Below are 85,679 nucleotides of genomic sequence, written 5' to 3' on the forward strand. Positions count from 1 at the left end.
ATCCCTAACGTAAAAAGGAAAATAATCAAGAACCGCAGGAACTGCGGAGATAGCTTGGTGTATAAGAGAAACCACTGTGGGTAGTGTATGCCACCGCTCTCAAGTATGCTCTGTTCCCAAGAATCTCGTGACTTTAGTCATGAGAGGTTCAAAAATTGAACCGTTAAAACGCATTCTTTAATAGAGGATTTCTTTTTAGAATAAGTGACACGGTGTCATATAAAGGTTGACATATGACACCGTGTCACTTATACTTAGAGTTGTACTAGATGTTCGGTTATGACATTGTGTCATGTCGGAAAATTGGAGGCGAAGTTTGATTGCCTAAGCAAACATTTTTTAATTTATCAGAAGAAAAGAAGCTAACATTAATTCAGGCAGGGAAAAATGAATTTTCCCGTGTATCCTTAGCTGAAGCATCTATTGCAAACATAGTAAAAGAAGCAAAAATACCAAGAGGGAGCTTTTATCAATATTTTTATGATAAAGAAGATCTTTATTTTTATTTATTAACTGAAATGGCAAAAGAAAGACGAGCCGAATTTATTTTATCGTTAAAAAAACATAATGGAGATATTTTTAACTCACTCACTGAATTGTTTCATTTGATGATCGTTGAAATGGAAAATGATAGTGTACGGAAGTTTTACCGTAATGTTTTTTTAAATATGAATTATAAGACGGAAAAAGCATTTCTTGACAATATGAATCTTAACTCTTTCAATAAACAATATGTTGAAATTAAATATTTATTGAATACTGAACATTTGAATGTCAGCAATGAAGAGGAATTATTTCAACTTGTGCAGATTGTTCTAATGACGATGATGCAAAATCTTGTTCAAAAGTTTGCCAATGACATGTCAAATGAGTCTGTCATTCGAAATTACAGTGTTCAGATGTGTTTATTAAAAAGAGGCCTATTAAAAGTGAATGATTAAATAAAAATTTTGTGTGTTGTAATAAAAAATAAAAAGAAGGTGTGTTTTAAATGGATATAACGGTTTATGGATCTTCATGTGCATCAACACGGAAATCGAAAAGGTGGTTTAAAGAACATGCCATTCCATTTGAATATCGCGATATTACGAGAAAACCGTTAATTGAAAATGAAATGCAGGCAATCTTGCGCATGACTGAAGAAGGAACGAAAGATATTATTTCAACAAGGTCCAATATTTATAAAGAATTAAATTTAGATATAGATAATCTGCCATTAAAACAGTTGTATGAATTAATTTATAAATTTCCGAAACTATTACGACAGCCAATCATTGTCGGAGTTAATAAATTACAAGTCGGGTTTGATGAATATAATATCCGGCAATTTATACCACGCGAAGAAAGAAAAAAATTATTAAATGAAACATTATCAATGACCTAATAGAAGGGGCATTCAGATTTTAATCAAATGTTTGATCTAAATTCTACGGAATTCGGACGAAACATACATGGTGCTTAAAACTATTACTTTTTGCTTAATTCATATAAAATTGGTTCATAATTGAATAAAAATGTTATAGAATATAAATATTAGTAATCAAGGAGTGAAAGAATGGGAAAAAGAATATTTTATTTCTTATTGACGAACGTATTAGTGCTCTTAACAATCTCGATCATCTTTATGATATTACCTGTCGGGCACTATATCGGTCCAGATGGCATGATTAATTTTGGTGCGTTACTTATTTTTAGTGCAATCATAGGTTTTACTGGTTCATTTATATCTTTGTTACTGTCACGCTGGATGGCCAAAAAAATGATGGGTGTCGAAGTAATTGATCCTAATAACCCTAAAAATGAGTATGAGGAAGCTGTGGTAGAAAAGGTATATCGCTTATCAAGGGCTGCAGGACTTACACATATGCCTGAGGTAGGAATTTATTATTCAAAAGAAGTAAATGCTTTTGCAACAGGACCTTCAAAGAAAAGTTCATTAGTTGCAGTATCGGCAGGTCTATTGAATGAAATGGATGATGATGCAGTAGAAGGAGTTATTGCCCATGAGGTTGCCCATATAGCGAATGGGGATATGGTGACAATGACATTACTTCAAGGGGTAGTGAACACTTTTGTCGTATTCTTGGCGAGAATTGTAGCTTATGCTGTTTCTAATGTTGTAAGAAGCGAATTAGCGCCAATTGTTCATTTTATCGCCATCATTGTTTTTCAAATTTTATTTTCCATTTTGGGAAGCCTAGTTGTGTTTGCATATTCGCGGCACCGAGAATTTCATGCAGACCGAGGGGGAGCTGACCTAGCTGGTAAGGATAAGATGAGACATGCGTTGGAAAGCTTAAAAGTATATGCGGACCGTGCTACAGTAGATGGACAAGATACAGCAGTTGCTACAATGAAAATTAATGGAAGAAAGAAATTTTCTTCACTTTTTTCAACCCACCCAGACTTAAATGAACGTATTAAACGTTTAGCATAATAAAAACACAACAGTTCAGAGAAGAACTGTTGTGTTTTTTAATGTCTCTGCATATTCTCCGACTCAATGGGATGTGCTACGTGAAACATCCCTGTTTTTATTCACTGACTCACTATTACCTATAAAAGTCTCATATTTGTGAACTAGTAAGTGAAAAGTTGTAATAGTTCCTTATTACTAGTAATATAGATGTATAAAAAGGTATTTTTAAGTTGATTTTTCAAAAAATATATGATTTACTATTGTTTATGGTATAAAAGAATCATATTAAAATTGAAAAAGGCAAACTATCCGAAAGGGTAGGACGCAAAGCCATAGGGTCTAAAGTGTAGATGGGTAATTATGACTAAAATACGCTATGATCGCCTGGTTACCAATCTCTTTCATTCAATTCCACTTGAATTTTTTTGGCTATTCAAATTTTAATTTGGATAGCCTTTTTTTAATGAATTAGTTTATATTTTTAGGTTTAGTTAATCAATATAAGTACGGAGAAATAACAAAAAAATTTGGATTTCTGAAAGGGGAAGACTAGAACGAGGGTGATAATAGAAACGATTTAAAAATAAAGTGATTACTGAATGAATGGTATGGAGGAGTGTTATGTGAATGAATCAAAATAGTAATAGTGTGACGAAGTTATTAAATGGCACTTTATCATCGATAAAAACGGTTGTACCAATCAATTATCAAATGGAAAAACCACGGATATTGTATGAAGAATTTTTCCTTTCTTTTGGGGTGCTAGTCGGTATTACTGGCGATATAAAAGGGAAGTTAGTATTTACTGGGGATCCAACAATTTTTGAAGCCATTGGTGAAAAGATGTATGGAATGTCCTTAGAAGGTGAAATGCTTCTATCATTTAGTGGAGAGTTAGGTAATATGATCGCTGGAGGAATGTCGACAAAAATAGCGGAAAGTGGAATGGATATTGATATTACTACCCCTACCATTTTACAAGGTGAGACGACTTTATCAGGTTATAAGCAAGCATTGGCAATTGCTGCTAACTTTGAAAATATTGGATTTATGAACACAAACTTACTTCTTGATTAAGTAAATGCATTCGTTATCTAGGAACAGGTTTAGTAACAATGAAAAGCAGGAATGATCTTTTCAATTAATTTTTTAAAAGATAGTGATCGGAACGGAAAGATACTAAGTATAAAGCTAGATTAGGTTATTATAAATATCGTAAACATAGAGGTGAATAATAAAGATGAAGGTAATCAATATGTTTCGAGCTTTTACTATGGAAAGTGTAAATGGATATAATCTGCTTTCTGACACACATAAAAACATGTTTGATGAAACTTATAAAAAACATTTATCATCTATGGATTTGGTAGAAAGAAGAAGGTATTCGGAAAACAATGTAATAAAAATTGAAGCTGAGATAAGTGTGTTAAGGGTTTATTTTAATCATGGAGAATCATTTATTTATATGCATGATCATAAGTGGGTTAAAATACCGTAAAATCGTCTAAAATTTAAATGAATAGTAAAAATGAATAATCAAAATTCACTTGCTCAGCCTTTTTTGGAAAACAGTTGTAAATGTTGGTTTCCAGAAGAGGCTGCGCTATTTTTTTAAGGGTCAAAAGATACACAACTTTCTCCTCTTGGATTCAAAATGTACTATTGTTACAATTTCTATGGATATGAAGGATATAACATTTTATCTTTGGGTCTTGAAAAAGGAAAGGGAGATTTCTTTTGAAAAAACATGCAAATGTAGCAAGTGTTTTATCGTTAATCGGTGGTATTATTTATTTAATTGGATTTTTCCTTTTTGTCATGGGCGCACTTGTCCATATACTTGAGGAAGGTATAGATTATCTAGATATAATCGTGAGACAATTTTTTCTTTTTCCGGCATTAATCAAAGGTATTCTTGGTTTAACCATGTTTGTAAGAGTAAAGCAAAAACCAACGATTACCCAAGGGGTCATCTTAATCATTTGTGGAGCTTTTTCTCTCTTCTTTTTTATTGGAATATTGTTCACCATTGCAGGAATCTTTACAATTATTGCAAGTGAGGAAAAACCTAGCAGGGTAAGCGGATCGGAAGAAAAGGAGGAAAATATGAAGGGAGTTTCCGAATCAACTAACACTTAAAGAAAGCAAAAGGTAATGGTGGAGTTATAGCTAGCTTAATTGCCAATGATTTCGGTTATTAGACAGTCAGCTGAGTTCAATTTATTCTTGTTCCCTTTCGGTGCTGCATTTTTAGCTGTTTTTGTTTAGTGTCGTTATTCTATTTAGTTAGTTCAAACAACCATGTCGTGTTATAGACGAGGAAGTTCAATTTTTTGGGGGAAAGTACCTAAAAATGCAAAATAACCGAATGGTGATTAAAACGGATAATGGTAATAGACAAATAAACGCTATTCACGGCTATTCTTTCGCCATAAACTATAAACAAAAGGATTAGTTAGATAAAATTTTGCTAGGTAAATAACGATGTATAGTTTACATCTTTCAGCGATTTTTTCCTTAGGGTAAGCACTAAGTCTATAAAAAATATCCAATGAACCAAAATCACCCACGTCAAATAGAAGTCCGTGGATGATTTTAGTTGAAATGCATCATAATTAACTTAATCTTTCGCTAACCATTTGGCAAACTTCATCTGTCGTTGCTCCATCCGCATTTATGACAGGACCTTCAATTACAATATCGGCGATACCCATCATATCTTTGTCAATTCCAGATATAATGCAACAATCACAATGATGTGCATCATTTTCAGATCGTAAATCAACTACGTCATGACCCATTTCTGTTAAAGCGGATTTTATATTTGAAAGTGCTGGCTCTACTCCAATCCGTGCCATTTCTTTTCCTCCTCCAATATTTAAAATATTCCACAGTTAGCTTATCCAAATGATGGAATGATATACAATATGAAGGGATTAATTATGCGCTACGGGATGATGTGCTGAAATCGGGAAGAATGAGCCGTAAAATCGCTTATGTGCCGAAATCGAGAATAATACGCCGCAGACAACCACTTCTGCTTCGAACAGGATTTATCCGCTTGAGAAACCACTTATGTGCTGAGTATATCAACCTGGCGAATAGACAACCTTTACATTTTCCCATTCTTTACTAGAACGGCTTTGATTTTAAGATAAGAATACGTATCAGGAAGTGATTCTTTTAATGGCTTTAATCGATCCTCCGTCATTTGTTCATGTTGGGTAAGGATGATCTTTTCTTCCTCTGGATTGAAAAATATATCCCAAGCAATTGGATAACCATCTTTAAAAGCTTTAAATAAATGCCTTTCAATCGTTTGTTCAGTCATATCTCGAATGCTAGCAATATCTTTTATTGACTTGCCAGCCTGAAACATTTTATAGCTCTCTATATGACTTGGACCATCAAAGATCTCCTGATTTGTACGTTGTTTTGGCATCGGTGCTGTACCAGTGATTTGAATTTTTGGTTTTATTTCTGGATGTTCCTTTTTCCAATCTTGAATAATCTGCATAAAAATGTCACCGTATTGTTCAAATTTCTTTTCACCAATCCCTTTAATTTGTAACATATCTTCTTTAGAAATCGGGAAGTAGCGACATAAATCTCTTAATGTAGCATCAGAAAATAATACATATGGTGGTACATTATTTGCATCGGCTAAATCTTTCCTTACTGTACGTAATTCTGCAAATAATCCTTTATCATAATCGGTATCATCATGTACTGGAATTGGAGCAGAGAGCATCCAAACTTTCCGTTTTCCTTTTAGTACTTCGACAGAATGTTGGTTTAATTTTATTGTTGGATATTTTCCTTCTTCTGTATCAAGTAGTTGTTCGGCGATTAAAAAATGAATCCATTCTGTTAACTCTTTTTCCGTATAATTAGATAAAATCCCATAAGTGGACAAGGTGTCCAAACGAAAAGAAATGACTTTTTTATCTTTTGAGCCACGTAATACTTTTGCAGTCATACTAACACCAAATCGCTCACCCATACGCTTAACACAGGACAAAATCATTTGTGCTTCTACGGTCATATCTGTTTTTTCTTGGTTACTCTGACAGTGACTACAACGACCACAAGCATGTATATTCTTATCTCCAAAATAATCTAGAATAAAGGCTGACAAGCAACTATGTGTATGACAATAATTGATCATGGCTTGTAATTTACGATATTCATTTTGCTTAGATGGCTCATCCATTTCGGATTGTTCGATTAAAAATTTCTGCAACTGAACATCTTGTGGAGAAAAAAGCAAAATACAATCACTTGGTTCTCCATCACGACCGGCTCTTCCAGCTTCTTGATAATAGGATTCGATATTCATTGGCATCGCGTAATGTATGACGTAGCGAACGTTTGATTTATCGATCCCCATTCCAAACGCGTTTGTAGCAACCATGACAGTCTTCTCGTCATGAATAAAAGCGGATTGGGCGTTTTTTCGCTCAGTTTCAGATAATCCTGCATGATATTTTTCCACTGAAACACCTAACTTATTTAATTGTTCATAAAGCTTATCGGCTTGTTTTCGGGTTGCAGTATAGATAATCCCAGAATCGTTTGGATGCTCTTTTAAAAAGGAACGAATATAGGTCGCTTTATCTTTTCCTTTTACAAGGTAAAACGATAAGTTTTCACGTTCAAAGCCTGTTGTAACGACATATTCATTATTAATTTGCAGCAAGTCTTGAATATCAGAAATAACTTCTTTTGTAGCAGTTGCAGTTAAAGCGACAAAAACAGGGATATTCGATAATTGCTTTAATATTGGGACAACCGATCTGTAGCTTGGTCTGAAATCATGCCCCCACTGAGAAATACAGTGAGCTTCATCGAATGCAACAAGTGATAGTTGAATTCGTTTAATCATATGAACAAAATAAGACGATTCAAAACGTTCAGGTGCAACATAGACAAATTTACACTTTCCAGCAAGCATTTGTTCAAGTCGAATTTGTTGTTCAGCTACTGACAGGGAACTATTAATGAAAGTAGCGTTAATGCCGAGTGATTGTAGGGCATCGACTTGATCTTTCATTAGTGATATTAACGGTGAAATAATAATCGCTGTTCCTTCTTTTGCGAGAGAAGGAATTTGATAACATAATGATTTACCACTTCCTGTAGGCATGACAGCAAGTGTATTTTTTTTGTGTAAAACATGGTTTATTGTCTCCGCCTGACCGGGGCGAAAGGAATGATAACCAAAATAATGTTGTAAAATATGCTCTACTTTTGAAGACATTTTAAACACGCACTCCTTTTCTAGTTCTAGCATATAGTACATATTTACTTACTTCAAGAAAGATTATATATATTGTAAACGAGATGATTTTTTTGACTGTCATTATAAAATAAAACTATCAATATATTGACATCTTCACCTAAGCCAAGTAATGGGGGAAATCACATTTGTCCCTTGGAATAAAATGGTCATTCCGTTTGTCGGGGAGGTTCCTAAGGCAACAGCATTATTGGTCCTTTTGTTGTTTGTTCTTTTGTTTTTCATCATCCTATTTTATAAGGAATGGAAAATTACCACTTTTGATCCATCCTTGGCTACAAGCCTCGGTATACAAGTCATCTTTATGAACCATCTTTTCATGGGACTTGTTTCTATTACAACGGTTGCCTCCTTCGATGCTGTAGGAGCCATTATGGTAGTAGCAATGCTTATTACTCCTGCCGCTTCCGCTTATTTATGGACAGATAAGCTGATCCATATGATTTTTACCAGCGGTGTTTTTGGAGTAGCTTCCGCAATTGCTGGCTATTATATCGCAGATTGGATTGATACTTCTATCTCTGGATCCATGGCTTTTGCAACTGGAATTGTTTTTCTAATTAGTTTTCTATTATCACCTAAGCATGGCTTACTATCTAAATATGTAAGACCTCCTGAAGTGTTAGAAAGTTAAGAATGTTAGGTGCAAAACAGCTTATCTACTCTTCTAGTAAAGGTATAGACTTAAGAGAGTACTAAAATGGTGTATTGACACTTTGTTTATAATAATATAGAATGAAGAAAATATATTATTGGGTTGGAGTAAAAGAGAACCCCCATGAGTTTGTAAATTGATGTGTAATCAATTTATTTAACCATGGGGATTTTTTACTTCATAAAAAAGGAGTGGAGCTTGTGAAAAAAAATTTGTTGCTCATTTTATCAACGATGTTAATTATGTTTCTAGCTGCCTGTGGAAGTAGTGATAGCGATAGTAACGCAAGTAAGAAAAAAGATAGTGGCGATAAAACTGAAATCGATTTCTATTTTCCAGTAGCAGTAGGTGGGCCAATTGCAAATTTAGTTGATGATTTAGTTGCAGATTTTGAAGAGGAGAATCCTAATATAAAGGTTAATCCGAAATTCGGTGGAAGCTATGAAGAAACAATGACACAGGTTATGGCGGCAGTACATGGTGGAAATGCTCCTGAATTAGCAGTTTTGTTCTCAATTGACTTATTTACATTATTAGAAAATGATGTTATTGAAGAATTGACACCATTATTTGATGACGAGTATTTTGATGATTTTTATGATGCTTTTATGGAAAATTCTACTACAGACGATAAGGTATTTAGTTTACCATTCCAAAGAAGTACGATTGTATTATATTATAATAAAGATGCATTTAAAGAAGCAGGGCTTGATCCAGAAAAACCGCCAACCAATTGGAATGAGCTCGTTGAATACGGTAAAAAGTTAACAATTGATGAAGGGAAAACGCAGTGGGGCTTAGAAATTCCAAGTACTGGTTATCAGTACTGGATGTTACAAGCGTTGGCATTACAAACAGAAGAAAACATAATGTCTAAAGATGGGAAAGAAGTTTATTTTGATGCTCCTTATGTGAAAGAGTCTATGGACTTCTGGTTAGATCTAGGAAATGTACATAAGATTATGCCTGAGGGAGTCATTGAGTGGGCGACAGTACCTTCCGATTTCTTAAGTGGAAATACAGCAATGATGTTTCATACAACTGGTAATTTAACGAATGTAAAAGAAAACGCTGACTTTGAATTTGGTGTTTCGTTCTTACCGGCGAATAACCAATATGGATCTCCTACAGGTGGAGGAAATATTTACTTATTTAAGGATATTCCAGAAGAGAATAGAGATGCTGCAATAAAATTTATGGAATTTTTAACAGGGCCAGAGCGTATTGCGCAGTGGTCGATTGATACTGGATATGTTGCTACTAGAGAATCTGCCTATGAGACGGAAACATTGAAAGAGTATACAGAAGTATTCCCAGAATCAATTGTAGCTCGTGAGCAATTAGAATACGCAGATAGTGAGTTAGCCACTTACCAAAATGGCGAAATTCAAAAATTGTTTAACGATGCACTCCAGTCCATCCTTACTGGCAATACAACAGTTGAAGATGGATTAAACGATGCGCAAGAAGAAGCGAATCGGGTGTTAGAACCGTTTCAAGAATAAAAACACTATATTTATTTAAAGTAAGCTTTTATTTTAAGTGATACTACATCTCAAAAGGATTGAAGTTTGCTAGATTTAATTTACAAATGGACAAGGTTGTAAGCGTAGAAATGAGGTAACAACTTGTCACATCCTTTTAGGAATTTATTTTTTAATTACAAGAAATATCCTAAATGATCGGTGTGACAAGTTTTTTTATTAAAAGTAAATTGAATCTATTTCTTAGGTAGCATAATGGATGTTTTATTTTATCTGTATGATAGCACTTAATTTAGGTTTGATTGTCCGTACATAAAAAAGAAATGGTTTTCAGTAAATTTATATAGTTTGGATTTATTCTACTTTATTGAGTTACTAAATCGACTCAATTGGATGAGTATTATCATTAGTTTTTATTTTATCATTTCTCAAAATGGAGGTATTTATAACGATTATGGCTCAGCAGAAAACAGGAATGAAAAAAGGGCTATCAAAAAATAGCAGAAATAACTTATTCGGTTATTTCCTATTATTTCCTTCGTTCATTTTCTTATCTTTATTTACGTTTTATCCCGTCATTAAGTCAATAAAACTGAGTTTTTATAGTGGACCTTTAACAAGGCTACAATTTTCTGGTTTCGATCAGTACAAAAATGTATTTTCAGATGAATTATTTCGAAAAGTATTGTTGAATAATATATTGTTTCTGATCGGAACCGTTCCAACTAGTATATTTCTCGCAATGTATTTAGCTATTTGGGTAAATAAAAATATAAGAGGAAGCTCATTTTTACGAACTGCCTTTTTCTATCCAACGATCATTCCATTGATAGCGGTTGCTAACATTTGGTTGTTTGTTTATACACCGAAATATGGATTGATGGATCGCTTTTTAGAATTTATTAACATGCAAGGGCCTAACTGGTTAGGTAGCCCTAGTGTTGCAATGATTGCGATTATTTTTATGATTGTTTGGAAAGATGCTGGTTTTTATATGATTTTTTATTTGGCAGGACTACAAAACTTGCCTGGAGATGTCTATGAAGCAGCTTTAATCGAAGGTGCAAAGCCTTTTCAAATGTTTAGGCATATAACTTTTCCACTATTAATGCCAACTACTCTCTTTGTAATGATTGTGGCAATTACGAACTCTTTTAAGAACGTAGACCATTTGTATATTATGACAAAGGGTGGTCCTGATAATGCTACTAATTTACTTCTCTACTATATTTATGAAGTGGCATTCACAAATTGGGATTTAGGAAAAGCTGCTGTGTTAACAATTGTTTTAATCGCAATTTTGTTGTCAGTAACAGCTTTTAATTACTTTTATCTTGATAAAAGAATTCATTATTAGGAAAGGAAGCTATTATTTTGGGGAAAATATTCAATTATTGTTTACTAATTTTTTTAGGAATACTATTTTTTATCCCGTTAATTTGGGTTTTTATTACATCAATATCTCCATCCGGTGAAATAATTGGTGAATCAAATCCTTTTTGGACGAATAATCCTACACTCCAAAACTTTCGTGATGCTTGGGAAGCGGCTCCATTTTTAAAATACTATATAAATACGTTAATCATCGTATTCGGAGTGTTAGCCGTCCAGTTACTTACTATTACACTCGCTGCATATGCTTTTGCTCGTGTTAACTTCAAGGGAAAAGAAATACTATTTATTCTTTTTTTACTACAGTTAATGATTCAACCGGAAATTTTATTATTTCCTAACTACCAAATTATGGCGCAGTTAGGGTTAGTAGATACAAAGTTGGCTGTCATGATGCCATACTGGGCCTCAGCATTTGGAATGTTTTTAATGAGACAGACATTTAAACAAGTACCATATGAATTAGATGAAGCGTCTAAAATGGATGGAAGTCGTTGGTGGCAAACACTTTGGCATGTTTATATACCAGCAGCAAAACCTACGTATGTAGCATTTGCGTTAGTATCAGTGAGTACACACTGGAGTAATTTTATGTGGCCATTAATTATTACAGATTCAGTTGATAATCGACCACTTACTGTTGGATTAGCATTGTTTGCACAAGCGTTTGAAACAGGTGCTCAATGGGGTGTGATTACTGCTGGAACTGTGACAGTTATCTTACCACTATTAATTGCCTTCTTTATCTTCCAAAAACAGTTTGTTTCAAGCTTTATGCATTCAGGTATAAAATAGGAGGATTATTAGAATGGCAACAATACATTTTCTAGGGACAGGTAGTGCTTATCCAAGTTCGGAGAGAGACAATACTTCTATCTTATTTTCATTTGAAGATAAACATTTTTTAGTAGATGTAAGCGGGAATCCAGCAAAACGATTAAAAGAGTTGAATAAGTCATTACGGGAAATTGATACCCTATTGATCACCCATACACATATCGACCACATTTTTGGTCTACCTTCTTTGTTATGGGGGATGTGGTTGGAAGATCGTACTGAACCATTTACCATTTATGTAGATTACCGTAATGAAAACCAGTTACATACTTGGTTGGATACGATATCAATTAAAGAATGGGACATTCGGTTTGACATACAGATTAACACATTTAATGGTGCTGAAGTTTCTGAGCTATTTGTATGTAATGATTTACAACTATTCAGTATTCCAGCAATTCATTCTGTGCCGACAGTTGGGTTTGAATTTATATATAAAGCAAAAAGAATCGTATATTCTGCGGATACAGCAATAAATGAATTGATTAAAGAATATAATTATATTGATCTACTAATTCACGAAGCTACATTTGCAAGCAAAAATTCAACGTTTCATTCTAGCATGGAAGAAGTGTTAACTTATTATCCTTTAGACCAGATAGAAAAACTTATTTTTGTTCATTTAAGCGAAAATGAACCATATAATGAAGTGTATGACAAACTAGTTAATGATAATAAAAAATCTAGTATTAAAATTGCATATGATCAAATGAAGATCAGTTTATAAGATGATGGATGGGTATGAGATGAGAGACCCCTTGTTGTGAAATTAGGTAAACATGATGTTATTCATGTTGCTTTTTACTCAAGGGTTTTTTAATTTGTTATAAGTTGAATGGAGGATGTGTACTATTGGCTACAGCAATACCAAAAGCATTTATTTTCGATCTTGACGGAACAATTTATTTGGGAGACCATTTAATTGAAGGTGCGAAAGAATCTTTACAATGGGTCCGAAAAAATAATGCGAAAGTTAGATTTGTAACAAACAATCCACGCTATAGTAGAGAGTTTTATAGAAAGAAATTGCAAAGATTAGGGATCGAAACATCATTTGATGAAATTATTACTTCTGCGCAAATAACGGCTAAATATTTAGATGAAAACCATCAATATGGAAAGATATTTGTCATTGGTGAAGAGCAACTAATGGCGGAATTAAATGAAAAACAAATAAATATTGTAGAAGATGACACTGCCGATACAGTATTGGTAAGTTTTGATACTGATCTATATTATGAAAAATTAATGACTGCATATAGAGCCCTTAACAAAGGTGCAAACTTTATTACGACAAATCCAGATACTGTTTGTCCAACGCCAGATGGGGGTCTTATCGATTCTGGGGCAATCATTGCAGCGCTTGAAATTTCTACATCAAGAAAGTTAGAAAAAATAATTGGCAAGCCATCTAAGATATTAGGTGACTTATTAATCCAAGATTTAAAAGAGAATGTAGAAGATTGTGTTGTTGTTGGAGATCGACTAAATACTGATGTTAGGCTTGGAAAGCAATCCAATATGATAGCGGTTTGGATTCGAGCTTACAATGAAATAATCCCAGAAAATACTGAATATCGACCAGATTATACAATTAAGTCTATTGCTGAGTTACCTTCGTTATTTGATTAAAGGGTAAATTCTAAAAGTCTTTTTATTGACACTTTATAGGAGGAAACGGAGTGAGATAATATGTCAGAGGAATTATTGAAGTTGCTAGTAGCTGCTATTGCAGGTCTTGTATTAGGAATCGAAAGGGAGTCTAAACATAAACCTTTGGGGTTAAAAACCTGTGTAGTTATATCAGTGACTAGCTGTTTATTAACGATTATTTCGATTGAAACAGCGTTACCCCATTATGATCATCCATTTATTAGATCTGATCCAATGCGTTTATCTGCTCAAATTGTTAGTGGTGTAGGATTTTTAGGGGCAGGTGTTATTTTACGTAGAAATAATGATGTTATTTCTGGTTTAACAACTGCAGCAATCGTGTGGACGGCTTCAGGAATAGGAATTGCAACAGGGGCTGGCTACTTTAAAGAAGTAGCAATAGGAATTATTATACTTGTTCTTAGTGTTCGATTTTTACCATATATTGTGATGAAAGTTGGGCCAAGTTCTTTAAGAGAACGTGAAATTAATCTTACGGTTTATGTAGATGATAACGAAGAAAGTACCGATTATATTTTTAATGAGATTAGTAAAATTGTCGGCGATTTACGAAATATGAAAATAAGTGGCCGTGAGGACTATTTAAAAGTAGAACTAAGATGTACACTCGATGAACATCAAGGAGAAATTATTAAATATTATCACAAAATAAAGGCAATTAAAGGAGTGAGAGCGATAGAAGTTCAAGGGAGGTAACTTGTGTTATCTCCCTATTAGTTTTAATGAACTACTAGAAACACCTTGGGCACCATTTTGTAGAATGTTTCCTATTTCCTCTTTTGAGTTAATCAGCCCAGCAGCGATAATTGTTTGATCAGCAACCGATTTTAAATAACTTTTAATATGAGGTATGACAACACCAGGCAAAATTTCCACAGCATCTGGCTTCGAACTATTTATCGACTTGATACCTTGCTTTATAGAAGCAGTATCTAAAATGAAAACACGTTGAATCGTTAATAAATCATATTGTTTAGCTACTTGAATTAAATTTGTATGAGTAGTTATAATTCCGTCAACACCAACAAATTCAGACAAAAACTTAACTCCGGAAGCATCTCGTTTTAGTCCTTTTGTTAAGTCTAAATGGACAAAAATGAGTTTATCGGTTTCTCTAATACGATCGACCATTTCTTTTAAAGAACAAATGTCTGATTGAATTAAAATGATTATATTACAGTCAGAGTTCAGCACCATCTCTAAATCTCTTGTGTCGGTTAAGGATGCTATCAATGGATTTCTTTTTAACGCATAAGAAATAACACTCATTAAACTAATTCTCCTTAAAAAATAACATGATTATATCTTAATAATATACAGTAACATGACAATATTCAATATATTTATTTTTTAAAGTTATTTGCAGTATCAATGGCAGTATTTAATTCCTCGATATATATTGATCGTTTCTCGTCAGACCAATTAAATTTATTACCCATAATATTATTTACTTCGTCTTTCCATTGAATTACTTGCTCAAGATTAAATAATATGTCTCCAGTTCTTCTAAAGAAGAAATCAACTGGGCTTAAGATCATTTCATGGTACATGGAGTACATTAATTTCATATAAAGATGAGTAGGAAGTTTTGTGTCATTTCCCTGTGCGTATTGAATAACACTCGTAATATTTGAGCCGAAGAGATCAATTATTTCAATGGACTGCTTTTTATTCAACTTAAACTCCATTAAGTTTTTGATCCATTTTTCTTTAAATGGAATCCAGCCGTTAGAACCACCTACATCACCACCAGAAATAGGTAAGTTTTTAGTTTGGCAAGTGCTATAAGAAAATTTATCATGTGAAATATATTTTTTATAAAGTAAATCTACAATTGTCTCGGCCATCTTACGGTATCCTGTTAGTTTTCCACCTGCAATGGTAATTAAATTTGATTCAGACTCCCAAATTTCATCTTTCCTCGATATTTCTGAAGGGTCTTTACCTTCTTGATGAATTAATGGACGGACACCAGCCCAACTAGATTCTACATCAGTTTCTGAAAGTTTGATAGAAGGGAACATATCTTTAATCGCTTTTAGTAAATAATCAACTTCACTTTTCTTAACATTCATGTCAGTAGGATTACCATCATAAAAATCGTCTGTCGTACCAACATACGTCTTACCATTGCGCGGGATAGCAAATACCATTCTTTTATCATGTGTATCAAAATAAACTGATTGATCTAGTGGAAACTTAGAAGAATCAAATACGATATGCACACCTTTTGATAATTGTAGATGTTTATTATTTCTTGTGTAATCAAGCTTTCTTACAGAGTCAACCCAAGGGCCACTAGCATTTACTACAGCTTGCGATTTTACCTCTATCACTTTATTACTTACTTTATCTTTAAATTGTACACCGTTAATTTTCTTGTTCTCATCATAGGTAAACCCAAGTACTTCTGCGTAGTTTAATATAGAGGCACCTTTTTCATGAGCAGCTTTTATTACTTCTAGAGTCAGTCGTGCATCATCAGTTCGGTATTCTACATATACACCTCCACCTTTTAATTCTTGAGACTTTATAAAAGGCACTTTAGTAATAACTTCATCTCGAGAGATCATGACACGCCGTTCACTTTTTTTCACTTTTGCCAAGAAATCGTATAATGATAGCCCTACAGAAGTCATTGTTTTACCAAATGTCCCTCCTTTATGAAAAGGGAGGAGCATTCGTTCAGGTATAGTGACATGTGGTCCATTTTCATACACTACACTTCTTTCTCGTCCAAGTTCAGCAACTTCTTTAAATTCAAATTGTTTTAAATACCTTAATCCACCATGAACAAGTTTTGTTGATCGACTAGAAGTCCCACTTGCAAAATCATTCATTTCTAATAAGGCTACGTTTAATCCTCTTGTTATAGCATCTAGTGCAATCCCAGCACCTGTAATTCCACCCCCAACGATTAAAAGGTCAAAATGAGCCGATTCCAACTTTTCCGTGATTAAATCTCTGTTTAAATTCGAAAAATACATGTTGTTAATCCCTCCAACTCTTAAAAAGTAAAAGAGACCACAATAAATAGTGTTGTCTAATGCAACAATATTTTGTGGTCTCTCATGTAAACTCATACCAAATTATTAAGTTACATAAATTATACCATAACGTGATCCATATTTCTATAATAGAATATATGATGTATATGTTAACTTTAGTTACAATTTTTATGATTTATTTTCTCGGGAATGATGGGGCAGTGATATTGATATAGTTTTAACAATATGTCATCATAACTAATTAAGTTATTTATTTCCCTATTTGTAATGGTTTAATTTATAAAGTAATTTTGCTCTTTAGGATTCACGATTATTGGCTATTCGTGAATGTTATTTATTAAAACATTAGCGTCAAATTAAAAGTATAATAGCATAGTCAAGCAATGCTTTATATTTAAAGTCGAATCCATATGATAAAAAAGATATCAAAGTTTCAAAAATAGTTCTTAGTCTGTTTTTCCAAGTTATTCAAAAGGTTTTGGCTACGTTTTTTCGGTTTGCATATTATTTTGTTCAACGAAATTCCCTTTAGTAAGGAGAACATTTATTTTTTATTCCTTCTTTTCCTACTGCAAATTTCATCTCTTTCATTTATATTAGCGAGAAGCATTCACAATAATGACAATGGTGAATACCAACAATAAATTATTTTTATTTCTCAACGTTCGTTTCCTTGTGTTAGAAGAGGACGTTAGCTTGATTTAATATTCAGTCTTCATGACTTGTTTAAAATATATGACACATAATAAGGATATTGATATCAAATTAGGAGGAAGAAAATAATGAGTAAACAAAAAGTAGCGGTTATTACAGGTTCAGGTCAAGGAATAGGAAAAGTATTAGGTGAACGTTTAGCTAATGATGGATTTTCGATTGTGTTAAGCGATATTAATGAACAAACATTGATTGAAACTGAAAAAGAATTTAAAAATAATGGAGTAGAAGTTACATCATTTGTTGGAAACGTATCAAAACTTGATGATCAAAAGGCACTTGTAAAACATGCAGTTGATACTTTTGGGAGTGTGGATGTATTTATTAATAACGCCGGTATTGAAGGAGAAGTAGCACCTATTATTGAAATAGATCCTAAGATGGTAGATCCAGTATTAGATATAAATGTAAAAGGGGTGCTATTTGGTATTCAAGCTGCGGCAAACCAAATGATTGAACAAAAGACTGGTGGTAAAATTATTAATGCATGCAGCATTGCAGGACAAGAAGGATTTGAAATGTTAGGGCCGTACACTGCTTCAAAATTTGCTGTGAAAGGTATAACACATAGTGCTGCAAAAGAACTTGCTAAACATAAAATCACCGTAAATTCTTATTGTCCAGGTATTGTAGGAACGTCTATGTGGGAACGACTAGATGAAAAAATGATGAAATTTTTGGGGACTAAAAAAGGGGAAGCCTTTGAAAAATATGCCGAGGGAATTGCACTTGGTCGTACGCAAACTCCAGAAGATGTGGCAAATCTTGTATCGTTTTTAGCCTCACCAAATGCTGATTACATTACAGGTCAAAACATTCTTACTGATGGTGGTATGGTCTTTAATTAATGACTTATTTATGCTTATGCAGAGTATTATTAATGCAGTGCACTGTAAAAGTAAATGATAATTAGTAAGAGGTCGATGAATGTGTTGGAAAAGAAGAGGGTTCCTGTTAGTATCCAATAATGAAGCCCTATGAGGAATATTTCAAAATAATAAACGCTGATACACTACATTGTATCAGCGTTTTCCATGATGGAGCATACCGGGCTTGAACCGGTGACCTCTTGTCTGCCAGACAAGCACTCTCCCAACTGAGCTAATGCCCCAAAAAGTCACTAACTTCTATTATATTACGTTTTCATTTTTTATCAACCAAATTGATATAATAGCAAATTTTTCAAGATGAAGATAATTGTATATGAAAATAGAATCTTGTAAAATGGTGAACTATAGTTTAAATTTACCTATCTCTTTTTTGGGGAGAAAGAGGTGGGCAGGTTAGGACTAGGTAGTGAGTGATCAATCTAGGTTAAACTCAGACTATTTTAGAAAGTGTGGTGGATTAAAATTCGTTCGAATAAAAAGCCAATCATCATTATCTCAGGTGTTTTTTTATTTTTATTTATGGTCGTGGCATTTATGACATCGGGGACACAAGGCCTTCTGATTGATGAAAATGTAGCATACTGGGCGGATCAAAACTCGTTACCTCTTATGAACTATGCTTCCTTTATCGGTTCGAGTGAAATGATATTGCTAGTGACTGTCATAGTTGGACTCGTATTGTTAATCAGGCGAAATTGGAAACAGTTATTTTTCTTTTTTACTGTTTCTGTTGGTGGAGTTGTTCTTAATTTAGCGTTGAAAATGCTGATCCGCCGGGCCAGACCGGGTGATGAAGTAAGCTATATTGAAGTATTTAATCAAAATTTAGAGATCCAGTCATACAGTTTTCCGAGTGGTCATACGATGCGAGCGACAATTTTATTTTTATTTTTAATTTACTTATCTTATCGATTCGGTAAAAATAGTATGTTAAAATTTATTACGCTTATCGTATTTGTTGCGTTAATTGTTACTGTAGCATTAAGTAGAATTATGTTAGATGCGCATTTTGCGACAGATATTGCCGGTGCTCTTCTAATTTCTATTTCTTGGTTCTTTTTATGTTTGTACTTTTTTTATACACCAAAACAGGCTAGCTACCAGATGTTTTCACATCGATAAAAGGTCGCTAGCCTTTTTTTATTGTCTAGGAAATTATATTTAAATATAATTGTGGATAAGTTTATTTGCACTAATAGTCGCGTCTAGCTTAAGCGCTAAAGCTGTAGCAAATTTCAAGCTTCCTCCTATGATAAAGAAGACTTGCCGATTGGCTTTAGGCAGAGGCTTAGTCGCACTTATGCCCTTGGGTGAAAGTCAACATCGGTTCAAGTTTTAAGGAAGGCCGACTAAAATCGGGCTTTCCGCCCAACGTCGGCATACCCTTATGAAGAAGGGGCATGTTTCCTTTATCTCGTCAGAAGCTCTCCAATTTGTACGTCGCTAAACGAGCGCTTGCGCTTTTGTTCTTTAATTGTTACTTGTAGAAAAAGTTATTTGTGAAACTAGCTGTGTTTCATTTCGATGCACAATGTTTTTGGCATTGAGAAAGCGTAGATCTAGATCATTTTTTGCCTGCGACGGGCGGGAATCCTTAGGGTCATACTGTGGAAAGCGTTCACCTGTAGTAGAAGGGAACGCTTTCCATGTTATATTGTTCGGATGAATCTTTACCTATTTGAAGGATGAAATTATTCGATAATCTAAATCGCCACTTAATGGTATTTTTAACAATTCCGCTTTATAACAAAGTGCTGGAAACGCTGAAATACGAACGAATTATAATCGTTTAGTCAGTAAATGATGAAATGACAGAATATTGCGTGTTATATAATATTATTGACAAACAATTCAGTGTTATATATAATCCAAATCATAACTTAAAAAAAGGTGATAAACATGGAAAGTTGGAAAATAAAAAGTTCACTAAAAATGGATGTTTATACAAACCTAAAAGAAGCAATATTGAGCGGAGAATTAGAAGACAATATGTCCATCACACAACGGTCTGCACAAGAACTTTATGGTGTAAGTGGTACGCCGTTTCGGGAAGCGATCCAAATTTTAGAGTCTGAAGGATTAGTATATTCGCTTCCAAATAAAGGGGTGTATGTAAGTCCATTGACATTTAACGATGTGGAAGAAATTTTTCAAATAAGAAAAATTTTCGAAACTTCAGTAGCCGAAATGGTTGCAAAAGACTTTGATGAAGGAAAATACGATGAATTAAGTTATTTAATTCGTCTAATGAATACGGATACAGAAGAACAAACTAAAAAGGAATTTACGAATCTAGATCATCAATTTCATAAAAAACTAATTGAATATACAAACAATTCACGCTTAATGGCCATGAATGAACAAATTTACGATATGATGCGGCGAATTGGTAATGTGCTCTTAAAAGACGCAAAACGTCGTGAAACCGTTATTAAAGAGCATAGAGAGATATTGGCAGGACTTGAAACTGGTAACGTTAGAGAGCCAATTTTGAATCATTTAAATAGTGTTCGAGAAAAAATTAAAAAATATTACGATTGACAGTATAGATGGCATTGAAAGGCGGTGGTATCAGATAAAGAGTAAACATGATTTATCACATCAAGATAGTACAAAAATTATTTGAATGGAGTGCCAGAAAAATTGAAAAGAACAAAACTGTTTTCATTATGTCTATTAGTCATTGCAATGCTAGTAATGTTAGCCGCATGTGGCGGAGGAAAAGACGAAGGAAAGAAAGAAAGTAAAAATGATGCAAGCGATGATGGTGTACAAGAGATAACAATTAAATTATCACATGAAGTAGCAGAAAATACTTCACAACATGTTGGTTCGATTGCATTTAAAGAATATATTGAAAACGCTTCAGAAGGTAAAATTGAAGTACAAGTGTATCCGAACGGTCAATTATATGGTGACCAAGATGTGATGCAAAGTTTAGCTGCAAACAATGTTCAATTTACACAACAAGATTTATCAAAGCTTGTTGGAGATGACGAACGATTTAATATCCCTTCATTACCATTTTTATTTGCAAGCGATGATGAGGCTGTTGAATTCTGGGATAGTGAAAAAGGAATGGAAATATTATCAGCACTTGAAAAAGACGGCATTTATGGGTTAGCTATGTGGCCAAATGGTCCGAAACATTTCACAAATAACAAACGTCCATTAAAATCACCTGAAGACTTTAAAGGACTTAATCTCCGTACGCAAGGTGGACAAGTTCTTGAAGACGTATTCAAAGCTTTGGATGCGGGATCTGTATCGATTCCATTTACAGAATTATACACTTCATTACAACAAGGTGTAGTTGATGGGCAAACGAATACATTTGTAAACACAGAGTCTAAAAAGTTTGATGAAGTACAAAAATATTTAACTGTTATTGGTGATACTCGTGTGGACGTAGGGTTCTTTGCTAACAAAGAATTTATGGATAGCTTAAATGATGAGACGAAGAAAATTGTGGAAGAAGGTATTAAAGCAGGAACAGACGCTGCTCGTGAAGCTTCTAAAGAAATGAACGAAAAAGCTTTTGAAGAAATTAAAAATCGTGGCAATGTTGAAGTGTATGAATTAACAGATGAAGAAAGAGAAGCTTTTGTTAAAGTATGGGAGCCAGTTTATGAAAAATATGCTCCAGTTATTGGTGAAGAGTATATCGAAGCCGCACAAAACGTAGGAAAATAAATTTGATAAATAATTGTTGGCATAATAATATTGCAGCGCTTGCTGTAATATTATTATTTTCTAACAATAAGTAAGGTGTGAGAAAATGAAAAATAAACTTTTTACTTTTTTAGAAGGTATAGAAGAGTTTGTCGCATCGTTCTTTTTTATCGGTGGATCCATCATAAGTTTATATGGAGTATTTATGCGTTACATTGTGAATAGTCCTGTAACTTGGACCACTGAAATATTCGAAACATTTATGGTCTTTGCTATTTTTATCGGATTTGGTATGGCTTTAAAAGATAACCAACATATTGCTGTTGATTTATTGTATGAAAAATTGCCTTCAATCGCCAAAAAAATAGTTGATGTTATAGCAAATTCGTTAGGTCTTGGATTCAGTGTTTTTCTAACAGTGATGGGTGTTGAAATGGTATCTGTTGCTCATCAGCAAGGCGGAATTACGATTGATGTTGGAGTGCCTCTTTGGCTAACCTATTTAGCAATGCCTATTGGTATGGGCTTATTGTCATTTTACTTTTTATTAAAATTAATTAATATTTTTCGTCATTGGAATAAAGAGGAAAAGACGCAAGAAACAAATATCGAGGAGTTATTTTAGAAAAGGGGGGATAATGATTGGATGCTACAATAGTATTACTCGTATCGTTCGTCATTCTCTGTTTACTTCGAGTACCGATTGCGGTCAGTTTAGGATTATCTAGTATTTTTGCACTAAGTATGATAGATTTTACCATGTATCCAGTAATTCATAAAATGTATGTTGCATCAAGTGGATCAGCGTTAATGGCCATTCCTGGATTTGTATTCGCTGGAATTATTATGGCTAGAGGTGGCATTTCCTTTCACTTAATTGAAGCAATTAAATCTTGGATTGGTCATGTAAGTGGTGGGTTGGCTATCGTTACTATTTTGGCATGTATGCTTTTTGCAGCTATTTCAGGGTCGAGCCCTGCAACTGCAGCAGCAATCGGTGGGATCATGATTCCTTCGATGGTGGAAGCTGGCTATAGTAAACGTTATTCGATGGGATTAGTTGCAGCAGCAGGAACATTAGGGATTTTACTTCCTCCATCGATTCCTTTAATTATTTATGGGGTTGTGTCTGAGCAATCAATCGGTGACTTATTTATGGCTGGAGTGATTCCAGGAATTTTACTCGGAGTTATATTAATTATTTTTGCGATTGTCAATGCTCGTATCCACAAATATGGACGTTTACCGAAGCAAAATATGAAAGAAAGATTACAAAAAACACGTAAGGCATTATGGGGCTTTATTTTACCTGTGTTAATTCTTGGAGGAATCTATTCCGGAGCAATGACACCTACGGAGGCTTCATTTGTTGCCGCCTTTTATGCATTTATCATCTCTATTTTTGTTTATAAAGAAATGACATTAGCGGTATTCCGTCGTATTATTAAAGAATCGATCAATATTACGGCGATGATCTTTTTAATTATCGCTTCAGCAACTATTTTTGGGATGTTTTTAACAGCGGAGCAAATTCCGCAAGATTTAGCACACTGGATCGAAGGTAGTGCAACGAGTAAATGGACATTTATTATTGGTGTTAATATTTTATTTTTTATTTTAGGAATGTTTTTAGATTCAGTATCGATCATATTAATTACACTTCCGATATTATTACCAATTTTAATTTTATTTGATATTAATTTAATTCACTTTGCAATCATTATGACAATAAATATGGAAATAGCGATGATTACACCGCCGGTCGGATTAAATTTATTCGTCGTTAGTGGAATAAGTAAGGAGAAGCTAGGCGAGGTTGTTTACGGGGTTTTACCATTCTTTGGGCTAATTTTAATTGGTTTAATACTCGTTATTATTTTCCCACAAATCTCGTTATCTTTACTGAAATAAGAGGAGCGCTAATTTATGGAAGAAACTAACCAAATAGTATCTCATAGTTTAAAAGAAATCGGGGAATTAATTAGAAAAAAAGTAATTTCACCTGTCGAACTGATAGAACAGACGTTCAAGCGAATGGATGAAATTGATCCACATATAAATGCTTTTATTACAGTGGATAAGGAACAAATTATGCAAGATGCCAAGCGTGCAGAAAAAGAAATCAATGAAGGAAACTATAAAGGCCCTTTACATGGTATTCCGATTGGCCTTAAAGATATGATTTATACAAAAGAGACACGTACGACAATGGGATCAGAAATTTTTGATCAATTTATTCCTGAAGAAGATGCATTTGTCGTACAGAAATTAAAAGAAGCAGGCGCGATTATTACAGGAAAACAAAATACACATCAGTTTGCTTATGGCCCAACTGGGGATCGATCATTTTATGGACCGGTTCGCAATCCATATGATACAACAAAAATGACTGGAGGCTCAAGTAGTGGCTCAGCCGCAGCTGTTGCTACTGGAATGAACTTTGGTGCACTTGGCACAGATACAGGTGGTTCTGTGCGTATACCAGCATCTTTTTGTGGAATTGTTGCAATGAAACCTACGTATGGACGAATTAGTAAAAATAGTATCTTCCCACTTTCTTGGAATTTGGATCATGTTGGACCAATGACCCGTACAGTGGAAGATAATGTGCTCTTGTTGAATGCAATACAAGGATATGATATTAATGATCCGAACGCAATTAAAGTCGATTCGGAAGACTTTTCACAAGGATTAAAAGACGGAATTAAAGGGATTAAAATAGGCATTCCACGTGCATTTTTCTATGAACATGTTCATCCCGAAATCACGGCAAATGTAAATAAACAAATTGAAACGTTAAAAGAGTTAGGTGCCATTGTTCAGGATGTATCGATTCAAGATATAGCTCAATATTACGATGCACAACGTACGATTCTTTGTAGTGATGCGTATGCACTTCATAAAGACCGCTTAGAACAGTATCCAGATAATTGGGATGATGAAGTAAAGGAAAGACTTTACACTGCCGTTGATGTGATGGGGTATGAGTATTCACATGCGCTTCAAACAAGACAATTAATTAAACGTAGATTTGAAGAGACATTAGAGGAAGTTGATGTGCTGTTAACACCGACCGTTCCGATTTTACCTATTAACATTGATAGTCGACATGTCGATATTGATAAATATAATGAGGAACATATTCGTTGGTCGATTTTAAAATTAACATCTCCAACGAATTTAACTGGGCTGCCGAGTCTTTCGGTTCCAAGTGGATTTTCACAAGCGGGGTTACCGATCGGCGTTCAGTTCATTGGTAGAGATTTTTCAGAAGCATTTTTATACAGGGTAGGATATGCATTAGAACAAGCATTGAAGATCCCAACCTTTAAACAGGATATTAATATGACGCATAAAGTGACAAGATAAAAAAACAGGGGCTGTTTGATAAGCCTCTGCTTTTTTACTTTTTCTTCTTTAATGTGTTATTTAAAGATGCTTCCACCTTTTTATAATAAGCTTGAAATCCGGACCAAAATAAAATGTATACGATGATAAATAAGATGAAAGTGAGAACAATTGCTATTGGGGTAAACATCACCCATCCAATTGGAATAGCGATGGCAAAGTAAACGGTACTCGATAAGAGAAAATGAATTACTATCTTTTTTAATGGGCTCCAATCTTCACGTTCAAGGATAAAGGATGCAAGACCAAAATACATACCAAGTATCATGCTTGCCAACATATATAGCCAAATGATCGAAACATCTGGGTTCATATCATACAGCATTAATACAGTAAGAGCTAGAAAGGTAAAGATTCCACCCCAAGCAACTCCACTCATCAATCTTTTAAGTACTTCAATTATCATGGTCAGTGCCTCCCATCGCGAGTTTTTCCTTGACACTTGTTACATATTTACGTGTAATATACTCCTTATTTCCTGATGTAAAATAGACGCATAAATTTCCATTAAACGAAAGTTCAAATCGTTGGATTCGGTTAATATTCCCAATAACCGATTTAGAAAAGCGCATAAAATGATGGGATGCTAACATATTTTCAATTTCATACAATTTCATTCTAATTTCTAAACGTCTATTTTGTAAGGCTGCATACACTTTTCGGTTTTCAGCGTAAATAAAATCAATTTCTTTTGGGTTTAGGAGTATTGTTTGATCTTCATCCACTCCAAACAATCGTTTCGGCGTCTCTTTTTTTATTAAGGTTAACAGATGCTCGAGTTCATCTGTCCATTTATCTGTTTGGATCGTAATGGAAGTTCCTTCATGTTCTTCATCGATATCGATATTTACTTTCATTCTACTCCTCCATTATGAAGTACTAATTTTTGGCTCGTTTTAAGAAATTAGGGTATGTTACTAAGGCTATGATAAAACCAACACATCCAATACTAAGTAAAACAAGGGCCGCTACTAGAAAATTAGAATGGCTTAATGTTCCTGTCATCGCATCTTTAAATGCCTTATGTGCCCAAAATTGTGGAGTAAACTTTCCGATTTTTTGAAAGAGGGTTGGCATATGCTCAAGAGGCATCCATAGCCCTCCTAGTAACGCTCCACCTAATGCGACTACTTGAGTAATAGCGACGCCCATATTTCCAGTTGGGATTAGTAATGAAATGGCCAGGCCCATCCCTGTTATACAAAGAGTGAGTATGATTGCTAAAAGGCTTAGTAAGACAGGTTGGTCTATTGGAATATTATAAACGATTTTACCAAATGTAAGTAGTACGATGATTTGAATCATCACAATGACCATGTAAGGTGTCCATTTTCCCATTAAGTAAGCGTAGGGGGAGAGTGGGGTACTTGCTAAACGAGCGACCATTCCTTTATTCCGATCTTCTATAAAAGAAAATCCCATTGAGATAATAATGAAAAAGACAAACATAACTGTATATCCTGGTACGATAGAAATAATAACATATTCCTTATCCGCACCTTCTGTACCAGCAGTAAAGATAGAAATAAACAGCACGGTAAAAATGATCGGTAAAATAAATGTCCAAAAATACAATCCTTTATCTTGTAAATTTTTTATCATCTCGACTTTAAATACGGCTTTCATTTTTTCTTCCTCCTCGAATTTATTCACTACAAAACAGGTGTATCACGTTATGCACGGAGTTCGCTACCTGTTAATGTAAAAAATACATCTTCTAGTTTAGGTTGCAATAGTTCAAACTGATCTAGGACAACACTATTTTTTTTACTTAATTGCAAGATTTTTTCCATCGCTTGCATTGGATTTCTTGTCGTCAATATATATCCTTTTTTATGTTCTGTTATAGTACCAAGGTGCTCAATTTCTTGAATGTATTTACTACAACGATCACCTGAAAAGTATACGGATGGGATCGCATGTTTTTTTAATAATACGTCCATATTGTTATGTTCGATTATTTTCCCATGATCAATAAAGGCAATATCATCACAAATTTTTTCAACTTCTTCAATATAATGGCTCGAATATATAATCGTCCGGTTTTCCTGTTTCATTTCGTTCATCATATTTAAAATGTATTGCCGCGACTGCGGGTCAATTCCGACAGTTGGTTCATCCATCATAATTAACTCTGGCTCTTTCATTAGAGCACAGCCAATATTAAGCCGTCTTTTCATCCCACCTGAAAATGTTTTCACCTTATCTTTTTTCCGGTCTGATAATCCAATATAAGAAAGCACTTCATCGGCACGTTCATGTAATTCTTTGCCTGTTAACCGATACATTTTTCCGAAGAAATATAAGTTTTCTAGAGCGGAAACGTTTTCTTCTAAACAAACTTCTTGGGGGACATAGCCAATCTTCTGTTTTTGGTTAGCTCCTAGACTTTTTCCGAATGTTATCGTCCCTTCATATTGTTGAATAATCCCGACAATGATTTTAATTAATGTAGACTTTCCTGCTCCATTAGGACCGACTAAACCGAAACAGCTTCCCTTTTCTATATTGAATGAAATATTTTGTAATGCCTTAGTAGATCCATAGTTTTTACTCATATTTTTAATGGATAACAATATAACCACCACCTTATTTGATGGCTTTATCATAAAGGAGATAGATCCCTTTTTGTGGCTGAATGGAATAACATGAAGGTTCCAATGTTCAACATGGTAGGAAAAGTGTTTGAAATTTTTAATTAGGAAAATAATGAGAGTGAATGATGGTAAACTTAATATAGATTTGATCAAAACGCTGATGGAGAAGGGGAGATAGAATGTTTAAACAAATAGATCAAAAAAAAGCGTTACTTGATACAAAACGTCCTTTATCAAAACATACAGTAAAAAGTTTACACGAAAAGTTATTGCTTGAATGGACATACAATTCTAACGCAATAGAGGGGAATACATTAACAATCAATGAAATGAAAGTAGTGCTAGAAGGTATTACTGTTGGTGGGAAAACGATGCGGGAACATTTAGAGGTTATTAACCACCGTGATGCGATTCTCTATGTGGAAGAAATTGTCGCAAAGGGTGAATCTGTATCAGAATGGCAAATTAAAAACATACAACGACTTATTTTAAAAGGGATTCACGATAGGTATGCAGATGTTTACCGGGACCAACAAGTATTTATCTCAGGCGCCAATCATATACCACCAGACCCATTTCGGATAAATGAACAGATGGATAATTTAATGGAGTGGTACGAAAAAGAAGCAAAACTGTTACATCCTATCATTCGTGGAGCAATGTTGCATGCCATATTTGTTGGGATTCATCCTTTTATAGATGGCAATGGACGTACAGCACGTTTGTTATTAAATTTGGAACTGATGAAAGAAGGTTTTCCACCGATTGTAGTTAAAGTAGAAAATCGATTAAATTATTATGAAGCTTTGGATAAAGCAAATACCGCAAAAGAGTATGATGATTTTATTCGGTTGATAGCCGCGGAAGTCGAGGTATCTTTAGACCTGTATTTACATGCAATGAATTAAAGGTATGGATACCAATTCATTTTAAAGGGGGCAATCGTTACGTTTTAGGGGAGAAACATATATATTAATCTGATTGATGAATTAGCTATAATACTTAACATCAAGTCCATTAAAAAATTATTTTAACATACCATTCAAGCACATAGTGGAAGCCCATTAGTATGAAAAAACGCCCAGAAACCTGAGCGCAAATCTCGTTATTCAGCTAACTTATCAGCAAAAACTTTTACATATGGTGGTAAATCGGGTGGACGACGGCTTGAAACAAGGTGACCATCAACAACGACCGCTTCATCTACCCAAGTTGCACCTGCATTTGTCATATCATCTTTAATCCCAGGTGTGCTTGTTACTTTTTTGCCTTGTAAAATATTGGCTGAAATAAGTACCCAACCTGCATGGCAAATTTGACCGATTGGCTTTTTCGCTTCATCCATCACTTGGATAAACTTAAGCACCTCAGGATAACGACGTAATTTATCTGGTGCCCAACCACCTGGAACGAGAATAGCATCGTAATCTTCCGCATTTATATCTGTGAACGCGTAATCCGTTTTTGCTGGAACACCATATTTCCCGTTGTATGTAACGCCAGCCTCAGGTCCGACTAAATCAACTTGTGCTCCTTCTTCCCGTAAGCGGTAAACAGGGTACCAATGCTCCAAATCTTCAAATTCATGATCGACCAGAGCGATAACCTTTTTATCTTTTAAACGCATTTTATCCATCCTTTCCTTTTCGTCCTTCTTTTAGTGTATCAGAAAAAATGGATCTGTCCCAAAGGAAGATGAAAAAAAGCCCCCTCACTAAAGTAGTGGGAGACTATCCATCTGCTAATCTTTCTTTTCTACCTGCTTAGGCTTTTCTTCTTGTAAAATGTTTAAAAACACTTCTTCTAAATTCATGCAATTTTGTCTTTTATATATTTGTTGTATACTACCATCTTCTTTCACAATACCTTCAAATAGAATAATAACCCGATCAGAAATTTCAATTACGTCTCGCATGATATGACTACTCAAAACAATCGTTTTTCCTGCTTGTTTTAATTCATTGATAATTTTTTTAAATTCAATGACCCAATATGGATCTAGGCCGTTTGTCGGTTCGTCAAAAATATACACATCGACATCGGCAAGTAATGCTTGTGCTAGGTTAACTCGTTGCGACATCCCTTTTGAAAAGGAACTAACTCTTAGGTTACGTACTTCCCATAATCCAACCCTTTTTAAGATAGCGGTAATTTTGGTTTGTTTCACCCCTAAAAAATTCGCATAATAACGTAACACTTCAGTTGCTGTCAGTTCAGGGGAGAAATGCATATCATCTGGCATGAAACCAAATGACTTTTTCTTATTGACTGTGAATGTAAATGTTCCTGTTGAAGGCTTTTCGATACCGGTGATCAATTTTATTAATGTACTTTTTCCAGCACCATTGCCACCACAAAGTACGACACATTCTCCATCATATATCGTTAAATTTGTTGGAACGAGCACTTGTTTTTTACCATATGTTTTTGATAGGTTAACGATTTTTAAAACAGCTTTTTTTGTTGACATCATTTCACCCCCGGACCTTAATCACTTGGTTAGAAACGAAAAGTACAATGAGTACCATGAACAGAATAGATATCATGATGTAATTGGTTAATATTCCGTTCGTTCCCCATTCATTCAAAATCAGAAATTCAGGACCGAATATATAATCGGCATTAAGCTGTTCAATAGACCAGACACGAATAGATTCAATTGGGTTTAATAAAATTAAGATGAGCATACTATTTAATTTTTGCGCATAAGGGATCACATCAACAACAGAGAAAATGATAAATTCATAGACAAAAACGAGAAAACTCCAGATAAATAATGCTAAAGACAGTCCTTGCATCCTCGTTACACTTATAGCCCCTACAAATAAGGATAATGCTGAAAAAGTAATCACAAGTAAAATATTCAACAGAAAGAAGGTGAGAAAAAAGGATGCTTCAATAGCATTTCCTGTAATGGACAAGATGACACCAAAAATACCGTACGAGATTCCAAGTGAGGCAATTAAAGATGTAGAGAGAGCGATAAATTTGCTAAATAAATAGTAGAAATATGGCATTTGGTATGTTTTATATAAGGATAAACGCCCACCTTCCTTATCGGCGATAATGGAGTTTGCCCCAAGGATTAAACAAATAATCGGAATGAGCCAAAGCGATAAATTCATTAACATGGCTATGGCACGGTTATATCCAACATGTTGGTTTACTTCATCGTTGACATTATCTGAGGAAGATATTTCTTCTAATCCAAAATAGGCGGGGTCTACTGTTCCGGTATCAACGACTCCGACAGACTCAAGCCCGTACTTTACATCTGTAGGATCAGCTTCAATTGACTTAATGCCGTAGAAATAAAATAGTGCAGCCATTGCCATAAAAAGAATAGTAAAATTAAGTAGCCATTTACTTCTTAGTGACAATCGTAATTCATGGCCAATCATTTTTAGGATTGTTTTACTTTTATTCATCATGGGAATCACTCTCTTCTCCATGATGATCGTGATCATGTTCATCTCCATGTTTTAGATCTAGGATATTTAGTTGAAGAAGTTCATCATAAGAAAAAATATCTCCACCATGTGCAGCTTGAAACGAATTTGCATCATCCCCTGATTCAAAAGCAATGATTCCATAGTTCATCGGGGTATGGATGGTACTTTCTTGCACATATGTTGCTTCTTTCATGTCAATCCATTCTCCTGAATCATGATCGTGAACATAACCAATGCCTACATTCTCATCATTTTCATTTAGATCAATCACCATACATCCAATATCATCATAAATTTTTGGTGTACCATCTTCTAAAATAACTTGGGTTGCATGTTCTATTTCATTGATTCCCATATTACACTCTGCACAGCTCTCGACATCTCCATCAATTTCGACAGGATCAAGTGATACTTGGGATGTACAACCAATTAGTAAACCAACGATCAATAAAGGTACGAACAAAAACTTATTCATGTCTTTCCCTCCTCGCTGTTTTGAAAATAACGATACTAAAAATCATAAAGCATAAGAAAATAATAAATGGTTTCCATGAAATTCCCGATTTTAAAACTTTATCAGAATGATGATTCACAACATCGATATCAATTGTTGCTGGTTTAGCAAGAGGGTGTTCATCGACGACAAATTTGTTTGATACAACTGGTACAAATTGTTCAACCATATTCCAAAGGCGTACAGCAGGACTACCAGTAAAGATTTGTAAATATGCTTCATTCATTGTTAAATGATAAAATACATCCCCACTTTTATACGCATAATCAATTGTTTCAGTTTGTGATATATTTACTGATTGTTGATTGTCCCAGTAGTTACCATATCCATCCCAACTAAATTCGTTTTCATTTTCCTCATTAGAGATGACTTGTTGATTATTACGAATGAAGTTATTGAGATTTATTTGGTTCCCATTTGAATTTTTCCCAATTTCTATTCCTTTTTCATTACTTTCAATCTGATTAAATTCAATGAGATTTTCAATAGCATTTTCTAAGAAAATTCCTTTATTATTTTTTTTCATCACATTTGCCTGAATACTTGAATTGAAGGTATCAAATAGAAAAATTCCTACTCCAGTAATCGTTGTGTTCTCATATAAAAAGTTCTTTTTGATTTGCAGGTTATAACTTTGCATAATCATTAATCCATTTCTACTTTGAGAAATATAGTTTTCTGCAATAACAACATCTTTTGAATCCATTGTATGAATCCCATATCTTGCTCTTACGATGTTGTTATAGGCAATTTCGCAAAGGTTAGAGTAAGAAATGTATATTCCATCATTCGTATCGTACGTAAAGTTAGTTGTTACCCTTGAATTAGGTGCCTCGATTAAATAAATCGCATATCCTTTATTTGAAGCATGTTTAAAACTAGTAATCACATTTTCCGTAATGACGTTCCCGTAGCCATCTCGAACGACGATTCCATGAAAAACGTCGTATATCTTATTGTTTTTGATCATGTTCCGGTTTGATTTAAGGTAGATCCCAGCATTTTGGGATCCACCTTTTTCGATTTGGAGGTTTTCAATTGTAACTTCATCAGCATTTACTGTAAGAACATCGCCTTGACCGGATCCCTGTAATGTTGCACCTTTTTTCCCGATCAATTGTACTTTTGTATTGATCGTAAAGTTCCCTTCATATATTCCAGGCTCTAACATAATTTCGTCATTATCTTGTGCCTTGTCTAATATTTGCTGGAGATTGTCCGTCGTGTTGACAGTAATTTCACGTGCTTCCGTTTCGATTCCACCGTAGAGGAGAACAGTAGCAACAACTAATAGGACAATAGTTAACTTCAGTCTCATATACTCACCTCCAAACATGCATCATTCGCAAGTAAATGTTAGTGGCTCATTGTTGCTTTTTCGTCATCTAAACCATCTTTCGTCACTTTTAAAATAGCAGATGCTCCTTTTTGTACATGGTTGAACTGGTGGGTAACAATCGGGTAGCTACCTTCTTCTACTACTTCAAATTCTACAACGGCTCCACCACTTGCTGGCAACATGATTGTTTGCATTCCTTCTAATACGTTGTTCGGATTTCCGTCTTCGTATACATAGTCAAACATCGTACCAACGACATGGAATGAACTAACTTCATTTGGTCCAACGTTATTGATATAAATTCGGACTCGATCTCCTTCTTTTGCAAGAAGCGGTTCATCTTTTAATGTGAACGTATCTCCATTTGTATTACGATCGTCTTCTTTAAGCGCTTTTGTTGAGAATACAACATGTTTAGGACTACCATTCGTAAAATCTTCAAGGTCATTATAGTTGTACCATTCGTTTTGAATCATGACGAACTCTTTATCGATTTGGTCATCTGTCGGATAACCGTCTTTCGGTTTTACAATGATCACTCCGTGCATTCCGTTTGCAATGTGAGAAAGAATAGGAGCTGTTCCACAATGATACATAAATACTCCAGGATTATCAGCAGGGTAGGTGAATGTTCCAGTTTCATCGGGTTCTACATTCGTAAAGTTTTTGGAAGGTGAAGTTCTTACAGCATGAAAGTCCATACTATGTGGGATAGCAGGATCCATATTTTTCATCGTAAAGTTTATCACATCTCCTTCTTCAACAACGACAAGTGGGCCAGGTACTTCTCCATTAAATGTCCAAGCTTTATACATCTCTCCTTTGTCAATTTCAATGTCTGTAATCTGGGCAGTCATTTCCACATTGACTTCATTTTCCCCAACTCGTTCTACCTTAAGTGGGATAGGCTCTTGGTTCAGTCCTAGGTGAGGCTTAATGACTTCTGTTTTCACTTCTTCCGCATTTACTTTTTCAACGTTTTCATTTTGAGTAGGTGAGGCACAGGCCGATAACAACAAGACAGCAGATAAACTAAGACCAGTGACAAGGCGGCGGTTAACTTTGTTTAGCATTTTAATCACCCCATAAGTTTTTAGATAAGGTAAGGTGTTTGCCATTCAATCAAATGATGGCTCTCTTTCTGTTATCTGCTTGATTGGATGGTTTAACTTATCTTCACTTATAGTATAGGGTATGTCCTTTTACCTATATGTGACTAAAATCACATATCCGATTCGCTTTATGACTAATGAATGTCTAACTTGTGGATAAATTGAGAAGTGGTTATAAACGTTGATTTGGCGCAGTTTAAATAGGGAGTGATTCGTTGTTATTTGCTGGAAAAGAGAGGGGATAGATAGATGAAAAAAGTAGGTATAAAGATATATCATTTTATATAGGGGTAATGTGCTGATTTTGTGATCAATACAAAAAGACTTAGCCTGAATAAATAACTAAATCTTTTTTACACCGATAACGGTCACGCTAGAAAGTGTGAATATGCGGAAGTGCGGAAAAACTCTAGCTCAGTGCGGAAATTTTTAGGAAAGTGCAAAAATACATTAGCTCAGTGCGTAAATTTTTCCGAAAGTGCTGAAATTCTTAGCTCAGTGCGGAATTTTTCGAAAAAGTGCGTAAAATTCCAATCTCGGACGGATAGCTCTTAAGGACGCTTGCACCCTTGTTATTTACATGCCATTACCTGCGTCTTTTCTTTCTTTTCCTTGCATCCTCATTTTATCTTTATGTGAACCACTTAACGGCTCTCCGTATGGTTGCTTTGGGCTTTTTGGTAGGTTTGGTTTATCCTGTTGTTTCGGTCCTTTTGGTTTTCCAGCCATTATGTACTCTCCTTTCCACGATAGGTTGCATACTTGATAAACATTTCTTCATCTTCCAATAAACCACAGACACCACATTGTATTTTCAATGATGGTCCCATATAGAGCATATGGTAAGGTTCAATATTTTCTTTCGTATGCTCTGAGATAATTTCACCGGTATTGGAATCTAATTTCACTATTTTTGCATGTTGTTCAATTAAGTTAAAGCGGGTTTTGTTTGTTTTACAATTTGGACAACAATAAGGCTTAGCCATTTTTATTTCCCTCCTTCATGTAGTTTGCCTGCATCCTCACTTTTTATGTGAAAAAAAAGAACAGCATGAGCGCCGTTCTTTTTAAGATTTACAATTTTATTCATTCTCATTGTTGGATTCATTCTCATTTTCGTTTTCATTCTCCACTACATGAAGATTGTCAGAGGGTTGATCCAATTCCTCTACAGTCGGTGTATGTATGTCATCCGTTGTTATTTCCAACTCGTCATCTATTTCTTCTAAAGGGTCATCATTTACTTCATCCGTTTTTTGGTCTACCCCTGAAACGCTATTAATAATATTCGTTAAATCAATACCAGTCATTTCTTTTAAACTTTCTTGAAGAGCAACCATATTGCTAGTAACAGACTTTGGTAAGCTATTTATTTGTTTTCCACTGCCACTATCCAAAATTCGGATCGAATCAACATTGCTCATGGAGTCTGAAACAGCTTTTGCAAATTCAGGCATCATTTCAATAATCTTTTCTCTTAAAATAACGTCTTGGTGTTTATTTAGCGCTTCCGCACGTTTCTCAATCGCTTCAATTTCCGCTTTACTTTTCGCTTGAATGACTTCTGCTTCCGCTTTACCATCTCTAATTCGTGCTTCCGCTGTAGCTTCTGCCTCTTTTAATTTTTCATAAAAAAGAGCGTCTGCTTTTTGTCTACGGACTTTTACTTCTTCTTCCTCTAATAGAACTTGGTTTTCTCGTTCTAATTTTTGGAGCATTAATTCACGTTCTTTATCTTGCTGTTTAATTTCTAATCTTTTTCTTTCAATTTCTAAACGTCTTTCTTCTTGTTCAAGTTCATATGCTGCCTCAGATATAGCTTTTTCTCTTTGTGTTTCCGCTAATATCCGTTGATCTTTAATTTCTTTTTCTTTTCTTGAATCCGCAATATTCATTTTTCTTGCATATTCTTCTCTTGCGACTTCCTCATCCATTTTCGCTACGTGGACTCTTGTTTCTCGCTCATTCGTACTTTCTGCAATTTCTGCTTGTTTTTTAACGTCCGAGATTTGCGGTCTACCTAAGTTTTCCAAATAGCCTTCATCATCCGCAATATTTGTTAGACCTAATGAAGTGATTTTAAAGCCCATTTCATCTAATTCTTTTTGGGCAATCTTTCTAACTCTTTCATTAAATACTTGTCGGTCACTATTAATCTCTTCAACAGACATTTCAGATAAAATAGCGCGTAAATTACTACCTAGAACTTCCGAAATTTCTCCTTCAATTTCGGATTGTTTTTTACCTAAAAACTGCTCGGCATATTTCACGATTCCTTCCAACGTATCTGCCACTTTTACCGTCGCAACTGCTTCACCAAAAATACCTACCCCATGCTTCGTGTAAACTTTCGGTGTTTTAATTTTTAGTTGGAAAGAACTTAATGATACCCGTGTAAATGATTGGAATAATTTTAAACGTTCCCCGCCTCCGCGAACTACTTTAATGGATCTACCTTCACTGTCATGATGAATATTACTTTCCTTTTTCGGATCTCCAAGATTAGGTCCAGTAATAATTAATGCTTCGTTTGATGGGACGGTTTTATATCGAAACTTCATATATATATACCATATGACTCCACCTACGATTGCTAAAACAAGTATTATAATGGCAACTGCTAGTATCATCATAAATAATCACGCTTCCTTTCTTTTGTAATATATGTTTTGATCATCCTACATATTTTACTTTGGAGGAAAATATAATAGGTGATTATCCATCATCATATCATATACTTTCGTTTCTATCGTAAGCCTTTTGGCATGTTTTATGTAAATTTATCGTCAGTAGAAATGAACCTATCACGAAACAACAACACGTGGATATTGAACTTTTAAAGGAAAAACGATAGTATAAAAGAAAATCAAACTATGAAATAGTGTTTAGGTGGGGTAAAAAATGACAGATAAAATAAAAGTAGGAATAATCGGATACGGAAATTTAGGACGTGGGGCAGAACGAGCAATATCCCAGCAGCCGGATATGGAACTTGTTGCTGTATTTTCCAGAAGGGGTACTGTTCAAACGTTTGATCAACACGTAAAATCTGTACATATAGATGAAGCGAAAAATTTTCAAGATAAAATTGATGTCATGATTCTCTGTGGTGGATCTGCAACAGACTTACCAGAACAAACACCACAATTTGCTGCAATGTTTAATACAGTCGATAGTTTTGATACACATGCGAACATCCCAGAATATTATGAGTCAGTCGATCAAGTGGCGCAAGCAAGTGGGAAGACAAGCGTTATTTCAGTAGGATGGGATCCAGGGTTATTTTCCATTAATCGTGTCATGTCGGAAGCGGTTTTAATCGACGGAAATACATATACATTCTGGGGGAAAGGGTTGAGCCAAGGACATTCCGATGCAGTTCGCCGAGTGGAAGGTGTTAAAGCAGGTGTTCAGTATACGATACCTTCAGAGGAGGCAATGGATCGTGTTCGTGCTGGAGAAAATCCGGAACTTTCAACAAGTGAGAAACATAAACGGGAATGCTTTATCGTTTTAGAAGAAGGGGCGAATGCCGAACAGGTTGCCGAAACGATTAAAACGATGCCAAATTACTTTGCTGATTATGATACGGCTGTCCATTTTATTACAGAAGAGGAATTAGATCGTGACCATACAGCAATGCCTCATGGTGGATTCGTTATTCATAGTGGAAAAACGGGGGCAGGAAACGACCAAATTGTAGAGTTTAGCTTAAAGTTGGACAGTAATCCTGAGTTTACAGCTAGTGTGTTAGTTGCTTATGCTCGTGCCGCATATCGACTTCATCAAGAAGGGCAAAAAGGAGCAAAAACAGTATACGATATTGGTCCAGGTTACATTCATCCAGCATCACCAGCAGAGTTAAGAAAGAACTTTTTATAAATAATAATAGAAGGAACTGCTTCGGTTGAGGAAACAGTTCCTTTTTTAGTAGTTCGTTTAACATGGACACGTTGTGATTTATTGAATAGTTCATTGCTCATCACTAATTAGAATGAAACAGACATAATTGCTTTCTTTTCTATTGTTCCTTCTTATTTTTTCTCAGTTCTGATGCACCATATATACTAACAAATATAACGAAAGCAATCGGGACTATTATATTCGTAAGTAAATCACTATTTCTAGGGATTGAATCTTGAAAAACTTTGATCAGAATGAGCAATCCAATCGTAAAAGCGACCTTTAAAATGGATGTTTTCTCCATAGATTTTCCCTCCTATGATTATGTATCTCATTTGCCTCAGTCTTAGAAAAGCAATTAGGGGATATTCAGCGCGTTTCGAGTATAATTCAGCGCCACCTTAAATAATTCGGCGTGGATCGGAAAAATTCAGCGCCACCTTAAATAATTCGGCGCAATTCAACATATTTCAGCGACAGCCGCAAATGGTAGGGGCGTAATAATCAAAACGACGTTGCCCAATCCTTGGATTATAATTCATCTACCTTTTGTCGGACTTTTTTCCGTAACTTAAAACGTAATCGATTTGTGTACAATTCGTTTTTGGCAAGAAGTTTATACCCATCCAGGATGGTAGATGTGTGCGTTAAAATGTAAATACCGACTGCCATTAACCCGATAGAAATTGGAAAATAAGGTGTTAAAAAATCGGCAGAAATAATATTTTTCTTTTCTAAACCAATCGGAAAGAAACCCATTGCAAATGAGGCGAATCCTACAATCATAAAAATCGCATACTTTTTCTTCCTATTTTCATAACGAATATTCAACTCTTGAAGATACTTTTCATCAAATAATAAAGGTTCTTGTTTCAGTATTTTATATTGATCTTCTTCTAAAAAGGACGTTGATGCAAGGCATCCAACCCCGATCGTTCCAAAAATAATCGTTGGGATTAAGTAGTTAGTTGGGTCTTGATTAAAAATAAAATATGGAATAAAGGCTAAAGCGATAAAGAATAAACCAAATGAGGTATATCTAGCCATTTTTTTGGATGACAATAAAAATCCTTCTGCCATTTCTTTGCTAACATAATAGCCCGCTTCTGTCTCATTGCTTTGTTCACTCGTATCTTTTAATAAATAATCCATTGACACCCCGAAAATGTTCCCAATCATAAGAAGCTTTTCCGTCTCGGGGTATCCTTGGCCATTTTCCCATTTGCTTATTGCCTGTCTCGTCGTATTTAATTTTTCTGCTAACGCTTCTTGAGAAAATCCTTTTTCTTTTCTCAACTTAAATAGTTTTTCACCAAATGTCATCTAGATGAACTCCTTTCTTTTACTATCTATATTGTAAGAAAACTTTGCTCAATGTTCTATCACAAATCAGTTGCACTTTGTCAACTTACGGTTGCAATGTTGTTACAACGGGTTTTTGGAGGCAGATAAGAAACTCAACTTTCGCACCAATAAAATAAGTTCAAACAGTTCGCTTGGTAAAGCTTGAGGTACTTCTAATGATATCCTTTACAACCTCGGTATAATAAACTGAATTTAGCTTATAGGATGTCTACTGGAAGTCCGCAGTACCAATACATCTTCGCTTGCCGTGGGCGGCTGTTGAGCTCCCTTCGTGCTGACGCACTACGTGATCTCACCTAGGCTCCTCCCACAGGCGTCTTGATGGATTTGGACTGCTCAGAGTGATAAATATGATTTGGCCCTCTAATTATGTTTCTAGTATATATCTCCAAACTAGTCTGGGTGAGCGCAGTGTGGCGACTCCTGCGGGAAAAGCAACGGCTGAAGATCCCCGAAGAAGTGATTTTCTTCCAAGGTAGCTAAAGCGTTGTCCGCGGAAAGCATCCGCACGGAGCGAGCCCAGACGGATATCAGCTTAAACTTAAGAGCAAATGAATCATCCAAAGTCAACTTGACCACTGTATCTGCATTCTATTTAATTCTACCAAGACTTTCTTATTCATTTCACTATGCGAAAGTTGAGTAAGAAAGTATAAAACTTTTTGATTTGCATAAGTGAAACATTACCTAGACAATCGGTTTTTCTTTCGTCATAAACTAGCTATCCGCTTTAAAAAGTCGAACGCAGGCTAAGAGCGCCACGTCGTGTGGCAACTACCTGGGACTGCGATTACTCGTCCCACCGTAAAGATTTGCACTAGCACGTCCTGTGCGTCGTAAGCGCAACATCCCCTCTGTCATCGCCTGACGGCTCGCCAGTCGGGGGTGTTTTCTTTAAAGAATGCCAAGTTTTCTAAAAGATTACCAATAGTTAGTTCGATCCAATTGTCATTTTACGTTGAAAAAATCATAACAAATTTATCAAGCCTAGTACAGTTTTATAAATATTTGGAGTTTAAAATTTACCGTATGAAATTTGTTTATATTGAATTATTTCGCATCTTCCCTTATGATATTTTTTGGAGTTCAAGTGAATAATACAATTATTCATCTATCTACATATTAGGAATTTAGAAATTCCAAAAGGGGAATAATATGGAAAAGTTATTTAAACTACAAAAATTAGGCACGAATATTAGAACAGAAATACTAGCTGGATTTACAACTTTTTTAACAATGGCGTATATTGTCGTTGTTAACCCAGCGATACTTTCGGCTGCGGGAGTTCCATTTGATCAAGTGTTTATTGCCACGGTCATTGCGGCAGTTGTCGGAACTCTAATTATGGCTTTTTGGGCGAATTATCCGATTGCTATTGCTCCGGGTATGGGAATGAATGCATACTTTGTAAGTGTTGTTGCTACACAAGGGGTGTCATATCAAGCTGTTTTTGGTGCTGTGTTATTAGCAGGGATTATATTTCTTTTACTTACTTTTACGAAATTTCGCGAGTTACTCATTGAATCCATTCCAGCATCCTTGAAATATGGTATAACTGCCGGGATAGGCTTATTCATAGCTTTTCTAGGATTGAAAATGTCCGGTCTTGTCGTAGCAAATGAAGATACATATGTTGCATTTGGCGACGTTTCTGATCCTCATACCATGCTGGCAGTTTTCGGGTTATTTATTACATTAATGTTAGTTGCTCGTAAAGTACATGGTGCATTGTTTATAGGTATGTTTATTACTGCTATACTTGGTTATTTCTTAAACTTGTTACAGATAGATAGCATTGCATCAGTACCTCCAGCTCCTGTTTTATTTGACTTAGACATTAACGGTGTTTTTACGCATTCATTGTATACAGTCGTATTTGCTTATTTGCTTGTTACCATCTTTGATACGACAGGTACGATGATTGGGGTGGCGGAGCAAGCAGGTTTAATGAAAAATGGTAAATTACCAAAGGCAAAAGCAGCACTTACTGCCGATGCAGTAGCAACAACTGTTGGAGCAACGTTAGGTACAACACCGTCAAGTGCATATATCGAGTCTTCTTCAGGAGTAGCGATTGGAGGAAGGACAGGGCTCACATCGCTCATTGTAGCAAGCCTTTTTTTAATTACGTTATTTTTTTCACCGTTAGTTTCTGCCATTTCATCTCTTTCGGCTATAACAGCGCCAGCTTTAATCATTGTAGGTAGTTTTATGATGGCTGGACTTGCGAATATTAATTGGAAAAATTTCGATGATGCTTTCCCAACCTTTGCAGTTGTTTTGATGATGCCACTTACGTCTAGTATTGCAACGGGGATAGCTGTTGGATTCATTACCTATCCACTTGTTAAACTTGTTAGTGGAAAGAGGAAAGAGGTTCATCCGATCCTGTATCTCTTTGGAGTCATTTTTGTACTGCAAATGATCTTCTTTCCTGGTCATTAACTGAGATCAGAAAAGGGTATAAGATATGTCTTTGAAATATTAATAAATCCCTATGGAATGTGTTTGCGAAATAACTTGTCCTGTATGATCAAAAAAGGAACTGCTTCCATAAGCGAAGCAATTCCTTTTGTTTTTTTCTATGCATTTAATAATAAGTCTGGTTTTTTATTTTTCATTGGGTTTGTTTGTTCTAACGCATATCCAGTATTTAAAATGGTAGCCTCATCAAAGGCTCTTCCCATTATTTGTAATCCGACTGGTAGTCCTTCGCTAAACCCACATGGAACAGAAAGAGCAGGTAGGCCAGTTAAGTTTCCAGGTCCAGTAAAACGAATAATATTATCGATTAAATCGACTTTTTTGCCATTTAGATTTGCCCAATCATCACCAATATCGTTTGGAAGGATCGGTAATGTCGGCATCATCAGCACGTCCACTTCTTCAAAGGCTTTTTGGAAGTCTTGTTTTAACTGTCTTCTAATTTGTTGTGCTTGTAAATAATCAACAGCTGATGGAAGCTCTCCCAGTTCAAAGAGCATCCGAATATCATGTCCGAAATCATCCGGTCTAGTTAGCATATCGCTATGGTGAATAGCAGATGCTTCTGATAAAGATGTTACTAGCTCAGCCCATTCTGCATATTGGAGCATTGGGATTTTGACTTCTTTCACTTTAGCTCCTTGATTAACAAGAGTTTGAATGCCTGCGCGGACAAGTTTTTCAATTCCATCATCTACTTCATTAAAGAAATACTCTTCATTCACTCCTATGACGAGATCTTTTACATCACCAGTTATTTTTTCCAAATAATTATCGACAGGAACATCAACTGTCGTTGGATCATTTTTATCGAATCCAGCAATTATTTGTAATAATCCAGCAGCATCTTTTACCGTTTTGGTCATTGGGCCAACGTGATCAAGCGACCAAGCAAGTGGATATACACCATATTTACTTACACGTCCATGTGTCTGTTTTAGTCCGACGATTCCGCAAGCGGAGGAAGGAATACGAATCGACCCTGCTGTATCTGTACCTAATGATGCGACAGTTGATCCAACTGCAACAGCTGCACCGGAACCACCACTTGATCCTCCAGGGATTTTTTCTAAGTTCCATGGGTTTTTCACTGCGCCGTAATGTGGGTTATTGTTGGTAATTCCCCAAGCGTATTCATGCATGCTTAACTTACCAGTAAATACAACTCCAGCATTTCTTAGCTTAGCAATTACTGTTGCATCATGGGCGGAAACAAAGTCTTTATGAATTTTTGAAGACATCGTGGACACTTTATCTTTGAAATAGACATTATCTTTAATGGCCATTGGAATACCATGGTACATGCCTCGGTAATTACCATTGACAATTTCTTCTTCTGCCTTTTTTGCACCTTCTATGGCCTCTTTACGATACATTTCCATATACGCATTAATTTTCTCCTCTGTTGCATCTGCATGATCCAAAATTGCTTCCGTTAATTCAACAGGGGAGATCGATTTATTTTCAATGAGTGGAGCTAATTCTTCGACTGATTTTGCCACTAATTCTTTACTCAACATGGTCACCTCCAGGTATATTTCTTAAGGCTATATCTGCATCATCAATATTTGCACCCTTTAGATCGCCTCTTAATGCTTGCATTCCTTTCCAACGAGTTTCTAAGATTTCCAGATGCTCTTCTCGTGGTGTTATTCCTTTGTTCTCAAGTATTTCTTTAATGGTTAAAGACAAACCAACCACTCCTTTATTATATTTTATTTATCTTAAGTAGCAACTGCCTTTAGACAACAGTGGAGAACGCTTTCAACTTTTTTCTTTATCTGTCATGTGTTCATTTTAAAGCCGAACGAATGTTGAAAATAGTAAATAAAATTTTACATAAAAAGTCAGTGTGAATGTATCGATGGTTCAATATTTAAAACATCGGCATTACTTTTCTTGCACCTAGGAAAATCCATGTTCCTAGAACGAAGGCCATCGTTAAGGCGGGAAGGCCGAATGGGAGAAGCCAGACACTTAAACTTGCGGTAATTAAAATAGTCAAACTAGCGCCGATCATCCCTGAATACAAAGCAAAACGATTATCGCTTTCTTTAAATACGATGGAAACAGCAATGATTGTTAAAATTGCATTATATCCATATAGACCTAAAGAGATGAGTGATTGTTCACCACCAAAAAGGAAGGCGGTAAGAAGCGCAATCGCACTAGCAATTATCGCATACACCCCAAATCTCCACCCAGCCCAAAATAGTGCAATAAAGAGCAATATCCCTGAATAAATATTGTCTAGAAAAAATATTTGTGCAATCCCTAATACGAAACCACCGAGCCAATTTATTTCCCCTGAAAAATCTACTGTAACATTAGATAATATTTCAGGTGCCAAAATGGGATTTAACTGAAAAGTTTCTAATTTATAAGAGATTAGTAACATAAACCAAGTAATAATCACAAAAGGAAAGGTGAGTATTGGGATGTCTATTCCTTTTATAAAATGCATCAACGCTGCAGTTAGGATTGAGACAATAGCAGCCCCAATTAAAGCAATAATCCAATTGTAAGGGCCGTCTAAAAATAGGGATAATGCAAGCCCAGTTAGTGCTGAATTATAGCCGAACAATCCCGCATTTACTGCCTGCTTATCAGCTCCACCTATTTTTGCAATTAACGTACCGATCATTACTGAAATGAAAGTAATGCTACCCAAAAAAGGCGAGGCAAGTGTAATTGCAAGTAGAATAATGATTCCTGTTATGGCGTTTTCAATTAACAAAATTTGTGATATGCCTTTTATAGATGCTAATAGAAATGGAAATAATTCACCTTCCTTCAAAAATTTCTTGTTCCTTTTTTGCATATACTATCTCCCCATACAAACGATTTAATTGTTTTTCCTCCTTTCGTTCTTAAATAAAATGCAACATCCGTGCCAATTTTTAAAAATCTAGCCTAAAAAAAGGTTTTAACGTAATGAAAGCTGTATCATGATGCATCAGTGTTGCTATTTGAACCGTCAAAATATTTAATTAAAAAAAGTTTTCTTAGTTGATATAGGACGGTGCAAGCGATAAGATTAAGGATAAGGAATAAATAATCATGTCTCATTCTGAAACCGCTTTCTCATTTTGGGAATTAGTTAGTGTTTTTTGCTTCTAGCCCGTTTTAAAAAATGAAAAGATACGGTTTTTTAAGGGCATGCAAAGGAGGAATAAAATGTGCATATAAAAGTAGGGCTTTTATTTTCATTTACAGGAACGACTTCGATTACTGAGAAAGGTCAATATGATGCCGCTTGCTTCGCTATTAGTCAATATAGTAAGGAAGAGCATACGATTGAAGTTGTTACAAGAGATATTTGCTCTGATCCACGTAAAGCAGTTACAGAAGCGGAGGCGCTAGCCCGTGAAGGTGTAAAGGTGTTTATCGGTTGTTACACGTCTGCCTGTCGCAAAGCAGTCCTGCCCGTTCTTGAAAAGTATAACTGTCTCCTCGTTTATCCAACCCTTTATGAAGGACAAGAAGATCACCCGAATGTTTTCTATACGGGAGAGGTTCCAAATCAGCAAGTTCATACACTAATTGATTATTTAATGAATCAATATGGTAAAAGGATTTACTTAATTGGTAATGATTATATTTATCCTCGGGAAACAAATGCACAAGTTAAAACATATATAAAAGAGAAAAAGGGAGAAGTTGTTGAAGAGAAATATGTCCCTTTTGGTCATCGAGAATTTCATCAAACGATTCAAGATATTATTTTAAAGAAGCCAGATGCTATTTTTTCCACACTTGTCGGACAAAGTGTTTTGGCCTTTTATCAAACATATAATCAAATGGGATTAAATCCCGAAGCAACTCCCATTTTTAGCCCGATTACAAAAGAAACAGAATTATATGCAATGGGAACTACTATTGGCGCAGGACATTATAGTTCAGCCAGTTATTTTCAATCTTTAAACAATCCAATGAACAAGGCATTTGTGAAGGAGTACGATCAGTTTTTCGGCGAAAGAAAAGCGATCTCTTCCGTTATGTTTAATACGTACCTCGGGACGAAGATTTTACTAGATGCGATCATTAAAAAGAACAGCTTTGAACGTGATAGAATCTTTCATTACATGAGCGGAAAAAAGATGGAAACAGCATGTGGAACGTTACGTATCGGCACAAAAAAACGCCATTTATCTCGTCCTGTTAAAATTGGAAAGGCATTGCCAAATGGACAATTTGAAATAGTTTGGGACTCCGCAAGTAATATTCAACCTCGGCCATATAGAATAAAACAGTCTAAAAAAAGTCATGTAAATGAAATTGTTCTAAATGCATGGGGACAAATTAGTGAAGAAGCTATTATCGCAATATCTGAACATAGAACGATTCAGTATATGAGTCGCAAAGCAATAGAAATGACAGGATTTAATAAAGGGGAAACAATCACTCCTAAAATGCTTAAACAAATAGAAAAAACGTATCAAGTTAATTCTTATGAAGCAAAGATGAAAACCCTGTTTTTATTAAAACCTAGTTTTGAAAAAAGCTTTGAATCTATTTATCAATTTGGATCGATACAAACTAAAAATCAACTCTTTCAAACGGAATTAGAAACTGCAACAATTGCCTCACAATCAACAGCAAATGTGCTTATCCTTGGCGAAACAGGTACTGGGAAAGAAGTGCTTGCAAGATCAATTCATGAAGAAAGTGATCGAAAAGATGGACCATTTATTGCTATAAATACCGGAGCAATTCCAAAAGACTTAATAACGAGTGAATTATTCGGTTATGTTGAAGGTACTTTTACTGGAGCAAAAAAAGGAGGATCAATCGGAAGGTTTGAAAGTGCTCATAATGGAACACTTTTCCTTGATGAAATTGGAGATATGCCTTTAGAATTACAAGTCATTTTATTACGGGCAATTGAGACGAAGAAAATTATTCGCCTTGGTGAATCGAAAGAGCGTGAAGTAGATATTCGGATTATTGCTGCAACGAACAGGGATTTAGAAGAAGAAATTGCGTATAATAACGGTTTTCGATCCGATCTATATTATCGATTAAATGTTTTATCGATCGATATCCCACCTTTACGGGAGCGACCAGAAGATGTTGAAGCGCTCGCATGGAAATTTATAAACGAATTTCACGAAATATATGGGGATGGACCGAAAGAGGTTGATCAGGAAGTTATGCAACTTTTTATTGAATATCCATGGCCTGGTAATATTCGTGAACTTAGAAATATCATTGAACGTGCTTTTTTACTTGCGCGAGGAAAGTCTAGTAATATTTTAAGTGAACATCTACCGAAAAAAATAAAGGGGTATTATAATCGAAAAATGCCTTCTGAACTATCTTTAAAGGATGTTGAGAAAAAAATGATTACACAAGCAATATTGGAGACGAATAATGTAAATGAAGCATCGAAAAAATTAGGGATCGGTCGGAGCACCTTGTATAGAAAAATGAAAGAATTTGAGATAAGTTTATAGGTGTAGCTTATGGGTGGTATGACGTAAGGGTAACTCTAAGCTCTTACTATATCAAGGGTTAAAGTGACTTGATCAAAATCGTGGTCATTTTATTGGTCATAAGCACTAGTAAATTACTTTAAAAATGAAGGTCTTTCATCCATTCACTTAATGGATGAGGGGTCTTTTTTTCTATTCTTCGTGTAAGATTCCCGTATCTTTCATCCATTGCTTCCACGCAATCTAATACGATATCCTTCCCTCAATGTCTTCGATAGGCGAAGCTGCTTTTTTCCATCCAAACACCCAATCAACAACTTACGTCTTAAAAAATTAACTAGGTGTCTAGTATGAATACCAATGTAATCATCGTCGCAAACAGCAATCCTGAAATAACGACGACGGCTAAAGGTGAACTGGTAGCCACTGGATGTGCGATCGTGATTGATAACAGGAACTATTCCGACAGTTGTTAACGTTCATAAATATTGGTCTAAGCCGATCTTTTCAACAGTTTCATTGGCCGGCTCCAACCTTTACTAGTTTGACAAAACATTATTAGTTCTATAAAATTTGAACTATAAGTAATTAAATAAAAATATAACTAAATAAGAAAGGAAGTGCACCAGTTTGTACAAAGTAGAAATAGATTATTCTCCTGTTTATGAGCTTATTACTAGCCTATACACGTATTTAGATTCCACTGGAAGACAGATCAATGAACTAGGTAACAAATGGGTTAAGGACGTTCAAAAAAACCTCGATCCCGAATTCGTTGAGGAGCTTAAGGATCAAAAGCTAGAAGTTTTACACCGCTTGAACTTACTTGTCTGGCAATGTCCCAAGAAAGATACTATTGACCATTTTCTGGCATGGCTTGAAGAGCTTCCTTCTTCTGAAGTTTATATGCTTTTAGTGCCTTGGGTGCAACACATCCCAAGGGATATGATAGAGATCCACACTTACTTTGTTTCTCTATTAAGAAAATGGAGCCAGCAGTATTTCCGTCATCTACAGCCTGAAATATTAGAAGCCTTAAGGAGGGACGCACAGCAAAAAGAAAAGCTCATCACCAAGATGGACCCTGTTGAACTTGTTGAAATGAGTACAAACGGGATTCAAATCGTCTCCCCTCATGTAAAAAAGCTGTTGCTTATCCCACAGTATCATCAATCTCCGTTTAGTGTTACGGATTACTATGACGGACTGATCACTTGCCTATACCCGGTTGATGTCAAAGATTCCGATTCATCTTTGCCGAAAAAAATAGGGAGACAACTGAAGAGCCTGTCTGATGATAAGCGACTTCAAATATTGCGCTATCTTCATGCCCAGCCCCGTACCTTTTCTGAAATCCAACAATTCACCGGGCTTTCCAAAAGTAATACCCATTACCATATCAAGCTGCTCAGAACTTCAGGCCTTATTAGGGCCTACCATAATAGTGTAAGAGTGGAAAGCTACAGTTTTAGAGAGGGAACGATCACCCATCTGCATGACGTTCTTACCAACTTTGTAAAAGGAGAATAAAACATGCAGAAAACCTGGTTCAAAGAGTTTCATCCGATTGTGTACACCATTATTCTTGGTAGTGTATTTATGAACATTGGATTTGGTATGGTGATACCCTTTTTTGCCATCTATTTAAGTACATATACAGGGTTTAACCCGGTTTTCATTGGTTTCATTGTAGGTGCGACCGCAGTAGGCTCCATGTTAGGAGGATTTTTAGGAGGGACCTTGTCCGATCAGTACGGTAGAAAGTACATCATGCTACTGTCATTAGTATCAGCTTCTATCGTTTATGCGGGCTTTATGCTTAATTCTTATCCGGTTTTATTGGTCATTTTAACCTTAATCATGGGGTTTTGCACGTCATTTTTTGATCCCTGTGCCAAAGCGCTTATGGCAGATTTTACTGAGAGCAAGAAAAGGTTGAGAGCGTTCTCCCTAAGATACATTGGCGTCAACATTGGTTTTGCCATCGGCCCGTTATTAGGGGTCGTGTTAGGGATCACCACAAGCAGTCGGCTACCTTTTTTATTAGCCAGTATTATTTTACTTGTCTATGCTTTTGTCCTGTATCGTTTATTTATTATCTTTCATATTCAAGAGATTTCTATTCCCGAGAAGGAAAGAGTGAATATGCTAGGTTCTTTAAGGGCTGTTCGAAAGGATAGAATTTTGTTGTTCTTTCTCTTTGGGGGTTTACTAGCTACGACTGTACATGGCCAGTTTTCAGTCATATTATCACAATACTTTGAGCTTGAATGGAAAAGTGGATTAGCGTATTTAATGCTACTCTGGTCTGTCCATTCGCTTGTCATTGTCATGCTCGGTTTACCAATCGTAAAGATCATGGAGCGGTTGACATCATTTAGAGCTATCCTCTGTGGAAGTACTTTTTTTGCTCTTGGAATCCTTGGCTTTGCCTTCTCCTATGACTTTTTGACGTTTTGTTTAGCGATGATTATCTTTACGATTGGTGAGATCTTATTAATACCAGCAGAATACTCCATTATTGATGAGATTACTCCCGAGCAAATTCGTGGGACTTACTACGGTACGATCAATTTTACAGCAATAGGCTCATTTATTGGTCCATGGATATCTGGAATACTTCTAGTAAACTATGGTGGCTTAATCATGTTTGTCGTTTTAGCTTTTATTTGTATATTAAGTATTCTATTTTTCTATCTAGGTCATAGACGCAGAAATATTTATAGAATTAAACATTCTAAGCATCAAACAGAGGCTGGTCTTTGAGCCTTTTACTTGTATAATGGAAAAAACATTAGGTCATATCGTCACTTAGTGTAGAAGTAGAAGGGAAAATTGATAGCCGATCTTTTTAATGAAAGTGGTTTTAAAATTTAGTAATACAAGCAATATATCATACCCCAGTTAAACAAAATTTGAGCAATTAAAATCCCAAAAGACTTGAGACGGTCATCAAAGACGGTTAACCCTTTGAGATTTAAGTCATTACTTTTATCGTTCATAACACATCTGAAAATCTAGCTATTGTTTAGTCAATAAGAAGGGTTAAGGGAATTACTGTTACCCTGTTTATAAGACTATATGACCGGATGCTAGATAATAGTGGCTCCGTACCTATCTGGAGCTCTCTTTACTCTTTTTATTTAGTGAAGTGTACCATATTGGGTAGTGATTATCCTAAATTTTTAGATATATAGTAAGAGGACAATATTAATAACTTACAACGTTCAACAACCTTTTAAGTATAAAAAACGATCGATGCAGAAACCTTTTAGAAAAAATTTGACAGATAATAAAATACAGTGTACAGTAGTATTTACAATTTAATTGAAATGAATTTTCTTATCCAGAGAGGTGGAGGGACTGGCCCGAAGAAACCTCGGCAACAGACTTTTAAGTACTGTGCCAATTCCAGCAAGCGAAAGTGCCTGAAAGATAAGAAGAGAAATGAATACATCTATTCGACCTCTTCTTATCAAATTAAGAAGAGGTTTTTTCATTTAACTTATTGGACCACCAAGAGTGTAAAGACTTCCGACTAGGCATATGCTTTACAAGTTCGAATTGAACTTTGTACTTACAATAAGCTGAAGGGGAGATAGGAATATGAGTAAACTCGATGAGGCGCAACTTGAACATTTACGTGCCAGTTTACAAGATCTTGAATATGGATCAATTTTAATTACCGTGCATGATGGTTTTATCACACAAATTGATACGACTGAAAAAAAGCGATTTGATCGAAGTTTGTCCTTACCAAAAGGTCGTCGTTCAAAAGAGAATAACTTATGCCGATTAGACAACTAAAGGCATCTATCATTCTTTTCCAATGTACTTATTATATTGGAAAGTATGTTTAGATGCCTTTTTTATTTTTAGTGAAAAGGAAACACATTCTACAATCTTTACTAGGTAGGATGAACGGTAAGTTAAGCTTTGAAAGGGGTAATAGAGGATGTCAAGTCGATGTAGGAAGGAAACTTTTCTCGTTCAAATTGGAAACAGAAAAGAGGAGCATTTTCGCGCAGTAAGTACACCAATCTATTTTTCTACTGCGTATCGTCATGAGGAAATCGGTCTGCAAGATGGATACGATTATATTCGAACTGGAAACCCTACTCGTGATGTGTTGGAAGAAGCAGTTGCAGAACTAGAAGGCGGAGATCAAGCATTTGCGACTTCATCTGGAATGGCAGCAGTCCAACTCGTATTTTCACTTTTTGAAAAAGGTTCTCACTTTATTTCCTCAAGGGATATTTATGGAGGGAATTATCGCTTATTTGAACTATTTGAAGAGAAATACGGTTTTGAGTTTTCTTATTGGGATGGCAAAAGTTACGAAGAATTAAAGGCATTAAGGAAAGAAAATACGAAAGCAATTTTTATTGAAACACCGACAAATCCATTAATGCAAACAGTTGATTTACAAAAAATATCAGCTTTTGCCAAACAGTATCATATCCTTCATGTTGTGGATAATACGTTGTATACACCTTTTATCCAGCGGCCATTAGAGCAAGGTGCAGATATCGTTATTCATAGTGCGACTAAATATTTAGCAGGGCATAATGATTTATTAGCAGGACTTGTTATCTCAAAAGGAGAGAAGTTAAGTGAAGAACTTGGCTTTTTGCATAATTCAATTGGTTCTGTCTTATCCCCATACGATTGTTGGAGCTTAATTAGAGGATTAAAAACATTAGCACTTAGAATGAGGCAGCACGAAAACAATGCACAACATGTAGTGGATTATTTAAAAAGACACCCGCTTGTAACAGACGTCTATTATCCGGGACGCAGTGGGATGTTAAGTTTTGAAATAGTAGATGAATCACTTGTCTCACCATTTTTAAAGGCGTTAAAATTATTCACTTTTGCTGAAAGTTTAGGTGGAGTGGAAAGCTTTTTAACGTATCCAGTTACCCAAACACATATGGACATTCCAGAAGAAGTACGGATTACGTACGGTTTATCGAATCGATTGCTTCGGGCTTCAGTAGGTGTGGAACATGGAGATGATATCGTCGCTGATTTGGAGCAAGCATTTCAAGCAGTTGAACAACTGGAGGTGACATAACTTTTGAGTTTACTGACAGATTTAAAAAAACAAATTTTAATTGCCGATGGTGCGATGGGAACGATTCTATATTCACATGGAGTTGATAGAAGTTTTGAAGAGTTAAATGTAACACATCCCGAGCAAATTCAAAATGTCCATGAAGCTTACATTAATGCTGGTGCAAATGTGATTCAAACGAATACTTACGGCGCTAACTATATTAAACTAGCACGCTACGGTTTAGAAGAACAAGTGAAAAAAATCAATCAAAAAGCAGTACAAATTGCCAAGCTAGCTGCTAAAGGGAAAGTACATGTTTTAGGAAATATTGGTGGCATTCACGGTGCACAAACATTAATTGAAACAGAAGAGGAAATTAAGCGTAGTTTTAGAGAGCAGCTATATTGTTTGTTACTAGAAGGTGTAGATGGTCTTATTTTAGAAACGTATTACAACTTGGATGAATTGAAGACAGTTCTAAAAATTGCGCGGGAGGAAACAGATGTACCAATCATTACGAATGTGTCGATGCATGAACCTGGAGTCCTTGAAAATGGTTTAGCTTTAACAGAGGCATTGAAACAACTAGAAGCGCTTGGTGCAGATGTTGTTGGAGTGAATTGTCGTTTAGGCCCATCACAAATGGTGACATCGCTAGAATCCGTACCGCTTTTAGAAAAAGCTTACTTAGCTGCATATCCAAATGCAAGTTTACCAGCTTATCGTGATGGTGTGCTATTTTATGAAAATGAACCAGATTATTTTCAAACTTGTGCACGAGATCTCCGTAATCAAGGTGTTCGCTTAATTGGAGGCTGTTGTGGTACGACACCAGAACATGTAAGAGCTCTAGCAGAAGGGGTGAAAAATGTAGCTCCTTTAGAAGAAAAAGTTGTAAAGCAAGAAGAACTGGTGGAGATTTTACCTGAAAGAAAACATAGAGAAAAAACAATACCAGAACTTGCGAAAGAACGCCCTACGATCATCGTAGAATTAGATGCTCCGAAGCATTTAGATATAACTGATTATGTCGAAGGAGCAAAAGCATTAAAAGAAGCAGGCATTGATGCTATTACACTTGCAGACAATTCACTTGCAACACCGAGAATTAGTAATGTAGCGATCGCTACTATCTTGCAAGAGCTTGGGATTAAACCACTCGTCCATTTAACTTGTCGTGATCGTAACTTAATCGGACTCCAGTCTCATCTAATGGGTCTACATACACTCGGTATTTCGGAGGTGCTTGCGATTACAGGTGATCCGACTAAAATTGGGGATTTCCCTGGAGCAACTTCTGTTTTTGATGTGAATTCGTTCAAATTAATCGAACTGATTAAAAAAGGAAATAACGGTATTTCCTTTTCAGGTAAGTCATTAAGGGAAAAAACATCCTTTAGTGTTGCAGCTGCATTTAACCCGAATGTTGCAAATGTGAAAAGAGCTGTACAACGATTAGAGAAAAAGATTGCTAGTGGTGCAGATTATATTTTGACACAACCTGTTTATAGCAATGAAAAAATGATTGAATTAAAAGAGGCGACTGCACATATTGAAGCACCCATTTTCCTGGGGATTATGCCTCTAACATCGACAAAGAATGCTGAGTTTTTGCATAATGAAGTACCTGGAATTAAGTTAACAGATGAAGTTCGTGCGAGAATGAAGGCAGCGGAAGGAAATAGGGCATTATCGACTAGGGAAAGTATCGAAATATCGAAAGAGTTAATCGACACGGCTATAGAACATTTTAATGGAATCTATTTAATTACACCATTTATGCGCTACGATATTTGTGTAGAACTTATTCACTATATTCATGAAAAAAATGCTTTAGTAAAAACGAATGAAGTAACTATTTAAAGCTTTTTGTTATAGGGACCCCCTCTAATCTGGCGTGGAGCTCATTCTAAAGCGTCTCCGTCCGTAATGGTTTGGCGGATCTGGCTCGAAAACTGGCGCAGGTTCGCAAAAATATGGCGCAAGTTCGCGAAAATATGGCGCATCTCGCCTAAGATATGGCGCAAGTTCGCAAAAATATGGTGTATCTCACTAAAATAAGGCGTTAACATCAAAAATAATAGGGCAGTCCCAATGAATATGGTGCATCACAAAATGAAATTAGTAATTTGTGCACAAAGCACTTAAAAAATAATAAATATTACTGGAGGATACAACATGTCAACAATTAAAAGTTCAAACTTAGGTTACCCACGAATTGGGGAAAATAGAGAATGGAAAAGAGCACTAGAAAGTTTTTGGAATGGAAATATTTCAGAGGAAGAACTAATTGAAAAAACAGATGAAATTCGACTAAACAATTTAAAAAAGCAAAAAGAACAAGGTATTGATCTAATTCCAGTTGGAGACTTTTCATTATATGACCATGTGCTAGATACGTCTGCAACATTTGGAATTGTTCCAGAACGTTACAATTATACAGGTGGAAAAGTGGATGTGGATACGTATTTTGCGATTGCCCGTGGGGTAGATGATGCTATAGCTTCGGAAATGACAAAATGGTTCAATACAAACTACCATTATATCGTTCCCGAATTAAATAATGCTAAGCCGACACTTGTTGAAAATCGTGCCCTTTATTTTTATAAGGAAGCAAAAGAAAAGCTAGGCATTGACGGAAAATCAGTTATTTTAGGCCCAATCACGTATTTACAACTTTCTAAAGGATACGAGGACAGTGAATTTGACCAATTAGTAGATACATTTACACCATTATATGTACAAATTTTACAAGAGCTTGCTGAAGCAGGAGCTACTTGGGTTCAAATTGATGAACCAATTTTTGCGACGAATATTTCAGAAGATGTACTCGCAGCGACACAAAAGGTGTATGAAACATTTACTAAAGAGGTTCCAGGAATTAATCTTATTTTCCAAACGTATTTTGAAAAAGTTTCGAACTATGAAGCGATTGTCAATCTTCCAGTAAAAGCAATCGGACTCGACTTTGTTCATGGTGATTCACTAGAGTTACTGAAAACGTATGGATTCCCAAAAGATAAAGTACTTGCAGCAGGAATTGTTGATGGACGTAATGTATGGAGAGCAAATCTGGAAGAAAAATTAACGGTGCTTGAAACGATTAAGCAATTTGTCAAAGAAGATCAACTAATCGTTCAACCATCTTCCTCTTTACTACATGTACCTGTAACAAAAACGTTAGAACAAAAAATTGATCCAGTTATTCTTGGTGGGCTTTCTTTTGCAGATGAAAAGTTGCAAGAAATTGTGATCTTGACAAAAGGATTACAAGAAGGAAGAACGGCCGTTGAAGCAAATATTAAACAGGCAACAGAAGAGCTAAATAACTTACAAGCAACATACCGTTCCAATGATCAAGTTCGAAAAGATATTGCTAACTTAACAGCTGAAGATGCTGTACGTCATTTACCATTTGCGGAAAGAATTAAACTTCAAGATGAACGTTTTAATTTGCCATTACTACCAACAACTTCAATCGGTAGTTTACCACAAACACCTGAAGTGAGAAGCACACGAACTAAATGGCGTAAAGGTGAAATTACGGATCAGCAGTATGAGCAATTTGTAAATGACAATATTAAACGATGGATTGAAATTCAAGAAGAACTCGATATTGATGTACTTGTACATGGAGAGTTTGAACGAAATGATATGGTTGAATATTTCGGGGAGAAATTTAACGGATTTAGTGTAACAGAATACGGCTGGGTACAATCGTATGGTTCTCGTTGCGTAAAGCCTCCTTTAATTTTTGGTGACGTATCTTGGGATAAACCAATTACGGTAAAGGAAAGTGTTTTTGCCCAGTCATACACAGAACGTCCAGTAAAAGGAATGTTAACAGGTCCTGTAACCATTTTGAACTGGTCATTTGTTCATGACACAACACCACGTTATGACATTATGAAACAAATCGCATTAGCACTACAAAAAGAAATTGAAGCATTAGAAGAGAATGGGATTAAAATTGTTCAAGTGGATGAGCCAGCATTACGGGAAGGACTACCGCTTGACCATGCAAAATGGGATGAATATTTAGAAGCATCAGCATATGCATTCCGCTTAGCGACAGCAACGGCTGAAGCTGACACACAAATTCATACACATATGTGCTATTCGAACTTCGAAGATATCTTCGATTGTATTGATGCACTTGATGCAGACGTTATTTCGATCGAAACGTCACGTAGCCATGGGGAACTTGTTTCAACATTTGAAGATAATACGTACACGAAGGAAATTGGACTTGGAGTATATGATATTCATAGTCCAAGAATTCCGGCAGTGGAAGAAATTAAGCAAAACATTCATCGTGCATTACAGACGATTCCACCAAAACAATTCTGGGTAAACCCTGATTGCGGATTAAAAACACGTAAAGAAGACGAAACAATTGCGGCCCTAAAAGTAATGGTGCAAGCAGCAAAAGAAGCTCGTGAAGAACAAGTAGCACTTCAAAATAAATAATAATTGATAGAGGGAGGGGAGACCTTCCCTTTTTTCATTGCTATCCGTTGTTAAAAGAAATGTTTCCATTTTGGCAGAAAACTTTTATGATTGGCTCCATTTCAAATAGCCTAATGGGTCATTTTTCGAACTGCACCACTTACGTTCGTTCAATTGTCCGTGAATAAAACGCTAAAACAGGAATGACTCCACAGCGAAGGAAAGGGGGCCCACTGAAAAACGATAGCGTTCCGTTGACCGGAGCGTAAGGCGGCGACTCCTATACATGCTCGTCCGAGGTCACTGAAAAAATCCCCAAGGTTTGTGTACATGTGTTCCATCCGAATTCACTTCGCTTTCCACGGGCAACGCCTCAACTAATTTCAAAAGTTTTATTCAAAACGTTTGAAATGGATTTTCGGCTGTTGCTTTTCTAGCAAATATTTACGATGGGACGAGCATTTAGCGCAGTCCCAGGAGTCTTCGTGAATTCGGATTCCACACAAATAAACATGAAATATATTGACTTTTTCTTTCATGCTATTGAATTAGTCCGTGAAAATTTTTTAAAAAAGAATTAGAGGAAAAAATGCCTACAATTCTTCTTTATTTTCTCATAATAATTGAATGAAATTTCAATCGTATGTTTTTCAGCGGCCTCTGCTCGTCTCACCGTAAAGATTTGCGGGAAAGCGAGACAGCTGAGACCCTGCAGGAGCGTAGCGATGAAGCGGTCCAGCGCTCGCCCGTGGAAAGCGCCCACCTGAAGCGGAAATTAACAGTATGTCATGATAAACCCCAAGTAAAGAACTTTTTCAGTGGACCCAAGGAAAGGAGAGCGAGGGCGATCATCACGGCTTAGGATTGGGCCTGCGCTTACTTGTCCTATTGAAGAGCATTGGCACTTCGTTTGTCCACGGTAAAGCTTGTGACATGATCGACGCCTAGCACGTCTTGTGGTGGCAGGAGGCTCAAGCAACTCTAAGAGCAACAGTTGTAATAAATTCATATTGATCGGATTAATCTTTACTTAATTACATAATAAAATGGAGTCACTTATTAGTGGTTAGGTGTGCTAAAATAAATGTGAAATAAAAACAATTTAAGTTAGGAGGAGATGTTTTTGAGGAAACCTTCCCTTGTTATTGTTTTATTTAGTCTATTACTTATTAGTGTAGCTTGTTCACAAAAAAGTGTTACACAAAGTGAAATTAAACTTCCAGAAGATATTCCCGAATATGTTGATGAAGATGATTTTGACCAAATTAATTGGGAGAATAAAGCCGTTGAATTCGGTGATCGAGGGATCATTGGCAACGAAAATAAGTCGGGTGTTATTGGTGCTGAAATGACTAGTCTAAATGGTCAGAAATGGATGTGGCATCTTTGGGGAGTAGACAATGGCGACTTAACGATAGTTGGATATCATAAAGAATCTGGCACAGTTCACAAAATTTTAATGGATGGCTGGACAATACAAGCTCAAAGTCCAAATAATGGTGCTGATTCCCATGCACCATCGTCTGTGAAAATTCCCAAAATAGGTGAATGGGCGATACTACTTTACGTGGATGGTACTTTATTTGATACATTAATTTATGAGATAAATGAATAAACCATAAAATGAACGCTAAGCTATTCTAGTTTGGCGTTTCTTCTATTTCTGTAGTGCTTTCACTAATGAAGATATTTTCCAGCTATCAACCAAATTAAAGTTGACAATCTCATAAATAAATGGTATCTTTTTTATAGACTGACGGTCGGTCTATAAAGTGGAGGCAGATATGAATGAGAATTTCAAAAGCACCAGAAGAACGTAGAAAAGAAATCTTAGATGTTGCGGAAAAATTATTTTCAACAAAAGGGTATGTGCATACAACAATAAACGACATTTTAAAAACGATTGGTATCGCTAAAGGGACATTTTATTATCATTTCCAATCAAAAGAAGCAGTAATGGATGCGATAGTAGAGCGGTTTATTGAAGAAGGGGTAAAAGTGGCGGAGCAAATAGCGGCAAATCCAGATCTCAACGCGCAGGAGAAAATATTTCAAATTATTATGGCGCAAAATCCTGAAGCGGGTAGAAAAGAAAAAATGATAGAAGAATTACACCAAGTAAATAATGCCGAAATGCATCAGAAAAGCTTAGTTGAAACGATCGTACAACTGACACCGATTTTAACGAAAGTGATAGAGCAAGGAATCGAAGAAGGTGTTTTTCGTACACCATATCCGAAAGAAACAGTCGAAGTGTTATTAGTGTCATCGGGTTTTTTATTTGATGAAGGAATATTTCAATGGGACCCAAATGAACAAATGGATAAAGCTGTCGCCTTCACGTATATTTTGGAAAAAACGTTGGGGGCAGAACAAGGTAGTTTTAGTTATTTACTTACTAAACTCGGGGAATAGGGAACTTTATTCAATAAGAGGTGGAGTATGGAAAATATGATCGAAGTCAAAAATTTTGTGAGAAAGTATGGAGATTTTACTGCAGTGGATCATGTTTCATTTCATGTAAAAAATGGTAGTATCTTTGCGTTTTTGGGACCTAATGGTGCTGGTAAAAGTTCCACCATTCATACATTATGTACCATAACGGAAAAAACATCCGGAACATTGCTTATCGATGGAAAAGATGTAACGAAGGATAAAGCTAGTGTCAGAAATGTTATTGGTGTTGTTTTTCAAGATTCGACGCTTGATAATAAAATGACAGTGGAAGAAAATTTAAAAATGCATTGTCATTTTTATCATATACCCAAATCCAAGATGGATGAACGCATAGAGTTCGTTTTAAGTATCGTTGATCTCATCGAATGGAAAAAAGCCATGGTTAGTAGTTTATCCGGCGGAATGAAGAGGCGGGTAGAAATAGCACGAAGTCTTTTGCATTTTCCGAAAGTGTTATTTTTAGATGAACCGACTACAGGCCTTGATCCCCAAACAAGAGCAAATATTTGGGAGTATATTATTAAACTACAACAGGAGAGAAATATGACGGTTTTTTTAACGACTCATTATATGGATGAGGCTGAAATATGTGATAAGGTTGCTGTTATTGATCATGGAAAAATAATTGCTTTTGACAAGCCAGATGTCTTGAAAAAGAAGTATACGATAGATAAAGCATTTATTACGAGTAGTCAGCCAAAAAAACTAGAGGAGCTATGCCACTATTTTTCGTTGGAATATGAGAAAAATGAGGATGTTTTCACGATTGAGTTGACGCAATCTTCAGATATAATGGGACTTTTGAATGGACATAGAGACTCGATAAAAGATTTAGAGATTAAAAAAGGAACGTTGAATGACGTGTTTCTGGAAATAACCGGAAGAGATATTAGGGAGGGGTAACAAGTGCGAATTATCACAGCTTTATGGCTAAGGAATGTAAAATTATTTTTCAGAAACCGTGTGCAATTAATCCTACTTCTAATTATGCCTTTCTTTTATTTATATTTAATTAGTACCATTTTTAAAAGTGTCTCGATTGATGATTCAATCAGTTACGTGTTAGCTGGAATAGTGATCATTGTTGTCTTTCAAACATCATTAAACATTGCTACCTCAACGATTGAAGATATTACTTCGGGTTATATGAAAGAAGTGTTGGTAAGCCCTGTTAAAAGAATAGAGATTGCGATTGGTCAAATGTTGTCTTCTACAACGATTGCGACATTTCAAGGAATACTCATTTTAATCATCGGTTATTTTATCGGAATGAAATATTCAAATCTCACAACACCCTTGGCGATTATATGTGCAATGATCAGTATTGGCTTTGTTTTTTCATCATTTGGATTATTTTTAGCAGCTTCCGTGAAAAATGCTCAAACCTTTCAAATTATCTCTGTGGCAGTTACGACACCGATTACTTTTTTATGTGGTGTTTATGTACCATTGAGCTTACTACCGAATGGCTTACAGTTTCTCGCTTTATTGAATCCAATGACATATGCGACCGCCTTTTTTAGAGCATTAAGTTTAGAAAAACTATCACTCCCAACAGAAGAATTAATCACTGAACAACTTGCTTTTAAAGTGAGTAATTTCATTATTACCCCACAACTAGGTATGGTGATCGTTTCACTATTTGGCTTATTATTTATTGTTTTATCTACGCTTATTTTTTCGAAGGTTGATTTTACAAAAATAAATCGAGCACAAGGTAATAAAGATATTTTTCAGCAATAAATCGATAAGGTGGGAGGAAAGTTTGCAATGTTGTTCAACATGATGAAAAAAGATGTACAAAAAAATAAAATGCTAACAATTATTTTATTTACTTTTATTATGTTATCTGCATTCCTTGCTTCAAGTGGTACAAATATAATAGTAGAATTAACTAATTCAATGAATGCTTTATTTACTAAATCGAATGCACCTCATTTTGTCCAAATGCATGCTGGGGAAGTAAATGAGGTGGAATTGACTAATTTTGCAAACAATAATCCTTTCGTTAAAGAAGAACAAATCGTAGAACTACTGCAAATTGACGGTACTAATATTTATTTTAACGGAAGCAATCGATTAGGAAATAATAGTTTGATGGATCATTATTTTGTCGTTCAAAATAGATCATTTGATTTATTACTCAACTTGGAAAGTGAAGTGATCGATCTTTCCAAAGGAGAAATTGCGGTTCCACTTTATTTTAAGCAACAGGAAAATTTAGAACTTGGTGACACAATCACTATTTCGAATCAAGGTTTTCAGCTGGATGTAACGATTGTCGATTTTGTTCGTGATGTGCAAATGAATCCGTCGATCGTTCATTCTAAACGATTTGTTGTCCATCATGAAGATCTAAACTTGTTAAAGGCGAACCTTGGGGAAAGTGAATATGCCATCGAATTTTTACTTACTGATTTAAAAGACTTAGATGCCTTTAGAAATGACTATCAATCGGCCTCCTTACCTGCAAAGGGCCCCGCGATCGATTATCATTTATTTAAAGTGTTAAATGGGATAACAGACGGCATCGTTGCGGTTGTTATTTTCCTAGTAAGTATATTCATTATTATGATTGCCGTTCTTTGTATAAGATACGTCCTTTTAGCTACGATGGAAGAAGATTTTAAAGAAATCGGCGTGTTAAAAGCATTAGGGATAAGCCTGTTGGACATCAAAAAAATGTATGGAATGAAATACATCGTCCTTTCTGCCTTTGCCTCTATTGTTGGATATGTTGCATCCTTATTTTTTCACCGATTATTCACAAAGAATATGATGTTATATATAGGAACCGCACCAAAAAGTTTTTCACTTCAAATCGTCCCTTTGATTTCTGTCATGATTGTGTTTCTTCTGATTATGTGTTTTTGCATGTTAACATTAAGAAAGTTTAATCACATTACTGCTGTCAATGCTTTGCGTTCTGGAACAGTTAGGGAAGCGGGGCGAAGACAAAATATACTAGCCCTACATAATCGCCTTCCATTTAATATTCATTTTCATTTAGCATGTAAAGATGTGCTCTCACGTTTTAACACCTATTGTTTATTATTCGTTGTATTTATTATTTGTACCTTTCTTATCATTGTTCCGGTAAATTTTCTTCATACGATCCAGTCACCTAACTTTATTCAGTATATGGGAGTTGAGAAAAGCGATATACGAATTGATTTACAGCAATCAGATCATATCGCCCAAGATTTTAATCATCTAATGGAAAAAATAGAACAGGATGAAGACGTGGATAAATTTTCACCGTCTGTTACAAGTCAGTTTAAAGTAATTAACAATGAAGGGAACGAAGAAAATTTCGTTATTGAAACAGGAGATTTTACGGTTTTTCCCCTAGAGTATCTACATGGCCATGCGCCAAAAGGTGAAAACGAAATTGCCCTTTCTTATTTAAATAGTAAAGAACTTGAAAAGAATGTTGGCGACGAGCTGACCATTATAATCGATAACAGGGAGAAAACGATGATTGTTCGTGGTGTATACCAAGATGTGACAAATGGTGGTCGAACGGCTAAGGCAGCACTTCCATTCAATAACAATACAGCACTTTGGTATGAAATCAGTTTAAATGTGAAGCACCATATAAACATAAGTGAGAAAGTCGAGGAATATTCTAAGACCCTTCATGCTGCAAAGGTTACGGATTTGCAAAACTATTTAGTGCAAACATTTGGAAATACCATTGAACAGTTAAAATTATTTATTCTTTTTACAATCATTATAACGATTCTATTAACCATTTTGATTACTACATTATTTCTTAAAATGTTAATTGCTAAAGATGGGACCCGGATTGCAATGATGAGATCTATCGGTTTTTCATCAAAAAATATGAAGGTTCAATATATGACGAAAACGCTTATTGTATTAAGTATGGGAATTGTTGGTGGGACAGTTATTTCTAATACAATTGGTCAAGGCTTAGTAAGTGTTTTATTGTCCTTTATGGGCGCAAGTAAAATGAAGTTTGTCATTGATCCAGTTCAGGCCTACGTGATCGTTCCACTTCTATTTATGATAGTCGTATCAACTGTGGCATTCGTAAGTGTTTCTTCTATTAAGAAATTAACAATTGTAACGATGAATAGTTAATGGTGTAGAGCACATTTAAAGGGGCCTTAGTTCAAGCGGACTTTTTACTAAACAGCTTTTAAACGTATTTTCGAGGAGGGAAGGTATGGGAATCATTTTACAAGCAAAACAATTAAATAAAACGTATTGCCTTGGAAAAGACAATCACCTTCAAGTACTTAATAATGTAAACGTAGTAATTGAAAGAGGAGAATTTATCTCTGTAATGGGGCCATCGGGCTCAGGTAAATCAACCTTTCTTTATAATATAAGTGGCATGGATAAAATATCGTCAGGTAGTGTGACATTTAATGGGCAAGAAATAGCAGACTTAGCTGAAAAAGAATTATCTAGTCTACGATTAAATAAAATGGGATTTGTTTTTCAGCAACCTCATTTATTACCGAACCTATCTATCCTGGATAATATTATTTTATCCGCCTATTTGGCTAAACAAAGTAGCCGCCAAACGATTAATGAAAAAGCGATTGATTTAATGAAAAAAATAGGCATAGCTGAACTAGCACATCACGATATTACTCAAGCATCCGGTGGTCAACTTCAAAGAGTAGCAATTTGTCGAGCATTAATAAATCAACCAAAAATGATATTTGGCGATGAACCTACAGGTGCACTAAACTCCCAATCTGCAATGGAAGTGATGGAAATATTAGCAAATATTAACGAGCTTGGAACAACTATTCTATTAGTTACCCATGATGTTAAAATTGCCGCTAAAACAGATCGAGTCCTTTACATGCTAGATGGAAGTATCATTGGTGAAAAAAGAATTGGTAAGTATATAAAGAGACATAAGGATTTGAAGATGAGGGAAAAAATTCTATCTGGATGGTTGACAGAAAAAGGGTTTTAAACGTAATGTAAACGAACTTATGAAGGCAAAGAGGATAATAATGGAAGGGATGGAGGGCATAAATGAAATTTTTAACAAAGAGAAGAGATTTCTATATTTCCGAATCAGGAATTGATTCTGTGGAAAAAGTTTCACTAGGTGGAGTCGATCAGTCCATACTTATTCAGGCTGAAAATCCAGAAAATCCAATTTTACTATTTGTTCATGGTGGACCATGTATGCCTGTACCAGGGGTTGTCTCGCGTGGGCAAGATTATGCAATTGCTATTTCAACAAAAGAACTTGTTAAACACTTTGTTTTAGTGTTTTGGGATCAAAGAGGCGCTGGAAAATCATTTGATAAAACTATTTCACCCGAAACAATGAGAGTGAAACAATTCATAAGTGACTGTAATCAACTCATTGATATATTATTAGGAAGATTTAATCAAGAAAAAATGTATCTTGCAGCACATTCTTGGGGAACGGTGATAGGTTTAACGATTGCAGCAAAATATCCTGAAAAACTTCATGCATATATAGGTATCTCACAAATGATGAATTGGGCGGAAAATGACAAGTTTTGTTATGAATGGTTATGGGAAAAAGCCGAATCAAATAACGATAAAAAGACGCTTAAGAAATTGGTAGCTCTTGGCAGACCTCCTTATGTGAATGATGTAAAGCAATGGATCAACTTTCGAAGTCCATTAATGAAATATAAATCAATGGTCTATGAAAGTGAAACAGTAAGGCATCCCGGCATGATCGGTGGATTAAAGATATTTTTAAATGCTGTTGACTATTCGTTAATTGATTTTTATCATACATTTCGCAGTGCTTATCATTTAACCTATACAAAGGAATTGATTAAAGATTTTTCTGAAATAAACTTTCATTCTATTGAAAAAATGAATATTCCAGTTTTCTTCTTGCACGGTAGGCAAGACTTGCACCTCGATGGCGAACCAGTTAAATGTTTTGTAGAAAAGTTATCTGCTCCCCAAAAGAAAATGATTTGGTATGAAAATTCCTCCCATATGTTCCACCCGGATGATGCGAAGGAAATTGAAAAATATATTATTGGGATTGTTCAGGAGGGAAAAAGAGGTAAAGTGTCAAACATCCATTATTGATCACGAATGGGGGTACACTTCAAGGATTTATTGAAAAACATCGTTCCTGCTATAGAAATTAATGGAGTATTAAGTGAGAGGGTATGAAAATGATATAAAGATTTCATATCAACAATGTTCTGAGTATGCTGTCCTGAGTTTTATAAGAAAGGTTTATTCCTTTCAAATTGAAATCGTATTATTTTTAATAACTTATCTTTTGTACCAATAAAATGTGTATATTAAACAGTTTGCTTGGTTAAGATTCTGCTAATTATAGTCTTGACACACCTTGATTTGGTATATACTTCTCCAACCAAATAGATGTTGTTCATATAAGAAATACAACTGTGCAGTAACTTCAGATAGTGGGATGTCCCATCGCTGCGGAAGACCAACATAATTCGCGATTCGAGCAAATAATTGAATTTCGTGGCACATAATTCGAGATGCGCCATATAACTGCGAAGATGCGCCATATAATCGTGGAGAATCGCCACATAATCGTAGAGATGCGCCATATAATCGCAAAGAACCGCCATATATCCTCTGAGATGACGCATCATTGTTGAAAATGTACATGTTTCTTTCGACATTTTCACACATTTACATTGATCGGTAGCAAAAAACACCCATCGGAATAGTGGAAACAAAAAGTTTTGTACGATTAAAACCATATTTTCGGGAGCGATGGAACATTCCAGTACTAACGCTTCCAGTGCGTCATAAGCGCAACGAAGGAACGTTTTAAGTCTAAAAAACAACCGAGTGCAATCTTGTACGACAAAGCACATCAACGGAAATATTGTGATGATTAAAAAGAAAGTTAAGTTATCTAAACTTGGATTTATGAGATTCGCCAAAAGCCGTAAATTAGAAATACGTATTTTAAGTTCTACTATTATTTAGAAGTAATCCAAGTTGCATATAAGTTGGAGTAGTTCAATTGCTTGTTCATGCATATGTTCCCTTCTTTTGCAAAAACTAATGTTTCAAAGAAGGGAGCGCTCACTTTTGCATCTAGCATTTATTTTTTTATTTTTCAATTTTATAAGTGATGTAACAGAGATAAATGACATAAATATTCCACCGGTTCAATTACAAGAAACGAATGATATCGAAAAAGATAAGCCAACTATTAAAGATAACATTTCTATTATAGTGGAAGTGGATGGAAATCCAGAAGAGCATAAAAAGCACATTGAAAATTATTATCCTTCTATAGAAGTAGTTGCAACTTACACTACATTATTTCAAGGGATTGCCTTAAAGGGGGCCCCACAAAAAATTGGTAGATTAGCGGATCTACATTTTATTAAAGGTATCTATCCAGTTCAAACATATATGACGCAAAAAGTGAATAGTTTGCCTTTTGCATTAGATCAATTGCAAGCTTTACAATCAGCCACAAATAATCCGAATATCATTTTTCCATCGCAATTAAATCAAACTGATTTTACGGGCCGAGGTGTCAAAATTGGGGTAGTCGATACTGGTATTGATTATCATCATCCTGATTTAAGAACTAATTATATAGGTGGTTTTGATCTTGTTGATTTAGATGATGACCCAATGGAAACAACAGTCGATCAAGGCCTACCGACTTCACACGGGACACATGTAGCAGGTATTATTGCCGCAAATGGAGATTTGGAAGGAGTTGCACCAAATGGGGAAATATATGCATACCGAGCACTGGGACCTGGTGGGTTTGGAACGTCCATTCAAGTAATTGCTGCTATGGAAGAGGCGGTGAAAGATGGAGTGGATGTGATGAACTTGTCACTTGGTAACACGGTGAATGGACCGGATTATCCGACTAGTAAAGCAGTCAATGAGGCATCCAAACAAGGAGTTGCAGTCGTTGTAGCAAACGGAAATGACGGTCCTAATAATTGGACTGTCGGTGCTCCTGCTACTGCTTCTTCCGCACTTTCTGTCGGAGCTTATCAACATACAGGGCAAGTGCCTTTTTTGTATGAACCTAATTATCGGAAAAAAATCTGGCTTTCTCCATTAAAATATGCTCCTTCGTGGGATTTAGAAAGAGATTATGAAGTTGATGTACAAAAGGATCGTGTTCGAGGAAAAATTGGATTAATGAAGCAACTAAATAAATCGGCCATAAAGGATATTCAAAAATTACAAGAAAACGGTGCTGTTGCTGTTATTATTTATCAAGTTGACCCTAAAAACCGAGAATGGATCACAGAGCTAAAAGAAACTAACATAACGATCCCAGTAGCAACCATTTCAAATAAAGATGGAAGATGGCTTAAGAAACATCTTGCTGATGAAACTTTATATGTTAAAACTAAAATGGAAAAGACAAACAAGACGGTGGCAAGATTTAGTTCACGTGGCCCGGTTACATTAAACTGGATGATGAAACCCGACATCATTGCGCCTGGTGTTAATATTTTAAGTACAGTACCTGGTGGATATGATATGTTAAATGGAACGAGTATGGCAGCTCCGCATGTTGCAGGGGCAATTGCTGTCATAAAAGAAGCGCAACCAACATGGACGAATGAGCAAATTTTTGGTGCACTAAAAACGACAGCCGAACAAATAAAGTTGAAAAACGGAGAATTTATTGATCCGATCATTCAGGGGGCAGGGTTAATCAATATCGAAAAAGCAATTTTAACTGACACGATTATTGATAATCCACTTCTTTCATTCGGAAAGATTCAACAACATATTGATACACGAATAATAAATATATCGATAGAAAATTTGTCTGATGAACGAAGACAATTTCGCTTTGATATTCCCAAAAAAGAAAAAGGGTTATCGTGGAAACTTGGACAATCATTTTCGATCGAACCAAAAACAAAAAAAGAGATCCCAATCGAGCTTAAAATTAACTCTTTACAACTAAAGGAAGGCCCATATCAAGGCTACTTAACTTTACATAGCGGGGATCAAACGTATTATTTACCATATGTTTTCATTAATGAAACTGCAAATTATCCGAAAGTGATGGGTTTTTCCTTTCGTTTAAATAAGCTAAATAAAGATGTTTACAAATATCAATTATATGTGGCAGAGCCCATTAAATCTGTTGAGATTAAGTTATTCAACCCAAATTCATTAATGTATGAAGGGTCATTAGTGAAATGGACAGATTTAGATGTAGGTATGAATGAAGGAGAAATTAATAAGAGGAATATAAAGAAAAAAGGGAAATTTTATGGCTTGATTGTTGTACAATTAGAAAATGGTGAATTCGTTAATTATGATACGGAAATATTTATTGAATAGCGAGTCTAAATGATGGAAAACCGTGCTGCTTACGGATAAAACGGTGAAATTCACGAATGAACACCAGCTAAAGAAAAGCGAAACTGGTAAAATAATTCCCTCGGTAACTCTATTCGAATAAATGGGAGTTAAAAGTGGGCATAATATCATAGATAGTTGGTAAAATGCGACAAAAAACGCTAAAAAAATAATAGTTAAAAAAGGAAATAATGTTGGGAAATAGCTCCTTGGATTGTTCATAATTTTGTCACGAATATATCATAGTAAGGTACGGTTACACGTTAAGGGGAAAATATGAAGAGTATTCGATCTTTTAAACGGAGAAGATGACCTAGTATGAATTGACAACTAGCGACTGCTATTGTAAAATTCATCGTGTGGAATGAATTAATTAAAATAAACGCACTGTGTGCATTTTCCTCTTTTATGTGAAAGTATCTACATAAAAATATAAATTCCACGTTTGTTTGCATGTCTAATAAATGCTTAGATCATACGAAAGAGAGTACATTATGTCAAATTATCGTTCGATGGCAAATAGGCAAAGAAAGTGGATGCTAATTATTATTGCGATAGTTGCAATAGGGGTAGGCGTCATGCCGAACAAGCATTTTTTTCTTGGACTGTTGTTAGGGACTGGAATTAGTTTTTATAACTTATGGCTCTTACAACGAAAAACGAATCTCTTAGGTGAATCTGCTGAGAGATCTGGAAAGCGAAAAGGAATTGGTACGATTTCAAGGCTTGCAGCAGCAGCGCTTGGGGTACTAGTAGCGATTCGCTATGATTTGAGTATTGTTGGCTTTATTATTGGACTAATGACTGCTTATCCGGTCATTATGATAGATTTTATTTGGTTCAATAGGAAATGAATGTGAAAGAGGGGTGAGACGATGGAGCATGGAGCACCAATCATAGAAAATGTATTCGGTATTCCTTGGTTATCTGTTAACTTATCAAATGTGTTGATGATCATTGTTACTTCAGCTATCGTTTTTATACTATCTGTTCTAGGTGCTAGAAAATTGCAAATGAAACCAACAGGTGCACAAAATGTCATGGAATGGATACTTGACTTTGTCAAAGGAATCATCAACGATACAATGGATTGGAAAACAGGGAAGACATTTTTACCATTAGCAATAACATTGTTTACTTTTATTCTAGTTGGAAACTTATTAGGTGTTATAACGACGTTTATTTATAACGGAGAAGTATGGTGGAAGTCACCAACAGCAGATCCAGGAATAACGTTAACACTATCCTCGATGGTTATTATACTATCACATTATTATGGAATAAAGCTTCGCGGTGGAAAACATTATTTTAAAAGTTATTTCACTCCCGTTTGGTTTTTATTTCCGATTAAAATTATTGAAGAATTTGCCAACACTTTAACACTTGGCTTGCGTTTATTTGGTAACTTATTTGCAGGGGAAGTATTACTAGGATTGCTCGTTACACTTACGACATTAAACGTATGGGGTTTTCTAGGAGGAGCAATACCATATTTAGCATGGTCAGGATTTAGTGTGTTTATTGGAGGAATCCAAGCATTTATATTCACGATGTTGTCAATGGTTTACATTGCACATAAAGTGAATGAAGAACATTAAGAAAAGTAAAAAACATTAATTAACCAGCTTTATAACATAAAACTGGAAATTATAAAATATTATTATACATTTTTGAGGAGGATTTTATATTATGGGAGCTTTAGCAGCGGCAATCGCAGTAGGTTTAGGTGCATTAGGTGCAGGTATTGGTAACGGTTTAATTGTTAGTAAAACAGTTGAAGGTGTTGCACGTCAGCCAGAATTAAGAGGTCAGTTACAAACAATTATGTTCATCGGTATTGGTTTAGTTGAGGCACTTCCAATTATCGGGGTAGTTATTGCATTAATGGTAATGGGTCGATAATTATATAGTAGGTAAATTAGGCGAAGCGATAAGCGAAACAACTTCGCCATCGTTTATGTTTAAATAACGGTATTTCCGAAAAAAGGAGTGAAACGTGTGCTAGGTGGATTCCATTTAATCGATATGGCAATAATGCTATTCTTCTTTATCCTCTTGATTTACTTGGTGAGCAAATTTGCTTGGGGACCAGTAATGGATATGATGAAAAAGCGAGAAGAGTATGTAGCCAATGAAATAGAAACGGCTGAAAAAAGCCGAGCGGAAGCTGAAAAGGCATCAAAAGAAGCTGTTGAACAGTTAAAGCAAACGAAACAAGAAGCACAAAAAATTATTGAAGATGCAAGAACTGCGGGTATTAAGCAAGAGCAAGATATCGTTACATCTGCGAAAAAAGAAGCTGAGCGTATTAAAATATCGGCTCAAGAAGAGATCCAAAACGAAAAAGAAAAAGCTTTACAAGCACTTCAAGACCAAGTTGCTTCCTTATCTGTTTTAATTGCTAGTAAAGTAATTGAAAAAGAAATTAGCGCACAAGATCAAGATAAACTGATCGAAGAATATATTAAAGAGGTAGGAGAAGAGCAATGAGTGAAGCAGTAGTTGCCAAACGTTATGCAGATGCTCTTTTTCAACTTGCAAATGAAAAAAACAATGTCGTTAAACTTATTTCTGAATTAGAGGTCGTAAAAGAAGTTTTTCTAAACGACAAAAAGATGATCGATGTGTTAAATCATCCACGTATAAGTAATCATGACAAAATGAATATCATTAATGGGGCATTTGGACAGTTTGATAAAGACGTTATTAATACGCTTAAAATTCTTGTCGAACGTCACCGCATTAATGTCATTACGTCTATCGTTGATCATTTTGTTCATCTTTATAATGAAGCAAATGGAGTTGCAGCAGCGACTGTTTATTCTGTACGTGCTTTATCGGATGAAGAAAAGGCAAATTTAGAATCATCTTTTAAAAAGCAATTTAATAAACAAAGTGTTTCTATAAAAAATGTAGTTGATCCAACCTTAATTGGTGGTATGAGAATAAGAGTCGGAAATACGATATATGATGGTTCTATTAGTGGTAAACTAAATCGAATCAAACACAATATTGTTTCTGCAAGTATTTGAGGATAGGGGTGACATGGTATGAGTATTACTGCTGATGAAATCAGTACACTGATCAAACAGCAAATTGAAAACTTCGACTCACAAATTGAAATTAACGATGTCGGTACAGTTATCGAAGTAGGTGACGGAATTGCCCGTGCCCATGGATTAGATAATGTAATGGCTGGTGAGCTTGTCGAGTTTTCTAATGGTGTTGTTGGTATGGCGCAAAACTTGGAAGAAAGTAACGTTGGTATCGTTATTTTAGGACCATATACAGAAATTAAAGAAGGCGATGAAGTTCGTCGCACAGGACGCATTATGCAAGTACCAGTTGGAGAGGAATTAGTAGGACGTGTGGTAAACCCTCTTGGGCAACCGATTGATGGAAAAGGTCCAATTGAGACGTCAAAAACGCGTCCAATTGAGTCAGAAGCACCAGGTGTTATGGCACGTAAATCAGTTTTCGAACCACTTCAAACTGGAATTAAAGCGATCGATGCACTTGTACCAATTGGAAGAGGACAGCGTGAGCTTATTATCGGTGACCGTCAAACAGGTAAAACAACGGTTGCAGTTGATACAATTTTGAACCAAGCGGATCAAGATATGATTTGTATTTATGTTGCAATCGGTCAAAAAGAGTCTACCGTTCGTGGAACAGTTGAAACATTTCGTCGTTACGGAGCATTAGACTATACGATCGTTGTTACAGCTGGAGCATCTGACCCAGCACCACTTCTTTACTTAGCTCCATATGCTGGAGTAACGATGGGTGAAGAGTTTATGTATAATGGAAAGCACGTACTTGTTGTCTATGATGACTTATCTAAACAAGCAGCTGCTTACCGTGAACTTTCATTATTATTACGTCGTCCACCGGGTCGTGAAGCATTCCCTGGAGATGTATTCTACTTACACTCAAGACTACTTGAGCGTGCAGCGAAATTAAATGACGAATTAGGTGGCGGTTCATTAACGGCCCTTCCATTCGTTGAAACACAAGCAGGAGATATTTCTGCTTATATTCCGACAAACGTTATTTCGATTACAGATGGACAGATTTTCCTACAAAGTGATTTGTTCTTCTCTGGAGTACGTCCAGCGATTAACGCCGGATTATCGGTATCGCGAGTTGGAGGATCAGCTCAAATTAGTGCAATGAAGAAGGTTGCAGGTACACTTCGTCTTGACCTTGCAGCATATCGTGAACTAGAAGCGTTTGCTCAGTTCGGGTCAGACCTTGATAAAGCAACACAGGCACGATTAAATCGTGGTCAGCGTACGGTTGAGGTATTAAAGCAAGGACTACACAAACCATTAGTGGTTGAAAAACAAGTAATGATTTTATATGCATTAACACGCGGATTCTTAGACGATATTGCAGTTGAAGATGTCGTTCGCTTTGAAGAAGAGTTCCACGTTTGGCTTGATAGTAATGCTAAAGAAGTACTTGATACGATTCGCGAGACAGGAAAGCTTGCAGAAGAAGCTGATATGAGTAACGCAATCGAAGCATTCAAGAAAACATTTTTACCTTCAGATCAAAATGCATAAGAAAAGAATGCGAAATAAATGCGAAATAGAAAGCTAATTTTTAAATAAATTTTCGAAACAGATTTTTATGCGAGATGGAACATACACTTCTGTTTTAGAAGGGTGGTGAAAAGCTTGGCATCACTTAAAGATATTCAAGATCGAATAAATTCGACAAGTAAAACGAAACAAATTACAAAAGCGATGGAAATGGTGTCTGCTTCAAAATTAAGTAAAGCAGAAGAGAATGCAAAACGTTATTCTTTCTATAGTAATAAAATTCAAGAAGTTATTGCCAATATCGCGTCCAACAATACAGATGTTACACATCCGATGCTCCAAAGACGTGAAGTGAAGAAAACAGGCTATATTATTGTAACTGCAGATAGTGGACTTGCAGGAGCATATAATAGTAACGTTCTCAGAAAGCTTTACCAAACCGTAGAAGAAAGACATACATCGACAGATGAATATACAGTTATTGCAATTGGTCGTATGGGTGTTGATTTTTGCCGAAAACGTAATATGCCTGTAGCTGATACGGTAATTGGTTTACAAGATCAACCGAAGTATGCAGAAATTAAAGCAATCGCTTCGAATGCTGTGCAAATGTATGAAAACGAAGAAATTGATGAATTAATTATTATCTACAATCAATTTGTTAGTGCCATTTCACAAGTCGTTCAAACGAATACACTTGTACCAATTTCGAACATTGACAGTGTTAAAGCAACAAGTTCATATGAGTATGAACCAAGTGAAGAACAAATTTTAAAAGTATTATTACCACAGTATGCGGAAAGTTTAATTTACGGCGCATTGCTTGAGGCAAAAGCAAGTGAGCATGCTGCGAGAATGACGGCAATGAAGAGTGCAACGGATAATGCGGATGATTTAATCGACGAATTAACGTTATCGTTTAACCGTGCCCGCCAAGCTGCTATTACACAAGAAATCACCGAAATTGTTGGTGGAGCAGCTGCACTAGAATAATAAATTTTGTATTACTTTAAAAGGAAGTTAGGAGGGAAATCGATTGAGTAAAGGTTATGTTACACAAGTAATGGGACCAGTTGTTGACGTTAAGTTCGAGGACGGACAACTTCCAGAAATTTATGATGCACTTCATGTGCAAATTGATGCAACAGAACAAAACGACGCTAGAGTACTTGCATTAGAAGTAGCATTACACCTCGGTGATAATTCAGTTCGTACAATTGCGATGTCTTCTACGGACGGTTTACAGCGTGGTGTGAATGTTACAAGTACGGGTGGACCGATTTCTGTTCCTGTTGGAGATGTAACGTTAGGTCGAGTGTTTAACGTTTTAGGTGAACATATTGATGAAGGGGAGGATCTCCCAGCAGATACGAAACTTGATCCTATCCACCGTGATTCACCAAAATTCGAAAACTTATCTACAGAAACAGAAATTTTAGAAACAGGGATAAAAGTTGTTGACTTACTTGCTCCATACATTAAAGGTGGAAAAATCGGTTTATTTGGTGGTGCAGGAGTAGGAAAAACTGTATTAATCCAAGAGCTAATTAATAACATCGCTTTAGAGCATGGTGGAATTTCCGTTTTCGCTGGTGTTGGAGAGCGTACTCGTGAAGGTAATGACCTATACTTTGAAATGAAAGATTCAGGTGTTATCGATAAGACAGCGATGGTATTTGGTCAAATGAACGAACCACCTGGTGCGAGAATGCGTGTTGCACTTACAGGTCTTACAATGGCAGAATATTTCCGTGATGAACAAGGAGCTGACGTGTTACTTTTCATCGACAATATTTTCCGTTTCACACAAGCAGGTTCAGAGGTATCAGCACTTCTTGGGCGTATGCCATCAGCGGTTGGATATCAGCCAACACTTGCAACAGAGATGGGACAATTACAAGAGCGTATCACGTCTACAGATAAAGGTTCTGTTACATCTATTCAAGCGATTTATGTTCCGGCGGATGACTATACAGACCCAGCGCCAGCGACAACATTCGCACACTTAGATGCAACAACAAACCTTGACCGTGGACTTTCTGAGCAAGGGATTTATCCAGCGGTAGACCCACTTGCTTCCACTTCACGTGCTCTTGACCCTGAAATTGTTGGAGAAGAGCATTATGAAGTTGCAACAGCTGTACAACGGACGTTACAGCGTTACCGTGAATTACAAGACATTATCGCAATCCTTGGTATGGACGAATTAAGTGATGAAGATAAATTAACGGTGTCACGTGCACGTCGTGTTCAGTTCTTCTTATCACAAAACTTCCACGTTGCTGAACAATTTACAGGTCAGCAAGGATCTTATGTACCAGTTCAAGAAACAGTACAAGGATTTAAGGAAATTTTAGAAGGTAAATATGATGATCTACCAGAAGATGCATTCCGTCTAGTAGGTCGTATTGAAGAAGTAGTCGAGAAAGCAAAACAAATGGCGTAACAATTGGATGAGATGTCTGTTGATGATGAGGGATTCATTTATGTTATGTATCCCTATCATCTGCGATAAATCATCTTTTCAGGCTAGTTATTTGAAGTTTTTAGGAGGTGTTTCGACTTGAAAACACTAACAGTAAGTGTTGTAACTCCTGATGGACAAGTGCTAGAAGATGACTATGAAATGCTGAGCTGTAAAGCCGAAAATGGTGAACTCGGTATTCTACCAGGTCATATTCCACTTGTAGCACCACTAACCATTAATGCAGTTAGATTAAAACGTAATAATGAAGAAGATTTAGTCGCTGTCAATGGTGGATTTTTAGAAGTTAGACCAGATAAAGTTACCATCCTAGCCGAATCAGCTGAAAAGGCTTCAGATATCGACGTGGATCGAGCGGAACGGGCAAAAGAAAGAGCAGCACAATTACTCGAATCGAATAACCCAGACACTGATGTCATGCGAGCAAAACTTGCATTAAATCGGGCAATGAATCGGATTAATGTTGCAAAAAACTAATGAAGAAACCTCATATCGTCATGAGGTTTTTGTTTTGCCTAAAATGAATGGTGAAGCATAACGATTCACTTTTTTGTCAAATAATGAATGGCTATTCTGGTGAACGAGTGTTAAAAAGAGAAGCTAACTACCTTGTTTTTAAGAATGGTCATTCTACAAAAGTAAATCATCAATCGTTGAATAAAGGAATGAATCCTGTTGATGGTTACACTAGAATGAAATAAATCATACTTAGGATTCAACGATTACATAAGAATGAGTTCATAAGCAATATTTTATGTACCGGATTTTTTACAAATTTCTTTTCAAGACATCCATTTTTCGCTATTTCCCGGGAAATACGAAATAAATGTTTGTTTTTTCGACTTGCATCTTAGGATAGATGACCTACATATGGAGTACTATGGAAAAGCGATTTTCCTTCAATAAAAAAGAATCTAATCTCCTGAAGAAGTGCATGATCTGTATTGACTTTTTTTCTATATCATGGCAAGGTTACGATATAAATTTAAAATGATAGGTGATAACATGATTTCCATTGGATATTTCTCAATTATCGGTATGCTCTCTCATATTATCTTTATTTATATTACATGGACCGCTATGCAAGGAATCAATTTCGAACCACTCGTTAGAAAGAATCGTGTAGTAGAAGCTCGAATTATTATTATCTTTATGACGATTGTAATCGGAGCAGGGGTTAGTAGATTCGTGTTAGATATTATACAGTGGTCCCAAGATCTAATTTATTTATTTTAATGCACAAAAAAGCGGGGAGTCCGCAAATGGTACAATTTATATTGGGGAGCCCCGCACATACTAGTAACCATCACTCATCTATTGTTTATCCCTAGCATTCACTTATTACCTTTACAGATCTCCGCTGCATTACTTTTTCAGAATCCCGATTCTTCTATTTCCCCTCAGATTATGCACCATAACCAGCATTCCAACTATTCATCTTTATTATCCTCCAGCTCTCTCAATTCCTTCTTCTATTTGCGTGCAATTTTTAAAGCTTCGCATTAACAATTTATTTAGTTTAAAATCTCTCCTAACCGTGTTGAAAGATGTAATAATTTGTTTCGTTTAATTAAATTCTTCATTGTACATACTTGTAATAAATCGGGGGGATTTATGATGAGGAAATTATTTTTTATATTTACAACGACAATTTTTCTTTTTATTCAACCAAGCACGGTCGAAACAAGCACAGAATTGGCAACAATTACAAATGTTGCTTTGGGAGAAGGATTTATATTAGATGAATGGCAAGTTGTGATGATCGAAAAAATTTCTGAAAAGGAATTTGACAATATTACAAAAAGATTACAAAATAGTTATTTAGACACTGTTGTAAAAGATGAAAATAAGATAAAATATATATTCGAGACTAAAAATTCTAAAGATCAAATTAATCATTATTTTCAAGCGATTGTACCAACTGGTCATGCTAATCAGATTACTTTCCAATTGGTTATTTCAGGAGAAGAATGGAATGAAGTAATTCATAATTATTACAATAATTTGACAAATAGATTACAAAATGAACTTTCACTCACTTTCTCTAAAATTTTCACTTGTGTAAAACTGAATGATAATGGTATAATTAATGATGGATTTTCAGATGACGAAATTTGGAAAAAAATGAAAGTTATACATAGGAGTGAACAGATTGATAATGTTGAACAATCTGTTTATGAAAAAGAAGTTTACGGGTATAACAAGTTGTGGAATAGAACAATAATTGTCGAAAATGAAACAGTAAATTTTCATATGAGTATTAAAAACAATGATCATAATAAAAAACAAGTTATAATTGGAACGCCTATTATATTAAATGAATATTAATATAATGAACAGAAATTGAAGGAGAATTGTCAGATGGATAAAATCGTTGTAAAAGGTGGCAAGAGATTAAGCGGGAATGTAAAGGTTGAAGGGGCGAAAAATGCTGTTCTTCCTGTATTGGCTGCAAGTTTAATCGCAAGTGAAGGAAAAAGTGTCATTTATGACGTTCCAACATTAGATGATGTATACACAATTAATGAAGTAATACGTAATTTGAATGCAAAAGTTCAATTTAAAAATAACAAAGTAACAATCGATGCAACAAATAAGTTGCGAACGGAAGCACCGTTTGAATATGTGCGTCAAATGAGGGCTTCTGTACTTGTGTTAGGGCCGTTACTTGCACGTTACGGGCATGCGGAAGTGGCATTGCCGGGAGGATGTGCGATCGGTTCACGGCCAATTGATTTACATTTAAAAGGCTTTGAAGCAATGGGAGCAAAAGTAAATATTGGCAACGGTTTTGTAGAAGTAAGTGTAGACGGTCGATTACAAGGATGCACCGTTTATTTAGACGTGGCAAGTGTTGGTGCAACTGAAAATATAATGATGGCAGCAACATTAGCGGAAGGAAAAACAGTTATTGAAAACTGTGCTAAGGAACCTGAGATTGTTGATTTAGCGAATTACTTAAATAAAATGGGTGCTGATATCGTCGGTGCTGGAACGGAAACAATTCGAATAAATGGTGTAGAAAAACTACACGGTGCGGAGCATACTATTATTCCAGATCGGGTAGAAGCAGGTACGTTTATGGTAGCTGCTGCAGTTACTGGTGGAAATGTATTAATTGAAAATGTGGTAACAGAACATTTGCGCCCTGTCATTGCGAAGCTTCGAGAAATGGGAGTCGAGATCATTGAGGAAGAAAATGGTGTTCGTGTCATTGGCCCAAATAATTTAAAAGCAACCGACATAAAAACTTTACCACATCCTGGTTTTCCTACTGATATGCAATCACAAATGATGGTGGCAATGATAAACGCTGAAGGTACAAGTGTGCTTACAGAAACGGTTTTTGAAAATCGTTTTATGCATGTCGAGGAATTTAGGCGCATGAATGCAAACATGAAAATTGAAGGTAGAAGTGTCATTATTGAAGGATTAAATGAACTACAAGGTGCACAAGTTCAAGCGACTGATCTCCGAGCCGCGGCTGCGTTAATTTTAGCAGGACTGTGTGCAGACGGTTTAACAGAAGTAACGGAATTAAAACATCTAGATCGTGGTTATGTTGACTTTGCTAAAAAGTTGAAGCATCTTGGTGCAGACATAAAAAGGGTCAAAGTTGCGACGGAAGAAAAACAAGCGGATGAAAAAGTGATTCAGCTTGATTTTAAACCGAAAAACATTGCAGTGGAACTTTCGTAAATTTTAATATAGTAAAAACGATTGGGAATTAGCTGGACGCTCATCCGGCAATTCCCATCTTCGCATGAAAACAGGTAGAGTATATTTCTATCTGTTTTTTATTTGTCTAGGAAATTATATTTGATTATACTTGTGGATAAAGTTTATTTGCACGATTAGTCGCGTCTAGCTTAAGCGCTAAAGCTGTACCAAATTTCAAACTTCTTCCTACGATAAGTCAACATCGGTTCAAGTTTTAAGGAAGGCCGACTAAAATCGGGCTTTGCGCCCAACGTCGGCATACCCCTATGAAAGGGCATGTTTCCTTTTTCTCGTCAGAAGCTTTCCAATTTGTACGTCGCTAAACGAGCGCTTACGCTTTTGTTCTTTGGCTAAAACAAATTTCTATTAGGTGGTTCTATGATTTAAAAGAATTGTATATATATTAATAGTAAGAAAAATACTAGTACAAGTAGTTTTTAAGATAGGAGGGAGATACAATAAAACAGTATAAATTTAGAAAGACTATTGGAAAGAAAAAACGTAGAAAAATAAGTGCAATGAAACAAACTTCAACATTAAAAGTGGGTAAACACTCAACTTGGAGATTCACTGGAATCGTAGGGATAGCAATATTAATGTGTACCATTGTTATTATTCCAACGATTATCGTAATGATTCCAACAAAGAATTCACCTGATACAGCAAGTGATATAACAGAAATGCCGAGTAGCGATAAAACTAAAAATAGCCAAATCGAACTTCCCCAATTTGAAGTTTCTATTAAAAGGTCACAAACAGGTGAAATTGAAAAGGTACCATTAGAGAAATATGTTATTTCGGTCGTCGCTTCTGAAATGCCAGCCGAATTTGAGGCTGAGGCTTTAAAGGCCCAGGCAATTGCAGCGAGAACATATATTGTCAACCATTTATTACATCAAGACGGAGAAGAAGATGTAATCATATCCGATACGACGGAACATCAAGTATATAAAAATGAAGATGAGCTAAAAACAGCTTGGGGTAGTGATTTTCATTGGAAGATAGAAAAAGTGACAGATGCTGTTTTAGCAACAGAAGGAGAAATCATCACATACGATGAACAGCCGATCACACCAACCTTTTTTTCTATGAGTAATGGTTTTACAGAAGATGCCAAAAATTATTGGGGGAATGAATTACCATATTTAAAAAGCGTGGAAAGTAAGTGGGAGGAGAAACATCCTAATTTCACCGAACAAAATGTCTTTACGATTGATGAAATTAATAGTAAATTAGGTATCTCATTACAAGCTGGAAATGCAATCCCCATTCAAATAAAACGGACAGAAAGTAATCGAGTTAGTGAATTAGTGATCAATGATTCCACATTTACGGGGAAGGACATAAGAGAAAAACTTAATCTTCGCTCCAATGATTTTTCTATCCAACAAAAAAATGAACATTTGATTTTTACGACAAAAGGGTATGGGCATGGAGTTGGAATGAGTCAATATGGAGCAAACGGGATGGCAGAAGAAGGGAAAACATATAAAGAAATTTTGTCTTATTATTACCAAGATATTGATATTAACACAATAACTGAAGCTGCACCTACCTTGGTCGCTAAATAAAAAATTAAAAGAGAGTACACGACTCTCTTTTAATTTTTTTCATGTTTTAGTCGCTCCAAAATATCATGTTTTTCAAATAGTTGATTTGCGATATTTGTATTTACCATATCCTCTAATCCGACGATCATTCTTAGGAATCTTAATAAAGGAATTTGTACCGTCGAAAAAATAACGATTCCAATCTCTCTTTCCTTCATAAAACCACAATACGTATGGAAGCCAATTGTTGTACCGCCATGATGATAGATCGGATACTTGGACCATTTCACATCTTCAATCATCCAACAAAGCCCCATATCAAATCGTTTAAATGCTTTTACATTTTGACGTTCATGTGTGAGTGCAATGCTTTCAGTTAATGGGCTATTTCGTAAACCAATTTGATATTCTAAATAGGTGAGCAAATCATTTACAGTACTTTTAATTGCACCGGCGCCGTCAACTGCAGGAAGTTCAATTGGCGGGACAGGTTTCCCATTTTTATCATATGCTTTTACATAACGATCCATCCGTTCATTTCCAACTGTAATAAACGTATCTTTCATTTGAAACGGTTCTAAAATATATTTCTGAATCGCTTCTTCGTAAGAAAGTTTTTCTAATTCAGCGAGTATATTTCCAAGTAACCCTATTCCAATATTAGAGTAACCCCATTTAGTACCAATCTCTTTTTTTAAGTCAAAATCGATATAGAATTGATGCAAGTGATCCGAAGTAAAAGATTTATAAGGATTATTTTTCTCCTGTTTATTTGCTTTTAAATTTTTTCGGATTGTTTTCATATCTTCTCTCGGAAGTCGTGAAGTATGTGTTGCTAGATGTCGGAAAGTGATTTCTTTTCCATTATAAGACAAGGCATTTTTGTATGCTGGTTTATAGTGACTGACAGGATCATCGAGTGAAATTTTTCCTTCTGTCACTAATTTCGCTAATAGTAGACTTGTAAATGTTTTCGTCGTAGATCCAATTTCGAAAAAAAGATCTCCGACATTTATTTTAGGCATTTGATTTTGTACAAAACCTTCGATAAATCTACCATCCTTCGTTACAACACCGACAACGATACTAGCATTCTTGGCCTTGCTAATTTCTTTCATCATCAACTGGGTTGTATCTTCAGTAATCATCATTCTTTTTCCTCCTTAACATTTAATAAACTTACTAGTTAATGCCACTTAACTATTTGTTAAAATGATCAGCTATTCTTTTAAGGAAATTCTTTTATTGCTATTTCTTTTAATGTTAATAATATATTTTTAAATTCAATTAATTTTTTTTCTCCAAGTTTTTTATATAGTTTTTCCGTAACGATTTCATCGAATTTATCTTGTTGCTTGATAAATGAATGCCCCTTTTTATCTAAGCTAACGAGAATTTCCCGACGATTATTTACATTTATTTGGCGTTTGACGTAACCATTCTCCTCCAACTTGGAAACTTGTTGGCTAACGGCACTAGAAGAGACATTCAATTTTTGGGCTATTTCATTGATCGTCATTGTTTTCGCAGTATGGATCGTATGGATAAGATGATCTTGTGCAGCAGTAATGTTTTCATCGATTAAGGTGTTATGTTTTTGATAAACCTGATTATTAATAAAGTGAGTCAAATCATTAATTTGTTGAACAGTATCATTTAAAAAGTTTTTACTCAAAAAAGTTAACCTCCATTAATAATTAAGTTGAGTTAAGTGTATCGCAAAAAAAAATAAATTCAAGGTAAAATGGAAGAAAGATGCAATTTTTAAAATTGAATGGTGCTACTTTAAAATTGGCGGGTGGTAGCGTTATAAATTTGTCATTAAAACGTCTTTATTTTCTCTCAATCTAATTGTTTGTGAGGAACTAGTTTTTAAAATAATCATAATAATAGAAAAAACTTGTCAATGAATGTATATATTTTCTTTTATCTGTTCACAATGGTTGATGAGGTGATAAACAAATGAAAGAAAATTTTACAAACGAATCCAAAAATAAATGGACTCGAATTTTTAAGAAGAAATGGTTTTTCCCAGCACTATATATTATGATTGCAGCCTTTCTTCTAACAGCTGTCGTTTGGTACCAAAATATAGAGAGTAAATTAATAGAGGGACTTGATGACAACGAGCAATCGGATAGCTATAGTCAAAATCCATTTGATGAAGAGGCAGAATCTGTTTTGCAGCAGCAGGAGATCATTAAAATGCCTGTCCATGATGAAGTTCAAACAGAAATAGTTACTAAATTTTATGATTACAACGCAGAACAAGAGGATCAGGAAAAAGGATTAACTCTCTATAATAACAGATATTACCAAAGCACAGGAATCGATATTGCATCTAGTGATGGAGACGCATTTGATGTCGTTGCCTCTCTAAGCGGAACTGTTACAGAAGTAAAAGAAGATCCGTTGTTAGGAAATGTTGTAGTAATGTCACACGGTGAAAATATTTCAACATATTATGCAAGTTTAGGAGAAGTTGAAGTAGAAACTGGTGCAAAAATTAAACAAGGTGACAAAATTGGTACAGCTGGAAAAAATTTATTTAGCGAAGAAAGTGGTACACATGTCCATTTTGAGATTCGTAAAGCTGACGTGGAAGTAAATCCAGAAGATTTCTTCAATGAACCGTTAAGTAAGATAGAAGAACTTGATGTTGATGCAAAGGTAGAAGAGCCAAGTTCTGATGAACAAGAAACGGATCGTCCTGATTCTACAGAAAAAGAAGAGGAAAAGCCTGATTCTGAAGATGTAGATAAAGAAGAAGAGGATTCCGAAGATGTTGAGGATGAAGATGCTGAGGAAAGCCAGAATTTATCATTTTCCATCATTGCTTAACGATGGATTGTTGGTTTTGATTTAACCATAAATGAAGAATAAACGAATGGCCCTAATATTCATGGGGCTTTTTTTTTGTGCCAATAATAGAGCCAGTGTAGCTAGGACAACTGAAAGGGAGCGTGGGAAAAACAAATAAAAAAGATTAAATACCTTGTCCTATACGAGAAAAGAACGATTTTAATCATAAACAAATTTAATTAATAATAAAATATGATTAACAGAGTAATCGCTTAATATCTGGGGTGCGAGTTGGTGAATATCTTTTATTGAAATCAAATCGGTTTTATCTCACTGTACTTATTTTCACCATAATGTCACAGCGTCCAATCCATTTTGACAGATCATTTTAATCTGTATTCGTGAATTTGAGGCTACCGCGGTAAAAAAGTTTAACCCAAAAGTAACACCCTCCAACTTTATCCATGATATGATGGAGTGTTTTCTTAGCGATAAGCCACGTTTCTCTATGAATGTATGATGTTAAGAAAAAATTGTACATGATATGAAAAATGGCAGGACGTTTTGCATTATATTTTACAAGTCATCATCAATTTATTGCATGTATATCTCATAAGGAATCATGATTTAACATTTGAAAAGAGAAGATTAAATACATAACTAGATCAAATACCAATTTTATGAGAGTCCTTGATGATGATCTTGTAGTTTTAATACTGTGAGCAATAGTAGGAAGAAAATGTAGTAGTGAGCCGAAAAAATCTAAACCATCGTTATTTTCCATGAGCCTATGATTAAATCGTATTAGCATGTGAACACCGCACTTTGTCTCACTTAACACCTCGGAAAATCAACATAGGGAGGCGACCGGTGTGCATGATTACATCAAAGAGAGGACTATCAGGATAGGAAATTACGTCGTTGAGACGAGAAAAACTGTCCGGATGATAGCAAAAGAATTTGGTGTTTCGAAAAGCACGGTTCATAAAGACTTGACAGAACGTTTACCAGAAATAAATGCGGAGCTTGCCAAGCAAGTGAAAGAAATCTTGGAATATCACAAATCAATCCGTCACATTCGGGGAGGTGAAGCAACGAGAAAAAAATACAAACTAGAGCGCCAAGGGCAAAACGAATAATTTTTGACGGGATAGGGGGATTGCTATTAGATTAGCACAGAAATTTATATTTGTTTGAATGTGATTTATATTCGGAAGAACTGTAATTATCTTTGCAAGAATGGGGTATTTTCCGAATACAATAACAGAGGTCGCGCTTCCTAAGCAAAAATGCAACCTCTGTTATTAGTGTAAATCGGAACTATTGAATTGTTTCGATACACACATTTGCGGAAATTCCCGTAGTTCTAGTGAAAAATATTTTTGGTATTCGGATTTTATGTGGAAAAGTTCTTTTTATGAAAATGTCCAGAACACCCGCGATTTCAATCGTGGGATGAATGGACGCCTGGGAGCGATAAATCTAATCTCAAATCCATTTACAAACACACGTTCCATAAAGTGTAATGAAAGTATAAAAACGAGGTGGATCATATGTTGAAACATAAAGCCTATAAAATTCGGATCTATCCCAATAAAAACCAAGAAAAACTAATTGC

At 35.5% G+C, this 85,679-nt stretch carries 77 protein-coding genes, 1 tRNA gene, 1 pseudogene and 2 riboswitches; of the genes and pseudogenes, 54 read left to right on the top strand and 25 right to left on the bottom strand.

From position 1 onward, the window contains the following. Positions 1-320 precede the first annotated feature (320 nt). From DFR56_RS19405 to DFR56_RS19430, 6 genes are all read left to right on the top strand, one after another. Positions 321-941 (top strand): TetR/AcrR family transcriptional regulator, encoded by a 621-nt coding sequence (locus DFR56_RS19405; RefSeq protein WP_110397118.1) that lies wholly within the window; start codon positions 321-323, stop codon positions 939-941. Positions 942-991: 50 nt separating this feature from the next. Then, positions 992-1,384, top strand: coding sequence for a transcriptional regulator Spx (spx, locus tag DFR56_RS19410; protein WP_110397119.1), 393 nt, complete (start codon positions 992-994; stop codon positions 1,382-1,384). Between the two features lie 171 nt (positions 1,385-1,555). Continuing rightward, positions 1,556-2,437 (top strand): protease HtpX, encoded by an 882-nt coding sequence (gene htpX / locus DFR56_RS19415; protein WP_110397120.1) that lies wholly within the window; start codon positions 1,556-1,558, stop codon positions 2,435-2,437. A gap of 271 nt (positions 2,438-2,708) precedes the next feature. Beyond that, a riboswitch (cyclic di-GMP riboswitch) is annotated at positions 2,709-2,815 on the top strand. A gap of 231 nt (positions 2,816-3,046) precedes the next feature. Continuing rightward, a complete protein-coding gene (locus DFR56_RS19420) occupies positions 3,047-3,496 on the top strand; it encodes a chemotaxis protein CheX (RefSeq protein ID WP_110397121.1) in 450 nt (149 codons plus the stop codon). A 163-nt stretch (positions 3,497-3,659) separates the two neighbouring features. Then, the gene (locus tag DFR56_RS19425; RefSeq protein WP_110397122.1) at positions 3,660-3,917 is read left to right on the top strand and encodes a hypothetical protein; all 258 of its coding nucleotides are present in this window, start codon (positions 3,660-3,662) and stop codon (positions 3,915-3,917) included. 239 nt (positions 3,918-4,156) lie between these two features. After that, complete coding sequence (locus DFR56_RS19430; RefSeq protein WP_110397123.1) at positions 4,157-4,558, top strand: hypothetical protein; 402 nt, start codon at positions 4,157-4,159, stop codon at positions 4,556-4,558. Positions 4,559-5,034: 476 nt separating this feature from the next. Here DFR56_RS19430 and DFR56_RS19435 read toward each other — a convergent pair whose 3' ends face one another. Together DFR56_RS19435 and recQ are read right to left on the bottom strand one after the other, a co-directional pair. Further along, positions 5,035-5,277: a YkuS family protein gene (locus tag DFR56_RS19435; RefSeq protein ID WP_110397124.1), complete on the bottom strand. Its 243-nt coding sequence runs from the start codon at positions 5,275-5,277 to the stop codon at positions 5,035-5,037. Between the two features lie 254 nt (positions 5,278-5,531). After that, positions 5,532-7,679 (bottom strand): DNA helicase RecQ, encoded by a 2,148-nt coding sequence (gene recQ, locus DFR56_RS19440; RefSeq protein WP_110397125.1) that lies wholly within the window; start codon positions 7,677-7,679, stop codon positions 5,532-5,534. 148 nt (positions 7,680-7,827) lie between these two features. On the opposite strand from recQ, the pseudogene DFR56_RS19445 reads away from it, so the two are divergent. The 7 genes and pseudogenes from DFR56_RS19445 to DFR56_RS19475 all read left to right on the top strand — a co-directional run. After that, positions 7,828-8,352 (top strand): annotated as a pseudogene (locus DFR56_RS19445) (metal ABC transporter permease); the annotation flags it as partial. Between the two features lie 212 nt (positions 8,353-8,564). Further along, positions 8,565-9,878 (top strand): ABC transporter substrate-binding protein, encoded by a 1,314-nt coding sequence (locus DFR56_RS19450; RefSeq protein ID WP_170124515.1) that lies wholly within the window; start codon positions 8,565-8,567, stop codon positions 9,876-9,878. A gap of 433 nt (positions 9,879-10,311) precedes the next feature. Further along, complete coding sequence (locus tag DFR56_RS19455; protein WP_110397127.1) at positions 10,312-11,214, top strand: carbohydrate ABC transporter permease; 903 nt, start codon at positions 10,312-10,314, stop codon at positions 11,212-11,214. A 17-nt stretch (positions 11,215-11,231) separates the two neighbouring features. Further along, positions 11,232-12,044 carry a carbohydrate ABC transporter permease gene (locus DFR56_RS19460; RefSeq protein ID WP_110397128.1) on the top strand — a complete coding sequence of 271 codons (813 nt, stop codon included), beginning with the start codon at positions 11,232-11,234 and terminating at the stop codon, positions 12,042-12,044. Positions 12,045-12,057: 13 nt separating this feature from the next. Continuing rightward, positions 12,058-12,813: an MBL fold metallo-hydrolase gene (locus DFR56_RS19465; protein ID WP_110397129.1), complete on the top strand. Its 756-nt coding sequence runs from the start codon at positions 12,058-12,060 to the stop codon at positions 12,811-12,813. 125 nt (positions 12,814-12,938) lie between these two features. Next, the gene (locus DFR56_RS19470) at positions 12,939-13,718 is read left to right on the top strand and encodes an HAD-IIA family hydrolase (RefSeq protein WP_158525729.1); all 780 of its coding nucleotides are present in this window, start codon (positions 12,939-12,941) and stop codon (positions 13,716-13,718) included. A 60-nt stretch (positions 13,719-13,778) separates the two neighbouring features. After that, entirely contained in the window at positions 13,779-14,456 is a 678-nt protein-coding gene (locus DFR56_RS19475; RefSeq protein WP_110397131.1) for an MgtC/SapB family protein, read from the top strand. Between the two features lie 6 nt (positions 14,457-14,462). Here DFR56_RS19475 and DFR56_RS19480 read toward each other — a convergent pair whose 3' ends face one another. Then, the gene (locus DFR56_RS19480; protein WP_110397132.1) at positions 14,463-15,029 is read right to left on the bottom strand and encodes a glycerol-3-phosphate responsive antiterminator; all 567 of its coding nucleotides are present in this window, start codon (positions 15,027-15,029) and stop codon (positions 14,463-14,465) included. A gap of 74 nt (positions 15,030-15,103) precedes the next feature. Beyond that, positions 15,104-16,747, bottom strand: a complete 1,644-nt coding sequence (locus DFR56_RS19485; protein ID WP_110397133.1) for a glycerol-3-phosphate dehydrogenase/oxidase — start codon at positions 16,745-16,747, stop codon at positions 15,104-15,106. Positions 16,748-17,550: 803 nt separating this feature from the next. On the opposite strand from DFR56_RS19485, the gene DFR56_RS19490 reads away from it, so the two are divergent. Continuing rightward, positions 17,551-18,330, top strand: coding sequence for an acetoin reductase (locus DFR56_RS19490; RefSeq protein ID WP_110397134.1), 780 nt, complete (start codon positions 17,551-17,553; stop codon positions 18,328-18,330). 190 nt (positions 18,331-18,520) lie between these two features. Here the strand turns inward: DFR56_RS19490 and DFR56_RS19495 are convergent. After that, positions 18,521-18,593 (bottom strand) — tRNA-Ala (locus tag DFR56_RS19495). 226 nt (positions 18,594-18,819) lie between these two features. On the opposite strand from DFR56_RS19495, the gene DFR56_RS19500 reads away from it, so the two are divergent. The 6 genes from DFR56_RS19500 (at position 18,820) to DFR56_RS19525 (ending at position 25,413) form a co-directional block, all read left to right on the top strand. Next, positions 18,820-19,494 (top strand): phosphatase PAP2 family protein, encoded by a 675-nt coding sequence (locus DFR56_RS19500; protein WP_110397135.1) that lies wholly within the window; start codon positions 18,820-18,822, stop codon positions 19,492-19,494. A gap of 777 nt (positions 19,495-20,271) precedes the next feature. After that, on the top strand, positions 20,272-20,913 hold the full coding sequence (locus tag DFR56_RS19505) for a GntR family transcriptional regulator (RefSeq protein ID WP_110397136.1): 642 nt from the start codon (positions 20,272-20,274) through the stop codon (positions 20,911-20,913). Between the two features lie 102 nt (positions 20,914-21,015). Next, entirely contained in the window at positions 21,016-22,065 is a 1,050-nt protein-coding gene (locus DFR56_RS19510) for a DctP family TRAP transporter solute-binding subunit (protein ID WP_244916592.1), read from the top strand. An 85-nt stretch (positions 22,066-22,150) separates the two neighbouring features. Beyond that, entirely contained in the window at positions 22,151-22,669 is a 519-nt protein-coding gene (locus tag DFR56_RS19515; RefSeq protein ID WP_110397137.1) for a TRAP transporter small permease, read from the top strand. A 17-nt stretch (positions 22,670-22,686) separates the two neighbouring features. Then, a complete protein-coding gene (locus DFR56_RS19520; RefSeq protein ID WP_110397138.1) occupies positions 22,687-23,955 on the top strand; it encodes a TRAP transporter large permease in 1,269 nt (422 codons plus the stop codon). Positions 23,956-23,970: 15 nt separating this feature from the next. Next, entirely contained in the window at positions 23,971-25,413 is a 1,443-nt protein-coding gene (locus DFR56_RS19525; RefSeq protein ID WP_110397139.1) for an amidase, read from the top strand. A 34-nt stretch (positions 25,414-25,447) separates the two neighbouring features. Here the strand turns inward: DFR56_RS19525 and DFR56_RS19530 are convergent, their stop codons facing one another. The 4 genes from DFR56_RS19530 to DFR56_RS19545 are packed head-to-tail and all read right to left on the bottom strand — an operon-like array spanning position 25,448 to position 28,028. Next, the gene (locus tag DFR56_RS19530) at positions 25,448-25,858 is read right to left on the bottom strand and encodes a DUF3021 domain-containing protein (protein ID WP_110397140.1); all 411 of its coding nucleotides are present in this window, start codon (positions 25,856-25,858) and stop codon (positions 25,448-25,450) included. Beyond that, positions 25,848-26,309 carry a LytTR family DNA-binding domain-containing protein gene (locus DFR56_RS19535; RefSeq protein WP_110397141.1) on the bottom strand — a complete coding sequence of 154 codons (462 nt, stop codon included), beginning with the start codon at positions 26,307-26,309 and terminating at the stop codon, positions 25,848-25,850. Before DFR56_RS19535 ends, DFR56_RS19530 begins: the two co-directional genes overlap by 11 nt. Positions 26,310-26,331: 22 nt before the next feature. Further along, entirely contained in the window at positions 26,332-27,078 is a 747-nt protein-coding gene (locus tag DFR56_RS19540; protein ID WP_110397142.1) for an ABC transporter permease, read from the bottom strand. Positions 27,079-27,125: 47 nt separating this feature from the next. Further along, positions 27,126-28,028 (bottom strand): ABC transporter ATP-binding protein, encoded by a 903-nt coding sequence (locus tag DFR56_RS19545; RefSeq protein WP_110397143.1) that lies wholly within the window; start codon positions 28,026-28,028, stop codon positions 27,126-27,128. A gap of 200 nt (positions 28,029-28,228) precedes the next feature. Here DFR56_RS19545 and DFR56_RS19550 point away from each other — a divergent pair, with 200 nt between their 5' ends. After that, positions 28,229-28,957, top strand: coding sequence for a Fic family protein (locus DFR56_RS19550; protein ID WP_110397144.1), 729 nt, complete (start codon positions 28,229-28,231; stop codon positions 28,955-28,957). A 197-nt stretch (positions 28,958-29,154) separates the two neighbouring features. On the opposite strand, the gene DFR56_RS19555 is transcribed toward DFR56_RS19550, so the two are convergent. From DFR56_RS19555 to DFR56_RS19595, 9 genes are all read right to left on the bottom strand, one after another. Then, positions 29,155-29,676, bottom strand: coding sequence for a type 1 glutamine amidotransferase domain-containing protein (locus DFR56_RS19555; protein ID WP_110397145.1), 522 nt, complete (start codon positions 29,674-29,676; stop codon positions 29,155-29,157). 114 nt (positions 29,677-29,790) lie between these two features. Next, complete coding sequence (locus DFR56_RS19560) at positions 29,791-30,519, bottom strand: ABC transporter ATP-binding protein (RefSeq protein WP_110397146.1); 729 nt, start codon at positions 30,517-30,519, stop codon at positions 29,791-29,793. A 4-nt stretch (positions 30,520-30,523) separates the two neighbouring features. After that, positions 30,524-31,480, bottom strand: coding sequence for an ABC transporter permease subunit (locus DFR56_RS19565; RefSeq protein ID WP_244916593.1), 957 nt, complete (start codon positions 31,478-31,480; stop codon positions 30,524-30,526). Continuing rightward, positions 31,470-31,976 (bottom strand): nitrous oxide reductase accessory protein NosL, encoded by a 507-nt coding sequence (locus tag DFR56_RS19570; protein ID WP_110397147.1) that lies wholly within the window; start codon positions 31,974-31,976, stop codon positions 31,470-31,472. Before DFR56_RS19570 ends, DFR56_RS19565 begins: the two co-directional genes overlap by 11 nt. Further along, positions 31,969-33,333: a right-handed parallel beta-helix repeat-containing protein gene (locus DFR56_RS19575; protein WP_158525731.1), complete on the bottom strand. Its 1,365-nt coding sequence runs from the start codon at positions 33,331-33,333 to the stop codon at positions 31,969-31,971. Before DFR56_RS19575 ends, DFR56_RS19570 begins: the two co-directional genes overlap by 8 nt. Positions 33,334-33,371: 38 nt before the next feature. Beyond that, entirely contained in the window at positions 33,372-34,427 is a 1,056-nt protein-coding gene (locus DFR56_RS19580) for a multicopper oxidase domain-containing protein (protein ID WP_110397149.1), read from the bottom strand. Positions 34,428-35,042: 615 nt separating this feature from the next. Beyond that, positions 35,043-35,195 carry a small acid-soluble spore protein P gene (locus DFR56_RS19585; protein WP_110397150.1) on the bottom strand — a complete coding sequence of 51 codons (153 nt, stop codon included), beginning with the start codon at positions 35,193-35,195 and terminating at the stop codon, positions 35,043-35,045. Further along, positions 35,195-35,452, bottom strand: coding sequence for a DNA alkylation repair protein (locus tag DFR56_RS19590; RefSeq protein WP_110397151.1), 258 nt, complete (start codon positions 35,450-35,452; stop codon positions 35,195-35,197). Before DFR56_RS19590 ends, DFR56_RS19585 begins: the two co-directional genes overlap by 1 nt. A gap of 96 nt (positions 35,453-35,548) precedes the next feature. Continuing rightward, a complete protein-coding gene (locus DFR56_RS19595) occupies positions 35,549-37,099 on the bottom strand; it encodes a flotillin family protein (RefSeq protein ID WP_110397152.1) in 1,551 nt (516 codons plus the stop codon). A gap of 268 nt (positions 37,100-37,367) precedes the next feature. Here DFR56_RS19595 and DFR56_RS19600 point away from each other — a divergent pair, with 268 nt between their 5' ends. Then, entirely contained in the window at positions 37,368-38,348 is a 981-nt protein-coding gene (locus DFR56_RS19600) for a diaminopimelate dehydrogenase (protein ID WP_110397153.1), read from the top strand. 139 nt (positions 38,349-38,487) lie between these two features. Here the strand turns inward: DFR56_RS19600 and DFR56_RS19605 are convergent, their stop codons facing one another. Beyond that, entirely contained in the window at positions 38,488-38,673 is a 186-nt protein-coding gene (locus tag DFR56_RS19605; protein ID WP_110397154.1) for a hypothetical protein, read from the bottom strand. A 227-nt stretch (positions 38,674-38,900) separates the two neighbouring features. Then, entirely contained in the window at positions 38,901-39,692 is a 792-nt protein-coding gene (locus tag DFR56_RS19610; protein WP_110397155.1) for a helix-turn-helix domain-containing protein, read from the bottom strand. Positions 39,693-40,889: 1,197 nt separating this feature from the next. Between DFR56_RS19610 and DFR56_RS19615 the strand changes: the two genes are divergently transcribed. Then, positions 40,890-42,179: an NCS2 family permease gene (locus DFR56_RS19615; RefSeq protein ID WP_110397156.1), complete on the top strand. Its 1,290-nt coding sequence runs from the start codon at positions 40,890-40,892 to the stop codon at positions 42,177-42,179. Between the two features lie 137 nt (positions 42,180-42,316). Here DFR56_RS19615 and DFR56_RS19620 read toward each other — a convergent pair whose 3' ends face one another. The 3 genes from DFR56_RS19620 to DFR56_RS19630 all read right to left on the bottom strand — a co-directional run bounded on the left by DFR56_RS19620 (position 42,317) and on the right by DFR56_RS19630 (position 45,039). Continuing rightward, positions 42,317-43,738, bottom strand: coding sequence for an amidase (locus tag DFR56_RS19620; protein WP_377724033.1), 1,422 nt, complete (start codon positions 43,736-43,738; stop codon positions 42,317-42,319). Beyond that, the gene (locus DFR56_RS19625; RefSeq protein WP_244916594.1) at positions 43,728-43,919 is read right to left on the bottom strand and encodes a hypothetical protein; all 192 of its coding nucleotides are present in this window, start codon (positions 43,917-43,919) and stop codon (positions 43,728-43,730) included. The genes DFR56_RS19620 and DFR56_RS19625 overlap by 11 nt, the downstream gene beginning before the upstream one ends. Before the next feature lie 175 nt (positions 43,920-44,094). Continuing rightward, on the bottom strand, positions 44,095-45,039 hold the full coding sequence (locus DFR56_RS19630) for an urea transporter (protein WP_110397159.1): 945 nt from the start codon (positions 45,037-45,039) through the stop codon (positions 44,095-44,097). Between the two features lie 358 nt (positions 45,040-45,397). Here DFR56_RS19630 and DFR56_RS19635 point away from each other — a divergent pair, with 358 nt between their 5' ends. The 28 genes from DFR56_RS19635 (at position 45,398) to spoIID (ending at position 81,280) form a co-directional block, all read left to right on the top strand. Next, positions 45,398-47,674 carry a transporter substrate-binding protein gene (locus tag DFR56_RS19635; protein ID WP_110397160.1) on the top strand — a complete coding sequence of 759 codons (2,277 nt, stop codon included), beginning with the start codon at positions 45,398-45,400 and terminating at the stop codon, positions 47,672-47,674. A gap of 609 nt (positions 47,675-48,283) precedes the next feature. Then, positions 48,284-49,183 (top strand): ArsR/SmtB family transcription factor, encoded by a 900-nt coding sequence (locus tag DFR56_RS19640; protein ID WP_110397161.1) that lies wholly within the window; start codon positions 48,284-48,286, stop codon positions 49,181-49,183. Between the two features lie 3 nt (positions 49,184-49,186). Next, a complete protein-coding gene (locus tag DFR56_RS19645; RefSeq protein WP_110397162.1) occupies positions 49,187-50,419 on the top strand; it encodes an MDR family MFS transporter in 1,233 nt (410 codons plus the stop codon). Positions 50,420-50,992: 573 nt separating this feature from the next. Continuing rightward, positions 50,993-51,095: riboswitch (SAM riboswitch) on the top strand. A 164-nt stretch (positions 51,096-51,259) separates the two neighbouring features. Then, positions 51,260-51,460 carry a YezD family protein gene (locus DFR56_RS19650; RefSeq protein ID WP_110397163.1) on the top strand — a complete coding sequence of 67 codons (201 nt, stop codon included), beginning with the start codon at positions 51,260-51,262 and terminating at the stop codon, positions 51,458-51,460. A 148-nt stretch (positions 51,461-51,608) separates the two neighbouring features. Next, a complete protein-coding gene (locus tag DFR56_RS19655; protein WP_110397164.1) occupies positions 51,609-52,730 on the top strand; it encodes an aminotransferase class I/II-fold pyridoxal phosphate-dependent enzyme in 1,122 nt (373 codons plus the stop codon). A gap of 3 nt (positions 52,731-52,733) precedes the next feature. After that, on the top strand, positions 52,734-54,575 hold the full coding sequence (locus DFR56_RS19660) for a bifunctional homocysteine S-methyltransferase/methylenetetrahydrofolate reductase (protein ID WP_110397165.1): 1,842 nt from the start codon (positions 52,734-52,736) through the stop codon (positions 54,573-54,575). Positions 54,576-54,890: 315 nt separating this feature from the next. Next, positions 54,891-57,182 (top strand): 5-methyltetrahydropteroyltriglutamate--homocysteine S-methyltransferase, encoded by a 2,292-nt coding sequence (gene metE / locus DFR56_RS19665; protein ID WP_110397166.1) that lies wholly within the window; start codon positions 54,891-54,893, stop codon positions 57,180-57,182. Positions 57,183-58,278: 1,096 nt separating this feature from the next. Next, positions 58,279-58,776, top strand: a complete 498-nt coding sequence (locus tag DFR56_RS19670) for a hypothetical protein (RefSeq protein WP_110397167.1) — start codon at positions 58,279-58,281, stop codon at positions 58,774-58,776. A 173-nt stretch (positions 58,777-58,949) separates the two neighbouring features. Beyond that, positions 58,950-59,576 (top strand): TetR/AcrR family transcriptional regulator, encoded by a 627-nt coding sequence (locus DFR56_RS19675; RefSeq protein WP_110397168.1) that lies wholly within the window; start codon positions 58,950-58,952, stop codon positions 59,574-59,576. 27 nt (positions 59,577-59,603) lie between these two features. Next, positions 59,604-60,521, top strand: coding sequence for an ATP-binding cassette domain-containing protein (locus tag DFR56_RS19680; RefSeq protein WP_110397169.1), 918 nt, complete (start codon positions 59,604-59,606; stop codon positions 60,519-60,521). A gap of 3 nt (positions 60,522-60,524) precedes the next feature. Next, a complete protein-coding gene (locus tag DFR56_RS19685) occupies positions 60,525-61,361 on the top strand; it encodes an ABC transporter permease (protein ID WP_110397170.1) in 837 nt (278 codons plus the stop codon). Between the two features lie 27 nt (positions 61,362-61,388). Next, the gene (locus DFR56_RS19690) at positions 61,389-63,725 is read left to right on the top strand and encodes an ABC transporter permease (protein ID WP_244916595.1); all 2,337 of its coding nucleotides are present in this window, start codon (positions 61,389-61,391) and stop codon (positions 63,723-63,725) included. 85 nt (positions 63,726-63,810) lie between these two features. Next, positions 63,811-64,578 carry an ABC transporter ATP-binding protein gene (locus DFR56_RS19695; RefSeq protein WP_110397171.1) on the top strand — a complete coding sequence of 256 codons (768 nt, stop codon included), beginning with the start codon at positions 63,811-63,813 and terminating at the stop codon, positions 64,576-64,578. 62 nt (positions 64,579-64,640) lie between these two features. Further along, the gene (locus DFR56_RS19700; RefSeq protein ID WP_110397172.1) at positions 64,641-65,693 is read left to right on the top strand and encodes an alpha/beta fold hydrolase; all 1,053 of its coding nucleotides are present in this window, start codon (positions 64,641-64,643) and stop codon (positions 65,691-65,693) included. 993 nt (positions 65,694-66,686) lie between these two features. After that, positions 66,687-68,939: a S8 family serine peptidase gene (locus tag DFR56_RS23785; RefSeq protein ID WP_158525732.1), complete on the top strand. Its 2,253-nt coding sequence runs from the start codon at positions 66,687-66,689 to the stop codon at positions 68,937-68,939. A 512-nt stretch (positions 68,940-69,451) separates the two neighbouring features. Continuing rightward, the gene (locus DFR56_RS19710; RefSeq protein WP_110397174.1) at positions 69,452-69,811 is read left to right on the top strand and encodes an ATP synthase subunit I; all 360 of its coding nucleotides are present in this window, start codon (positions 69,452-69,454) and stop codon (positions 69,809-69,811) included. A gap of 21 nt (positions 69,812-69,832) precedes the next feature. Further along, entirely contained in the window at positions 69,833-70,555 is a 723-nt protein-coding gene (atpB, locus tag DFR56_RS19715) for a F0F1 ATP synthase subunit A (protein WP_110397175.1), read from the top strand. A 91-nt stretch (positions 70,556-70,646) separates the two neighbouring features. After that, on the top strand, positions 70,647-70,859 hold the full coding sequence (gene atpE / locus DFR56_RS19720; protein ID WP_110397176.1) for a F0F1 ATP synthase subunit C: 213 nt from the start codon (positions 70,647-70,649) through the stop codon (positions 70,857-70,859). A 123-nt stretch (positions 70,860-70,982) separates the two neighbouring features. After that, positions 70,983-71,447, top strand: coding sequence for a F0F1 ATP synthase subunit B (gene atpF, locus DFR56_RS19725; RefSeq protein WP_110397194.1), 465 nt, complete (start codon positions 70,983-70,985; stop codon positions 71,445-71,447). Next, positions 71,444-71,989, top strand: a complete 546-nt coding sequence (locus DFR56_RS19730) for a F0F1 ATP synthase subunit delta (protein ID WP_110397177.1) — start codon at positions 71,444-71,446, stop codon at positions 71,987-71,989. The genes atpF and DFR56_RS19730 overlap by 4 nt, the downstream gene beginning before the upstream one ends. A gap of 18 nt (positions 71,990-72,007) precedes the next feature. Continuing rightward, positions 72,008-73,525, top strand: a complete 1,518-nt coding sequence (gene atpA, locus DFR56_RS19735; protein ID WP_110397178.1) for a F0F1 ATP synthase subunit alpha — start codon at positions 72,008-72,010, stop codon at positions 73,523-73,525. Between the two features lie 114 nt (positions 73,526-73,639). Continuing rightward, the gene (atpG, locus tag DFR56_RS19740) at positions 73,640-74,497 is read left to right on the top strand and encodes an ATP synthase F1 subunit gamma (RefSeq protein WP_110397179.1); all 858 of its coding nucleotides are present in this window, start codon (positions 73,640-73,642) and stop codon (positions 74,495-74,497) included. Positions 74,498-74,540: 43 nt separating this feature from the next. Continuing rightward, positions 74,541-75,950, top strand: coding sequence for a F0F1 ATP synthase subunit beta (atpD, locus tag DFR56_RS19745; RefSeq protein ID WP_110397180.1), 1,410 nt, complete (start codon positions 74,541-74,543; stop codon positions 75,948-75,950). 117 nt (positions 75,951-76,067) lie between these two features. Then, positions 76,068-76,466, top strand: a complete 399-nt coding sequence (locus tag DFR56_RS19750; RefSeq protein ID WP_110397181.1) for a F0F1 ATP synthase subunit epsilon — start codon at positions 76,068-76,070, stop codon at positions 76,464-76,466. Positions 76,467-76,994: 528 nt separating this feature from the next. Next, a complete protein-coding gene (locus DFR56_RS19755) occupies positions 76,995-77,225 on the top strand; it encodes a DUF1146 family protein (protein ID WP_110397182.1) in 231 nt (76 codons plus the stop codon). Between the two features lie 378 nt (positions 77,226-77,603). Next, positions 77,604-78,317, top strand: a complete 714-nt coding sequence (locus tag DFR56_RS19760) for a YwmB family TATA-box binding protein (protein ID WP_110397183.1) — start codon at positions 77,604-77,606, stop codon at positions 78,315-78,317. 33 nt (positions 78,318-78,350) lie between these two features. Next, positions 78,351-79,688, top strand: a complete 1,338-nt coding sequence (gene murA, locus DFR56_RS19765; RefSeq protein ID WP_110397184.1) for a UDP-N-acetylglucosamine 1-carboxyvinyltransferase — start codon at positions 78,351-78,353, stop codon at positions 79,686-79,688. A 539-nt stretch (positions 79,689-80,227) separates the two neighbouring features. After that, entirely contained in the window at positions 80,228-81,280 is a 1,053-nt protein-coding gene (gene spoIID, locus DFR56_RS19770; protein ID WP_110397185.1) for a stage II sporulation protein D, read from the top strand. A 29-nt stretch (positions 81,281-81,309) separates the two neighbouring features. Here the strand turns inward: spoIID and DFR56_RS19775 are convergent, their stop codons facing one another. After that, the gene (locus tag DFR56_RS19775; protein WP_110397186.1) at positions 81,310-82,410 is read right to left on the bottom strand and encodes a serine hydrolase domain-containing protein; all 1,101 of its coding nucleotides are present in this window, start codon (positions 82,408-82,410) and stop codon (positions 81,310-81,312) included. Between the two features lie 77 nt (positions 82,411-82,487). Continuing rightward, on the bottom strand, positions 82,488-82,934 hold the full coding sequence (locus tag DFR56_RS19780; RefSeq protein WP_110397187.1) for a MarR family transcriptional regulator: 447 nt from the start codon (positions 82,932-82,934) through the stop codon (positions 82,488-82,490). 287 nt (positions 82,935-83,221) lie between these two features. On the opposite strand from DFR56_RS19780, the gene spoIIQ reads away from it, so the two are divergent. The 3 genes from spoIIQ to DFR56_RS24065 form a co-directional block, all read left to right on the top strand. Then, the gene (gene spoIIQ / locus DFR56_RS19785; protein WP_110397188.1) at positions 83,222-84,100 is read left to right on the top strand and encodes a stage II sporulation protein SpoIIQ; all 879 of its coding nucleotides are present in this window, start codon (positions 83,222-83,224) and stop codon (positions 84,098-84,100) included. 833 nt (positions 84,101-84,933) lie between these two features. Continuing rightward, positions 84,934-85,200 carry a sporulation transcriptional regulator SpoIIID gene (spoIIID, locus tag DFR56_RS19790; protein ID WP_110397189.1) on the top strand — a complete coding sequence of 89 codons (267 nt, stop codon included), beginning with the start codon at positions 84,934-84,936 and terminating at the stop codon, positions 85,198-85,200. 414 nt (positions 85,201-85,614) lie between these two features. Then, positions 85,615-85,679 (top strand): helix-turn-helix domain-containing protein (locus DFR56_RS24065; protein WP_146214335.1); only part of this gene is annotated, 65 nt, incomplete at its 3' end.

Source organism: Pseudogracilibacillus auburnensis (assembly GCF_003201975.1).
GTDB classification, from domain to species: domain Bacteria; phylum Bacillota; class Bacilli; order Bacillales; family Amphibacillaceae; genus Pseudogracilibacillus; species Pseudogracilibacillus auburnensis.

Bases quoted from the DNA above. Each gene is read 5' to 3' on its own strand.
- spx (WP_110397119.1), top strand. From the start codon at position 992: ATGGATATAACGGTTTATGGATCTTCATGTGCATCAACACGGAAATCG.
- htpX (WP_110397120.1), top strand. From the start codon at position 1,556: ATGGGAAAAAGAATATTTTATTTCTTATTGACGAACGTATTAGTGCTC.
- DFR56_RS19420 (WP_110397121.1), top strand. From the start codon at position 3,047: ATGAATCAAAATAGTAATAGTGTGACGAAGTTATTAAATGGCACTTTA.
- DFR56_RS19425 (WP_110397122.1), top strand. From the start codon at position 3,660: ATGAAGGTAATCAATATGTTTCGAGCTTTTACTATGGAAAGTGTAAAT.
- DFR56_RS19435 (WP_110397124.1), bottom strand. From the start codon at position 5,277: ATGGCACGGATTGGAGTAGAGCCAGCACTTTCAAATATAAAATCCGCT.
- recQ (WP_110397125.1), bottom strand. From the start codon at position 7,679: ATGTCTTCAAAAGTAGAGCATATTTTACAACATTATTTTGGTTATCAT.
- DFR56_RS19455 (WP_110397127.1), top strand. From the start codon at position 10,312: ATGGCTCAGCAGAAAACAGGAATGAAAAAAGGGCTATCAAAAAATAGC.
- DFR56_RS19465 (WP_110397129.1), top strand. From the start codon at position 12,058: ATGGCAACAATACATTTTCTAGGGACAGGTAGTGCTTATCCAAGTTCG.
- DFR56_RS19475 (WP_110397131.1), top strand. From the start codon at position 13,779: ATGTCAGAGGAATTATTGAAGTTGCTAGTAGCTGCTATTGCAGGTCTT.
- DFR56_RS19480 (WP_110397132.1), bottom strand. From the start codon at position 15,029: ATGAGTGTTATTTCTTATGCGTTAAAAAGAAATCCATTGATAGCATCC.
- DFR56_RS19485 (WP_110397133.1), bottom strand. From the start codon at position 16,747: ATGTATTTTTCGAATTTAAACAGAGATTTAATCACGGAAAAGTTGGAA.
- DFR56_RS19490 (WP_110397134.1), top strand. From the start codon at position 17,551: ATGAGTAAACAAAAAGTAGCGGTTATTACAGGTTCAGGTCAAGGAATA.
- DFR56_RS19505 (WP_110397136.1), top strand. From the start codon at position 20,272: ATGGAAAGTTGGAAAATAAAAAGTTCACTAAAAATGGATGTTTATACA.
- DFR56_RS19515 (WP_110397137.1), top strand. From the start codon at position 22,151: ATGAAAAATAAACTTTTTACTTTTTTAGAAGGTATAGAAGAGTTTGTC.
- DFR56_RS19525 (WP_110397139.1), top strand. From the start codon at position 23,971: ATGGAAGAAACTAACCAAATAGTATCTCATAGTTTAAAAGAAATCGGG.
- DFR56_RS19530 (WP_110397140.1), bottom strand. From the start codon at position 25,858: ATGATAATTGAAGTACTTAAAAGATTGATGAGTGGAGTTGCTTGGGGT.
- DFR56_RS19535 (WP_110397141.1), bottom strand. From the start codon at position 26,309: ATGAAAGTAAATATCGATATCGATGAAGAACATGAAGGAACTTCCATT.
- DFR56_RS19540 (WP_110397142.1), bottom strand. From the start codon at position 27,078: ATGAAAGCCGTATTTAAAGTCGAGATGATAAAAAATTTACAAGATAAA.
- DFR56_RS19550 (WP_110397144.1), top strand. From the start codon at position 28,229: ATGTTTAAACAAATAGATCAAAAAAAAGCGTTACTTGATACAAAACGT.
- DFR56_RS19555 (WP_110397145.1), bottom strand. From the start codon at position 29,676: ATGCGTTTAAAAGATAAAAAGGTTATCGCTCTGGTCGATCATGAATTT.
- DFR56_RS19560 (WP_110397146.1), bottom strand. From the start codon at position 30,519: ATGTCAACAAAAAAAGCTGTTTTAAAAATCGTTAACCTATCAAAAACA.
- DFR56_RS19565 (WP_244916593.1), bottom strand. From the start codon at position 31,480: ATGATGAATAAAAGTAAAACAATCCTAAAAATGATTGGCCATGAATTA.
- DFR56_RS19570 (WP_110397147.1), bottom strand. From the start codon at position 31,976: ATGAATAAGTTTTTGTTCGTACCTTTATTGATCGTTGGTTTACTAATT.
- DFR56_RS19575 (WP_158525731.1), bottom strand. From the start codon at position 33,333: ATGAGACTGAAGTTAACTATTGTCCTATTAGTTGTTGCTACTGTTCTC.
- DFR56_RS19580 (WP_110397149.1), bottom strand. From the start codon at position 34,427: ATGCTAAACAAAGTTAACCGCCGCCTTGTCACTGGTCTTAGTTTATCT.
- DFR56_RS19585 (WP_110397150.1), bottom strand. From the start codon at position 35,195: ATGGCTGGAAAACCAAAAGGACCGAAACAACAGGATAAACCAAACCTA.
- DFR56_RS19590 (WP_110397151.1), bottom strand. From the start codon at position 35,452: ATGGCTAAGCCTTATTGTTGTCCAAATTGTAAAACAAACAAAACCCGC.
- DFR56_RS19595 (WP_110397152.1), bottom strand. From the start codon at position 37,099: ATGATGATACTAGCAGTTGCCATTATAATACTTGTTTTAGCAATCGTA.
- DFR56_RS19600 (WP_110397153.1), top strand. From the start codon at position 37,368: ATGACAGATAAAATAAAAGTAGGAATAATCGGATACGGAAATTTAGGA.
- DFR56_RS19605 (WP_110397154.1), bottom strand. From the start codon at position 38,673: ATGGAGAAAACATCCATTTTAAAGGTCGCTTTTACGATTGGATTGCTC.
- DFR56_RS19610 (WP_110397155.1), bottom strand. From the start codon at position 39,692: ATGACATTTGGTGAAAAACTATTTAAGTTGAGAAAAGAAAAAGGATTT.
- DFR56_RS19615 (WP_110397156.1), top strand. From the start codon at position 40,890: ATGGAAAAGTTATTTAAACTACAAAAATTAGGCACGAATATTAGAACA.
- DFR56_RS19620 (WP_377724033.1), bottom strand. From the start codon at position 43,738: ATGTTGAGTAAAGAATTAGTGGCAAAATCAGTCGAAGAATTAGCTCCA.
- DFR56_RS19630 (WP_110397159.1), bottom strand. From the start codon at position 45,039: ATGCAAAAAAGGAACAAGAAATTTTTGAAGGAAGGTGAATTATTTCCA.
- DFR56_RS19645 (WP_110397162.1), top strand. From the start codon at position 49,187: ATGCAGAAAACCTGGTTCAAAGAGTTTCATCCGATTGTGTACACCATT.
- DFR56_RS19650 (WP_110397163.1), top strand. From the start codon at position 51,260: ATGAGTAAACTCGATGAGGCGCAACTTGAACATTTACGTGCCAGTTTA.
- DFR56_RS19655 (WP_110397164.1), top strand. From the start codon at position 51,609: ATGTCAAGTCGATGTAGGAAGGAAACTTTTCTCGTTCAAATTGGAAAC.
- metE (WP_110397166.1), top strand. From the start codon at position 54,891: ATGTCAACAATTAAAAGTTCAAACTTAGGTTACCCACGAATTGGGGAA.
- DFR56_RS19670 (WP_110397167.1), top strand. From the start codon at position 58,279: ATGTTTTTGAGGAAACCTTCCCTTGTTATTGTTTTATTTAGTCTATTA.
- DFR56_RS19675 (WP_110397168.1), top strand. From the start codon at position 58,950: ATGAGAATTTCAAAAGCACCAGAAGAACGTAGAAAAGAAATCTTAGAT.
- DFR56_RS19680 (WP_110397169.1), top strand. From the start codon at position 59,604: ATGGAAAATATGATCGAAGTCAAAAATTTTGTGAGAAAGTATGGAGAT.
- DFR56_RS19690 (WP_244916595.1), top strand. From the start codon at position 61,389: ATGTTGTTCAACATGATGAAAAAAGATGTACAAAAAAATAAAATGCTA.
- DFR56_RS19695 (WP_110397171.1), top strand. From the start codon at position 63,811: ATGGGAATCATTTTACAAGCAAAACAATTAAATAAAACGTATTGCCTT.
- DFR56_RS19700 (WP_110397172.1), top strand. From the start codon at position 64,641: ATGAAATTTTTAACAAAGAGAAGAGATTTCTATATTTCCGAATCAGGA.
- DFR56_RS19710 (WP_110397174.1), top strand. From the start codon at position 69,452: ATGTCAAATTATCGTTCGATGGCAAATAGGCAAAGAAAGTGGATGCTA.
- atpB (WP_110397175.1), top strand. From the start codon at position 69,833: ATGGAGCATGGAGCACCAATCATAGAAAATGTATTCGGTATTCCTTGG.
- atpE (WP_110397176.1), top strand. From the start codon at position 70,647: ATGGGAGCTTTAGCAGCGGCAATCGCAGTAGGTTTAGGTGCATTAGGT.
- atpF (WP_110397194.1), top strand. From the start codon at position 70,983: ATGGCAATAATGCTATTCTTCTTTATCCTCTTGATTTACTTGGTGAGC.
- DFR56_RS19730 (WP_110397177.1), top strand. From the start codon at position 71,444: ATGAGTGAAGCAGTAGTTGCCAAACGTTATGCAGATGCTCTTTTTCAA.
- atpA (WP_110397178.1), top strand. From the start codon at position 72,008: ATGAGTATTACTGCTGATGAAATCAGTACACTGATCAAACAGCAAATT.
- DFR56_RS19755 (WP_110397182.1), top strand. From the start codon at position 76,995: ATGATTTCCATTGGATATTTCTCAATTATCGGTATGCTCTCTCATATT.
- DFR56_RS19760 (WP_110397183.1), top strand. From the start codon at position 77,604: ATGATGAGGAAATTATTTTTTATATTTACAACGACAATTTTTCTTTTT.
- murA (WP_110397184.1), top strand. From the start codon at position 78,351: ATGGATAAAATCGTTGTAAAAGGTGGCAAGAGATTAAGCGGGAATGTA.
- spoIID (WP_110397185.1), top strand. From the start codon at position 80,228: ATGAAACAAACTTCAACATTAAAAGTGGGTAAACACTCAACTTGGAGA.
- DFR56_RS19775 (WP_110397186.1), bottom strand. From the start codon at position 82,410: ATGATGATTACTGAAGATACAACCCAGTTGATGATGAAAGAAATTAGC.
- spoIIQ (WP_110397188.1), top strand. From the start codon at position 83,222: ATGAAAGAAAATTTTACAAACGAATCCAAAAATAAATGGACTCGAATT.